The 104976-nt window shown below is 72.4% G+C and carries 103 protein-coding genes and 1 pseudogene; 45 read left to right on the top strand and 59 right to left on the bottom strand.

Going from position 1 to position 104976, the window contains the following annotated elements; genetic code table 11:
- Positions 1-357 precede the first annotated feature (357 nt).
- Entirely contained in the window at positions 358-825 is a 468-nt protein-coding gene (locus tag AB0K12_RS44005; RefSeq protein ID WP_364574516.1) for a hypothetical protein, read from the bottom strand.
- Positions 826-899: 74 nt separating this feature from the next.
- A complete protein-coding gene (locus AB0K12_RS44000) occupies positions 900-1526 on the bottom strand; it encodes a GNAT family N-acetyltransferase (protein ID WP_364574514.1) in 627 nt (208 codons plus the stop codon).
- 365 nt (positions 1527-1891) lie between these two features.
- On the opposite strand from AB0K12_RS44000, the gene AB0K12_RS43995 reads away from it, so the two are divergent.
- Together AB0K12_RS43995 and AB0K12_RS43990 are read left to right on the top strand one after the other, a co-directional pair.
- Positions 1892-2161 (top strand): hypothetical protein, encoded by a 270-nt coding sequence (locus tag AB0K12_RS43995; protein WP_345404004.1) that lies wholly within the window; start codon positions 1892-1894, stop codon positions 2159-2161.
- A gap of 87 nt (positions 2162-2248) precedes the next feature.
- On the top strand, positions 2249-3088 hold the full coding sequence (locus tag AB0K12_RS43990; RefSeq protein WP_364574511.1) for an LLM class flavin-dependent oxidoreductase: 840 nt from the start codon (positions 2249-2251) through the stop codon (positions 3086-3088).
- A 213-nt stretch (positions 3089-3301) separates the two neighbouring features.
- Here AB0K12_RS43990 and AB0K12_RS43985 read toward each other — a convergent pair whose 3' ends face one another.
- Positions 3302-3739: a MarR family transcriptional regulator gene (locus tag AB0K12_RS43985; RefSeq protein WP_364574509.1), complete on the bottom strand. Its 438-nt coding sequence runs from the start codon at positions 3737-3739 to the stop codon at positions 3302-3304.
- 99 nt (positions 3740-3838) lie between these two features.
- Here AB0K12_RS43985 and AB0K12_RS43980 point away from each other — a divergent pair, with 99 nt between their 5' ends.
- The 3 genes from AB0K12_RS43980 to AB0K12_RS43970 are packed head-to-tail and all read left to right on the top strand — an operon-like array spanning position 3839 to position 5379.
- Entirely contained in the window at positions 3839-4168 is a 330-nt protein-coding gene (locus AB0K12_RS43980) for a multidrug efflux SMR transporter (protein WP_364574507.1), read from the top strand.
- Between the two features lie 35 nt (positions 4169-4203).
- Complete coding sequence (locus AB0K12_RS43975) at positions 4204-4524, top strand: multidrug efflux SMR transporter (protein WP_364574505.1); 321 nt, start codon at positions 4204-4206, stop codon at positions 4522-4524.
- Positions 4525-4584: 60 nt separating this feature from the next.
- A complete protein-coding gene (locus AB0K12_RS43970) occupies positions 4585-5379 on the top strand; it encodes a TetR/AcrR family transcriptional regulator (protein ID WP_364574503.1) in 795 nt (264 codons plus the stop codon).
- Between the two features lie 61 nt (positions 5380-5440).
- Here AB0K12_RS43970 and AB0K12_RS43965 read toward each other — a convergent pair whose 3' ends face one another.
- From AB0K12_RS43965 to AB0K12_RS43945, 5 genes are all read right to left on the bottom strand, one after another.
- Positions 5441-5776: a DUF4180 domain-containing protein gene (locus tag AB0K12_RS43965; protein WP_364574501.1), complete on the bottom strand. Its 336-nt coding sequence runs from the start codon at positions 5774-5776 to the stop codon at positions 5441-5443.
- Positions 5777-5794: 18 nt separating this feature from the next.
- On the bottom strand, positions 5795-6196 hold the full coding sequence (locus AB0K12_RS43960) for a helix-turn-helix domain-containing protein (RefSeq protein ID WP_364574499.1): 402 nt from the start codon (positions 6194-6196) through the stop codon (positions 5795-5797).
- Positions 6197-6240: 44 nt separating this feature from the next.
- Complete coding sequence (locus AB0K12_RS43955) at positions 6241-7359, bottom strand: winged helix DNA-binding domain-containing protein (RefSeq protein ID WP_364574497.1); 1119 nt, start codon at positions 7357-7359, stop codon at positions 6241-6243.
- Positions 7360-7432: 73 nt separating this feature from the next.
- Positions 7433-8284: an ATP-binding cassette domain-containing protein gene (locus tag AB0K12_RS43950; protein WP_364574495.1), complete on the bottom strand. Its 852-nt coding sequence runs from the start codon at positions 8282-8284 to the stop codon at positions 7433-7435.
- Between the two features lie 113 nt (positions 8285-8397).
- On the bottom strand, positions 8398-9234 hold the full coding sequence (locus AB0K12_RS43945; RefSeq protein ID WP_364574493.1) for a nucleotidyltransferase domain-containing protein: 837 nt from the start codon (positions 9232-9234) through the stop codon (positions 8398-8400).
- 45 nt (positions 9235-9279) lie between these two features.
- Between AB0K12_RS43945 and AB0K12_RS43940 the strand changes: the two genes are divergently transcribed.
- The 3 genes from AB0K12_RS43940 (at position 9280) to AB0K12_RS43930 (ending at position 12638) form a co-directional block, all read left to right on the top strand.
- Positions 9280-10512 (top strand): sigma-70 family RNA polymerase sigma factor, encoded by a 1233-nt coding sequence (locus tag AB0K12_RS43940; protein WP_364574522.1) that lies wholly within the window; start codon positions 9280-9282, stop codon positions 10510-10512.
- A gap of 31 nt (positions 10513-10543) precedes the next feature.
- Entirely contained in the window at positions 10544-11026 is a 483-nt protein-coding gene (locus AB0K12_RS43935; protein ID WP_364574491.1) for a metallophosphoesterase family protein, read from the top strand.
- 307 nt (positions 11027-11333) lie between these two features.
- Positions 11334-12638, top strand: a complete 1305-nt coding sequence (locus AB0K12_RS43930; protein WP_364574489.1) for an FAD-binding oxidoreductase — start codon at positions 11334-11336, stop codon at positions 12636-12638.
- 107 nt (positions 12639-12745) lie between these two features.
- Here the strand turns inward: AB0K12_RS43930 and AB0K12_RS43925 are convergent, their stop codons facing one another.
- Positions 12746-13012, bottom strand: coding sequence for a WGxxGxxG family protein (locus AB0K12_RS43925; protein WP_364574487.1), 267 nt, complete (start codon positions 13010-13012; stop codon positions 12746-12748).
- 472 nt (positions 13013-13484) lie between these two features.
- Between AB0K12_RS43925 and fusA the strand changes: the two genes are divergently transcribed.
- Positions 13485-15473, top strand: a complete 1989-nt coding sequence (gene fusA / locus AB0K12_RS43920) for an elongation factor G (RefSeq protein WP_364574485.1) — start codon at positions 13485-13487, stop codon at positions 15471-15473.
- Positions 15474-15513: 40 nt separating this feature from the next.
- On the opposite strand, the gene AB0K12_RS43915 is transcribed toward fusA, so the two are convergent.
- The 6 genes from AB0K12_RS43915 to AB0K12_RS43890 all read right to left on the bottom strand — a co-directional run bounded on the left by AB0K12_RS43915 (position 15514) and on the right by AB0K12_RS43890 (position 23977).
- Positions 15514-16014: a GNAT family N-acetyltransferase gene (locus tag AB0K12_RS43915; protein WP_364574483.1), complete on the bottom strand. Its 501-nt coding sequence runs from the start codon at positions 16012-16014 to the stop codon at positions 15514-15516.
- A 65-nt stretch (positions 16015-16079) separates the two neighbouring features.
- Entirely contained in the window at positions 16080-18638 is a 2559-nt protein-coding gene (locus AB0K12_RS43910) for a M14 family zinc carboxypeptidase (protein WP_364574481.1), read from the bottom strand.
- Positions 18639-18715: 77 nt separating this feature from the next.
- Positions 18716-20755, bottom strand: coding sequence for a M14 family zinc carboxypeptidase (locus tag AB0K12_RS43905; protein WP_364574478.1), 2040 nt, complete (start codon positions 20753-20755; stop codon positions 18716-18718).
- 167 nt (positions 20756-20922) lie between these two features.
- Positions 20923-21591: an aspartate/glutamate racemase family protein gene (locus tag AB0K12_RS43900; protein ID WP_364574476.1), complete on the bottom strand. Its 669-nt coding sequence runs from the start codon at positions 21589-21591 to the stop codon at positions 20923-20925.
- A gap of 68 nt (positions 21592-21659) precedes the next feature.
- Positions 21660-22544 carry a hypothetical protein gene (locus tag AB0K12_RS43895; protein WP_364574474.1) on the bottom strand — a complete coding sequence of 295 codons (885 nt, stop codon included), beginning with the start codon at positions 22542-22544 and terminating at the stop codon, positions 21660-21662.
- The gene (locus AB0K12_RS43890; protein ID WP_364574472.1) at positions 22541-23977 is read right to left on the bottom strand and encodes an FGGY family carbohydrate kinase; all 1437 of its coding nucleotides are present in this window, start codon (positions 23975-23977) and stop codon (positions 22541-22543) included. The genes AB0K12_RS43895 and AB0K12_RS43890 overlap by 4 nt, the downstream gene beginning before the upstream one ends.
- A gap of 137 nt (positions 23978-24114) precedes the next feature.
- Between AB0K12_RS43890 and AB0K12_RS43885 the strand changes: the two genes are divergently transcribed.
- On the top strand, positions 24115-24942 hold the full coding sequence (locus tag AB0K12_RS43885) for a DeoR/GlpR family DNA-binding transcription regulator (RefSeq protein ID WP_364574470.1): 828 nt from the start codon (positions 24115-24117) through the stop codon (positions 24940-24942).
- 171 nt (positions 24943-25113) lie between these two features.
- Here the strand turns inward: AB0K12_RS43885 and AB0K12_RS43880 are convergent, their stop codons facing one another.
- Positions 25114-26241, bottom strand: a complete 1128-nt coding sequence (locus tag AB0K12_RS43880; RefSeq protein ID WP_364574468.1) for a hypothetical protein — start codon at positions 26239-26241, stop codon at positions 25114-25116.
- A 254-nt stretch (positions 26242-26495) separates the two neighbouring features.
- Here AB0K12_RS43880 and AB0K12_RS43875 point away from each other — a divergent pair, with 254 nt between their 5' ends.
- Positions 26496-28814 carry a rhamnogalacturonan lyase gene (locus AB0K12_RS43875; RefSeq protein WP_364574465.1) on the top strand — a complete coding sequence of 773 codons (2319 nt, stop codon included), beginning with the start codon at positions 26496-26498 and terminating at the stop codon, positions 28812-28814.
- A 452-nt stretch (positions 28815-29266) separates the two neighbouring features.
- On the opposite strand, the gene AB0K12_RS43870 is transcribed toward AB0K12_RS43875, so the two are convergent.
- The 3 genes from AB0K12_RS43870 to AB0K12_RS43860 all read right to left on the bottom strand — a co-directional run bounded on the left by AB0K12_RS43870 (position 29267) and on the right by AB0K12_RS43860 (position 31810).
- Positions 29267-29833, bottom strand: coding sequence for a hypothetical protein (locus AB0K12_RS43870; RefSeq protein ID WP_364574463.1), 567 nt, complete (start codon positions 29831-29833; stop codon positions 29267-29269).
- Between the two features lie 260 nt (positions 29834-30093).
- Positions 30094-30855, bottom strand: coding sequence for a hypothetical protein (locus tag AB0K12_RS43865; RefSeq protein ID WP_364574461.1), 762 nt, complete (start codon positions 30853-30855; stop codon positions 30094-30096).
- A 241-nt stretch (positions 30856-31096) separates the two neighbouring features.
- Positions 31097-31810, bottom strand: a complete 714-nt coding sequence (locus tag AB0K12_RS43860; protein ID WP_364574459.1) for an ATP-binding cassette domain-containing protein — start codon at positions 31808-31810, stop codon at positions 31097-31099.
- 569 nt (positions 31811-32379) lie between these two features.
- Here AB0K12_RS43860 and AB0K12_RS43855 point away from each other — a divergent pair.
- Complete coding sequence (locus tag AB0K12_RS43855; RefSeq protein WP_364574457.1) at positions 32380-33534, top strand: histidine kinase; 1155 nt, start codon at positions 32380-32382, stop codon at positions 33532-33534.
- Between the two features lie 21 nt (positions 33535-33555).
- Positions 33556-34185 carry a response regulator transcription factor gene (locus AB0K12_RS43850; protein ID WP_364574455.1) on the top strand — a complete coding sequence of 210 codons (630 nt, stop codon included), beginning with the start codon at positions 33556-33558 and terminating at the stop codon, positions 34183-34185.
- Between the two features lie 222 nt (positions 34186-34407).
- Here the strand turns inward: AB0K12_RS43850 and AB0K12_RS43845 are convergent, their stop codons facing one another.
- Positions 34408-35754 (bottom strand): GAF domain-containing SpoIIE family protein phosphatase, encoded by a 1347-nt coding sequence (locus AB0K12_RS43845; RefSeq protein ID WP_364574453.1) that lies wholly within the window; start codon positions 35752-35754, stop codon positions 34408-34410.
- Positions 35755-35926: 172 nt separating this feature from the next.
- Positions 35927-36937 (bottom strand): LacI family DNA-binding transcriptional regulator, encoded by a 1011-nt coding sequence (locus AB0K12_RS43840; protein ID WP_364574451.1) that lies wholly within the window; start codon positions 36935-36937, stop codon positions 35927-35929.
- A 231-nt stretch (positions 36938-37168) separates the two neighbouring features.
- Here AB0K12_RS43840 and AB0K12_RS43835 point away from each other — a divergent pair, with 231 nt between their 5' ends.
- Together AB0K12_RS43835 and AB0K12_RS43830 are read left to right on the top strand one after the other, a co-directional pair.
- Positions 37169-39490 (top strand): glycoside hydrolase family 3 N-terminal domain-containing protein, encoded by a 2322-nt coding sequence (locus AB0K12_RS43835; protein ID WP_364574449.1) that lies wholly within the window; start codon positions 37169-37171, stop codon positions 39488-39490.
- 11 nt (positions 39491-39501) lie between these two features.
- Positions 39502-41538: a beta-galactosidase gene (locus AB0K12_RS43830; protein WP_364574520.1), complete on the top strand. Its 2037-nt coding sequence runs from the start codon at positions 39502-39504 to the stop codon at positions 41536-41538.
- Here AB0K12_RS43830 and AB0K12_RS43825 read toward each other — a convergent pair.
- From AB0K12_RS43825 to AB0K12_RS43810, 4 genes are all read right to left on the bottom strand, one after another.
- On the bottom strand, positions 41535-41768 hold the full coding sequence (locus AB0K12_RS43825; RefSeq protein WP_364574447.1) for a hypothetical protein: 234 nt from the start codon (positions 41766-41768) through the stop codon (positions 41535-41537). The two genes, AB0K12_RS43830 and AB0K12_RS43825, sit on opposite strands and share 4 nt — an antisense overlap.
- A complete protein-coding gene (add, locus tag AB0K12_RS43820; RefSeq protein ID WP_364574445.1) occupies positions 41765-42715 on the bottom strand; it encodes an adenosine deaminase in 951 nt (316 codons plus the stop codon). The genes AB0K12_RS43825 and add overlap by 4 nt, the downstream gene beginning before the upstream one ends.
- Positions 42716-42768: 53 nt before the next feature.
- Entirely contained in the window at positions 42769-43536 is a 768-nt protein-coding gene (locus AB0K12_RS43815) for a class I SAM-dependent methyltransferase (protein WP_355419379.1), read from the bottom strand.
- Between the two features lie 107 nt (positions 43537-43643).
- Positions 43644-44639: an RNA polymerase sigma factor gene (locus AB0K12_RS43810; protein WP_364574442.1), complete on the bottom strand. Its 996-nt coding sequence runs from the start codon at positions 44637-44639 to the stop codon at positions 43644-43646.
- 103 nt (positions 44640-44742) lie between these two features.
- Here AB0K12_RS43810 and AB0K12_RS43805 point away from each other — a divergent pair, with 103 nt between their 5' ends.
- Entirely contained in the window at positions 44743-45381 is a 639-nt protein-coding gene (locus tag AB0K12_RS43805) for a TetR family transcriptional regulator (RefSeq protein ID WP_364574440.1), read from the top strand.
- Positions 45382-45460: 79 nt separating this feature from the next.
- On the opposite strand, the gene AB0K12_RS43800 is transcribed toward AB0K12_RS43805, so the two are convergent.
- The 3 genes from AB0K12_RS43800 to AB0K12_RS43790 form a co-directional block, all read right to left on the bottom strand.
- Complete coding sequence (locus AB0K12_RS43800) at positions 45461-45784, bottom strand: hypothetical protein (RefSeq protein ID WP_345403895.1); 324 nt, start codon at positions 45782-45784, stop codon at positions 45461-45463.
- A gap of 103 nt (positions 45785-45887) precedes the next feature.
- Positions 45888-47357 carry a wax ester/triacylglycerol synthase family O-acyltransferase gene (locus tag AB0K12_RS43795; RefSeq protein ID WP_364574437.1) on the bottom strand — a complete coding sequence of 490 codons (1470 nt, stop codon included), beginning with the start codon at positions 47355-47357 and terminating at the stop codon, positions 45888-45890.
- Between the two features lie 25 nt (positions 47358-47382).
- The gene (locus tag AB0K12_RS43790) at positions 47383-47811 is read right to left on the bottom strand and encodes a hypothetical protein (protein ID WP_364574435.1); all 429 of its coding nucleotides are present in this window, start codon (positions 47809-47811) and stop codon (positions 47383-47385) included.
- Between the two features lie 9 nt (positions 47812-47820).
- Between AB0K12_RS43790 and AB0K12_RS43785 the strand changes: the two genes are divergently transcribed.
- Positions 47821-48999: a cysteine desulfurase-like protein gene (locus AB0K12_RS43785; RefSeq protein WP_364574433.1), complete on the top strand. Its 1179-nt coding sequence runs from the start codon at positions 47821-47823 to the stop codon at positions 48997-48999.
- Between the two features lie 111 nt (positions 49000-49110).
- Here AB0K12_RS43785 and AB0K12_RS43780 read toward each other — a convergent pair whose 3' ends face one another.
- Positions 49111-49881, bottom strand: a complete 771-nt coding sequence (locus AB0K12_RS43780) for a hypothetical protein (protein ID WP_364574431.1) — start codon at positions 49879-49881, stop codon at positions 49111-49113.
- Between the two features lie 70 nt (positions 49882-49951).
- Here AB0K12_RS43780 and AB0K12_RS43775 point away from each other — a divergent pair, with 70 nt between their 5' ends.
- Positions 49952-50539 (top strand): PadR family transcriptional regulator, encoded by a 588-nt coding sequence (locus AB0K12_RS43775; protein WP_364574429.1) that lies wholly within the window; start codon positions 49952-49954, stop codon positions 50537-50539.
- A 6-nt stretch (positions 50540-50545) separates the two neighbouring features.
- Here the strand turns inward: AB0K12_RS43775 and AB0K12_RS43770 are convergent, their stop codons facing one another.
- From AB0K12_RS43770 to AB0K12_RS43760, 3 genes are all read right to left on the bottom strand, one after another.
- On the bottom strand, positions 50546-51949 hold the full coding sequence (locus tag AB0K12_RS43770) for a HAMP domain-containing sensor histidine kinase (RefSeq protein ID WP_364574427.1): 1404 nt from the start codon (positions 51947-51949) through the stop codon (positions 50546-50548).
- A 71-nt stretch (positions 51950-52020) separates the two neighbouring features.
- Positions 52021-54189: a SpoIIE family protein phosphatase gene (locus AB0K12_RS43765; protein WP_364574425.1), complete on the bottom strand. Its 2169-nt coding sequence runs from the start codon at positions 54187-54189 to the stop codon at positions 52021-52023.
- 150 nt (positions 54190-54339) lie between these two features.
- On the bottom strand, positions 54340-55275 hold the full coding sequence (locus tag AB0K12_RS43760) for a hypothetical protein (RefSeq protein ID WP_364574423.1): 936 nt from the start codon (positions 55273-55275) through the stop codon (positions 54340-54342).
- A 370-nt stretch (positions 55276-55645) separates the two neighbouring features.
- Here AB0K12_RS43760 and AB0K12_RS43755 point away from each other — a divergent pair, with 370 nt between their 5' ends.
- The gene (locus AB0K12_RS43755) at positions 55646-58993 is read left to right on the top strand and encodes a S8 family serine peptidase (RefSeq protein ID WP_364574421.1); all 3348 of its coding nucleotides are present in this window, start codon (positions 55646-55648) and stop codon (positions 58991-58993) included.
- Between the two features lie 110 nt (positions 58994-59103).
- Here the strand turns inward: AB0K12_RS43755 and AB0K12_RS43750 are convergent, their stop codons facing one another.
- Positions 59104-59841 carry an SDR family NAD(P)-dependent oxidoreductase gene (locus AB0K12_RS43750; protein WP_364574419.1) on the bottom strand — a complete coding sequence of 246 codons (738 nt, stop codon included), beginning with the start codon at positions 59839-59841 and terminating at the stop codon, positions 59104-59106.
- A gap of 113 nt (positions 59842-59954) precedes the next feature.
- Between AB0K12_RS43750 and AB0K12_RS43745 the strand changes: the two genes are divergently transcribed.
- Positions 59955-60566, top strand: coding sequence for a TetR family transcriptional regulator (locus tag AB0K12_RS43745; protein WP_364574417.1), 612 nt, complete (start codon positions 59955-59957; stop codon positions 60564-60566).
- A 147-nt stretch (positions 60567-60713) separates the two neighbouring features.
- Positions 60714-61325 carry a GPP34 family phosphoprotein gene (locus tag AB0K12_RS43740; RefSeq protein WP_364574415.1) on the top strand — a complete coding sequence of 204 codons (612 nt, stop codon included), beginning with the start codon at positions 60714-60716 and terminating at the stop codon, positions 61323-61325.
- A 24-nt stretch (positions 61326-61349) separates the two neighbouring features.
- Here AB0K12_RS43740 and AB0K12_RS43735 read toward each other — a convergent pair whose 3' ends face one another.
- Complete coding sequence (locus tag AB0K12_RS43735) at positions 61350-61886, bottom strand: XRE family transcriptional regulator (protein ID WP_364574413.1); 537 nt, start codon at positions 61884-61886, stop codon at positions 61350-61352.
- 76 nt (positions 61887-61962) lie between these two features.
- On the opposite strand from AB0K12_RS43735, the gene AB0K12_RS43730 reads away from it, so the two are divergent.
- From AB0K12_RS43730 to AB0K12_RS43695, 8 genes are all read left to right on the top strand, one after another.
- On the top strand, positions 61963-63096 hold the full coding sequence (locus AB0K12_RS43730; RefSeq protein ID WP_364574411.1) for an aminotransferase class V-fold PLP-dependent enzyme: 1134 nt from the start codon (positions 61963-61965) through the stop codon (positions 63094-63096).
- A gap of 26 nt (positions 63097-63122) precedes the next feature.
- Positions 63123-64511, top strand: a complete 1389-nt coding sequence (locus AB0K12_RS43725) for an amino acid permease (RefSeq protein WP_364574409.1) — start codon at positions 63123-63125, stop codon at positions 64509-64511.
- A 72-nt stretch (positions 64512-64583) separates the two neighbouring features.
- The gene (locus AB0K12_RS43720; protein WP_364574407.1) at positions 64584-65501 is read left to right on the top strand and encodes a radical SAM/SPASM domain-containing protein; all 918 of its coding nucleotides are present in this window, start codon (positions 64584-64586) and stop codon (positions 65499-65501) included.
- Positions 65498-66679 carry a methyltransferase domain-containing protein gene (locus AB0K12_RS43715; RefSeq protein ID WP_364574405.1) on the top strand — a complete coding sequence of 394 codons (1182 nt, stop codon included), beginning with the start codon at positions 65498-65500 and terminating at the stop codon, positions 66677-66679. The genes AB0K12_RS43720 and AB0K12_RS43715 overlap by 4 nt, the downstream gene beginning before the upstream one ends.
- A 194-nt stretch (positions 66680-66873) precedes the next feature.
- The gene (locus AB0K12_RS43710) at positions 66874-68502 is read left to right on the top strand and encodes an ABC-F family ATP-binding cassette domain-containing protein (RefSeq protein WP_364574403.1); all 1629 of its coding nucleotides are present in this window, start codon (positions 66874-66876) and stop codon (positions 68500-68502) included.
- Positions 68503-68572: 70 nt separating this feature from the next.
- Entirely contained in the window at positions 68573-69220 is a 648-nt protein-coding gene (locus tag AB0K12_RS43705) for a hypothetical protein (protein WP_364574401.1), read from the top strand.
- Between the two features lie 152 nt (positions 69221-69372).
- Positions 69373-69939 carry a hypothetical protein gene (locus AB0K12_RS43700; protein WP_364574399.1) on the top strand — a complete coding sequence of 189 codons (567 nt, stop codon included), beginning with the start codon at positions 69373-69375 and terminating at the stop codon, positions 69937-69939.
- Between the two features lie 6 nt (positions 69940-69945).
- The gene (locus AB0K12_RS43695) at positions 69946-71529 is read left to right on the top strand and encodes an SRPBCC family protein (protein ID WP_364574397.1); all 1584 of its coding nucleotides are present in this window, start codon (positions 69946-69948) and stop codon (positions 71527-71529) included.
- 178 nt (positions 71530-71707) lie between these two features.
- Here the strand turns inward: AB0K12_RS43695 and AB0K12_RS43690 are convergent, their stop codons facing one another.
- Complete coding sequence (locus AB0K12_RS43690) at positions 71708-72136, bottom strand: glutaredoxin domain-containing protein (RefSeq protein WP_364574395.1); 429 nt, start codon at positions 72134-72136, stop codon at positions 71708-71710.
- Between the two features lie 58 nt (positions 72137-72194).
- Entirely contained in the window at positions 72195-72590 is a 396-nt protein-coding gene (locus AB0K12_RS43685) for a hypothetical protein (protein ID WP_364574393.1), read from the bottom strand.
- Between the two features lie 216 nt (positions 72591-72806).
- On the opposite strand from AB0K12_RS43685, the gene AB0K12_RS43680 reads away from it, so the two are divergent.
- The 5 genes from AB0K12_RS43680 (at position 72807) to AB0K12_RS43660 (ending at position 75675) form a co-directional block, all read left to right on the top strand.
- Entirely contained in the window at positions 72807-73145 is a 339-nt protein-coding gene (locus AB0K12_RS43680; RefSeq protein WP_364574391.1) for a hypothetical protein, read from the top strand.
- Positions 73146-73250: 105 nt separating this feature from the next.
- Positions 73251-74207 (top strand): NAD-dependent epimerase/dehydratase family protein, encoded by a 957-nt coding sequence (locus AB0K12_RS43675; protein ID WP_364574389.1) that lies wholly within the window; start codon positions 73251-73253, stop codon positions 74205-74207.
- Between the two features lie 303 nt (positions 74208-74510).
- Positions 74511-74696 (top strand): hypothetical protein, encoded by a 186-nt coding sequence (locus AB0K12_RS43670; protein WP_364574387.1) that lies wholly within the window; start codon positions 74511-74513, stop codon positions 74694-74696.
- On the top strand, positions 74693-75058 hold the full coding sequence (locus tag AB0K12_RS43665; protein ID WP_364574385.1) for a cupin: 366 nt from the start codon (positions 74693-74695) through the stop codon (positions 75056-75058). The genes AB0K12_RS43670 and AB0K12_RS43665 overlap by 4 nt, the downstream gene beginning before the upstream one ends.
- A 197-nt stretch (positions 75059-75255) precedes the next feature.
- Positions 75256-75675: a nuclear transport factor 2 family protein gene (locus tag AB0K12_RS43660; protein ID WP_364574383.1), complete on the top strand. Its 420-nt coding sequence runs from the start codon at positions 75256-75258 to the stop codon at positions 75673-75675.
- Between the two features lie 113 nt (positions 75676-75788).
- Here the strand turns inward: AB0K12_RS43660 and AB0K12_RS43655 are convergent, their stop codons facing one another.
- Positions 75789-76244: a MarR family transcriptional regulator gene (locus AB0K12_RS43655; RefSeq protein ID WP_364574381.1), complete on the bottom strand. Its 456-nt coding sequence runs from the start codon at positions 76242-76244 to the stop codon at positions 75789-75791.
- A 75-nt stretch (positions 76245-76319) separates the two neighbouring features.
- On the opposite strand from AB0K12_RS43655, the gene AB0K12_RS43650 reads away from it, so the two are divergent.
- Positions 76320-76823, top strand: coding sequence for an SgcJ/EcaC family oxidoreductase (locus AB0K12_RS43650; RefSeq protein ID WP_364574379.1), 504 nt, complete (start codon positions 76320-76322; stop codon positions 76821-76823).
- Positions 76824-76834: 11 nt separating this feature from the next.
- Here the strand turns inward: AB0K12_RS43650 and AB0K12_RS43645 are convergent, their stop codons facing one another.
- The 3 genes from AB0K12_RS43645 to AB0K12_RS43635 form a co-directional block, all read right to left on the bottom strand.
- Complete coding sequence (locus tag AB0K12_RS43645; protein ID WP_364574377.1) at positions 76835-77251, bottom strand: nuclear transport factor 2 family protein; 417 nt, start codon at positions 77249-77251, stop codon at positions 76835-76837.
- 46 nt (positions 77252-77297) lie between these two features.
- Entirely contained in the window at positions 77298-77927 is a 630-nt protein-coding gene (locus AB0K12_RS43640) for an isochorismatase family cysteine hydrolase (protein WP_364574375.1), read from the bottom strand.
- Between the two features lie 113 nt (positions 77928-78040).
- Positions 78041-78982, bottom strand: coding sequence for an aldo/keto reductase (locus AB0K12_RS43635; RefSeq protein ID WP_364574373.1), 942 nt, complete (start codon positions 78980-78982; stop codon positions 78041-78043).
- A gap of 90 nt (positions 78983-79072) precedes the next feature.
- Between AB0K12_RS43635 and AB0K12_RS43630 the strand changes: the two genes are divergently transcribed.
- The 3 genes from AB0K12_RS43630 to AB0K12_RS43620 all read left to right on the top strand — a co-directional run bounded on the left by AB0K12_RS43630 (position 79073) and on the right by AB0K12_RS43620 (position 80546).
- Complete coding sequence (locus tag AB0K12_RS43630) at positions 79073-79669, top strand: TetR/AcrR family transcriptional regulator (RefSeq protein WP_364574371.1); 597 nt, start codon at positions 79073-79075, stop codon at positions 79667-79669.
- An 86-nt stretch (positions 79670-79755) separates the two neighbouring features.
- Positions 79756-80343 carry a helix-turn-helix domain-containing protein gene (locus AB0K12_RS43625; protein WP_364574369.1) on the top strand — a complete coding sequence of 196 codons (588 nt, stop codon included), beginning with the start codon at positions 79756-79758 and terminating at the stop codon, positions 80341-80343.
- A complete protein-coding gene (locus AB0K12_RS43620; protein WP_364574367.1) occupies positions 80340-80546 on the top strand; it encodes a hypothetical protein in 207 nt (68 codons plus the stop codon). Before AB0K12_RS43625 ends, AB0K12_RS43620 begins: the two co-directional genes overlap by 4 nt.
- A gap of 12 nt (positions 80547-80558) precedes the next feature.
- Here AB0K12_RS43620 and AB0K12_RS43615 read toward each other — a convergent pair whose 3' ends face one another.
- A complete protein-coding gene (locus tag AB0K12_RS43615; protein ID WP_364574365.1) occupies positions 80559-81131 on the bottom strand; it encodes a TetR/AcrR family transcriptional regulator in 573 nt (190 codons plus the stop codon).
- Positions 81132-81264: 133 nt separating this feature from the next.
- Here AB0K12_RS43615 and AB0K12_RS43610 point away from each other — a divergent pair, with 133 nt between their 5' ends.
- Together AB0K12_RS43610 and AB0K12_RS43605 are read left to right on the top strand one after the other, a co-directional pair.
- Entirely contained in the window at positions 81265-82290 is a 1026-nt protein-coding gene (locus AB0K12_RS43610) for an aldo/keto reductase (RefSeq protein ID WP_364574363.1), read from the top strand.
- A 32-nt stretch (positions 82291-82322) separates the two neighbouring features.
- A complete protein-coding gene (locus AB0K12_RS43605; protein WP_364574361.1) occupies positions 82323-83165 on the top strand; it encodes an LLM class flavin-dependent oxidoreductase in 843 nt (280 codons plus the stop codon).
- Positions 83166-83169: 4 nt separating this feature from the next.
- Here the strand turns inward: AB0K12_RS43605 and AB0K12_RS43600 are convergent, their stop codons facing one another.
- From AB0K12_RS43600 to ureA, 5 genes are all read right to left on the bottom strand, one after another.
- Complete coding sequence (locus AB0K12_RS43600; protein WP_364574359.1) at positions 83170-84561, bottom strand: HAMP domain-containing sensor histidine kinase; 1392 nt, start codon at positions 84559-84561, stop codon at positions 83170-83172.
- A gap of 106 nt (positions 84562-84667) precedes the next feature.
- Positions 84668-86278 (bottom strand): amidohydrolase, encoded by a 1611-nt coding sequence (locus tag AB0K12_RS43595; RefSeq protein WP_364574357.1) that lies wholly within the window; start codon positions 86276-86278, stop codon positions 84668-84670.
- Positions 86278-87558, bottom strand: coding sequence for an MFS transporter (locus tag AB0K12_RS43590; RefSeq protein WP_364574355.1), 1281 nt, complete (start codon positions 87556-87558; stop codon positions 86278-86280). Before AB0K12_RS43590 ends, AB0K12_RS43595 begins: the two co-directional genes overlap by 1 nt.
- Before the next feature lie 12 nt (positions 87559-87570).
- Positions 87571-89226 (bottom strand): urease subunit alpha, encoded by a 1656-nt coding sequence (locus tag AB0K12_RS43585; protein ID WP_364574353.1) that lies wholly within the window; start codon positions 89224-89226, stop codon positions 87571-87573.
- Positions 89223-89786 (bottom strand): urease subunit gamma, encoded by a 564-nt coding sequence (ureA, locus tag AB0K12_RS43580; RefSeq protein WP_364574352.1) that lies wholly within the window; start codon positions 89784-89786, stop codon positions 89223-89225. Before ureA ends, AB0K12_RS43585 begins: the two co-directional genes overlap by 4 nt.
- 90 nt (positions 89787-89876) lie before the next feature.
- Here ureA and AB0K12_RS43575 point away from each other — a divergent pair, with 90 nt between their 5' ends.
- A complete protein-coding gene (locus tag AB0K12_RS43575) occupies positions 89877-91031 on the top strand; it encodes a helix-turn-helix domain-containing protein (RefSeq protein WP_364574350.1) in 1155 nt (384 codons plus the stop codon).
- Positions 91032-91062: 31 nt separating this feature from the next.
- On the opposite strand, the gene AB0K12_RS43570 is transcribed toward AB0K12_RS43575, so the two are convergent.
- Positions 91063-91479, bottom strand: a complete 417-nt coding sequence (locus tag AB0K12_RS43570) for an SPW repeat protein (protein WP_364574348.1) — start codon at positions 91477-91479, stop codon at positions 91063-91065.
- Positions 91480-91622: 143 nt separating this feature from the next.
- Between AB0K12_RS43570 and AB0K12_RS43565 the strand changes: the two genes are divergently transcribed.
- Positions 91623-92663, top strand: coding sequence for an iron-containing redox enzyme family protein (locus AB0K12_RS43565; RefSeq protein WP_364574346.1), 1041 nt, complete (start codon positions 91623-91625; stop codon positions 92661-92663).
- 114 nt (positions 92664-92777) lie between these two features.
- On the opposite strand, the gene AB0K12_RS43560 is transcribed toward AB0K12_RS43565, so the two are convergent.
- Complete coding sequence (locus AB0K12_RS43560; protein ID WP_364574344.1) at positions 92778-93515, bottom strand: class I SAM-dependent methyltransferase; 738 nt, start codon at positions 93513-93515, stop codon at positions 92778-92780.
- Between AB0K12_RS43560 and AB0K12_RS43555 the strand changes: the two are divergent.
- Positions 93466-93780: pseudogene (locus AB0K12_RS43555) on the top strand (hypothetical protein); the annotation flags it as partial. The gene AB0K12_RS43560 and the pseudogene AB0K12_RS43555 overlap by 50 nt on opposite strands.
- Here the strand turns inward: AB0K12_RS43555 and AB0K12_RS43550 are convergent.
- From AB0K12_RS43550 to AB0K12_RS43535, 4 genes are read right to left on the bottom strand one after another with little or no spacing between them, the layout of a single operon-like run.
- A complete protein-coding gene (locus tag AB0K12_RS43550) occupies positions 93744-94832 on the bottom strand; it encodes a glycosyltransferase (RefSeq protein ID WP_364574342.1) in 1089 nt (362 codons plus the stop codon). The pseudogene AB0K12_RS43555 and the gene AB0K12_RS43550 sit on opposite strands and share 37 nt — an antisense overlap.
- A gap of 50 nt (positions 94833-94882) precedes the next feature.
- Entirely contained in the window at positions 94883-95734 is an 852-nt protein-coding gene (locus AB0K12_RS43545) for an ABC transporter permease (protein WP_364574340.1), read from the bottom strand.
- Positions 95694-96575, bottom strand: a complete 882-nt coding sequence (locus AB0K12_RS43540; RefSeq protein ID WP_364574339.1) for an ATP-binding cassette domain-containing protein — start codon at positions 96573-96575, stop codon at positions 95694-95696. The genes AB0K12_RS43545 and AB0K12_RS43540 overlap by 41 nt, the downstream gene beginning before the upstream one ends.
- Entirely contained in the window at positions 96572-97042 is a 471-nt protein-coding gene (locus tag AB0K12_RS43535; protein WP_364574338.1) for a MarR family transcriptional regulator, read from the bottom strand. Before AB0K12_RS43535 ends, AB0K12_RS43540 begins: the two co-directional genes overlap by 4 nt.
- A 119-nt stretch (positions 97043-97161) precedes the next feature.
- Between AB0K12_RS43535 and AB0K12_RS43530 the strand changes: the two genes are divergently transcribed.
- Positions 97162-97941: an LLM class flavin-dependent oxidoreductase gene (locus tag AB0K12_RS43530; protein WP_364574336.1), complete on the top strand. Its 780-nt coding sequence runs from the start codon at positions 97162-97164 to the stop codon at positions 97939-97941.
- Positions 97942-98103: 162 nt separating this feature from the next.
- Here the strand turns inward: AB0K12_RS43530 and AB0K12_RS43525 are convergent, their stop codons facing one another.
- Both AB0K12_RS43525 and AB0K12_RS43520 read right to left on the bottom strand, forming a co-directional pair.
- Positions 98104-99114 carry a glycoside hydrolase family 11 protein gene (locus AB0K12_RS43525; protein WP_364574334.1) on the bottom strand — a complete coding sequence of 337 codons (1011 nt, stop codon included), beginning with the start codon at positions 99112-99114 and terminating at the stop codon, positions 98104-98106.
- Between the two features lie 264 nt (positions 99115-99378).
- Positions 99379-100569 carry an aminotransferase class V-fold PLP-dependent enzyme gene (locus AB0K12_RS43520; RefSeq protein ID WP_364574518.1) on the bottom strand — a complete coding sequence of 397 codons (1191 nt, stop codon included), beginning with the start codon at positions 100567-100569 and terminating at the stop codon, positions 99379-99381.
- 569 nt (positions 100570-101138) lie between these two features.
- Between AB0K12_RS43520 and AB0K12_RS43515 the strand changes: the two genes are divergently transcribed.
- Complete coding sequence (locus AB0K12_RS43515; RefSeq protein ID WP_364574332.1) at positions 101139-101819, top strand: DUF4142 domain-containing protein; 681 nt, start codon at positions 101139-101141, stop codon at positions 101817-101819.
- Positions 101820-101858: 39 nt separating this feature from the next.
- On the opposite strand, the gene AB0K12_RS43510 is transcribed toward AB0K12_RS43515, so the two are convergent.
- The 5 genes from AB0K12_RS43510 to AB0K12_RS43490 all read right to left on the bottom strand — a co-directional run bounded on the left by AB0K12_RS43510 (position 101859) and on the right by AB0K12_RS43490 (position 104662).
- Entirely contained in the window at positions 101859-102374 is a 516-nt protein-coding gene (locus AB0K12_RS43510; RefSeq protein ID WP_364574330.1) for a MarR family transcriptional regulator, read from the bottom strand.
- Between the two features lie 18 nt (positions 102375-102392).
- Positions 102393-102662: a DUF3040 domain-containing protein gene (locus tag AB0K12_RS43505; protein ID WP_364574328.1), complete on the bottom strand. Its 270-nt coding sequence runs from the start codon at positions 102660-102662 to the stop codon at positions 102393-102395.
- A 160-nt stretch (positions 102663-102822) separates the two neighbouring features.
- Positions 102823-103590 (bottom strand): cytochrome c oxidase assembly protein, encoded by a 768-nt coding sequence (locus tag AB0K12_RS43500; RefSeq protein ID WP_364574326.1) that lies wholly within the window; start codon positions 103588-103590, stop codon positions 102823-102825.
- Positions 103572-104081: a DUF2243 domain-containing protein gene (locus AB0K12_RS43495; protein WP_364574324.1), complete on the bottom strand. Its 510-nt coding sequence runs from the start codon at positions 104079-104081 to the stop codon at positions 103572-103574. The genes AB0K12_RS43500 and AB0K12_RS43495 overlap by 19 nt, the downstream gene beginning before the upstream one ends.
- A 2-nt stretch (positions 104082-104083) precedes the next feature.
- Positions 104084-104662: a hemerythrin domain-containing protein gene (locus AB0K12_RS43490; protein WP_364574322.1), complete on the bottom strand. Its 579-nt coding sequence runs from the start codon at positions 104660-104662 to the stop codon at positions 104084-104086.
- Positions 104663-104976 lie beyond the last annotated feature (314 nt).

Here is a 104976-nt window from a genome sequence, read left to right as displayed (position 1 = left end):
TCCGCTGCCTGAAGCGCTACGTCGCTCGAGAACTCCACCGAATCATCACATCAAACGATCAAGAACATGCCGCTTGACATCCATAGGAGCATCCCACCCCGGCCTCGGCACGCCGGAGGCCCGCCGACCGCCTCCGGCCCAGGCCCCAACCGACCCGGGCAGCCCCGGCTCCACAGCCGAGACGCCCAGGCGACCCGCCTCCGGCATCGCCGTGCCACCCGGGGGCGGGCCCGGCTCCGTGACCGAGACGGCCAGGCGACTCACCTGACCAGCCTCCGTCCTGGGATCCGTTCGCCTCGGGCGGTTGCGTTCCGCGAACGAGGCGCCCGCGCGGCCCCGCCTGCCCCGCATCGTGGGTCAGGAGTTCTGGTTGGCGCGGCCTGTCGTGGTCGCGGCGGTGGTCTGCTCGGGCCGTCGCCGTAGGTCGCGGGTCGACAGGGCGATCAGGGCGGCCCACACTCCGCAGTAGAGCCCGAAGACCGCTCCCCCGCGGTCGGTGAAGAGCGCGCCGCCCACCATTCCGACGGCTCCGGCGGCGGCCATGAGGCCGCAGAGCCAGTGACCGGTGACCACGGTCAGGTGCACCCACCTGGCCTTCGCCCGACCGAGGCGGAGCCGGCCGGCCAGCAGGACCGCCATGACGACGAGGCCGGATGCGGCGTTCGCCCACTGGGCCGAAGCGACCTCGCCGGGGCCGTACGCGAGGTAGCTCTCCGGCTGTACCACCGGGCCGCCGGTGACTCCCAGGCGGCCATCGAGGGCGTACGCGATCTTGGAGGCGACGTAGAGGGCGGTCCAGGCGATTCCCACATCAGCGACCTTCATGGGCATCACCCTCCCGATCGCCGTACCCCTCGGGGCTCCCCCGTGCGGGGGATCCCGCTCCCCCGCACGGACGCTCAGAGGTCAGGGGACAGCAGCACCTCGGCGCCGGCGGGGACGTATCCGGCGGCCAGGAAGGCCCGTACGCTCGCCGCGTTCCCCGGCGCGACCTGGGCCCACACCGGACCGGGCGCCAGATGCCGGGCGGCGGCGGCCAGCGACCGGCCCAGCCCCCGGCCCCGATGGCCGGGCTCGACCTCGACCGCCACCTCCCACCGCCCGCCCACGCCCCGTCCGACGGTCAGCAGCCCCCCGGGGGCGGTCCAGACGCGTACGTCGTCACGGTAGCGGCGGGCCCGCGCCACCCTCGGGTGCCCGCTGTCGCGCAGTTCCTCCAGCGGGAGCGGCGCGCGCCCCGGCAGCGGAGCGGCGACGGCGAGCAGGTCGTGGCTGCCGGCGGCCCGGCCGGTCAGGGCGGCCAGCTCCTGCAGGAACGGCGGCCCGAGCGGCGCGGACAGGTCACCAGGGAGCAGCCGCTCACGGATCCAGGCATGATCGACGTCGGCGAAGACCACGGCGTGCGCGGTGAAGGAGAGCACCCCGAGGTCGCGCGCCGACGGCTGCGCCACGATGGTCACACCGCCGTCCGCAGCAGGAAAACGGCCGTCCTCAGCATCGCGAAGCACCTCTGCCAACGTCGTCATGAGCCGCCATGATGACACGCGCCCCCGCCCACCCCATCGCCCACCCCATCGCCCACCCCACCGCCGCCCTCACCGCCGCCGCCCTCACCGCCGCCCTCACCAGCGGAGACGACCACGGTCGGGCCGGGCAGCCGCGGGATCGGCCGGGCGGCCGGGGGCGTGAAGGCGCGCTCGGCTTCAGCGCCGCAGCCAGGGTCGGCGGTTTGTCGGGGGTTTGGACGTGGGGCGGGGTTTGGACGTCGGGCGGTGGTTTTGCCGGGGGGCGGGGTCCTGTTGATCAATTACGGGGTGTGGCGGGCCGCCCTACCACAAGATCGCTACGTATAGTGATGGCCGATGTCACTTCGTGATTACAGGGGGAGATCATGAGAAGTAGCCTCGTGGCCGCCGGCGGCGCGCTGCTCATCACGGCAGCGGTGTTCGGAACGGCCGGCTCTGCGGCCGCCGACATCTGGTCCGACCACAGCTGGAACGAGCACCCGAGGGCGTGCGGGCTCGTCCTGAACGACGACAGCACCTACCACCACATCACCAAGCACGGCGTCTTCGCCGGTACGCGCGACGCCGACGCCTGCAAGAACAGCCACAAGCACCACTGGGGCTGGGACGACGACGACGCGGACGACGACGACTGAGTCAAGCTGATGGCCGCCGCCGCCCGGGACACCCCGGGCGGCGGCGCGCCGTTTCCCGCCCCCGCGGAACGCCGATAGCCTGTGCCGATGCGACTGGGTGTGAACGTCCCGAACTTCGGTCCCGGCACCGACCCCGAGGTCCTGCGCCGCTGGGCGCTGACCGTCGAAGGGCTCGGCTACGACCTGCTCATGGTCTCCGACCACGTGGTGATCACCCCTGACGTGGCCGAGCAATATCCGGCGCCGTTCTACGACCCGTTCACCACCCTCGCCTGGCTGGCGGGCAGCACGACCCGGCTCACGTTCGGCACCACGGTCCTGATCGTCCCCTACCGTCACCCGCTGCTGATCGCCCGCATGGCGGCCAATCTCCACGACCTGAGCGGCGGCCGGTTCGTGCTGGGCGTGGGCGCCGGGTGGGCGCGGCAGGAGTTCGAGGCGCTCGGGGTGGCGTACGAGCGGCGCGGCCGGCTGACCGACGAGCACCTGACGGCGATCAGGGCGGCCTGGGCCGACGAGGCCGACTACCGGTCCGGTGGGGTGCCGATCTGGGTGGGCGGCGGCAGCGGCGCGGCCCTGCGAAGGACGGTGCGGTTCGGCCAGGCGTGGCATCCGCTGCGGATGACGCTGCCGTGGCTGCGCGAGCGGTGGGCCACCCTCCAGGAGGTCGCCGCCGCCGAGGAGCTGCCGGTGCCGGCCCTGGCGCCGCGCATCCTGCTGCGCGTCACGGGCACGCCGGTGACGGGCGACGAGCGGCTCCTCGGCGAGGGCACGATCGAGCAGGTCACCGAGGACCTCGAGCAGCTGCGGGAGATGGGCGCGGAGACGGTGGTGCTCGACCCGTTCTTCGAGGACCCGGCCGAGACCCTGCGCCCCGAGGCGGCCTGGGAGATGCTGGCCGCCGTCGCCGGCAGGTTTCAGAAGTAGGGGCCGTCAGCGGCAGGCGAGCGCCTGGGTGCGATGGGGGTCGGCGTAGCCGCCGCCCGCCGCTGGCAGCTCGGCGTGGCTGCCCTGGTCGCCGGCTCCCGCTGAGGCTCTGCCAGGAGAACCGCGGATAGGAGCCGGTCACGACACCCCCGAGATCGCCGGACAGGACGATCCTCACACGCCGGCGACCCCCACTTCAAGCAAGATATTCGGCTATGAATGAATGTTCGCGGAGAGGGTCGTGAGCGCGGTGGCCAGCTGGGGGTCCGCCTCCGCCAGTGCGGCTCGCAGGGTCTCCTCGTACGTGCGGCCCGCCTCGGCGTGGCGGGCCTTGCCGGCCTCGGTGACGACGGCGTAGACGCCGCGCTTGTCGTCGGGGCACAGGTCGCGGTAGGCGAGGTCGGCCGCGTTCAGCCGGGCCACCAGGCGGGTCACCGAGCTCTGGTTGAGCCCCAGCTTGTCGGCGAGCTCCTGCATGCGCAGCTCGCTGCTCGGCGAGGCGGCGAGATGGCCGAGCGCGCGGAACTCGGACAGGCCGACCCCGTGCCTGCGCTGCAGCGCGGTGGCGAGCCTGCTTTCGATGTGGGAGTGCAGCAGGAGGACCTGCTGCCAGGTGTCGGTGATGGACGGCTCGGTCGCCGTGTCGGTCATGCGGGGGCCCCTTCGTCCGGGACATCGGCTTGACATGACAATACATGTACATGCAACATACTACTCATTACTTGCACGTACATACATATAGGAGGAGCCGTGGCGTGGGTCTATCTGCTCATCGCGTCCGTCTTCGAAGTCGTCTTCGCCCTGGCCACCAACGCCACCGAGGGGTTCACCCAGCTGTGGCCCTCGCTGCTCACGGCCGTCGCGGCGGCCGGCGGGATCTTCTTCCTGAGCCTGGCGCTGAAGACCCTGGACGTCGGCGTCGGCTACACCGTCTGGACCGGCATCGGCTCGGTCGGCACCGTCGTGCTCGGCACCCTGATCTTCGGTGAGGAGATGAGCGCCTGGAAGGCCCTCGCCTTCGTCCTGATCATCGGCGGCGTGCTGGGGCTCAAGCTCTCCGACCGCCTGACCACCGCCTGACCACCCGCCTGATCTCATCCCATAGGAGCTGCACCATGGCCTGGATCTATCTGTCCGTCGCGATCGTCTTCGAGATCGCCTTCGCCCTCGGCACCAACGCCACCAAGGGCTTCACCCGGCTCTGGCCGTCGGTCTTCACGCTGCTGGCCGCGGCCGGCGGCATCTTCACGCTCAGCCTGGCGCTGAAGACCCTGGACGTCGGCGTCGGCTACACGATCTGGACCGGTCTCGGCTCGGTCGGGACGGTGATCCTCGGCGCCCTCATCTACAAGGAGAAGATCACGCCGGCCAAGCTGGGCTCGTTCGTCGCCATCATCGGCGGCGTCGCGCTGCTCAAGCTCACCTCGGGGATCTGAGCGGTTGCGGCCGCTGTTAGCCTTATGCCGTAAAGAATTGTCCGTACGGGGAGTTCCGCGTTGGTCGTCTACGCAGGCCAGGGTGACGCGCGACGGTCGATGGCGCTGCTGTGGCGCAGCGGCGAACCCGGCGAGGCGCGGCCGGGCCCCAAACCGGGGCTGAGCGTCGACGCGATCGTGGACGCCGCGATCGAGGTGGCCGACAGCGAGGGCATGGCGGCGCTGTCGATGCGCAAGGTGGGCGAGCGGCTGGGCCGCACGGGCATGGCGCTCTACACGTACGTGCCGAGCAAGGGCGAGCTGGTCGACCTCATGTACGACCGCGCCCTGGCCGAGCTGCCCGCCTCCTACGACCTCGACGCCGGCTGGCGCGCGGCCCTGACGGCGTGGGCCGAGCAGACGCTCGCCTTCTACCTGCGTCACCCCTGGATGTTGCAGGTGTCGCAGGCGCGTCCCGTGCTGGGGCCGAACGAGTTCGCGCTGCTGGAGAGCCTGGTGTCGGTCCTGCGCGGCACCGGGCTCGGGCCGCGCAGGGTGCGCGGGATGGTGGCGCTGCTGTTCGACTTCGTCAGGGGCGCCGCCGCGACGGTCGCCGAGTCGCGTCAGGCGGCGACGGCGACCGGGGTGTCCGACGAGGAGTGGTGGCAGGCGCGCGCGTCGCTGCTCGAGGAGGTCGCACCAGGGTTCGCGGGCCGGTTCCCGCAGGTGCGCTGGGTCGAGTCCGACGACTCCGAGCCCGTCGGCGACGAGCCTTACCTGGAGCATCGGGTGAGCGAGACGTTCTCGATCGGGCTGACGGTCCTGCTCGACGGCATCGAGACGGCGGCGAAGGCCGCGAGCCGTCAGCCGCTGTGAAACAGCCCCGCGGCGAAGGGAAGACGAGCCCGGGGTCATCGTCAGCGCGGGTGCCGGTTCGTCAGCGCGGAGTCAGGCGGGAGGTGAGTTCGGCGGTGCCGGGGACGAACCAGATGTGGTGGCCGCTGTTGCACTCCTCGACCCAGGCGCGCAGCGCGGAGCTGGCCTCCAGATGGCGGGAGATGTCGCCGACGATCGACAGGCCGATGCGGTAGTTGACGAACTTCTGCGCGATCTCCCCCGCCACGCCGGTGCTGAGCGTGAAGAAGGCGGCGGGCAGCCGGTCGGCGGGGACGGCGACCCAGGTGGCGCCGCTCGACCACGCCTCGCCGATGAGGTCGAGCACGTCGCGGACCTCGGCCAGGGGCGGGCCGTCGTAGGAGTGGACGTCGGGCATGGGGATCCTTCCGGGTGGTCATGGGCGGACGAGGGCGTCGATGATCCGCAGCACCTGGGCGGTCTCCTCCAGCCCGCCGAGTACGACGACCTTCAGCTGCCGCCGCCGCTCGTCGTAGGCGAACTCGACGCGCAGCCCGCTCCGCTCGGCCGACAGGGCGCCGAGGACCATGGTGCTGACGCGGTCCATCGCGGCCCGGTCGATGCCGTCGATCTGGACGATGCTGGTCGCCTCCGCGTGGCGCGGGCTCGGGGGTGGTTCGGCGGGCAGCCCGGTGAAGGCCGCAAGGTCGTCTCTGGCGATGCGGTATTGCTTGCCGATGCGTGCGGCGGGCAGGCGGCCGTCGCGGATGTAGCCGCGCACGGTCTTGACATGCAGACCGAGAAGGCCGGCCACCTGATCCACGGTGTAGTGCTCCATATCGTTCCCCATTATGCAGGATGATGGGGAGTGACAGGGAACGACTAGGCGTGTGCGCCGACCGTGACAGTGCCGATGGTCAGGCGGGGCGCTGCCTCCAAGACGGCTCCCAGGCGCTGCACCTGCTCGTCCAGCTCGCGGGCCTGGGCCGGGGTGAGGTCGCGCAGCGGCTCGACCGTGACGTCCACCGCGCGGCCCTTGCGCCGCTGGTGCCAGACGCCGCTCACCTGCCCGTCCACCAGCAGCACGGGGAAGTTGCCGGCCTGCCCGCCGGCCAGCGCCCGCTCCGCCGCGGCCCCGGCGTAGAGCAGCTCGCGGGGGCGGCCGGCGACCACGTACGCGTCGAAGTACGGCAGCAGCCGCACCCCGCGAGGCGGCTCGTCGGGCAACTCGGTGTCGTCCGCGAGCAGCCAGGCCCGCTGCCCCTCCAGCCGCACCTCCGCCGGCTCGACCCTTGCGAACGCCTCCGCCGCCCACGTCACAGGGCCGCCCGCCCATTGGGCGAACTGTGCGGGCGTGGCCGGCCCATACGCCGTCAAAAAGGCCCTGACCAGCCAGGCGGCCCCGTCAGTCGCAGGGCCGGCGGCGAGTGGGGCGGCGGTGTAGGTGACCTTGCGGCCACGGCCCGCACCGAAGACGAACGCGCCCCGGTGCGCCGCCAGCCCCATCACCTGCCGCCAGCGCGGCCACCACCCTTGGAACGCCGGCATGACCGGCTCGCCCGCCCACGGTCCTGTCGCGGCGACGACGGCCTCGCTCAGCTCGTCGATGGTCAGCTCGGCCCCGGCCACCGCGTCGCGGATGGCGGCGATGACCTGCTCGATCTGCTCGGGCGTCATCCTGATGGAGGCGGGCGCCCGGTCCGCGTACGGGATCGACGACATGGCGGCGACCCAGAGCGGCAGGTCGCGGGCAGGCAGCAGGTGCACGGTGCCGCGCGGCCCGTGCGTCTTGACGAGGCCCGCCCCCACCGCCGCCCGCACGCCGGTCCGCGTGACGCCGTCGAGCCGCAGCCCGATCGACGTCTCGGCGGCGGACATCACCTGGGCGTGCGCCCCGCACATGGCGGCCACCACCTCGGCGGGCTCCGCCCGCATGGGGGCGGTGAGCCCCGCGCGGGCCAGCCGGCGGGCGCTCACCTGCGGCCAGGTCAGTTCGATCATGCACTCCTCCTCGGTCAGGCGACCACCCTAGGAGGCATTGCGGAAAGGATCGTGCCGCGTTACCAGCGGTCGGTCAGGCCGCGGGGACGGGCTCTGCCGGCATGGCGACCGGGACCCGGGCGGCGCGCGCGGCCCAGCGGCCGTCGTCGCTGCGCACGAGGCGTACCGGATGGTCGAAGCAGGCGCTCACCAGCTCGCTGGTGAGGACGTCGGCGACGGGGCCGCTCGCCAGGCAGCGGCCGTCGCGCAGCAGCATGGCGTGCGTGGTGGTGGCGGGCAGCTCCTCGAGGTGGTGCGTCACCAGGACGGTGGCCAGCGAGGCGTGGCGGGCGCGCAGGGCGTCGATGCTGGCGAGGAGTTGCTCGCGGGCGGCCAGGTCGAGGCCGGTGGCGGGCTCGTCGAGGAGCAGCAGGCGCGGCCGCGGCATGAGGGCGCGGGCGATCAGCGTACGGCCGCGCTCGCCCTGCGACAGCGTGGGCCACCTGGACTCCGCCTTGTCACCCATGCCGAGCATGGCGAGGAGCTGGTCGGCGCGGGCCGCCTCCTCCCGCGCGGGCTGCCAGCGGGGCACGAGCGCGGCGGTGTTGGTCAGGCCGGTGAGGACGACGTCGCGCACCCGCATCGGCCCGTCGGGGGCGTGACGCGGGTTGACGTGCCCCAGGTACGAGCGCAGTTCCCGGACGTCCACCCGCCCGAGCGTGCGCCCGAGCACCTCGACCACGCCGCGGCTCGGATGGTTGACCGCCCCCAGCAGGGCGAGCAGCGTGCTCTTGCCGGCGCCGTTGGCTCCGAGCAGCGCCCAGTGCTCGCCGGGGTGCACGGTGAGCGAGATGTCGCTCAGCAGGTGGCGCCCGTCACGGATGAACGCGACCTCGCCGGCCCGCAGCACGGGACCGCTGTCGGCGGGGCGGGAGACCACGGTCATCGGGCCACCTCGCCGCCGCTCGCCGCCCGCGGCCTGGACGCTTCCGCCACCACATGTCTCCCTTCGTCCGGTCGTACCCGAGTCAAGCTATCAGGTTCTCAGACATCTGATCTTTAGGAGCCTCCGCAGGCGGCGCGGACCTCGGCGACGAGCTCGGCCGCGGCGTCCAGGGTGCGGCCGATCTCCTCAGGGGTGCCGCCCACGTGGGCCAGCAGCGCCTGGGCCCGCTCGCCGAAGCGCTCGGGCGCCGACGGCAGCCGGGCGGCGGAGGTGATCATGCCCTTCTCGTTGATCAGCCAGGCGCCGTCGGCGGCGTGCAGCGCGTGGCAGGCCACGCCGACCGCGCGGAACAGGGCTCCCGCCGCGTACGCGGGGTCGCGGCCGACGGCGCCGTACCGGGCGATGGTCAGGGCGAAGTCGCACTCCCACAGGCCGCTGATCAGCGCCTCCCGCAACGCGGGCGGGTAGTGGACGGTCTCGCGCAGCTTGGCCAGCTCCCCACGGGGATCGGCGAGCACCCGGCACAGGGCGACCTCCCCCGCGTACGCGTGCGAGAAGAAGCCGAGCGGATGCCCCGCCTGGAAGCCCACTTCGTAGCGGCCGGCCTGGCAGTCGCGCCAGACCCGCTGGACGCGGTCGAGGTCGCGGTAGATCCAGTCCACGTGCCGGCCGTCCACGATCAGCCAGCCGCCGCCGTCCACCCACGGGCCCCAGCCGCCCGGCTCGGTCACGTCGGTGTCATGGCCGGTGACCTCGCGGGCCAGCGCGCGCAGGTCGTGGACGGCGAGCGGGCCACGGTAGTAGAGCCCGAGGTCGATGTCGGAGTCGGGACGGTGGGTGCCGCGGGCGCGGCTGCCGCCCAGCGTCACCGCCACCACCCCGGGCACCGCCACCAGCCGCCGGGCGATGCCCTCCAGATCCAGTCCCGCGTACGGGTCGGTGTCGTGCATCCGACCGAGCATAGTGAGCCCCGACCCTAGGATGGCGGGGTGGAAGTGCGTGAGGTGGAGACGTTGCTGCGCGAGCTGGCCCCGCAGGTCCTCGGCACCCTCGTACGCCGCTACGAGCAGTTCGACACCTGCGAGGACGCCGTGCAGGAGGCGCTGCTCGACGCCTCCGTGCAGTGGCCGGAGCAGGGGCTGCCGGACAACCCGCGGGCCTGGCTGACGACCGTGGCGGCGCGCCGGGTCATCGACCACATCCGCAGCGAGCACGCCCGCCGCCGCAGGGAGGAGAGCGTGGCGGTCAGCGTCCCCGCCGACGCGTTCGTGATCGCGCCGCCCGGCGAGGAGCGGGCCGGCGACTCCGACGACACGATGACGCTGCTGTTCCTCTGCTGCCATCCGTCGCTGTCGGCGCCGTCGCAGCTCGCGCTGACGCTGCGGGCGGTGGGCGGGCTGACGACGGCGCAGATCGCGAGCGCGTTCCTGGTGCCCGAGGCGACGATGGCGCAGCGCATCAGCCGGGCCAAGCAGCGCATCAAGGCGAGCGGCCTGGAGTTCAGGATGCCGCCGCAGGACGAGCGGGCCGAGCGGCTGCGGGTCGTGCTGCACGTCCTCTACCTGATCTTCAACGAGGGCTACGCCGCCACCTCGGGCCCCGAGCTGCTCAGGGCCGATCTGACGGCCGAGGCGATCCGGCTGGCCAGGGCGGTGCACCGGCTGCTGCCCGATGACGGCGAGGTGGCCGGGCTGCTGGCGCTGATGCTGCTGACCGAGGCTCGCAGGCCGGCGCGCACGGACCGCGACGGGCGGCTGATCCCGCTCGCCGAGCAGGACCGGAGCCTGTGGAGCCGGCCGCTCATCGCGGAGGGCGTGGAGCTGGTCAGCAAGGCGCTGGCGACCTCGCCGGTGGGCCCCTACCAGCTGCAGGCGGCCATCGCGGCGGTGCACGACGAGGCGCCGGCCGCCGACGAGACGGACTGGCCGCAGATCCTGGCCCTCTACGACGTGCTGCTCGGCATCGAGGACAACCCCATGGCCAGGCTCAACCACGCGGTGGCCGTGGCCATGGTGCGCGGTCCGCGGGCCGGGCTCGCCCTGCTCGACGAGCTGGCCGCCGACGAGCGCCTGGCGCGGCACCACCGGCCGGTCGCCGTCCGCGCCCACCTGCTGGAGCTGGCGGGCGACGCGGCGGGGGCGGTGGCGGCGTACCGGGAGGCGGCGCGGCTGACCACGAGCCTGCCCGAGCGGCGTTACCTGGAGGAGCGGGCGGCGGCGCTGGCGTGAGGCGCTCGCCGCGGTGGGCAGGGGTGACGGGGTGAAGGTGGTCGCGCTGTCCGACACGCACGCACCCAGGCGCTGGCGCTCGTGCCCGCCTCGCGTGGCCGAGCACCTGCGCGGCGCGGACGTCATCCTGCACGCGGGCGACGTGTGCGTGCCGTCGGTGCTGGCCGAGCTGGCGGCGTACGCGCCCGTCCACGTCGTGAAGGGCAACAACGACGGCCCCGACGTGGACGCGCCGGAGACCCTCGAGCTCACCCTGGACGGGCTGCGGATCGGCATGATCCACGACAGCGGCCCGGCCAAGGGGCGGCTGGCCCGGATGCGGCGCCGCTTCCCCGAGGCCGATCTGGTGGTCTTCGGTCACTCGCACATCCCGCTCGACGAGCCGGGCGACGGCCTGCGGATCTTCAACCCGGGCTCCCCCACCGACCGCCGCCGCCAGCCGCACGGCACCGTGGGGCTGCTCACCGTCGAGGACGGCGCCCTGGTGCGGGCGGAGATCGTCCCGGTCACCTGAGGCGAGCTGGGCGTCGGGCGACCACGTCGTCGCGGGCCTTGTCCAGCTTGGTCGCAGCTCCTCACGCCGGCCGTCGGGGCGATCTCACCTGGCCATCTGCCCGCCGTGATGTACGCCCCCGCCTCCGCGCTACACCTCCTGGCGTAGCCCCGGCGGCGACGCGGGGCCGATTCGCGGGCCGCCCGCGCGGGCCGATCCTGGAGCTCTACGAAGGGCTTAAGGGCGGCGGTAAGAAGAGCGGAACGCCGCCGTAAGCGCCCTCCAGCAGAGTGATCTCAGATCGCGAAACAGAGAAGGGCCGACGACGATGAGCCAGCCGTACCGCATCCAGGACGACATCCGCCTCCCCGGCTTCACCGGGCCCGTGCACCGGCCGGGCGAGCCGGGCTACGACACCGGGCGCCGCGCGCTGAACCCGGCGCTCGACCCGCGCCCCGCCGTGGTGGCCGAGGCGTACGGCGTCTCCGACCTCCGCTCGGCCCTGCTGGCCGCCCGGGCCCACGGGGTGCCGTTCGCGGTGCAGGCCACCGGGCACGGCACGCACGTCGCCTGCGACGGCGGCGTCCTGGTCAAGACCGCGCCCATGGCGTCGGTGCTGGTGGATCCCGTCCGCCGGATCGCGAAGGTCGGGCCCGGCGCACGGTGGTCCGAGGTGCTGGCCGCCGCCGCGCCGTTCGGGCTGGCGCCGCTGTGCGGCTCGTCGCCCTCGGTCGGCGTCGTCGGCTACACGCTCGGCGGCGGGCTGGGCTGGCTGGGCCGCAGGCACGGGTTCGCGGCCGACGGCGTGCTGCGGGCCGAGGTGCTGCTCGCCGACGGCCGGCACGTGACGGCGAGCCGGGACAGCCACCCCGAGCTGTTCTGGGCGCTGCGGGGCGGCGGCGGCGGGTTCGGCGTGGTGACCTCGCTGGAGTTCCGGCTGTACCCGGTGGCGGAGGTGTGCTCGGGGTTCGCGTACTTCCCGATCGAGGCGGCGGCGGACACGCTGGCCGCCTACCGGACCTGGATCGAGGACGCGCCCGACGCGATCAGCACGGCGGTCGTGCTCAGGCGCATGCCGGACGACGAGGGCACGCCCGCCGCGGTGCGCGGCCGGCACGTCGTGATGATCAAGGTGCTGCACGCGGGTCCCGCCGGCGAGGCCAGGCGGCTGCTGGCGCCGCTGTGGCGGGCCGCGAGCGCGCACGGCGGGCCGCTGCTGGACGAGGTGCGCGCCACCACGTTCGCGGCCAGCTCGATGGGCGGTACGCCGGCCCGCCACCTTGACCTGTTCGACAGCGTCGGCGACGAGGTGATCGGCGCCCTGCTGCGGGCCGCCGAGCAGGCGCAGACCGTGGAGGTGCGGCATTGGGGCGGCGCGCTGGGGCGGCCCGGCCCTGACGCGGGACCGGTCAGCCGGCGCTCCACCCGGCTGTCGGTGATCGTCGACACCGTGGTGCCGGGGCTGGCCGAGGAGTTGCGGCCGTACGCCAACGGCGGGTCGTTCCTGAACTTCATGGCGGACACGTCGCGGACGGCGGCGGCGTACGCGGAGGGCGACTACGAGCGCCTGCGCCGCGTCAAGCGCGCCTACGACCAGGACGGCTTCTTCCGCATCGGGCACGTGACCCGATGATCCAGCCGATGGTCCGAGCGGCGCACCCGCGTGACACGGCTGACATGGGACGGCAGCCGTGTCACCGTCGGGACGTCACCCCGGCCGGCGGCCGGGGCATGGCCTGTCTACGGCCTGTTGCCGCGGTGTGTGACGTGCTCCGCGGTGCCGACGTGATTGCGCTGCTTGCGCATGCCGGCGAAGCCCAGCAGGCCCAGGAGGCCGAGCAGGCCCCAAAGGCCGGCGTTGCCGCCTCCGTCGTCCCTGTTCTGCTGCGGTGCGGGTGTCACCTGACTCTGTGCCACCGGCGCGGCCGGTGCCTCAGCCGTGGCTGCGGTGGCCGGTGCCAGCGTGAGAAAGAACGCCAGGCCCAGCCCGGTGAGGGTCTTGCGCATTGGGTTCCCCCGATCCGGCGGTCTCAACAACCGCGGAGACCGCCTATCACGCCTTCTCGATTGAAGGCTCCCGATAGCGGGGCGATCTCCTAATCCCCTGCTACCTGTGCCTCTACCATCGACGCCACACCATCAAACGCCTTCTCATCCCGCCTGACCGGCGGCGACGGCCCCGCATCCCCTGCCACGCACGGAAATCCGTTGCCCCCGGAATCCCTAGATCACTACACTCGCCACGACATCACCACGCGACGAAGGAAGGGAGCCGGCCGTGCGCCACAGCACCGCTGCCGTCGTCCCCCCGTCGCGTCACGAGGTGATCCTGGTGTCTTCGTCGCCCCGGCGCCCGCTGCGCGGCCGGCGCCGGCCGCTGCCCTGACGACGACCCCGTTCGCCGGGCTCAATCGCGCAGTCCTGTTCGGAAACATCCCCGAAAGGCTGTAGAGCCGTGCGTGCTCACCTTTCCTCTCCTTTGACCACCGTCCGCAACCTCGGCATCCTCGCGCACGTCGACGCCGGCAAGACCACCGTCACCGAGCGCATGCTGTACGTCACCGGCGCCACCTACAAGCGCGGCGAGGTGCACGACGGCACCACCGTCACCGACTTCGACCCGCAGGAGCGCGACCGCGGCATCACGATCTTCGCCGCCGCGGTGAGCTGCGTGTGGGACGGCCACCGGATCAACCTCATCGACACGCCGGGCCACGTGGACTTCTCCGACGAGGTCGAGCGCTCGCTGCGGGTGCTGGACGGCGCGATCGCCGTGTTCGACGGCGTGGCCGGGGTCGAGCCGCAGAGCGAGTCGGTGTGGCGGCGGGCCGACCGGTACGGCGTGCCGCGCGTCGCGTTCGTCAACAAGCTGGACCGGCCCGGCGCCGACCTGGACGCCGCCGTAGCCTCGATCCGGGCGCGGCTGCATCCCGCGCCGCTGGTCGTGCAGCTGCCGATCGGGCGCGAGGACGGCTTCACCGGCGTGGTCGACCTGGTCGCCATGCGGGCGCTGGTCTGGTCGGGCGACGCCTGCGAGGCGGGGCCGGTGCCGGACGAGTTGCTGGCCGAGGCGCGGCGGCGGCGCAGGCTGCTGGAGGAGGCGGTGGCCGAGCTGCACGCCGGGGCGCTGGAGGAGTTCTGTGCCGAGCCGTCGCTGTCCGAGGCGACGCTGGCCGGCGCGCTGCGCGACCTGACCCGTACGGGTGCGGGCGTGGTCGTGCTGTGCGGCTCCGCTTACCGCAACCGGGGCGTCGAGCCGCTGCTCGACGCGGTCGTCCGGTATCTGCCGTCGCCGCTGGACGTGCCCGCCGTGCACGGCCAGGACGGCGAGGAACGGCCGGCCGACCCGGCGGCTCCGCTGGCTGCGCTGGTGTTCAAGGTGACCTCGACCGCGTCGGGGCGGCTGACGTACCTGCGGGTCTACTCCGGCACGCTGCGCAAGGGCGACACGGTGCTCGACGCGGGCACCGGCGGGACCGAGCGGATCGCCCGCATCCTGCGGGTGCAGGCCGACCGGCACGCCGAGGCGGACGCCGCGGTGGCCGGTGACATCGTCGCGGTCGTCGGGCCGAAGGCGGCCCGCACCGGCACGACGCTGTGCGCGCGGGAGTCGCCGCTGCTGCTGGAGCCGCCGAACGCGACGGAGCCGGTGGTGTCGGTGGCCGTGGAGCCGCGCAGGAGCGTCGACGGCGACCGGCTGGCGGCGGCCCTCGCCCGGCTGGCCGAGGAGGACCCGTCGCTGTCGGTGCGCACGGACGCCGAGACCGGGCAGACCGTGCTGTCCGGCATGGGCGAGCTGCACCTGGAGGTGGCCGCGGAGAAGCTGCGCCGCGACCACCGCCTGGAGGTCACCGTCGGCCGGCCGCAGGTCGCCTGCCGCGAGGCCGTCACGCGCGGGGTGCCGGGGCTGGTCTACCGGCACGTCAAGCAGGACGGGGGCGCCGGGCAGTTCGCGCACGTCGTGCTGGACGTGGAGCCGCTGGAGGAGGGCTTCGCGTTCGCGTCCACGGTCACCGGCGGGCGGGTGCCGCGCGAGTACGTGCGCGCGGTCGAGGCCGGCTGCCGCGACGCGCTGGCCGCGGGACCGCTCGGCGGGCACCCGGTGACCGGGCTGCGGGTGACGCTGACCGACGGGGCCACGCACGTGAAGGACTCCTCGGAGATGGCGTTCCGCACGGCGGGCCGGCTCGCGCTCCGCGAGGCGCTGCGGGCCTGCACGATGGTGCTGCTTGAGCCGGTGGCCGAGGTGACGGTGACGGTGCCGGACGCCATGGCGGGCGCGGTGCTGGGCGACCTGTCGGCGCGGCGCGGGCGCGTGTCGGGCTCGCAGGCGCGCGGCGGCGCCGTGGTCATCACCGCGGTGGTGCCGCTGGCCGAGGTGTTCGGGTACGCGACCCGGCTGCGCAGCCGTACGCAGGGCCGGGGCACGTTCACCACCCGCCCGGCCGGCTACGCCCCTGCGGGCTGAACCGCGTCCCCGCCCCCGCTCGCCGGGGGCGGGGACCCGCTCAGGCGGCCGTGAAAGCGATCCAGGTGTCCGGCGGTGCCTCGGGCCTGCCGGGCACGGGGCGGCGCTCCTCGGTCCAGGCGTCACCGGCAAGGTCGGCGGCGACGCGCCGCCAGAACGCCACCGCGCCGGCGTTGGCCTCCTGGAACGCGATCTCCCACCGTCCCGGGTGCCGGGCGACGACGTCCCTGACGGCCCGCAGGCCGAGGCCGGAGCGGCGGGCGGCGCGTACCACGAAGAAGCTGTTGAGCACCCGGACCGGCCCGTCGAGCCCGCGCACGAACGCGAAACCGGCGGGCCGGTCGCCACAGCTCAGCAGATAGGCCGTCCAGCCGGGGTCACCGAAGGCGGACTCGAGGCGGTCGCTGCGGAAGGTGGCGTCGGGGCGGGGCAGGCCGCCCTGGAACTCGGACATGTCGTGGCGGAACATCAGCCACAGGCGTTCCACGACGGGCCGGTCGGCGGCGGTGGCGGGGCGTACCGCGAAATCGTCGAAGGTCATGAAACGCAGTTTCCGGCCGGAATCAGATCCGGCCGGAAGGGATGGAGTGGGTGAAGATTACCAGATCACGGGGTGGTGACCGCGGCCCCGGCGACCGAGGACGCCCAGTACAACGCCCTCGCCACCTGCGGGAACAGGCCCTTCGGGTGGTTGCGGAACATCGGCTCGGTGCCGAACATGACGACCGCCGCGCCGCGCTCGTCCCTGCCGCTGATCACCGCCGCCTGTCCCCTGGCCGACTCAGGTCCGCCGGCGCCTGCCGCGGTGGCCCGCCAGTGACCCGAGACGAGCGGGCCGTCGGCCGCGTACGACTGCTCGACCGCCACCTCGGGCCCGAGCCCGGTGAACCAGAGCGGCGAGTACACGAACGAGTGACCCGTCGCGGCGCCGCCGACCTGGCCGCCGTTCGGGACCGTGCGGACCACGCCGTTGGCGTCCGAGCGGCCCTCCACCGTGGTGGCGGTGAGCAGCCCGGCCGCGGCGTTGAACGCGGCGCCCGTACGGCCACGGGTGATGACGCCGCCCGAGCCGAGGAACGCCTCCAGGTCCGCCCGCGCCTGCGGCGTGAGCGCGGCGTGGCTGAGCCCGCTGGAGACGTACAGGACGTCGGTGCCGCCCCAGTCGAAGCCCTGGTTGAGCACGGCGGTCGAGACGGGCGTGACGTCGAAGCCCAGCTCGCGCAGCGTGAACAGCTCGTCGGCGGACGCCGCGGCGGCCACCCGCACCTGGGCGAGCGGGACCCCGCCCGGCGTGCGGACCGGGGTGAAGGCGACGCCGTAGCGGTCGGCGACGGCCCTGGCCGCCTGCCGGGCCGAGGACGGGACGACCGCCGCGCCGCCGTCCCAGCGCACGGCCACGCCCTGGGCGAGCAGGTCGTTGAGCGCCCGCGCGTCCTGGGCGTCGGCCACCTTCAGGGCGAGCGGCCCTGACGTGCGCGGCACCGAGCCGGTGGGCGCGGCGACCTTGACCGGCGTGGTGTGCGCGCGCAGCGAGGTCAGCGGCTCCACCTGGGCGCCCCAGAGCAGGGCGTGGCTCCAGCCCGAGATGTCGTACATGGCATCGACGCGGGGGGAGATGTCCGCGCCCGGCTCCAGCATGACGTTCGCCAGGCCGCGCTTGGGCTGGCGCATGTCCACGACGTACGTGCCCGCCGGGTACGTCTTCCCGCCCTGGCGGAACGCCGTCTTCGCCCGCTCCACCCGGACGTCGTTGGCGATCAGGTGGTCCACCAGCCGGGCGGCGGCAGGAGTGCCGGCCGGGATGGCGTAGGCGCGGGGGAAGGTCGTCGTGTAGACGTCCTCGGGGCCGAAGCCCGGGACGATGCCGAGCGGCACCGTCCTGGCCTGCTCGCCCGCCGCGCCCCGCCTGAACACCTCGATCTGGTCGGCGATCAGCCGGTCGTGGCGGTCCTGGACGAAGCGGTAGGTGGCGCGGATGGCCGCCGCTGCCACGTCGGTGTTGATCGCCGAGCGCCGCCGCAGCTCCTCGACCGGCAGGTTGGCGTAGTCGGCGTTGTTGACCCGCAGCGGGATCTCCACCGTGTGCGCGGCGACGGCCCCGTGGAAGGGCGCGTACTGCGGGGTGAAGATCGGCGGCCAGTCGTCCCAGCCCTCCGCCGAGTCGCGGAACGGGATCTGCGCCGGCTGCACGCCGTCCTTCTCCGGCGTGTAGCCGAGCCCGTTGACCGCGGCCTCCATGCCGAGGCCGTTGGCGTAGGTGTTGGTGATGAACAGGTCGTACTCGTAGTTCGCGCCGTGCGGGGGCGTGGTCGGCTCGATGAGCGTGCCGTTGACGTAGCCGTGCAGGTCGATCATGGCGACCGGCTGGGCGTCCATCATCACCTGCCGCATCGCCCTGACCTCGGGCTGGGAGGCGGTGACGAAGTCGCGGTTGAGGTCGAAGCCGGCCGCGTTCTGCCGCGAGTTCGCGATGCGGCCGTCGGGGTTGGCGGTGACGTTGAAGTAGAGGCGGGTGCGCTTGAGCAGCGCGGTGATCGCCGGGTCCCTGCTGGTGGCCAGCTCCTCGATGGTACGCAGCGCCGCGTCGGTGCCCTCCCACTCGTTGCCGTGGATGTTGGCGTTGACGTACAGCGGCGCCTTGTACTTCCTGGCCAGGCCGCGGTCCCTGGCGGCGGCGGCCGGGTCGTTCTCGATGCGCTCGCGCAGGCGGGCCTGCTCGCGCGCCTGCGCCGCGCTCTCCGGCGCGGTGACGGTGACGAGGTAGAGGTCGTGGCCGCCGGCCGAGCGGCCGATGATCTCCGCGCTCACCCGGTCGCTGCGCCCCTGCAGCTCGTTGAGCTTGGGCGCGATGCCGTGGTACGGCACCAGCCCCAGCTTGATCGCGGCGTCGGCCGGGTTCTCCTGCGGCAGCGGCAGCTTCGCGCGCCTCGGGTAGCCGCGGTCGTGCGGGATGCCGTACGAGCGCTCCTCGCCCTGCGTGGCGGCGCGGGCGGCGGCGGCCTGTTCGGGGAGGCCGGCCGCGACCTCGTTGCGCTCGGGACCGTTGCCGAAGTCGCGGACGGCCGGCGGTGGCGGCTGCGCGGGCTCGGCCATGGACACGTTCTGGGGGACGGTGAGCAGGGCGGCCGCGACGGCGGCGCCGAGCAGGGCTTGAGGTAAGCGCACGGAAGAGCCTCCGGGGTTCCGGCTTGCGGGACGTCGGCGCGAAGGCGGCCGGGCGGGGACCCGGCCGCCGGGGTTCGTCAGTGTTCGCGGTAGTCGGCGGCGATGCCGACCAGGGAGATCAGGCCGGCGGCGAACTCCATCGCCTCCTTGTGGCCCTCGTCGAACGGCGGCTGGAAGCCCACGCCCTGCCACGTGCGGGTATCGGCGTTCCACAGGTCGGCGCCGACCTCGAAGTCCCAGCCGTAGATGCCGTGGTCGTACCAGAGCTCGTCGGCCGAGTTGCCGGCCGCCGAGTACAGCACGTCCGTCACGGGCCCGGTCTGCTGCGGCCAGATGACGGTGCCCCGCTCGGCGGCGATGGCCTCCAGGATCGTCTCGGACGAGCGCTCGAAGAACGCCTCCTCCTTCTTCGTCGGCCTGGGCAGGGTGACGCGGCCCTCCGCCTTGTACGCGCCGGGCGGCCACATGAAGTAGCCGCCGTAGCTGTGCACGTTCATGGCGAACTTGATGTTGCGGAAGCGCTGCGCCAGCCAGATGACGTTGCGGCTCTCGGGCTCGGAATGCTCGGCCGGGCCCGCGTACGTGCCGCTCTGGCAGTTGGCGGAGGCGCCGAAGTAGCCGTCGTCGTGCGAGCCGACGGCGTAGTTGCGGTTGACGTCCACGCCCCACTGGTTGCGCAGCGCCGGGTCGGACTGCTGCGGCGGGCAGTGGTTGGTCATGTTCTTCCGCTGGGAGTTGAAGTCGTAGAAGCTGTAGTTCGCGCCGTCGGGGTTGACGGTGGGGACGATGAAGATGTCCGTACGCTCCAGCAGCCGCCTGGTGGCCTTGTCGCGCCCGTAGTTGCGCAGCAGCCGTTCCGCGGCCTCGATCGTGACCAGCGGCGTCACCCATTCGCGCGCGTGCTCCTGGGCGTAGGCGAGCACGCCGGTGCGCGAGCCGTCGCGGCGGGTGCCGATGCGCAGGGCCAGCACCTCGGCCGGCTTCCTGGAGACGTCGGCGGGGGCGTTCAGGAAGTCGTCGAGCTGGACCGGCTGCGCGGGCGCCATGACGCCGGCCCCCGGGTCCGTACGGTAGAGCGCCGCCTTGAGCGGCAGCCCGGGCGTCGCGTTGATCGCGGCGACCACGTCGGCGGCGGTGCTGGCGGGCGCGCCCGCCTCGTCGGTGCCCAGGCTGACCGTGACGAGCTTGCCGTCGAGCTTGACGCTCAGCGCGCTGCCCGGCGTGCCGGGGTCGGCGAGCTCGACGGACAGGTCGTTGCCGCCCTCTGAGCCGTAGGCGTTCGAGGTGATCACGACGGCGGCGCCCGGCGGGGTGCCGATGACGGCCTGGGCGTGGCGGCGGTAGCCGTTCGTCCGGTACGGCAGCGTGATCAGGTCGGTGAGCTTGGGGAACTGCCGGTGCAGCGTCTTGATGCGCTCGTTGAGCTGGGCCGGCGGCATGTACTGGGTGATGAAGTCCTTCTGGTAGCCGCGGTCGTGCTTGTCGGGGCGTTCGCCGTCGGGCCACTCCCGTACGTGCGCGTCGGCCCTGCCGCCGCCGGTCGAGGTGACGGTGATCTTCTGCGGCCGGTCGTCGGCCGGGACCGGGGTGCTGAACTGGTGCCCGAGGTACGCGCCCGCGTCCATGTACGCGACCATCTCGGCCCGCCCTGTCGTGCCGCGCTTGCCCCGCCACTCGACGGTGAGCGTGGCCGCCTGGGCGGCGCTGCTCGACGCCTCGACGGACAGGAAATAGCCGTCGCGGGACTTGTACCAGAGCGCCCGCTCCACCACGATCTGGTCGCCCGAGGGCGGCTTCTTGCGGGCGTCCGCTCGTGTCCCGGCCGGCGCCTCGGACGCGAGCGCGGCGCCGAGCGCGCGGATTTCGGTCAGCTGGGTCGGGGTGACGACGGCGTCGACCTGGACGCTGCCGTCGGGCTGGGGACGTACGCGTTCCGTGAGGTCGGCGCCGGACGCCACCAGCCGTTCCATGACCGTCCGGTCCGGCACGGACAGCGTGACCAGCGACGCCGCTTCGGGATCCGCCGGTCCGGCGACCGCGGGAACGGATGGCGCCGCCCCCGGCAACGCCGTGGCGGCGATCAGCAGAGCGACTACGGACGCCCGTAAACCACGCATATGGACCCTCCTGGATCTTGCCGTATGGGGCTCATTGAAAGCCGACAAACCACATCAAGCAAGACCCAGAACGGCGACTTCCGGCGATCACCTGCGCGAGTCACCTCAGTGAGGACGGCGTCTCCAGGCGATCACGTACGCGCGTAGCCCCCGTGCGGACGGCGGCTTCAGGCCGTCATGCGCGCGAGCTGGGCCACCCCCGAGCGCGGCGACGACAGCACCGGCACCGCGCCCGCCGGGGCGTCCCCGACGATGCGCGCCATGGACGCCTGCGCCAGCACCACCACGTCCACCTGCGCCGCGAGCTTGCCGAAGCCGTCGAGGACCAGCGTGTCGTGGCGGGCCGGGTCGCCGCCGCGCAGCGCCTCGAAGGCGCCCTCGCACAGGTACGGCACCACCTCCCGGACCAGTCCCTGCCTGGCCGCCGCCCGCTCGACCGCCCGCGTGGTGGGGCCCAGCGTGGACGCCAGGGTGGCCAGCACGCCGATCCTGGCGCCCGTACGCACCGCCTCCTCCGCCATCGGCTCGTCGATGCGCAGCACCGGCAGCTCCGCGTACGGGCGGGCCCGCTCGGCCGCCTCCCCGATGGACGAGCACGTCACCAGCAGCACGCCCGCGCCCGACTCCTTCGCGTAGGTGGCGTAGGCGATCAGCCGGCGCAGCACGTGCGGCGGCGGGTCGCCGGCCGCGATGGTGTCCTGCAGCAGGCTCTCGTCCACGAAGTTCAGCACCTTGGCATCGGGGCGCGCCTCCTTGGCCAGCTCGGTGAGCGAGGCGGCGAGCGCGGGCACGGTGTGCAACATCGCGACGGTCTCCTGCGCACCCTCCTGGCGCATCTGCCCGGCTTCCGTGCCTCGAACGGCTTCCCCGCGCCCCTGCGCGCCTTCCCGGCGCGCCTGGCCGGTCATCGGGCGGTCCAGGGGCGGGCGTGCTCGTCCACGATCGCGGCCAGCCGCTGCACCCTCGGCACCGACGTGGCGCGCAGTTCGGCCGCGAGGTCCGCCGTACCGACCAGGTCGCTCCAGACGGCCCGCCCGGCCAGCATGCCGGACGCGCCCGCGCGGCAGGCGGCGCGTACGGCGGCGGGGAAGTCGTCCCGCTCGACGCCCTGCGACAGCACCACCCACGGCACGGGGATCACCTCGTCCAGCGCCGCGCACTCCTCGACCAGCCGCTCCTCGGGCGCGGCGCCGCCGAGCGGGACCTGCGCCTTGTAGAGGTCGGGCCGCAGCCCGGCCAGCTCACGGGCCGCCTCCCTGATCGCGGCGGGCCCGTCGAACCCGGCGGCGTCCCCGGCCGGCTTCGCCACACCCTCCAGCACGGACAGCAGCCCGGCCGCGGCGCACCTCCTGACGAACTCGGCCGCCGTCTCCAGCCGCCGGCCCCGCTCCTCGTCGTCCCGCCAGATGAGCAGCAGCTTGGCCGCCACCGCCCCCGCCTTGCGGGCCGCCTCGAGATCGATCCGGTCGTCGATGCCGGTGTCCTCGACCGGGCCGTCCGGGTCCTGCTGGAGGCTGTCCACCGCCACGATCAGCCCGCCGGACACCGCGCCCTCCGCGGCCACCTGCTCGAACCCGTAGTCCTGGTCGATGAGGAACCCCGAGGCGTACGGGCCGACCTCCCGCGCCACGGTCAGCTTGAACTCCCGCAGCGTGTCGTCGCCGGCCCGCTCCCCCGTCGCGGCCGTGAACATCTGCCTGAGGCTCTCCCGCTGGTCCATGGCGACCATGGCGAACCCGCCGGAGGGACGGGCGAGCAGGTCGAGGGTGGGCCGGTCTGGGGTGGTCATGCGTGCTCCCGTTCGGGTGATGGGTTTGTCGAATGCGCGGTTCGCGTCAGGAAGGTGTCGTATCCGGGGAGGTAGGCGGCGCGCAGGGCCGGATCCTCGGAGTGACGTTCGAGGGGCAGCACGGGAACGTCGGCCGGCGAGCCGCCGGCCCGGCCCGCGATGAGCGCGGCACCGGCGCAGACCGCGTCGCCGGACCGGACGATCTCGACCGGCACCGGCGAGACGGCGGCCTTGATCCGCATCCACGCCGGAATCCTGACCTGCCCGCCGAAGACCGCCAGCCGTTCGGGAACGACACCGGCCACGGCGGCCAGCTCGTCGAGCATCCACCGCGCGTGCAGGCAGGTGCCCTCGACGACGGCGGCCAGCAGCTCGCCGGGCCCGTGGGCGGGGTCCAGCCCCGCCAGCACCGCCCGCCGCTCCCCGTCAGGCGCCGGAGCCACTCTCCCCCTCAGGTACGGCTCGACCACGATGCCGGTCGGCAGCCGCACCTCGCCGAGCAGCTCCGGCAGGTCGCCGTACCCCTTGCCGCCGACCAGGCGCAGCGCCCAGTCGAGCATCGCCCCGCTGGTGGGCAGCCCGCCGACGAGCACCGTGCGCGCGCCATCCAGCGACGGGTCCGCCGTGACGCCCAGCGCGATCCCGGCGCGCGGGCCTGGCGCCGTTTCCGCGGGCACCATGAGGGCCTCGGCGGTGCCGAGCGAGTCGGCCACGTCACCCGGCCGCCGTACGCCCGCCGCCCACGCTCCTACCGCGTGGTCGTGCCCGGCGATCACGACCGGCACCCCGCGCCGTACGCCGGTCACGTCCACGTTCAGCCCGCCGACCGGCTCTGTCGCGCCGATCACGGGCGGCAGGCGGTCGGGGCCGATTCCGGCGTGCGCGGTCAGGTCCGGGTCGTAGCGCCCGGTCCGTACGTCGTAGGCGAGCGTGCGCGCCGCCAGGGTCGCGGTCGAGCGCAGGACGCCTGTCAGCGCGTACGCCACCGCCTCCGGAACCCCGGCCCACCAGCGCATCGCCTTGAGCACCGCCGGATCGTGGCGGCCCAGCCACATCCATTTGGCGAGCGGTGCCTTGGCGTCGGCCCAGCGGCCGGTGGCGGCGTAGAGCGCGGCGTCGTCCGGCTTCAGCCCGGCGATCTCCGCGGCGCCGCGCGGGTCGTTCCACCAGATGAGCGGGGTGAGCGGCGCTCCCTGTACGTCGAGCGGCACCCCGGTCTCGGCCATGCCCGCGATCCCGATCGCCTCCGGCCCCCGCCCGGCCCGCTCCACGCATTCCCCGAGTGCGTCCGTCACGGCCGTGATGAGGGCGGGCAGGTCGGGGGGCGTCCTGCGCCGGACGGTGGCCACGTCGCCGCCCCGCTCGTCGAAGAAGCCCACCTTGACGTGGGTGGTGCCCACATCGATCCCGGCCAGCAGCCCGTTCGGCGTCATGTTGTCACTATAAATCCATAAGTTGGCGGAAAAGTGCCAACTTATGGTGCATCATGGCCGTACGTCCAGCGTACGAGCAACGGGCAGCACCGAAACGATCTACGCTACGTCCCAGCGATCCACGGAACGAGCAGGAGGTGAGAAGGCTGCGCTCCGAGCAGAACCTCAGCGACCCGCACGCCGGACAGGAGCCCGGCGCTGCGCAGGAGGCCGGAAGCCTGCGTTACGGATCCGCGCCCGGCCGGCGGGCCGCCATCCTGCGCCGGGTCTCCCAGGACGGCTACGTCTCCGCCGCCACCCTGGTCGACGACCTCGCGGTCTCCCCCAACACCATCCGCCGCGACCTGCGGAAACTCGCCCAGGACGGCTTGATCAGAGCGGTGCGCGGCGGAGCGACCCCGGCGGACGCCGGCGCCCTGCCGTTCTCCGACCGCTCGTCGCAGGCCGCCGACGCGAAACACGCCATCGCCGCCGCGGCCGTACGCCTCATCGAGCCCGGCACCACGGTGGCGCTCGACTCGGGCACGACCACGCTGGAGATCGCCAAGCTGCTCCCCTCCGACGCCGGCCTCACGGTCGTCACCCACTCACTGCCGGCCATCGCCGCCCTAGCCCCCCGGCCGGACATCACCCTCATCGGCATCGGCGGCCAGTACAGCCGCGACACCCGCTCCTTCGGCGGCCCGGAAACCGTCGCGGCGCTGGAACACCTCGGTGTGCGCACGCTCTTCCTGGCCGCCACCGCCCTCGACGAGGCCGGCGTGTACGGCGCAACACCCTACGAGGCCGAGACCAAACGCCGCCTGATCTCCATCGCCCGCGACACCGTCGTGGTGAGCGACGCCCGCAAGTTCGAGCTGAGCGCCCCGATCAGGGTCTGCCCCTGGTCAGCCGTCACCCACCTCATCACCGACGCCGTCCCCGAGTCGCTCACCCTCCCCACCCCCACGATCGTCACCCCGTGACCTCCCCAGGCAGGGGTGGGAACGGGTGGAGGGGCGGCGGTCCCGCCGCCCAGGCAGTGGGCGCACGGAGTGACCGGCGAGAAGACAGCGCGGGAAAGGCCGGCGAAACGCCAAGACGAGATCGGTTCGGCATCGCGGTGGGCCCGCACCCCCCGGATCAGGCACTACTCCCTAGCCGTAGTACTCCTCGGCCTCCCCGTAGGCGTCTTCCCTGCGCTCCAGAAGCTGCAGCCACGGGTCATCCCAGTTGCTGCGAGGCATCCTCAGCTTGCTCTCGTGAATGTCCTTGACACGCCACTTGAGTTCGAGGTGGTTCTGGTCGTTGACGAGCAGCCCGGGTAGGTTCTCCTCGATCCGCTTGGGCATCAGCTCGTAGACCTCCATGAACGCCTTGTTCGCCTGGGCGAGGAAGTCCCGGGCGCGGCTGTCCGCCGTGCCGCCGAAGTCCCAGAACTCGTCCCAGCCGCTGCGGTCGGGGTCGGCCATCGCCTCGAAGTTCTGGGCGCACCATGTGATGACCTCCAGGAAGCGGCTGCTGGCCCTGGTCAACGCGCCATTGACGGCGGCCAGCGCCGTCACGCTGCCATAGGTCTGCCGCAGCGCCCACTGCGCCTTGACGGCGGCTTCGCCACGCCATGGGCTGTCACGCAGGTCCTGCGCCCGCAGCCGCAGCATGTGGGCCAGATCGACCAGGGACTCGGCCATCTGCGCGTAGCTCTGCGGGTCGCGGTGACCGCCGTTCATCACCAGGATCTCGATGTCCCGCTTCGCCTGCTCCGCGGTCATGTCGTCGACGCCGTAGTTGATCGCCGTCGACAGTGTCAGCGGCACGATGCCGTTGGGGTAGATGTCGCTCGGCCCCCTCAGCATGCCGTTCCCCAGGCCATTGACCCGCTCCTGCAGCTGCTCGATCGGCACGTCGCCGAGCAGAGGATGGTCGGCGAGCTTGTAGTTGGCCGCGGCCCGCTCGATCAGCATCCCCGCCATGCCCGCCTCGGCGTACACATCGTTCCAGAAGCCCGCGACCGCTCTGTCGGCCTCGGCCATCATCCGGTGCAGCTCGCGCGGCAGATCCCAGCGCATCTGCGAAACGCCGATGTCGTCGGCGCCGCTGACGTTGAAGTCGCCCGCCGCGGCGGCCAGCGCGACGAGCTTGCCCCCCACCGATCTCACGGGGCCGCGAGAGATCTCGAATCCCTCCGGACGGTCCAGGTCGAGCCCCGGCCAGGAGTTGGGGATGGTGGGCTCCATCTCCCACGTGGACCACTGGTCGGCAGGCGTCGGCTCAGGCTCGCGCATCGTGACTCCGATCAACACATCGGGGGGTCGCCACACCCTACGAAGATCGTCATCACGTTCGCAACCGCAGACTTGTCGGCGAAGGCCGCCGGCACCGCGCTCAGCGGCTGAACGCTTTCAAGGTCGTTCGCAGCCCCCACCTGCACTCCCCCACGCCCGACGCCACCTGGCGAAACGAACCCTTGACAAACTTCACAACCCCACATAATCTCCAGCCCAAAATTTAATCGATTCAACGAGCGGAGCTCGTCACGATGAGACCCCCCAGCAGCATCCGCCGCACCTTGGCCGCAGGCTTAACCGCCCTGCTGTGCCTGCCCCTCACCGCCGTCCCCGCAGAAGCCGCCACGGCGGCAGGCGGCAAGCACCGTCCGGGCCCGCGCCTGGAGCATCTCGACCGGGGCCTGGTGGCCGCCTCTACCAGCGAGGGCGTGTTCCTGAGCTGGCGGCTGCTCGGCGACGAGGTCACCGGGCACGGCGCGAAGGGCATGACGGGCACCGACTTCCGCGTCTACCGCGACGGCCGCCCCATCGCCACGGTGACCGACAGCACCAACTACCGCGACCCCGCGGGCACGTCCCATTCCAGGTATCGGGTGGCGCCGATCGCCAAGGGTCGCGAGGGACGGAAGAGCCCTGCGGCCACGCCCTGGCTTAAAACGTTTTATGATCTTCGGCTGAGCAAGCCGGCCGACGGCGTGACCCCGGCGGGCGAGGCGTACACGTACGCGGCCAACGACCTGAGCGTGGGCGACGTGGACGGGGACGGCCAGTACGAGTACGTGGTCAAGTGGGACCCCTCCAACTCCAAGGACGTCTCGCAGCGCGGCTACACCGGCAACACGTACGTGGACACGTACGAGCTGGACGGCACCCTGCGCTGGCGCCTCGACCTCGGCGTGAACATCCGCTCGGGCGCCCACTACACGCAGTTCCTGGTGTACGACTTCGACGGTGACGGCCGTTCGGAGATGATGCTCAAGACCGCCCCCGGCACGAAGATCCTTGGCTACAACGCCAAGGGCAAGGTCGTCTCCGAGCGCTACGTCACGATGCCGCGCGAGGACCGCCGCGCCGGGTACTCCGACACCGACGACTACCGGCTGAGCGCCGCGGGCTACTTCGACCATCTCACGGGGATGTTCGCGAAGTGGCACAAGCACCCCGAGGTCGTCGCCGGGCACTGGCCGAAGACGATCGAGGAGGCACTGGGCATCGAGCCGAAGTACCGCTACCCGCTCTCCCAGGCCGACGCGGCCGCGCTGGCGACGTACTTCATCGACGTCTACGCCCCCGCCCGCAGCGGCAACAACCGGCTGCGCGAGTTCGCGGGCTACATCCTGACCGGCCCCGAGTACCTGTCGGTGTTCGACGGCGCGACCGGCCGCGAGCTGCAGACCGTCCACTACAAGCCGGGACGCGGCGACGACGGCCTCCTGTGGGGCGACTACGCGATGGGCAGGATCGAGCCGGGCAACCGGGTGGACCGCTTCCTGTCGTCGGTCGCCTACCTCGACGGCAAGCGCCCGTCGGCGATCTTCGCGCGCGGCTACTACACCCGCAGCACGCTGGTGGCCTACGACTGGGACGGCAGGCGGCTCAAGGAGCGCTGGTACGTCGACAGCGGCCACGCCCCGATGGCGAACCCGTTCAACGCCTCGCCGCACGGCGTCCCCGGCAGCAACCCGGAATATGCCGACCTGACCACGCAGGGCTTCCACTCGATGGGCGTGGCCGACGTGGACGGCGACGGCAGGCAGGAGATCGTGTACGGCTCCGCCACCATCGACGACGACGGCGACCTGCTGTACTCCTCCTTCGACGTCGCCCCGCCGCAGAGCAACGTGCCGGGACAGAACGTCCGGCTCGGCCACGGCGACGCCATGCACGTGGGCGACTTCGACCCCGACCGGCCCGGCCTGGAGATCTGGACCGTGCACGAGGGCGGCGCGTGGGCCCCGTACGGCTGGGCGCTACGCGACGCCGCCACCGGCGCGGTGATCCACGGCGGCTACAGCGGCATGGACACCGGCCGCGGCATGGTCGGCGACATCGACCCGGACGTCCGCGGCGTCGAGACCTGGTCCTCGATGCCGCCGAACCAGGCCATCGAGGCCGGCCTGTGGTCGGCGCGCGGCGACTACCTGGGCAGGAACGCCCCCGGCACCAACATGAACATCCGCTGGGCCGGCGACATGACCGCCCAGCTCATCAACGGCACCGCCACCGACGTCCTGCAGACACCGACCATCGACGACCACCGGCGCGGCACGCTGCTGACCGCCGAGGGCACGCTGACCAACAACTGGACGAAGGGCAACCCGGGCCTGGTGGCCGACGTCTTCGGCGACTGGCGCGAGGAGCTGCTGGTCCGTACGACCGACAGCACCGCGATCCGCATCTACCTGAGCACCGAGGTGACCGACAGGAAGCTGTACACGCTCATGCACGACCCGCAGTACCGCGTGGACGTGGCCAGGCAGCAGACCGGCTACAACCAGCCCGCCTACCCGAGCTTCTACTTCGGCTCGGACATCGACTGGTCAAAGGTCCCCGTACCGAACCAGCGATAACCACCCCCACCCAAACACGAGCCACCCGCCCGAGCCCGGACCCGAGCCATCCGGCTCCGGGCTCCGGGCTCCGGGCTCCGGGCTCCGGGCTCCGAGCTCCGGGCTCCGGGCTCCGGGCTCCGATACAAGCAAAGCACCGGCCCTGCCTGGTGGTCGCGGAACTTGCTGCCAGCACATCGGGGCTTGCGCTCAAGCACGGGCGCTGCGGTGATGGTCTCGTCCCGGGGCCCAGGAACGGCGAAGAGGGCGCTCCCACTACGGGAGCGCCCTCTTCGAGGGGGATTTCGGGGGTTGCGGGGGTTCTCCGGCGAACCGCCAGGCCCTTACCTGGCCGGTTCACCCGGCCGCTCAACGAGGCCGCTCAACGAGGCCGCTTAGCGAGGCCGCTCAACGGGGCCGCTCAACGGGGCACCGCCCAGCTGGGGCAGGGGTGCCGCTCAGCTAGGGCCGCTCTACTTGGCAGGGACCTTGACGGACACCTGCTGGATGACCGGGTTCTGGTCCTTCTCGGACCAGGCGCCGGTGGAGAACGCCACGGGGTAGCTCTTCTTGCCGACCCCATCGCCCCACTTGGTGATGATGTAGTCGACCTTGATGTGGCCCTGACCCTTGACGCCGTCGACGCCCAGCGTGCGGGAGTTGAACGTGCCGCCGGTGAGCTCGGCGAAGGTCTTGGCGTCGAGGTCGAGCATCACACCACGGTTGGAGGGGTCGCCGGGGCCGCGGTCACCCACGAAGAAGGGCAGCTTCTTGCCCTGGTAGAGCACGTAGCCCTCGGTCATGAGGGGCCAGCTCGGGCTGGCGGCCAGGCCCTTCTGCATGGGCTTGCCCGCGGCGGGCAGGCCGGTGTCGCCGGCTCGGCCGGAGGCGTCGTCCCAGAAGTAGGACGCGGTCGTCGAGCCCTTCAGCACACCACGCTGCTCGACGTCGGTCTCGGCGTGAGCGGTGGTCGCGCCGACGGTCATGGCCGCGACGGCGGAGGCTGCGAGCATGGCGACGGAACGCAGGCGAGCAGACATAGGAAAATTCAGGTCCTTTGTTAGGGGACGGGAACTTTGCGCTCGTCAGGACGAACGTAGCCGGGCAGCACGCCGTACAGACGCTACGTAGAGCGCGAGAATCCACGGGAACGGGATCCAGGGAAACCGGGGCAGGCCCCGCCTCTCTTGGTCAGGCGCGGGTCACTGCTCGGTAACGTCTACGACAGTACCCTCCTAAACCGGACATTGGCAAACATATCACCACGAAACCGGCATAGATCTACCTTGCCGGTAAAGCGTCAGGTCACATCCCGCTTCAGCACCCGCAGGGTGCCCACCGCGGCGGGGACGGCGATCCAGAGCGCCACCGACGCCGCCAGCCGGGCCAGACCGCCGGCCGTCACGTCGTCGCTCATCAGGACGTCGCTGGTGGAATTGAGGTCCAGCCACTGTGCCACGGCTTTACCTCCCGCGCCAAGTTGGGCGGCGAAGCTCCCCACCATGGGGCTGACCAGGTAGATCACGATGGCGGCCGGGGCGTTGAGCAGCAACAGCCCGAGGGCGAGGCCCTCAGCGGTCAGCAGCACGGTGGTGGCGATCCAGCCCACCAGCACGTGCGCCTCCAGCCCCCACGTCGCCTCCACGCCCCGCACGGACGCCACCACCGCCGTCGTCGGCACCGCGACCAGCACCGCCAGCAGGCACGCCAGCACGGCCGCCACCAGCACCGACACGCACTTGGCCACCAGCACCCGCGCCCTCCTGGGCTCCAGGGTGAACGTGGTCAGCGCCGTACGGTGCTGCCATTCGCCGGTGATCGACAGAATGCCCAGCACGGGCAGCAGGATCCCGAACACCGTCCCCGCCGTCCCCGCGAGCATGAACAGATCGGCCGTCTCCGTCACGACCCCCCGTCCGACGACGAGCGCCACCGCCACGACGACCAGGACCCCGGTCATGACGAGGCTGGTACGGGTATCGAGCAGCTTCCGCGCCTCAACCCGCAACAACCTCCCAAACGTGACGCGCTGCGGAAGCTGGATGGCGGTGTGGGTGGTCATGCCGAAGTCCAATCACTGAGTGGAGAAAGGGCGGTCGGTTCCGAATCGCTGACCGTGGTCGCTGCGATTCCGGCAGGAGTGCGGCGGTGAGCGGCGGGTTGTGAGTGCAGGTCAAACGGGGGTCTAGTGGTGAGCGGCAGGCTCTGGCCGCAAGCCAAACGGGGGGTCTAGTGGTGAACGGCGGGCTCTGAGTGCAAATCAAACGGAGGTCTGGCAGCGAGTGGTGGGGTGTGAGAGGGGGTTAGGCGGGGGTGCGGGAGGTTTGGGAGGTTAGGGCGAGGAAGGTTTGTTCGAGGGTGCGGCCCTGGCTGAGCTCGGCGAGGGTGCCGTCGGCCAGGACGTGTCCTGCGCCGATCATCACGATGCGGTCGGCGACCTGCTCCACCTCGTACAGCAGGTGGGAGCTCAGCAGGACGGCGCAGCCGGAGGCGGCCAGGCCGCGCAGGAGCTCGCGCATCCACTGGATGCCCTGGGGGTCGAGGCCGTTGGCGGGTTCGTCGAGGATCAAAGCTCTCGGGCGGCCGAGCAGGGCGTGGCCGATGCCGAGTCGTTGCCGCATGCCCAGGGAGTAGCCGCGTATCGGGCGTCCGGCCTCCTTGCCGGTCAATCCCACCAGGCCGAGCATTTCGTCGACGCGTGCCCTGGGCAGGCCGAGCATGAGGGCGCCCAGGGTGAGCACCTCGCGGCCGGTGCGGCCCGGATGCTGGGCGCCGGCGTCGAGGAGGGTGCCCACGTCGTAGCCGGGGCGGGCCAGCTCGGCGTAGGGCTTGCCGAGCACGGTGGCGCGGCCGGAGGTGGGTCTGGCCAGGCCGGCCAGGATGCGCATGGCCGTCGACTTGCCGGCGCCGTTGGGGCCGAGGAAGCCCGTGACGGAGCCGGGGTGGACGGTGAAGGACACGTCGTCGAGCGCCTTCACCCCGTTGTACGTCTTGGTGACGCGCTGGAGTTCGATCACGTGCCCCAGTTCATCGAAAACGCGGCCCGGCCTCATCGGACCAGGGTCGAGAGTCGCGGTCGCCAGGGCTACAACCACCGGCCGGGTTATGGCCGAGGGTCTATACGGGGATCGACCCAGGGTGCTGATGCGCAGGCCAAGCGATGTTTAGGCTTGGTGCCGTGCACGACCACCCCGGCCCTCCGCACCAGCCCACAGGCGACGCCCCCTGGCCCCCGGCCTCCTCCCCCGGCGACCGCCCGGTTTCACCGCCCCCAGCTCCGAACGAGCGGCCCGGCGTGGCGGCCCCGTCCTCGGACGAACGACGTCGCATCCCGGGTGCGGCCTCGGACGGGCCACGTCGTGTGCCGGGTCCGACCTCGAACGCGCCGCACGACATCCCAGGTCCGGCCTCGAACGCGCCGCACGACATCCCGGGTCCGACCTCGGACGCGCCGCACCACGTCCCGGGTCCGGGCTCGGGCGAGCCGGGGCCGGGCTGGGAGCAGGCGCCAGGCGTGTCCATCTCCCGGGGAATGCCGAGTCCCCTCCCCCACGGCCTGCCGGGTTCCTCTTCCGGTGAGCGGCCTGTGGAGTGGCTGGGGGTCGCGCTCTTCTACCTGTTCGCCTCGGCGCCGCTGCTGCTCCTCGTTCTGGTCCTCGTCAGCAGCGTCGGCGAGCGGGGGGCCGACGTGGGCATGCTGCTTACCGACATGGCCGCGGGGGCGGTGGGCATCGCGTTACTGCCGCTGCGGCGCCGGTGGCCGTGGCAGGTCGCGACGGTGCTGGCGGCGGCGTCGGCGTTCTCGTTCGCGGCGAACGGGCCGGCGATCGTCGCGTTCGCCTCGCTCGCCACGCATCGCCGGTGGCGGCAGGTGGTTCCGGTGGGGCTGCTGTTCTGGGTGTGCGTGGCGATCTCCACCCGGTGGAAGGACGACTGGCGGCTGACGGCGGTCTACGCGGTCGTCTCGGGCACGATCCTGGCCGGGCTGACCGTGTTCGGGCTCTACCTGCGGGGGCGGCGAGAGCTCGAGGCGGAGCGGCGGGCGGCGGAGCTGCGCGGACAGGCGCAGCGGGTGGAGCAGGCGAAGCTGGCCGAGCGGCTGAAGATCGCGCAGGAGATGCACGACGTCCTGGCGCACCGCATCTCCCTGCTGGCGATGCTGGCGGGCGGACTGGCGTACCGGAAGGATCTGACGCCCGAGCAGACGCGGGAAACGGCGCTGGCCATCCAGGAGAACACCCACCAGTCCTTGACCGAGCTGCGTGCCGTGCTCGGCACACTGCGGCGCGGCGACCTCGCCGGCCAGGACGGACCGGCCGCGCAGGACGGCGCGGCGGAGGGCGGGCCCGCGCCGCCGCAGCCGACGCTGGCGCATCTCGGCGCGCTCTTCGCGGAGGTACGCGCCGCCGGTCAGCAGGTCGAGGTGGACGACACCGTCACCGGCAGGGAGCTGCTGCCGGCGCAGACGGGGCGGCACGCGTACCGGATCGTGCAGGAGGCCCTCACCAACGCGCGCAAGCACGCGCCCGGGAGCCTGGTGCGGGCCGAGATCGGCGGGCGGCCCGGTGACGGGCTGCGCATCAGGGTCAGCAACGCGGCGGCGCCCGGCAGGCCAGGTCCTGGCGGGCGGCTGGGGCTGGTAGGACTGGCCGAGCGGACGCGGATGGCCGGAGGAAGGATCACTCATGACGTACGCGACGGGCGCTTCGTCCTCGACGCTACCCTGCCGTGGGAGGCTTGAGCCGTGGTGAGAGTCGTGATCGTGGATGACGATCCCATGGTGCGTACGGGGCTGCGGCTCATCCTGGGCGGCGAGGCCGACCTCGACCTCGTGGGCGAGGCGGCCGACGGCAGGCAGGCCATGACGGTGATCCGCGACCTGCGGCCCGACGTCGTTCTGATGGACATCCGGATGCCTGAGCAGGACGGGCTGACCACCACCGAGCTGCTGCTGCGGCAGGCGTCGCCGCCCCGGATCCTGGTGCTGACCACGTTCGACGCCGACGACATGGTGCTGCGGGCGTTGCAGCTCGGCGCCAACGGGTTCCTGCTGAAGGACACTCCGCCGCCGAAGATGATCGAGGCGGTGCGTGCGGTGGCCAAGGGCGAGCCGGTGCTGTCGCCGACCGTGGCCCAGCAGGTGATCGCCGCCGCCACCGGCCGCTACGAGCCGCGCCGCCCCGACGCCGCCCGCGAGCTGGCCGAGCTGACCGAACGCGAGCGGGAGGTCGCCGTCGAGGTGGCCAGGGGCAGCTCGAACGCGGAGATCGCGCGTGATCTGTCGGTGAGCGTGGCCACCGTCAAGGCCAACATCACCCGCATCTTCGCCAAGCTCGGCACCGACAACCGCGTCCACGTCGCCATGAAGGTCCGCGACGCCGGCCTCCTCTGACCGCCTGCCGGCTTCTGGGGCAGGACGGGTCCCCGAGGCCCATAAAGGCGTGCGGCGCATTGGGCTATCGGTGAATGGGGTCATGCGGGCGTGTGTGGGCCTCGTGGGCGCGGCTGGACGGGCGTGGGGGTCCTTGGAGGGGCGCGGGAGCATGGGTGACGGGAGTCGGTGACGGCGCCGATGACGGGATTGGGTGACGGGTGGGTGGGGCTTGGTGGCGGGTTAGCGGGCTTTGGCTAGCAGCAGGGCTATGTCGTCGCGGTCGGTGCTGGGGCGTTGGGCGCGGACGATCATGTCGCAGATGCGGTCGATGCCCAGGGGTGGGCCGGTCAGGAGGCCGCGGAGTTTGGCCAGGCCCTCGTCGATGTTCCACTCGCGGCCTTCCACCAGGCCGTCGGTGTAGAGGGCGAGGAGGCCGCCGGGCGGGAGGGCGAACGTGGCCAGGTCGAAGGTGTCGGTGCCGACGCCGAGCGGCGGGCCGGGGGTGACGGCGACGATGTCGGCGGTTCCGTCGGGCTGGACGAGCATGGGCGGGAGGTGCCCGGCGCTGGCGATCTCCACGGTGCCGGTGGTGCGGTCGTAGCGGGCGTACGCGCAGGTCGCGATCTGGTCGAGGTCGAGCTGCTGGGCGACCCGGTTGAGGCGGTAGAGCAGCTCGGCGGGGTCGAGGTCGAGGCTGGCGAGGGTCTGGGTGGCGGTACGGAGCTGGCCCATGGTGGCGGCGGCGCGTACGCCGTGGCCCATGACGTCCCCGACGACGAGGGCGGTGCGGTCGGCGGCGAGCGGGATGACGTCGAACCAGTCGCCGCCCACGCCGGTCAGGTCGCCGGCGGGCAGGTAGCGGTAGGCGACCTCCAGGCCGGGCGGGGCGTTGAGCCCGGTGGGCAGCAGGCTGCTCTGCAGGGTGAGGGCGGTGCGGCGTTCCCTGGCGTACAGGCGGGCGTTGTCGATGCAGATGGCGGTGCGCGCGGCCAGTTCCTCGACCAGCGCCACGTCACCGTCCTGGAACGGCTCGCTGCACGGCTGCCGCACGAGGACGAAGAAGCCGAGCACGTTGCCGCGCGCCAGCAGCGGGGCGACGAGGAACGAGCAGCCGGCCAGCGACCTCGCGATGACGTCGCGGCCGAACGCCTTGGCGATCTCGTCGGCGACGCTCTGGTCGAGGCGGGGCACGAGGACGGTCCTGGCGGTCGCCATGGCCTGGCCCTGCGGGAGGAACGGCGGGTAGACGGCGACCTCGTCGACGGGGAAGGCGGTGTCCCAGTCCCACGGGTTGTCGACGGCTACGGCCGTGGCGACGCGGCGGACCAGGGCGGAGCCGTCGGTGGGGCGTACGGGGAACTCGCCTTCGGTGATGAGGCGTTCCTGCACCATGATGCCGCCGGTGTCGGCGCAGCGGGGCACGGCCACGTCGAGCACCTCACGGCAGGTTTGTGCCAGGTCGAGGGTGCTGCCGATGCGGGTGCTCGCGTCGTTGAGGAACGCCAGGCGTTCTTGGGAGCCGGCGGCGCCGTCCAGCCGTAAGTCGGCGCGCGTGCGCGGATCTTTGATCAGGAACCCCGATGCCACCGACGTAGGCCCTCCGTGTGATGTGGATCACTTCCCTGCCGGTCCGATCAGGATAGAGGGAGATCTGCGGATTGCCTACGGACATGGGGTTTCGGGCATGACGACGCCCCGCCGACGGGCGGGACGAATCAGACCGCAGCGGAGCCGCGGGACGACTCAGGCAAGGGTCGAGTCAGGTCGCCAGGGGGGCGGTGCTGCGGCGGATGATCAGGTTCGTGGCCAGTTCGATGCGGGTGCCCGAAGGTCCTCTGGGGTGGGTGAGCTCCTCGTGGACGAGACGGACGGCCTCGTTCGCCATGTCGTCCAGTGGCTGACGGACGGTCGTGAGCGGCGGCGAGAGCATCTCGCACAGGGTCGAGTCGTCGAAGCCGACCACGGACAGGTCCTCGGGCACGCGCAGGCCGCGCTCCGTGGCGGCCTGGTAGACGCCGGCGGCCTGGAGGTCGTTGCCGGCGAAGACGGCGGTGGGCGGGTCGTCGCGGTCGAGCAGTTCGCCGCCGAGGCTCTTGCCGCCGTGGACCATGAAGTCGCCGTAGCGGGTGAGCGTGGGGTCGGGTTCGATGCCGAAGGTCCGGTGGGCGGCCAGGTAGCCCTCGTACCGGTCGAGCGTGCACTGCGTGTCGAGCGGCCCGCCGATGAAGCCGATCCTGGTGTGTCCGAGCTCCAGCAGGTGGGTGGTGGCCATGACGCCGCCCAGCCAGTTGGTGGCGCCGACGGTGGACAGGCGGGGGTCGCGCTGGCCGACGGGGTCGAGCAGGACGAGCGGCACGTGCAGCAGCTCTTCGATGGCGGCGATCTCGCGCTGGTCGGCCCGGGAGAGCACGAGCACGATGCCGTCGGTGTTGCGCTTGCGCACCATGCCGATCCAGCGGCGCAGGTCGAAGTCGGCGCGGTAGGAGGAGGTGACGACGAGGGAGAAGCCCCAGCGGGCGGCGGCCTGCTCGGCGCCGCTGATGAGCACCTGCGCCCAGGGCGAGCCGAGGCCGTCGATGAGCAGGTCGATGACGCCGACGCGGGGCTTGGTCGGCGGGCGCGGCGCCTCGTAGCCGGAGGCTCTGACCGCTTCGAGCACCTTGTCCCTGGTGGCGGCGGAGACGTGTTTCTTGCCGCTGAGCACTTTGGAGACCGTCGGTACGGACACTCCGGCGGCCGCGGCGACGTCGGCCAGCGTGGCTCGAGGCACAGGACCTCCCGTTTGCCGTGGCACCGCCGCTGGGCGGCACCGGCGAAGTTACAAACTTTCGGAAAACCGCCGGACCCGAGGCGGCCCGCTGACCAGGCGGGATTCCGCCATGTGAGCGGGTTATTGACAGGGCCGCGAGCCGGACCCTACCGTAACAGCTCGGCAATGTCACGAGCGTTTTTCGGTAACTTGCCCAGAAAATTTCCGCCGCTAGGGAAGTCGCGAGGGGTCATGCCAGCACTTGTTGATCCGCCGGAGCCGGAGATCGCCCGCCAGCGGGCGCGGCGGGTCGAGGAACTACTCGCCGGCATGTCACTGCGGGAGAAACTCGCGCAGCTCGTCGGCGTGTGGCTGAACGTCAACAGGAAGAAGGGCGTGGTCGCGCCGCTGCAGGACTCGATGCAGGGCGAGGACCTCGGATTCGAGGACTTCGCCCGCGACGGCGTCGGCCACATCACCCGCCACTTCGGCACCACGCCGGTCGAGCCGGAGGCCGCGCGCAAGACGCTGGCCGAGCGGCAGCGGTGGCTGCGCGCGAACACCCGGCTCGGCATTCCGGCGATCGCCCACGAGGAGTGCCTGACGGGCCTGGCGGCGTGGCGGGCCACGACCTATCCGGCGCCGCCGGCATGGGGCGCGTCCTTCCACCCGGAGCTGGTGGAGGAGATGGGCCGGGCCATCGGGTCCGGCATGCGGTCGCTCGGCGTGCACCAGGGGCTGGCCCCCGTCCTCGACGTGATCCGCGACCAGCGCTGGGGGCGGGTCGAGGAGTGCGTGTCGGAGGACCCGTACGAGGTGGCCACGGTGTGCGCGGCGTACGTACGCGGGCTGCAGTCCGCCGGCGTGATCGCCACGCTCAAGCACTTCGTCGGCTACTCCAACTCCCGCGCCGGCCGCAACCTGGCTCCCGTGCACGCGGGCGCCCGCGAGGTGGCCGACACGCTGCTGTTCCCGTTCGAGGTCGCGGTACGCGACGCCGGCGCCGGCTCGGTGATGAACTCCTACGCCGAGATCGACGGCATCCCGATCGCCGCCGACGACCACTACCTGACCGGCGTGCTGCGCGACACGTGGGGCTTCGACGGCACGGTGGTGGCCGACTACTTCGCGGTCGCGTTCCTGCACACCCTGCACGCCGTGGCCGAGGACGCCGGTGACGCCGCCGCGCAGGCGCTGACCGCGGGCATCGACGTCGAGCTGCCGACCGGGGTGACGTACCTGGACCCGCTGCAGGAGGCGGTGACGGCGGGCCGCGTCGACGAGGCGCTGGTCGATCGGGCGCTGCGGCGGGTGCTGCGGCAGAAGGCCGAGCTCGGCCTGCTCGACGACGGCTACGACCCGGAGCCTCAGGGCGAGGTGGACCTCGACGACCCGGTCTCGCGGGACGTCGCGCGCCGCCTGGCCGAGGAGTCGGTGGTGCTGCTGACCAACGACGGCGTGCTGCCGCTCGGCGACGCCGCGGGCCGCAAGGTCGCGGTCGTCGGGCCGAACGCGGACGAGGTGGCGGCGCTGTTCGGCTGCTACTCGTTCGTCAACCACGTGCTGCCGCACTTCCCCGACGCCGAGACCGGCATCAACGCGCCGACCCTGCTGGAGGCGCTTCGCCAGGAGCTGCCGCAGGCGCACATCGCGACCGAGCGCGGCACGGGGGTGGACGACGGCGATCGCTCGGGGATCGCCGCCGCCGCCCGCCTGGCCGCCGATTCGGACGTCGCGATCGTCGTGCTGGGCGACCGCTCGGGGCTGTTCGGGCGGGGCACCTCGGGCGAGGGCTGCGACGTGGAGTCGCTCGACCTGCCGGGCGCGCAGCAGGAGCTGGCCGACGCGGTGCTCGCGACCGGCACGCCGACCGTGGTGGTGCTGATGACCGGCCGCGCGTACGCGGTGCCGGGCATCGTCGAGCGCGCCACGGCCGTCGTGCAGGCGTACTTCCCCGGCCAGGAGGGCGCGGGCGCGCTCGCGCGGGTGCTCAGCGGCGCGGTCAACCCGTCCGGTCGGCTGCCGATGAGCCTGCCGCGCGGCACGGCCGGCCAGCCGTACAGCTACCTGCATCCCAAGCTCGGCGGGGCGGGCTCGGTGAGCAACCTCGACCCGGCGCCCGTGCTGCCGTTCGGCCACGGGCTGAGCTACACGAGCTTCGGCTACTCCGCCTTCACCGCCGACGGCGAGGTGCCGGCCGGTGAGACGATCCGCTGCGCGGTGACGGTGACCAACACCGGCGACCGCGCCGGCGCCGAGGTCGTGCAGGTGTACGCCTCCGACCGGATCGCCTCGGTCACCCGGCCGCTGGCCCAGCTCGTCGGGTACGCCCGGGTCGAGCTGGCGCCGGGACAGTCGGCGCGGGTGGAGTTCGCGGTGCCGGCCCGCCTGCTGTCGTTCACCGGCCGTGACGGGCGGCGCGTGGTCGAGCCGGGTGAGGTCGGCCTGTCCGTCCGCCGCTCGGTCACCGACGTGGTGGAGGAGCGCACGGTGCTGCTGACCGGCCCGGTCTACGCGTGCACCGGCGACGAGCCGCGGCTGACCACCGTCGTCGTGATGGCCGAGGAGCGCTGAGCGTGGACCGCATGGAGGCGTTCAGGCGGCGCGTCGGCGGTTTCGCCTTCGGCGGCGACTACAACCCCGAGCAGTGGGACCGCACGGTGTGGAAGGAGGACGTCCGGCTCATGCGGCAGGCCGGCGTCAACACCGTCAGCCTGGGCGTCTTCGCGTGGGCGTCGCTGGAGCCCGAGCCCGGCAGGTACGAGTTCGGCTGGCTCGACGAGGTCATGGACCTGCTGCATGACAACGGCATCAGCGTCAACCTGGCCACGCCCACGGCGGCGCCGCCCGTCTGGCTCACCCACCTGCACCCCGAGGTGTTCCCGATCAGGGAGGACGGCCAGCCGTTCGGCTTCGGCAACCGGCTGCACTACGACCCTTCGTCGCCGATCTACCGCGAGTACGCCGCGCGCATCACGACCAAGCTGGCCGAGCGCTACTCCTTCCACCCGGCGCTGGCGATGTGGCACATCAGCAACGAGTACGGGCCCACGTCGTACGGCGAGGCCGCCTCGGTGAACTTCCGCCACTGGCTGCGCCGCAAGTACGGCACCCTCGACGCGCTCAACGAGGCGTGGACCACCCGCTTCTGGGGCCAGGTCTACACCGACTGGGAGCAGGTCGATGTGCCGCACATCCCCCGTACGTGGATGAACCCCACCCGCCGCCTCGACTTCAAGCGCTTCACCTCCGACGCGCTGCTGGAGTGCTACATCGCCGAGCGGGACATCGTGCGCTCCTTCCGCGACGACATCCCGGTCATGACGAACTTCATGCGCTTCTTCCGCCACGCCGACTACTGGAAGTGGGCGCGTGAGGAGGACGCCGCGGCGCTCGACATCTACCCCAACCCGGCCGAGGCGGACTCGCACGTGTCGGCGGCGTTCAACTACGACCTGTTCCGCTCGCTCAAGGGCGGGCAGCCGTGGATGCTGATGGAGCAGGCGGCCAGCGCGGTCAGCCAGTGGAAGCTCAACATCGTCAAGGAGCCGGGACGCATGCGGCTCGGCTCGCTGCAGGCCGTCTCGCGGGCCGCCGACTCGGTGATGTACTTCCAGTGGCGGGCCGGCAGGGGCGGGCAGGAGCGCTTCCACTCGGCGATGCTGCCCCACTCGGGGCCCGAGTCGCGGACGTTCAAGGAGGTCACCGACCTCGGGCGGGAGATGAAGCTGCTGGCGCCCGTCGCCGGCACCCGCTCGTCGGCCGACATCGCGATCCTGTTCGACTGGGACGGCTGGTGGGGCCTTGAGGAGGTCTTCGGCCTGCCGCGCAACGACTGGAGCTACACCGACACGGTGATGCGGCACTACACACCGCTGTGGGAGCGGCACCACGCGGTGGACGTGGTGTCGGCGTCGTCCTCGCTGGACGGGTACAAGGTGCTGGTGGTGCCGAACGCGTACCTGATCGACGACGCGGGCGCGGCCCGCATCAAAGCGTTCGCGCGCGACGGCGGCACCGTCATCATGTCGTTCTTCTCCGGGGTCGTGGACGCCGACAACCGGGTCAGGCCGGACGGCTACCCGGGCGCGTTCCGGCGGCTCATCGGCGCGAAGATCGACGAGTACTGGCCGGCGCGGCCCGACGAGTCGTTCACCGTCGAGTTCACCGGCGAGTCCACCGGCGAGTTCGCCGGCGGGCGGCGGGCCACCTCCACCTGGTGGCGCGACGACCTGCACCTGGAGAGCGGCACGGCGCTGGCCACGTACGCCGACGGGCTGCTCGCGGGGCGGGCGGCCGTGGTCGAGAACCGGTTCGGGGCCGGGCGGGTGGTCTACTTCGCGACGCTGCTGGAGCAGGAGGCGTTCGGCGAGACGGTGGCGCGAGTCGTCGCCGAGTCGGGCGTGCGCTCCCGCTTCGAGGGCGTGCCCGCGCACGTGGAGTGCTCGGTACGCGGGGACGCCGCGCACGAGTACGTGTTCCTGCTCAACCACAGTGCCGAATCGGGCGTGTCCGTGCCCGTGGGAGGGGAGGGCACGGATCTGCTGACCGGGCGGCCGGTTTCCGGCGAGGTGTCCCTCGACCCGCTGGGCGCGGCGGTCGTCCAGCTCGCCCGCGGCTAGGCTCGCCGGGCCGGCACAGGGCGTCGGCGACCGCGACCGCCGACGCCCACGGGGCGGGCCGCCTCCCACCCGTCCACCACCCATCCGCCGCCCGCCCGGACGGGGCGGGCGAGCCGGAACTCCGGCGACTCGGGCAGGGATGCCAGCACCTCCCCACCCTCCGGAGAGGCCGCGCCTTGAGGCGAGGGGTCGGGGCCGGTGGGGGCCGAGGTGTCGTGGTCGCTGGTCATGCGGGCTGCTCCAGCCAGGCGTCGACGCCGGCCCGGAGGGCCGACTTGAGGGGGTCGGGGGCGAAGGAGGCGTCGATGCCCGCGCGGGCCAGGGCGGCGAGGTCGGCGTCGGTGAAGCCGTGGACGTCGCGCAGGCGGGCGTACTCGTCGGCCAGCGCCGTCTCCCCGTCCGTGTTGACGGTGACGGCGAGCCCGGCGGCGCGCAGCCGGGGCAGCGGGTGGTCGGCCAGCGACGGCACGAGCCCGAGCAGCACGTTGGAGGTGGGACAGACCTCCAGCGGGATGCCGCGCTCGCGTACCTCCGCCACCAGCAGGTCGTCGTCGAGCACCCGGATGCCGTGCCCGAGCCGTTCGGCGTGCCCCACGTCGAGCGCCTCACGGATGCTGGCCGCCCCCGCCGACTCCCCCGCGTGGTGCACGAGGTGCAGCCCGGCCTGCCTGGCCTCGTCCAGCACGCCGGCGAACGGGGCGAGCGGGTGGCTCTCGTCGCCGGCCAGCCCGATGCCGATCACCTCGTCGTGCCGAAGCGCCAGCTCGTACGTCCGCCGCAGCCGCTCGACGGGCCGCCGCCTGGAGTGGTCGAGCAGCACCCGGCACTCGATGCCGTGACGGGCCCGCCCCTCGGCCAGCCCGTCGAGCACGGCCTGCAACGGCATCCCGGGCTGCCCCACCCGCTCGCCGTGGGCGGCGGCGGTGAACGTCACCTCGGCGTAGCGGGTGCCCTGGGCGGCCTCGTCGGCGCAGAACTCCAGCGCGACCCGGCGGAAGTGATCGGCCGTGCGGAGCAGCCCCCGCACCTGGGCCCGCTGGTCGGCGAACTCCCTGAAGGTGCGGAACACCCCCTCAGGACCGGGCTCACCGCCCAGCTCCCGCACGGTATCGGGACGGACGGTGCTCTCGAGGTGCACGTGCAGGTGGGCCTTGGGCAGGGCGCGAAGATCTCTCACGTGCCCCCACGATAGACAGCCGCCGGCACCGGCCGCACCGCATTATCGCCAGGTCAGACGGCCGGTCGCTTGGTCAGGCGCATCTTGGACTGCTTGTGCGGCGAGCGTTCCCAGTCCTCCATGAACGTGGCGGTGAAGCCGTAGGAGGCGGCCAGGGCGGCCAGCGTCTCGGTGCGGTAGTAGAAGTCCTCGCGCAGCACGTGGTGCTCCTTGCCCTCGGTGCGGTCGAAGGTGAAGTCGAACCACCCGCCTGGCTTCATCACCCGTCCCACATGGGCGAAGCACTCCTCGATGACGTGCAGCGGCGAGTGCGAGAACACGCTGTGGGCGTGCACCACGTCGAAGTGCGCGTCGGGCAGGAACGCGAAGCGCAGGTCGCGTACGGGGGTCAGGTGGGGCAGCTTGTCGGCCAGGCCGTGCCGGACGAGGGTGTCCTGGGCGGCCATGAGGATGTCGGGCGAGATGTCGATGCCGTAGTAGTTGCCAGTGTGCAGGTAGTCGATGAACAGGTGGCCGGCTCGCAGGTTGCCGCAGCCGATCTCCAGCATCCGGCACTCGGGCTTGAGCCCGTGCTCGACGAGGTAGTCGAACTGCATGCGGCCGAGTGCCAGCCAGCGCTTGTGGGTGTGGGAGCCTACGGCGCCCTCGGGGTCGCGGGCGGTGTCGGAGCGCATGACGGCCCGGTAGTAGGCGACGTGGTCCCGCGTACGCAGCCTGAACCACGTGTCGCGGGCCAATCGCCGCAGATGGGGCACGATCTTGTGCGGATGCTTGATCGCGTACGTCGCCTGGTGGACGAGGCTCGAACGGGAGCGTTTCACGCCTTGGAATCTAGGCCGACGGCCCCGGCCCTCATAGGGCTGTGGCGACACTCTTGATGAGCCTTTGGCGCAGCCTTTCTCCGCGGCCAGGCCATGTGGCGGCGGGCTCAGCTCAGGTAGTCGCGCAGGGCCAGGGAGCGGGACGGGTGGCGGAGCTTCGACATGGTCTTGGCCTCGATCTGGCGGATGCGCTCGCGGGTGACGCCGTAGACGCGGCCGATCTCGTCGAGCGTCATCGGCTTGCCGTCGTTGAGGCCGTAGCGCATGCTGATCACCCCGGCCTCGCGCTCGGAGAGCTGGCCGAGCAGGGCGCGCAGCTGCTGCTGGAGCAGCGTGAACGAGACCGCGTCGGCCGGCGAGACGGCCTCGGTGTCCTCGATGAGGTCGCCGAACTCGCTGTCGCCCTCCTCGCCGAGCGGCGTGTGCAGGGAGATGGGCTCGCGGCCGTAGCCCTGGATCTCGACGACGCGGTCGACCTCGAGCTCGCAGTCCTGGGCGATCTCCTCGGGCGTGGGTTCGCGGCCGAGGTCGCTCTGCAGGCGGCGCTGCACCCGCACGACCTTGTTGATCAGCTCGACCATGTGGACGGGGATGCGGATCGTGCGGGCCTGGTCGGCCATCGCCCGGGTGATCGCCTGCTTGATCCACCACGTGGCGTACGTGGAGAACTTGAAGCCCAGCCGGTAGTCGAACTTCTCGATCGTCCTGATCAGGCCCAGGTTGCCCTCTTGGATGAGGTCGAGGAAGAGCATGCCGCGGCCGGTGTAGCGCTTGGCGATGGAGACCACCAGGCGCAGGTTGGCCTCCAGCATGCGCTGCTTGGCCCGCGTGCCGTCCTCGGCGATCCACTCCAGGTCGGCCCGCAGGTCGTCGGGCAGGCCCGGCTCGGTGTCGAGCCGTTCCCTGGCGAACAGCCCGGCCTCGATCCGCTTGGCCAGCTCGATCTCCTGCTCGGCGGTGAGCAGCGGCACGCGGCCGATCTCCTTGAGATAGGCCTTGACCGAGTCGGCGCCGACGGTGGTGACACCCTCGGCGGTGCTGTCGTCGAGTTCGAGAACCTCTGCTGCTTGGGACAAAACCTTCTCCTCGCTCACGTACGGCACGAACGACATCCTAAACTTAGGTCGCGCCTAACTTTAGGCTCCCTCGATAGAAGAGTCAACCTAAAATAAGGTTGAACCTAAATTTTTGTGTAAGACTGAAGCTATGAGCATCGACACCTTGGGCTTGAGGGAACAGAAGAAGCGAGAGACCAGGCAGGCCATCTCTGACCACGCTACCCAACTGTTCCTGGAACGTGGCTTCGACCGCACGACGATCGCCGACATCGCCGCCGCCGCGCGGGTCGCCAAGATGACCGTGACCAACTACTTCCCCCGCAAGGAGGACCTGGCGCTCGACCACCACGAGGAGTTCGTGGCGGGCCCGGCCGCGACCCTCGCCCGCCGGCCCGACGGTGAGCCCGCGCTGGCGGCGATGCGGCGGGAGTACATGGCCGCGCTCGAGCGCCACGACCCGGTGATCGGCTTCACCGGGCCCGCGTTCGCCCGCATGATCGCCGAGAGCCCGACCCTGGTCGCGCGCCTGCGCGAGCTGCACGACCTCAGGGAGGAGGCCCTCGCCGAGCGCCTCACCGCCGAGGCGCCTGACGACCCGATCGGCGCGCGCGCGATCGCGGCCCAGCTCGCCGCCGCCGACCGGCTGCTCTTCCGCGAACTGCAGTCCCGCATGCTGACCGCCCCGGACGGCGACCCGCTCGACGGCATCGCCGCCGAACTCGCGGAGATGGCCCACCGCGTCTTCGACCTCCTGGAACCCTCGCTCGGCACCGCGGCCATCCGCTGACCACCCCGCGCGGCGGTGTGGTGGGTGGCCTGAGGACGGGGGCCGCTCGGGCAGCGGCCGTGCGCGGGGCCGTGGCCGGTCAGCCGGCCAGCTCTTCGCCGTAGGCGGCGGCTTCGCCGAGGAGGTGGCGCCAGGTTTCCTCGTCGGGCTGGGCGAGGCCGACCCACTCGCGCATGCGGCGGCCGCCCATGCGCATCTCCTCGGCCGTGCCGTCCTCGACCAGGGCGGCCGCCCGCGGAGCCGGGAGCTTGACCACCACCCGCCCTCGCGATCTGGCGTAGAAGGCGTAGACGCGTCCCCTCACCTGCAGCCCCTCGGAGTTGAACATGCGCCCCATCCGCACCCCCGGCCGGGCGAGGTGTTCGGAGACGAGGTCCTCGTAGAGCTCCTCGGCGGTGGCCATGCGATCTCCCCTTCGTATGGGCGCCGGCCGGCCCCCGGCCGTGTGCACGCCGAGGTCCAAGATTTCACATGCCACCGACAAAAGCCCGTGCGGGCCGGGGCTTTCAGTGCGGCAGGCCGGACTCGGCCGCGCGCAGCTCCCGCAGCGCCGCGCGCAGGTCGGTGACCAGCTCCCAGGCGTCGGGCACCATCTCCCTGTCGGTGACGACGCCGACGTCCAGCGAGCCGTCGTAGGAGAAGGCGGTGATGTTGACGCCGCCGCTGACGTCGGTGATCACCGAGACGGGGTAGTGGGCGAGCAGCCGGACGCCACACACGTACAGGGGGAACTGGGGTCCTGGCACGTTGGAGACGATCAGGTTGATCGGCGGCGCGGCCTGTCCGACCAGGTCGAACGCCGAGCGTGAGGCGAGCCCCATGAGCGCGGCCGGCATCGACTCGCTGAACTCGCGCAGCCACCGCGCCGACGCCGGCGCGAAGCGGTCCTTGATGCGCTGCATGGAGTGCCGAACGTGGTACAGCCGCTCCACCGGCTCCGCCAGGTGCACGGCGAGCGGCGCGGTCATGATGGCCACCTGGTTGCCCGCCTCCCCGCCGCCTTCCCCGCCGCCTTCCCCGCCGCCCTTTCCGCCGCCCTCCTCCGGCCGTACCGAGAACGGCACCCCGGCCACCAGCGGCCGGCCCGGCACGCCGCCGTGAGCGGCCAGCCACCGCCGCAGCGCTCCCGCGCACACGGCCATGACGACGTCGTTGACCGTGACCCCGAACGCCTTGCGCACCTGCTTGATCTCATCCAGCGGCAGCGAGACGAACGCGAAGCGGCGGTGCGCGGAGACGGGGCCGCTGAACGGCGTGCGCGGCGGGGGCAGCGTGGGCAGATCGGGCACCTGGCCCGCACCGGCCAGGCGGCGGGCGACGGCGGAGACGGCGCCGGCGCCGGGCAGCCGGGACAGGACGGGGATCTCATCGAGGTGCGGGACGGCCTGGGCGGCGAAGCGTACGGCGTGGGCGGGGTTGGCGGCCAGGCGGGCCAGGCCGCGCACCACCATCTCGGCGCTGCCGGGCGGCGGCGCGTCGTGCTCGGGCTCGTCGCTGGGCGGCGGCGCGGGCTCGGGGCCGACGTCGAGCAGGGCGGCCAGCACGTCGGCGCCGCCGATGCCGTCCACCGCCGCGTGGTGGATCTTGGTGTAGAGGGCCGTACGGCCGCCGGGCAGGCCGTGGACCAGGTAGATCTCCCACAGCGGGCGGTTCCTGTCGAGGCGGCGGGGGTGCAGGCGGGCGACCTGCTCGGCGAGCTGCCGGTCGTCGCCGGGCGGGGGCAGGCCGATCTCGCGTACGTGGTAGTCCAGGTCGAGATCGTCCTCCTGCCGCCAATACGGGTGGTCGAGCCCCAGCGGCACGGCGGCGAGCCTGCGCCGCAGGGCGGGCACGTACGGCAGCCGCCGTTCGAGCAGATCCTGCAGGTCGGCGCGGTGCAGGTGGCCGTCCAGCACGGCGAGCCCGGCGATGTTGGCGACGTTGGTGGCGGTCTCGAAGTGGAGGAACTGCGCGTCCAGGGCGGAAAGCTGCGGCATCGTCACACCTCCGCCCCGAACGCAATCACTGTGCGCCGGTCACTTCAAGAGCGGTCGTCGTCGCGTCCGGCTCGGCGAAGGCCAGCAGCCGGAGCCCCTCCTCCTCCTCCACCTGCCCCAGGTCGGTGGCGACGAACGGGCTGATGAGCAGCCTGGCCTTCTTGCCCGAGCGTTTGATCTGCCAGGTGCCGGCGGCGAACCCGTCCACCAGGTAGACGGCACCGGTCATGACCTCGCGCATGCCGCGCAGCCCGCTCCAGGTCGCGACGTCGGCGGGGGTGGCGGGGCCGTCGAAGCGGCGCGCGGCGGCGGCCAGCCCGAGGTACGGCGGGCGCGGCTCCTGCGCCTGCAGCCCTGCCGGCCGGTGCACGACGTCGGCCACGTCACCCTCGTGACGGGACAAAAGATGCTGGCGAGTCAGGGTCGCACGGTTGAGGTCGCGCAGGGTGAGCATCTACATATCATGCCCTTCCCCATCAAAGAGGTACGCGCCGCGTACCCCGCACTCTCCGACGGTCACGCCTATCTCGACGGCGCCGCCGGCACCCAGGTCCCTCAGTCCGTGATCGACGCCATCGCCACCGCCTACCGGACGGGGATCGGCAACGTGGGCGGCACGTTCCCGGCCAGTCACCGCTCCGACGCGATCGTGGCCGCCTGCCGCGCCGCCGTCGCCGACCTGGTGGGCGGCCGGCCGGACGGCGTCATCCTCGGCCCCAACATGACGACGCTCACCTATCGCCTGTCCAGGGCGATCGCGGGGCCGGGCGACGAGGTGGTGGTCTCGCGGCTCGACCACGACGCCAACGTCCGGCCGTGGACGCAGACCGGCGCCACCGTACGGTGGGCCGAGGTCGATCCGGTCACCGGGGAGCTGCCGGTCGAGCAGTACGCCGGCCTGATCAACGAGCGGACCAGGGTGGTCGCGGTCAGCGCGGCGAGCAACATCCTCGGCACCCGTCCCGACGTGGCCGCCATCGCCGAGCTGGCGCACCGGGCCGGGGCGCTGATGTACGTGGACGGCGTGCACGCGACCCCGCACGGGCCGGTGGACATGGGGGCGATGGGCGCCGACTTCTACGCGACGAGCGCGTACAAGTGGGGCGGGCCGCACATCGGCGCGGTCGTCGCCGATCCCGGGCTGCTGGAGACGCTGCGTCCTGACAAGCTGACGCCCTCGCCCGACACGGTGCCGCAGCGGTTCGAGACGGGCACGGCGGCCTTCGCCGACCTGGACGGCGTGACGGCCGCCGTGGACCACCTGGCCGCCATGGTGCCCGGCGCCGGCACCCGCCGCGAACGCCTGCTCGCTTCCATGGCCGCGGCCGAGGAGCACGAGCTGGGGCTGTTCGCGGAGCTGGTGGCGGAGATGGAGTCGATGCCGCACGTGACGCTGTACGGCAAGCCCGCCCGGCGCACCGCGACGGCCTACTTCAACGTGGCCGGGCACGAGCCGCGCCGGGTCGCCGAGCACCTGGCGAAGCTGGGCGTCAACGTGTGGAGCGGGCACAGCTACGCCTGGGAGCTGACCGGGGCGCTGGGCATCCGCGACTCGGGCGGCGCGGTGCGGGCGGGCCTGGTGCACTACAACGACCGTACGGACGTCGAACGCCTCCTCGACGGCCTGACCCGCCTCCGCTGATCCGCGGCCCGCACGACCCCGGGGTCACCGCACAGCGGCCATGACGCCGGCGTGGGGTGGCCGGCGCTCCCCTATCGGTGCTCAGCCCTTGTGGCGCTCCCCGACCGGTGCTCAGCCCTTGTGGCGGTCCAGGAACGTGACGATGCGGTCGAGGACCGCGGGGCCGTGCGGGCTGCTGAACAGGGCGGAGGCGTGCAGGCTCTCGCCCGGGATGACCATGGTCTCGTTGGCGGCCGCCTTCGTGGCGGCGGCCTGCGCGGCGGCGAGGTCGTCCGCGCCGCCGTAGCCGTCGTTCTCCGAGCCGATCTGCAGGAGCGGGACGGTCAGCCGGGCGGCCTGCTCCGGCTTGATCTGCCCGGACAGCGCCACCACCCCCGCCACCACCCCCGCCGCCTCCGAGCCGAGCTTGAGGGCGGCGGGGACGGCGGTGGTGGCGCCGATCGAGCCGCCGACGAGGAAGACCCGCTCGACGCCCTTCTCCTTGGCCAGCCTGCGGGCGAGGGCGATCGTGGTGTCCTCGGGCAGCATGGCCGAGTCCCTGACGTACAGCAGGACGCGGTAGCCGGCCGCGACCAGCCGGTCGGACAGCGGGCGCCAGCTGCAGACGGTGCCGCGCCGCTCGTACGTGATGACCACGCCGACCGGGCCGTCACCGGCGATCACGGCGGGCATGCCGTGGGCGTGCTTGATGATCTTCCCGTCCGCCTCGGTGAAGCACCCGGAGACGTTGGGCCCGGTGGGGATCGGCGACGGGCTCGTGACGGCACCGGCCGAAGGGCTCGGAGCTGACGGTGCCGCGCCGGTGCCGACCGCGCCCCCGCAGGCCGTCAGCACCAGCACCAGCACCCCTAAGACCGCCGATGAACCCGTCCACCTGCGCATGGCCGCCTCCTCCCGCCAAACTATGTCAGAACTGACATAGAAGCAACGGCACCTTATCCTTGGTCGGACCATGACCTCAACGACCTCGCCGGCCTCGACGCCCCCGACGCCCCCGACGCCCTCGACGCTCGGCTTCGCGATCCTCGCCGTGCTCGCCCGGGGCAACCGCACCGGATACGACCTCGCCGCCGCCATGCGCAGGCCGGTCGGCTACTTCTGGACGGCCCGCCACAGCCAGATCCACGCCGAGCTGCAGAAGCTCAGGGCCGCCTGCCTCATCGCGTACGAGTCGGAGCACGGGCCGGGCCCGCAGGACAAGAAGGTCTACCACCTGACGCCCGAGGGCCGGCGGGCGCTGCGCGCGTGGGTCACCGAGCCGCCGCGCGAGCGGCCGGAGCGTGACGAGCTGGTGCTGAAGGCGTACGCGTCGTGGCTGGCCGAGCCGGGGATGGTGCGGCGGATGTTCGCCGAGCAGCTGGCCGCGCACGAGGAGCGGCTGGCCGAGTACGAGCGCCACGAGGCCTCCTTCGGCGGCCCGCCCGCCCTCGGCGACCCGCGTTTCGGCAACTACGCGACCCTGCTGTGCGGCCTCGGCTACGAACGGCACCGCATCGAGTGGTGCCGCTGGATGCTCTCCCGCCTCGACGACGACGCGTGACCCAGGTCAGGCGGGTTCGATGGCGGGGATGTCCTCGCAGGCCGGGAGGCGGACGACGAAGCGGGCGCCGGACGGGCAGTCCTCGACCGTCAGCGTGCCCCCGTGCGCGACGCAGGTCTCCCGGCTGACCGCCAGGCCGAGCCCGCTGCCGCCGGGGTCGAGCCGCTGCCCCTCGGCCAGCCGGACGAACGGCTCGAAGACCCGCTCGCGGTCGCCGGGCGCGATGCCGTGGCCGTCGTCCTGCACGACCAGCACGGCGTGCCCGTTCCGGCGCGCGATGGAGACGTCGATCCTGGACCGGGCGTGCCGGCGAGCGTTGGCGAGGAGGTTGTCGAGCACGCGCGAGAGCTGCACGCGCGAGCCGAGCACGACCGGGTGTCCGGCCCGGTGCAGCTGGATGCAGGTGCCGGTGCGCGGCTGGGCCGCCAGCTCCTCCTCAACCAGCGCGGTGAGGTCGATCGGCTGGTACGCGACCGGCCCCGTGTCCTTGACCTTGGTGTAGGCGAGCAGGTCGTCGATGATCGCCTGGAGGCGCTCGGTGGTGCGCAGCGTCAGCCGCAGCGCGGAGTGTGAGTCCACCTCGTGGGGGTACATGAGGGCCTCCTCCAGCTGCACGTGCAGGCCGGCGACCGGGGCGCGCAGCTCGTGGGAGACCAGGGAGGCGAAGCGGCGCTGCGCGGTCACCGCCTTCTCCAGCCGGTCGAGGTAGAGGTTGGAGGTGCGGGCGAACCTGGCGATCTCGTCGTCGCCGGGCGGGGTTGGGACCCGCAGGCTGAAGTCGCCGGCGGTGGCCTCGCGCATGGTGTCGCTGATCGTGCGCACGGGGCAGAGCATGCGTCCCACGACCACCCAGGTGACCCAGGCCGCGGCCGCGGAGGCGATCAGCACCGCGGCCGCGAAGCCGATCGGCATGTACGGCATGGTCAAGGCGAGCGGGAGGGTTTCGCCGGCGATGATGTAGTGCTCCTGGCCGCCGAACAACGTCTGGGCCACCGGCCCGTCGAACCGCAGCACCGCCACCAGAAGGCACGGGCTCTGCTCGGGGCAGGCCATGACGTCCTCGAGGCGCTCGCCGAGTGCGGGCCGTACGTCGGTCAGCGGCGGCAGGTGCGACGCGGCGTCGTTGGCCGCCACCACCCGCCCCTCCTGGTCCACCAGCTGCAGGTAGTCGGTGCGCAGCTGCGGCTGGGGCTGCGGGTAGTGGCCTGGCGCCATCTGGTTCGCCCAGCTCAGGATGTCCTGGCGCAGGCCCTCTTCGATGTCCTTGGTGATGCTGTTGCGGATGCCGAGGACGACGAGCGTGGCGACGATCGTCAGGACGACCAGGAACAGCAAGCCGACCCAGCAGGTGTAGCGCGCGCGGATCGACCGCAGGAACGGCCGTCGCCGTCCCGCTCGGCTCAGCCCCATGCCACCACCTCCTCGAGTGGCCGCGATCGGCCGGCCCGGCCCCGGGCGAATCGTTCGATACGCTCCCCCCGTCATGGTCTCGGCAGGTGTTTGAGCAGCAGCAGCGCGATGTCGTCGCCGCGCTGCTCGGCGGCGGGCGCCTGGTCGAGCATGGCCTCTCCCAGGCTGGGCAGCGCTTGCGGGCCCGCCTTGGTCAGGTGGGCGGCCAGGCGGGCGATGGCGTCACCGAGGTAGACGCCGGGCGCCTCGATCAGGCCGTCGGTGTAGAGGGCGAGCACGGCGCCGGGCGAGAACGGCACCTGCATCGTCGGGTACTCCGCGTCGGGGTCGATGCCGAGCAGCGGCCCAGGCGGCACGTCCACGGGCTCGGCGACGCCGCCGGGTGCGCGCAGCAGGGGCGGCGGGTGCCCGGCGTTGGCCACGGAGAAGGCGCGCAGCCGCAGGTCGAGGTGGAGCAGCAGGCAGCTGGTGAACAGGTCGGTGTCCAGGTCGAGCAGCAGCCGGTTGGCGTTGCGCAGCACCGTGCCGGGGTCGGCGTCGGGGTCGGTGGCGGTGGCGTGGATCGCGGTGCGCACCTGCCCCATGAGGGCGGCGGCGGCCAGGTTGTGGCCCTGCACGTCGCCGATGACCGCCACGGCGGCGTGGTCGTGCAGGCGGATGAGGTCGTAGAAGTCGCCGCCGATGCCGACGCCGCGGGTGGCGGGCACGTAGCGGGCGGCCGTCTCCAGGCCGTCGATCTCGGGCAGGCGGCGCGGCAGCAGGCTGGTTTGCAGGCAGTGGGCGGCGTTGTCCTTCGCCTCGTACAGCAGGGCCCGGTCGAGCGCCTGCGCCATCATGCCGGACAGGGACGTGAGAGTGGCCCGGTCCGCGCAGGTGAAGGGATGCGGCTGCCGGAAGGCCACGATACAGGTGCCGGTCAGCCGGTCCGACAGGGACAGCGGCAGGAACGCCCACGCCTGCATGTCGTCCGGGTCCAGTGCGGGCTGGTAGCGGTCGCCCATCTCCTGCCGGTCGCCGAAGAACCTGGCCTCGCCGGTCCGCGCGACCTGGCCGGTCACAGTGCTGAGGTCCGCCGGCAGCCCGTTGAACCGGTCGAGGAGCTCGCGGCTGAACCCGTGCGACCCGAGTGCCCGCAGCCTGCCTCCCTCGGCGAGGAAGACCGCCATGGAGTGCACCCCGCAGGCGGCCATCATGTGGTCGCTGACCAGCTCCACGACCTGGCGCACGGTGAGCGCCCTGGTCAGGGTGGCGGCCAGGTGCAGGAGCTCGTGCAGGTGGTGCGGCTGCGGGTGCGCCGAGCCGTCGCCGAGCGCCGTCTGGCCGGTGGTCACGAGGTGCAGGCTGACGCCCGAGGGGTCGGGGTGCAGGCGGGCCTCGACGGTGGTGCCGCCCGACGTGGCGAGCCGGCACGAGGTGGGCTGCTGGCCGACCACGGCGTGCCTGAAGCGCTCCTTGAAGGTGGGGCCGCGCAGCCAGTCCACCGCCTCCCACAGCACGCGGCCGAGCAGCGCGGTGGGTGCGCTGCCGAGCAGCGCGGCGGCCGCGTCGTTGAGGTAGGTGATATGGCCGTTCAGGTCGAGCGAGACGCAGCCGTCCCGCAGCCGGTCGGCGAAGCCGAAGGCGGCGAGCGAGCGCCCCATGTCGGAGGGACGCGGCGGCAGGGGGGTCAGCGTGCGGGGCTGCGGGGTGACGGGGGGCCGCTGCCCGTCCTCCGCCGTCTCGGCGAGCAGGTCCTGCATGCGGCGGGTGGCCTCGTCGACCACCCCCAGCTCGTACGCGCCCAGCCGCGGCGCCTGCGACGACGACCACATGAGCACCCAGGATCCGGCGACCCGGCCGCCGACTCTGAGCGGCGTGGCCAGGACGGAGAAGTGGTACGGCACGAGGAAGGCCATGGAGGGGAAGCGGCGGGCCAGCTCCTCCAGGTCGGGCACCCAGACGCGCTCGCCCTTGCGGACGGCGACGGTCGCGGGGACGCCCGCCTCGGCCCGCAGCCTGCCCCACTGCCCGATCATGGGGCCTGGCAGTCCGAGCTGGGCCTGCATGAGGAGCACGTCGTCGTCGGCGTCCAGCAGATAGAGGACGCCGATGTGCGCGCCGGTCGCGCGCGCCGCGTGAACGAGCGTCTCGTCCACTGCCGAGGTGGCCGGAGGCCCGGCCGGCCGGAGCCGGTGAGACGCGCTGAGCCACTCGGTCCCGCGCGACAGCATCGGCTCCTCACGCCTCCCTACGCGAGCCATACGGTTACGGTATCTACCGCTTTGTACCGATAGGGGAATGCTTGTCGTAATCTGACCCGTTTCCGGGGTGCGGATGGCGCTCTTCAAACCCTCCCATGGCGTGCCCGCCCGCCGATGCGGCGGACGGGTCCCGCACCCCTTACCAGGCGGCTACTCCGCGAGACTTCCGCAGGTAAAGCCCTTCTCCCGGTCGGGCGAGAACATCTGCACCTCGGTGAGGATCGTGCTCTCTGAGAACTTGCGGAAGGTCAGCGCCCTGTCGCAGTCGTAGACGGCGTAGCCGCCCTCGTGCTCGCCGAGGATCATCATCCAGCGGCTGTCGTAGAGGGGCTTGCCGCTGCTGTCCTGGAGCTTGGCCCACTGCGTCTGGAAGCCGACGGCGTCCAGCAGCGCGGTCGACTCGCCCTTCTCCAGCACGTTGATCGCGCCGTAGATCATCTGGATCATGAGGATGTAGCCGAGCCCGATCCCGGTGAGCGCGCCCACCAGCACCTTCAGCCCCGCCCTGCCGATCGGCTTGCGGCGCAGCAGCCGGAACGGCACCACGTACGCCAGCACGCCGAGCCCGCCCGCGATGAGCACGTCACCGGCCTCGACCGAGATGGAGGCGGTGGGGTCGGCGGCGTCCAGCGCGGTCATGAAGTACATGAAGCCCAGGTACGACGCGCCGGCCCAGGCGGCGGCGAGCACCGCGACGATCCACGGCTGCCTCCGCATGCCCTGCACGGCGCGGCCGGCCAGGCCGCGGGTGACGACGTTCAGCAGCCAGGCGACGCTGATGAGCAGGCCGGTGACGATCGCGCCGAGGATCAGCAGCGGCAGGATCGTGCCGAGCAACCGGCCGAGCAGCACCGACTGGTCGATGCCGGCCTGCTCGGGGGTGATGCCGAAGATGCCGTACATGCCCTGGTAGCCCATGTAGAGCAGCGCGTACAGGGTGACGCCGAGCGGGACGACGACGGAGCCGACCTTTTCCAGCAGGTCGAGGACGCCGACCTTGTCCTCGGCCTCCTGCTCGGGAGCAGCGGACGTTAAGTCCGGAATATGAGTATCCGCAGAGTGAGCGGTATACGACGGAGAAGTCATGGCCTGGGAGCATAGGGGATGATCACACCGCTCAAGGGCGATTTCGCCGCGCCAAGCGAACGTGCCGTCAGTGGTGGTCGTCACAGTCCGCTCGTGTCCGGATCCGGACACGACCTGGGAAAACGGGCGATGTCGATCGCAACGTGTGCCGGATTACCGGCGGGATTCTGTCAAGTCACGCGGGTCCCCCGGTCAAACCCCGCTGTTTACACTCCGGTTCGGAACCACGCTCTTTTACGGCGCCGTTCCCGCTCGTCACCCGCCGGGGAGGGTCATGGCTCTCCCCCCGCGCGCCCGCGGACGGGGTGACCCGACGGCCTCCCGGGCGGTGCGGCCGAGCCCGCGCAGCCCTCGACGAGGAGGTCCTTCCGTGTCATCCAGTGCGCTCTTATCCCGCTTACGCCGGCTGATCACCGTCGCCGCCGGTCTGAGCCTGGTCCTGGCAGCCGCCCCGCTCTCGGGCGCCGCGGCCGCGGCCACCCCCGACCCGCCGGACAAGAAGTGGACGGCCATCCCGCTCACCCCTTCCACGGTGGTGGACGGCGCCAAGTCACCGACGGGCAAGCTCGCCGAGAGCGACCCCGCGCTGCTGCGCGCCACCTCCCCCGCCCCGGTCAACGTCGTCGTGAAGCTCGACTACGACTCGCTCGCCGCCTACCAGGGCGGCCTGCCGGGGCTCGCCGGCACCAGCCCGTCCGTCACCGGCCGCGCGCTCGACACGCGCAGCGCGGACGCTAGGAAGTACGGCGAGCACATCGCGGAGGTCGAGAACGCCTTCCTCGCCGAGCTGAGGTCGAAGGTCCCTGGAGCCGTCGTCGGCCAGCGACTGCGGACCGTGTACGGCGGCATCGCGCTGCGCATCCCCGGCGACAAGGCCGACGAGGTGCTCAAGCTGCCCGGCGCGGTCGCCGTCCAGGAGGACAAGCCCGAGCAGCTGCTGACCGACTCCAGCCCCGCCTTCATCGGCGCCCCCACGATCTACAACAAGCTGGGCGGCGGCACCGGCACGGCGGGCAAGGGCGTGATCGTGGGCGTGCTCGACAGCGGCGCCTGGCCCGAGCACCCGTCGTTCGCGGATCGGCCCGGCCTGCCCGCTCCCCCGCCGACCAAGGACGGCACGCCGCGGGCGTGCACCTTCGGCGACAACCCGACGACGCCGGCGAACGACCCGTTCACCTGCACCAACAAGCTGATCGGCGGGCAGCCGTTCCTGGAGACGTACAACGCGGTGTTCGGCGGCGAGGTCTATCCCGACAGCGCCCGCGACTCCAACGGCCACGGCACGCACACCGCGAGCACCTCGGCCGGCGGCCCTGTCGCCGACGCCAACCCGCTCGGCATCAGCCGCGGCCCCATCCAGGGCATCGCGCCCGGCGCGGCCGTGTCGGTCTACAAGGTGTGCGGCCTGGAGGGCTGCTTCCCGTCCGACTCGGCGGCGGCGGTGGCGCGGGCCATCCTGGACGGCGTCCGGGTGATCAACTTCTCGATCTCCGGCGGCGACGACCCGTACAGCGACCCCGTCGAGCTGGCCTTCCTCGACGCGTACGCGGCGGGCGTGCTGGTCGCGGCGTCGGCCGGCAACGCGGGCCCCGGCGCGGACACCACCGACCACCTCGGCCCCTGGACGACCACGGTGGCCGCCTCCACGCAGACCAGGACGTTCCAGACCACGATCAAGCTGCACGGCGGTCCCACCCCGGTGACGATCAAGGGCGCGTCCATCACGGCGGGCGTCTCCTCGCCACTGCCCGTGGTGCTCGCCTCCGCGCCGCCGTACTCGCGGCCGCTGTGCGACGTGCCCGCGCCCGCCGGGCTGTTCACCGGCAAGATCGTCGCCTGTGAACGCGGCCCGAACCGGGTGCTGAAGAGCTTCAACGTACGGCAGGGCGGCGCGGCCGGGATGATCCTCTACAACAGCTTCCCGTTCGACGTCTTCACCGACGCCCACTGGCTGCCGTCGGCGCACCTCGACAAGCCGGAGTCCGACACGCTGCTGAGCTTCCTCGCCGCCAACCCCGGCGCCACGGCCTCGTTCGAGCAGGGCGCCAAGAGCACGTGGCAGGGCGACGCGATCACGCACTTCTCCTCGCGCGGCCCCGGCGGCGACTTCCTCAAGCCGGACGTCACCGCGCCGGGCCTGCACATCATGGCGGGCATGACGCCCACGCCCGAGTCGCCGCTAGAAGGCCCGCCGGGCAACCTCTTCCAGGTCATCTCGGGCACCTCGATGTCGTCGCCGCACGTGGCGGGGGCGGCGGCGCTGCTGTTCGCGCTGCATCCCGACTGGACGCCTGGCCAGGTGAAGTCAGCGCTGGAGACGACGGCCAAGACGTCGGTCACCAAGCAGGACCGTACGACGCCGGCCGACCCGTTCGACATGGGCGGCGGGCGCATCGACCTGACCAAGGCCGGCGACCCCGGCCTGACGCTGGACGAGAGCGCGGACGGCTTCGTCGCGTCGGCCGCCGACCCGCTCAACCGCATCGACCTCAACCTGCCGTCGGTGAACGCCCCGACCATGCCGGGCGTCATCACCGCCAAGCGCACGGTGAAGAACGTCACCGGCAAGACGCTCACCTTCACCGCGTCGGGCAAGACCGTCAGCGGCGCCGCCGTCACCGTGCTGCCGCCGCTGTTCTCCGTCAAGCCGGGCAAGACGGCCAAGCTGAGCATCGTCATCACCGCGCCCGACCTGCCCGACGGGCAGTACTTCGGGCAGGTGAACCTCAAGCAGGTCGGCGGCTCCCGGCAACTGCACCTGCCGGTCGCCTTCTACCGGCAGGAGGGCGCGATCCCGGTCGACCAGACCTGTACGCCCGACACGATCGCCAGGAACACCGGCGAGTCCACCTGCACGGTCACCGTGCACAACGGCACCTTCCAGGACGCCGAGGTGACCGCGCTCAGCACGCTCGACTCCCGGCTGCGGCTCACCTCCGTCACGGGGGCGACCAAGGTCGGCACGCACATCGCGACCACGAAGAAGACGCTGGCCGCGACCCAGCCGCCGAAACCCGTGATCGCGCCAGGCGCGGGGCCGGCCGGATATCTGCCGCTCGACCTGTTCGGCGTCACCCCGTTCCCGCTCGGTGACGAGCAGGCGGTGAACTTCACCTCACCTGCGCCGTTCACCTTCGCCGGGAGCACCCACACCGTACTCGGCGTGACGTCCAACGGCTACAGCGTGGCCGGCGGGGCCACCTCGGCCGACATCTCCTTCATCCCGCAGACACTGCCCGACCCGGCGCGGCCGAACAACGTGCTCGCCCCCTACTGGACCGACCTGAACGGCACGGGCGCGCCCGGCATCCTCGCCACGGTCCTGACCGACGGGACGAACCGCTGGCTGGTCGTCGAGTGGCGGGTCAACCTCTACGGGACGAACGAGCTGAAGGTGTTCCAGCAGTGGATCGGGATCAACGGCACCGAGGACATCAGCTACGCCTACGACCCGGCCAACCTGCCCGGCGCGCCGCCCGCCGAGTACGGCCTGACCGTCGGGGCCGAGAACGCGGAGGGCACCGCCGGCAGCCAGATCGCCGGACCGCCGGCCGAGGACCTCGTGGTCACCAGCACCCCGGCCGTCCCCGGCGGGACGCTGACGTACACGATGAAGGTCAAGGGCGTCAGCAGGGGCGCCGGGACCGTCACCACGGCCACCTCGACCCCGCAGGTCAGGGGCATCACCGTGGAGGTGGACCGGATCAACGTCCAGTGACATGACGGGCCGCGGGCGGCTCCGGCCGCCCGCGGAAACCGCGGCGATCTCCATGGCCGCCGGGCCCGCGGCGATCTCCATGGCCGCCGGGCCCGCGCGATCAGCCTGCTCTAGACGGTCTGGTCGGTGGGGCGGATGAGCAGCTCGTTGACCGCGACGTGCGGCGGTTGCCCGACCGCGTACACGACGGCCGCGGCGATGTCCTCCGGCCGGAGGGTGCGCATGGCCTCGCCCATCTCGCGCGCGACGGCCCGCCGCGCCGGGTCGGTGATGTGGCCGATCAGCTCGGTGGCGACGAAGCCGGGCTCGACGACGACCACGCGGACGCCCCTGGTGGTGACCTCCTGCCGCAGGGACTCGGCGAACGCGTTGACGCCGAACTTGGTGGCCGCGTAGACGCCGCCGCCGGCCGAGGCGATGCGGCCCGAGGTCGAGGAGACCTGCACGACCGTGCCCTTGCTCGCCAGGAGGTGGGGCAGGGCGGCGTGCACGGCGTACATGGAGCCGAGCAGGTTGGTCTCGACCATGCGCACCCACTCTGAGGTGTCGGCGCCCTCGATGGGGCCGCTGAGCATGACGCCGGCGTTGTTCACCAGCACGTCGAGCCTGCCGAAGTGGTCGACGGTCGCGGCCACGGCCGCGCGTACGGACTCCCGGCCGGTGACGTCCAGGTCGAGCGGGAGCAGCTCCCCCCGCGCCTGGCCTGCCAGGTCCTTGAGGCGGTCCGCGCGCCTGGCTCCGGCCGCGACGCGGGCTCCGCCGGCCGACAGCGCCAGGGCGGTGGCCGCGCCGATGCCCGACGACGCGCCGGTGACGAGGGCGACCTTGCCCGCGAGATTGTGGTTCATGTGCGTCCTTTCCGCAGCTCACCGGCCCGCTTTCACGAAACGGACCGGCTGGTCAGCTTCACCGTAGCAGCTAAACGGACCGCCCGGTCACCTTGGCCGGTAGACTGGCCGGCATGAGCGCGAAGCCCCCTTCGACCCGCAGCGACGCGGTGCGCAACAGGAAGCTGCTGCTCGACGTCGCGGCCAGGACGTTCGCCGAGCGCGGCGTCGAGGTGTCCATCGGCGAGATCGCGCAGCGCGCCGGAGTGGGCAAGGGCACGGTCTTCCGGCACTTCCCCACCAAGGAGGACCTGCTGGCGGCGATCATGCTCGACCTGCTCGACGAGCTGATCGGCACCGCCACAGGGCTGCTCACCGACGACGACCCGGTGCGGGCGCTGCGCGCGTTCATGACCGCCGGGGTCGAGGCGTTCGTCAGGGACCGCGCGTTCTGCGACGTCATCGGCCGTCCCTCGCTGCAGAGCCAGGAGGTGCGCGACGCGATCCACCGGCTCTGCGAGGTCGCCGAGCGGCTCACCGCCCGCGCCAGGGAGCGGGGCGCCGTGCGCCCCGACGTGACCGGCATCGACGTCGCCCTCCTGCTGAGCGGCATCCAGCACACCGCGGCGCCGCTGCTCGACGCCGACCCGCAGGCCTGGCGGCGCTACCTGGAGCTGGCCTTCGACGGCCTGACCGCCGTCACCGGCCGTCCGCTGCCCCACCCGCCCGGCCGCCTCACTCTGTAGGGGAACCCTCTTGACCACATAGCCGTTTCGCTGGACGCTCGAAGGCACCCGGCTTGATCGACGGATCTTCCCCGGCTGGCCGCGCGACCACGTCCGAGGTGGACCACGCCGAGAGCACCATGGCGCGCGCGAGAGGGTGAAGGTCGAGTGACCATCGCGGAAGAGCTGCTCCTACTCGCCTACGACAACGAAGGCCGCCCGGCCGTCACCACGACCTGGCTGGATCCCGCGATCGCCGCCGCCGTGCTGGCCGAGCTGGTCGTGCGCGGCCGGATGGAGCTGTCGGGCAGGAAGCTGTCCGTCCGCGACCCCGCCAGGCTCGGCGAGGACGAGCTGGACGCGGCGCTCGCCCTGATGGGCACCCGCAGCAGGCGGCCCGTCTCGTGCATCCAGCTGCTGGAACGGCACGGCCTACGCCGGCGGCTGCTGGCCCGGCTGGTGACGGGCGGGGTGCTGGCCGAGACGCGCGGCAAGGCGCTCGGTCTCTTCCCGGTCAGGCGGTGGCCGGAGGCGCGGCCCGGCGGGCGGGCCGAGATCAGGGCCCGGGTGACGGCGGTGCTGGCCGGGGCGGAGCCCGACGCCCGTACGGGGACGCTCGTCGCGATCCTGCACGCCGACCGGTACACCCGCACGTTCTTCCCCGGCTACGACGACCGGCGCTTCAAGGAGGTCTGCGAGGGCGGCTGGGCCGCCGAGCCGGTCAGGCGCGCGGTGTCCGTCATCGCCGACGCCGCGCTCTACGCCATGGCCGGGGAGTGACGGCCGCTCGGGTGACGGCGCGGGTCAGTAGCTCGGCGGGGTGGCGGCGATCAGGAAGTCGGCGGGTTCGTCGCCCGGGTTGAGGTAGCGGTGCGGCAGCGCCGAGTCGAAGTAGCAGCTGTCCCCCGCCTCCAGCAGGTGCTCGGCCCCGGCGACCTCCACCACGAGCCGCCCGCGCAGCACCAGCACGCACTCCTCCGACGGGTGCGTCCACGGCTCGGCGGCCGACGAGCCGCCGGGCAGCAGGTGGCCCTCCAGCACCTCGAGCCGCCCGTGACCGGGTGAGACGCGCGTGTAGGAGATCCCGCCGGCGGGCGATTTCACCACCATCCGCCCGCCGCGCCTGACCACGGCCACGGCCTCGCCGTCCGGCTCCTGGAACAGGCTGAACAGCGGCAGGTCCAGCGCCTTAGCGATCTTCCTGAGCGTCTCCAGGCTGGGGTCGGCGAGATCGCGCTCGACCTGGCTGATGAGCCCGCTGGACACGCCGGTGGCGGCGGCGAGCTGGGCGAGGGTCAGCCCGCGTTCCGTACGGAGCTGCCGGATCCTGGCACCGATCACCCGGCGATCCTATATGCCTTCAATCCCATTAAATCGGTATTGACCTGGTTAAAACTCCCCGGATAGGGTGCCCGAAATGTCGCACCTCTTGAACCCCGCCCAGTTCCGCGCCGAGTTCCCGTCCCTGGACGGCTCCGTGCACCTCGCGAGCTGCAGCCAGGGCGCGCTGTCGTCGCGGCTGGCGTACGCGCTGCAGGAGATCGGCCACTCGCTGCGCGAGGAGGGCGCCCCCTGGGGGACCTGGATGGGGCAGGTCGAGCGGGCCAGAGAGCGGTTCGCCCGGCTGATCGGCGCGAAGCCCGGCGAGGTGGCCGTGCTGTCGTGCGCGTCGGAGGCCGCCTTTCAGGCCGCCTCCTCGCTCGACTGGGCGCGGCGGCCCGGCATCGTCACGACCGACCTGGAGTTCCCGTCGATCGCGCACGTCTGGCTGGCCCAGCAGCAGCGCGGCGCCCAGGTCAGAGTGGCGGCCGACAGCGGCGAGCAGGTGGCGGCGGAGGCGTACGAGGAGCTGATCGACGAGCGCGTGGGCCTGGTGTCGGTGCCGCTGCACACCTACCGCAACGGCGCCCGCCTGCCGGTCGAGGACGTCGTACGGCTGGCGCACGAGCAGGGCGCCCGGGTCTTCGTGGACGCCTACCAGGGCGCCGGCGTCACCCCGATCGACGTGCGCCGGCTCGGCTGCGACTACCTGGTGTCCGGCTCGCTCAAATACCTGCTCGGCCTGCCCGGCATCGCCTTCCTGTACGTGCGCGGCGGGCTGGAGCAGCAGCGCGCGCCCGAGCTGACCGGCTGGTTCGGCCGTACGCAACCGTTCGCGTTCGACCCCCGCCTGCTCGACTTCCCCGGCGACGCCCGCCGCTTCGAGACCGGCACGCCGCCCGTCCCGTCCGCCTACGCGGCCAACGCCGGCTTCGACCTCATCGAGCGGATCGACCTGCACGACGTGCGGCGGCACGTGTCCGAGCTGGTGGACGAGCTGGCCGAACGGCTGACGGCGGAGGGCGTGAAGGTGGCCTCGCCCGCCGGTGCGCGCGGCCCGCAGGTGGCCATCGCCGACGACGCCCCCGACCGGCTGGCCGCCGCGCTGGCCGAGCGGCGCATCTGGACGGCGCCCCGCGGCGACCTGCTGCGGCTGTCGTTCCACTACTACAACGACCGCTCCGACGTGGACGCGGCCGTCGCAGCCATCAGCTCCTGCCGCAGGAGCTGACCACCCCCTTCGTCGAGAGGTACGCCGTGGACGAGAACGCATCCGGCCTGCAACGCCGGCTGACCGGGCGCCAGCTCACCATGATCGGGCTGGGCGGGGCCATCGGCACCGGGCTCTTCCTCGGCTCCAGCCTGGCGATCTCGCAGGCGGGCCCGGCGACGATCGTCGCGTACGTCATCTGCGCCGCGGTCGCCCTGGTGATCGGCTGGTCGCTGGCCGAGATGGTGGTGGTGCATCCTGAGGCGGGCGCGTTCGGGGTGATCGCGCATCGCTATCTGGGGCCGTGGGCCGGGTTCGTGGTCCGGTGGACGTACTGGACGATCCAGGTCATCGCGATCGGCGGCGAGGTCATCGCGGCCGGGATCTACGTGCAGTTCTGGTGGCCGTCGCTGCCGCTGTGGCTGCCCGTCGCGGTCTTCTCCGTGGTCGTGCTGGGGGTGAACGCGGCCGCCGTCCGGCTGTTCGGGGAGATCGAGTACTGGTTCGCGATGATCAAGGTGGTCGCGATCATCGTGTTCATCCTGCTCGGCCTGGTGCTGGTGACGGTCGGCCTGCCCAGCGCCGGCGCCACCGGCCTGACGAACCTCACCGCCCACGACGGCTTCCTGCCCAACGGGATGAGCGGCCTGTTCCTCGCCATGGTGTTCGTCCTGTTCAGCTACATCGGCACGGAGGTCGTCTCGGTGACCGCCGCCGAGTCGGAGAACCCCGTACGCGACATCCCCCGCGCCGCCCGCCGCATGATCACCCGGCTCGCCCTGTTCTACGTGGTCGCCATCGCGATCGTGCTCACCGTGGTGCCGTGGACCACGACGGCCCAGGGCGGCTCGGTCACCGAGAGCCCGTTCGTCACCGTCTTCAGCGCCGCCGGCGTCCCCGCGGCGGCGACGGTGATGAACTTCGTCGTGCTGACCGCCGCCCTGTCCAGCGCCAACACGAACCTCTACCTGACCACCCGCATGATGCACTCCCTGGCCGCCAACGGCTACGCCCCCCGCTGGACCGGCCGCCTGAGCGCCGCCGGCGTACCCCGCAACGCCCTCGCCCTGTCGGCCCTCGGCCTGGCGCTCGCGGCAGGCGTGTCGGCGGCCAGCGAAAGCGGCGCCTACCTGGCGCTGTTCGGCGTCTCGGTCTTCGGCGCCCTGGTGGTCTGGCTCCTCATCCTCGCCACCCACCACGCCTTCCGCCGCACCCGCACCGCCCAGGGCCTGCCACCCTCCCCGGTCCGCTTGTGGGGCGCCCCGGTCACATCGGGCGCGGTGATGCTGTTCCTGGCCGCAGTGATCATCTCCACCCTGTTCATCGAGCCCCTGCGACCGGCATGGTGGGCAGGCATCCCGTTCTTCATCGTCGTCAGCATCGCGTACGCGGTGACGTCCCGCCGCACTCGATCGGACGCGGCCCGGACCGGATGAAGGTATTTCCACAAGCAGCCGGCGACTCCATAGCGAGAGGAAACGATTACTCTACGTGAGGAGTTGCCCACGATGCGCCCCGTTCCCGGCCTGGACCCCGTATGGTTCCTCGAACTCGAGGTCACCACGGCCTGCCAGCTCAAGTGCCGGCACTGCTACAACAGTTCGTCCCCCGCAGGTACGCACGGCACCATGACCCGCGGCGACTGGGAGCACCTGCTCGACAGCGCCCCTGCCGCCGGCGTCCGCCGCGTCCAGCTCATCGGCGGCGAACCGTCCATGCACCCGCATTTCCTGCCGCTGGCCCACCGCGCCCTGAGCGTCGGCCTGGAGTTGCAGGTGTTCTCGAACCTGTACTGCGTCACGCCGGCCCTGTGGGCGCTGTACCGCGAGCCGGGCGTCACCCTGGCCACGTCGTACTACAGCGACCGCCCTGAGCTGCACGACCAGGTCACCGGCCGTCCCGGTTCCCATCGGCGGACGCGGGCCGCGATCAGCGTCGCACTGGAGTCCGGCGTCCCGCTCAAGGTCGCGATCGTCGAGACGTTCGAAGGGCAGCGCGCTCACGAGGCGCACGCCGAGATGGCCGCGCTCGGCGTGAGCAATCTCGCTCCCGTCGACCGGATGCGCGGCATCGGCCGCGCCATCGAAGGTGAACCCTTCAGCGCGCATGTCAACGAGCTGTGCGGTCAGTGCGGCGACGGCCGCGCCGCCGTCTCGGCTTACGGGGACGTCACCATGTGCGTCATGGCTCGGTTCCTGCCCCCGGCGGGGAACGTCCGCGACACCCCGCTCCGCGAGATCCTGCACGGGCCATATTGGAACGCTCTCCTGCCGCTGGTGCCGCGCCGCGGCGACAAGCCGCCCTGCGCGCCGATCTCGGAGTGCCCGCCGGCGTCGGACGGCAACGACTGCCCGCCAGCGAGCACCGAGTGCGAAGGCAACGCGCTCGTGCCGCCCGTCGCCAGGACCGTGAGCGGTGACCGGTGAGTACGCACACCGGGCGGCTCAGGGAGGAGGGATACTGCCTCATGGGCTGGAGGGAGTTCGCGGGCCGGCTTGCCGCTGAGGTGGCGCCGGCGGGGTCGCGGTGGCGGGGTGCGGTCGGGAGCATTCCGCGTCACCCGTTCGTGCCCCGCTGGTGGGCCAGGACGCCCGAGGGGTGGCGGCTGCGTGTCGGTGCCGACGATCCCGGGGCGTGGCATCGCGCCGCCTATCGCGATTGGACGCTGGTCACCCGGGTCGGTGACGTGCACGCCGACCGCGCCGGCCCCGGCGCCGTCCTGCAGGGGTCGGCGACGTCGTCGTCCACGCTGCCCGGGCTGCTCGTGCAGATGTTCCGGCACGCTTGCCTCGACGACTCGCCGACCGTGCTGGACGTCGGCACCGGCACCGGTTACGGCACAGCCCTGCTGTGTCACCGGGTCGGCGACACCCGCGTCACGGCGATCGACGTGGACCCCTACCTGACGGCGGCCGCCGAACAGCGGCTGCACGAGCACGGCCTGCGGCCTCGGCTGCTGACCGCCGACGCCACCGGTCCGATCGACTGGGAGGGGGACCGGATCGTCGCCACGGTGGCCGTCCGGCCGATCCCGCCGTCGTGGCTGGCCGCATTGACGCCGGACGGCAGGCTGGTGACCACGATCGCCGGGACGAGCCTGATCGTCACGGCCGACAAGCAGCCGGACGGCGGCGCCGTCGGCCGGGTCGAGCACGACCGGGCCGCGTTCATGCGCAGCCGGGCCGGCGTGGATTATCCGGCGCGGGACTCGTCGGTGCTCGAACGTGCCCGCCTCGAGGACGGCGAGCAGGTCGAAGGCAGCCCGTATCCGGTGATGGACGTGGTCAACGGGTGGGACGTCGCGACCATGCTGGACCTCGCCGCGCCCGGCATCGAGCACCGGTTCACCACCGACGAGGCCGGTGCCGGCCGGGTCGCGCTCATGGCCCACGGCGACGGGTCGTGGGCCCGCGCCGAGGAGCGCGACGGCGAGGTGACCGTCCACCAGGGCGGTCCGCGCCGCCTGTACGACCTGCTCGACCAGGTGCGCGAGCACTGGCTGAGAGCCGGCGAGCTGCCGATCCGGGGCGCCACCGCGACGATCAGCCCCGAGGGGGAGATCACGCTCCGGCGCGGCACCTGGACGGCGGCCATCGGCCGGTGACCGACCTCCTCCTGAACGCCGTCCGCCCGAGGGGCATCGGGTAGAGTACCGGGCATGCATGTGTACTTCCTCTGAGGACGACGCGGCTCGCCCCGCCCGCCACGGGCGCGGCTTGAGCGCTCCCGCGTCAGCTCTCACCTTTCAGGTCCCCGCGCCGCCGCGTGCCGCGCCGGGGCCTGCTTCCCGGAGGAAGTATGTCCATCGACATCGTGCTGCCCGCCCGTGCGCGGGCGCAGCTCAACGCCACCGGCCTGCACCTCGCCCGTGGTGGCCGGCCCGTCCTGTCCGGCGTGGACGTGACCGTCTCGGCCGGCGACCGGCTCGGCGTGGTCGGCGAGAACGGCCGTGGCAAGACCACGCTGCTGCAGGTGCTCGCGGGCACGCTCGCGCCCGACACGGGCACCGTGCACCGCGTCGGCACCATAGGGGTGGCCGACCAGGAGATGCCGGTCGGCGACGACCGTACCGTCGGCGATCTCATCGACGCCGAGCTCGCCCCGGTACGCGCGGCGCTGCGGGCCTTCGAGTCGGCCACGCTCGCGCTCGCCGAGGAGCGGCCGGGCGCCGAGCAGGCGTACGCCACGGCTCTGGAAGCCGCCGAGTCGCTCGGCGCGTGGGACGCCGACCGGCGCGTCGACGTCGCGCTCGCCGCGCTGAACGCCGTGAGCGACCGTGCCAGGCCGCTCGCCGGGCTGTCCGTCGGGCAGCGTTACCGGATCCGGCTGGCCTGCCTGCTCGGCGCCGGACACGATCTGCTGCTGCTCGACGAGCCCACCAATCACCTCGACGCCGCCGGGCTCGACCATCTGACCGCCGCGTTGCGCGCCCATCCGGGCGGGCTGGTGCTGGTCAGCCATGACCGGGCGCTGTTGTCTGACGTGGTGACCACCGTGCTCGACCTCGACCCGACGAGCGACGGACGGCCGCGCACCTATGGCGGCGGGTACGCGGGTTACCGCGAGGGCCGCAGGGCGGAACGCGAGCGGTGGGAGACGGCGTACCGTGACCAGCAGCTCGAACGCCGGCGGCTCGCGCAGGACCTGTCCGAGGCACAGAACCGGCTGGTCACCGGCTGGCGTCCGGACAAGGGCACCGGCAAGCACACCCGCGCCACGCGGGCCCCCGCCCTGGTCCGCGCCGTGCATCGGCGGCAGGAGGCGCTGGAGGCGCAGGTGCTCGACGTACCGGTGCCGCCGCTGCGCTTCTCGATGCCGCACCTGGACGCCCCGCCCGGTGCCGCGCTGCTGCAAACCGCCGACGTGACGCTCGATCCCCGGCTCACCACGCCGCAGTCCCTGCTGCTGCGGGCCCGCGACCGCCTGGTGGTCACCGGGCCGAACGGCTCCGGCAAGTCGACCCTCATGCGCCTGCTCGCCGGGGAGCTCGTCCCTGGCTCTGGGACCGTGCAGCGCGGGCGGGGCGTGCGGGTCGGGCTGCTCGGCCAGGAGTCGCCGCCGCCGTCCCGGCTGCGGGCTTTCGAGGTGTACGAGGCCGCGGTCGGCCGCTTGGTCAGCTCAGGACGCCTTGCCGAGGCCGACATGGTCGGGCTCGGACGGCTCGGACTGCTGCCCGCCGAGGCGGCGCACCGGCCGGTCACCGAGCTGTCGGTCGGGCAGCAGCGGCGTCTCGACCTGGCGATCCTGCTGGCCGAGCGGCCTCACGTGGTGCTGCTCGACGAGCCCACCAATCACCTGTCCATGGCTCTGGTGGAGGAACTGACCCAGGCGCTCGCCGGTACGGGCGCCGCCGTCGTCCTGGCCAGCCATGACCGGCAACTCCTCCGCGACACGGCCGCCTGGCCCCGTCTCCACCTGGACGGCTGAAGCCGGGGACCCCTCCCGGGGCGGGGTGGTTAGCGTGACGAGACGCGTACGGAGAGGAGACGATGCCACCATGGCCCCAAGCCACCCCCCGCCCTCCCTGCTCCCGGCCCTGCCCCCGCTCAGCCCGTCCATGCCCACGGCACCTGCGCCCATGTCGTTCGTCGCCCCTCCCCTACCGGCCCGGTACGGGCGGGGACGTCGCGTGCTGGCGGGGTGCGTGCTGGTGGGTGTGGTGGCGGGGTGCGGGGCGGCGGAGGAGCCGCCGGCCGCGGCCGCTCCCGCGAGCACGCCGGCCGGCACCGCCCCGACCTCCGCCGCTCCGGCCTCCACTGCTCCGACCTCCATCGCCGAGGCGTCCGCCACCCCGAGCACGAGCCCCACACCCTCGCCGTCCCCCTCCCCCACGAAGAAGCGCAAGGCCACCAGCCGGGTGAGGGACTGCTTCGACGGCGACTGCCTGCTGCGGGTGTCGGGGCCGGTCACCATCCGCCTCAACGCGAAGAAGTTCTACTACCGCCAGTTCCACATCCTGGACGTCGGCAAGAGCTCCATCACGTACCTGGTGGAGTATCCGCACGGCGGCGGCGCGCAGGCGACGCTGGGCAAGGGCGGCACGTCGAGCTTCGGGTTCCGCAAGCGGCCGACCGTGGAGGTGAGCCTGGTCTCGGTGAAGAGGGGCAGGGCGCTGGTGTCGATCACGGCGGGCAAGCCCGGCTGACCCACGGCGGCATCGGGTCGCCATCTCCAAAATGTGCTCAAGTTTCGCCTGATATCAGGTTCTTTGTCCCCTTTGAGGGCAGGCGGCGGGCGATGTCCCTCGCCTGCACAGACGCGGCCTCGGGGAAGGAAAACTTGATCATGGCGAACAAGATGCGAATCGCTTGTGCCCTGCTCGCCGGGTACTACCTCGGGCGACGGCGCAAGCTGCGCACGGCGGCGGTCCTCGTGGCGGCCGGGCTGGCCGGAAAGGCGTCCGGGAACGGCGGCGGGCTGCTGTCCCAAGGGCTCAAGACTCTGGGCTCGTCGGCCGATCTGGGCCAGTTGACCGAGCAGCTCCGTGGGGGCCTGCTGGAGGCGGGTAAGGCCGCGACCAGCAGGCAGATCGACTCGCTGAGCGACAAGCTGCACGAGCGCGCAGAATCGCTCAGGTCGCCAGGGGACGCCGAGGGCTCGGAGAAGCCCTCCGAGGCGACGGGCGACACCGCCTCCTCCAACGGCTCCCCCCAGAACGGGGCCACGCACGAGCCCCAGAACGGGGCCACGCACGAGGCGCAGAACGGAGCTCACAACGGGGCTCACGACGAGGCGCAGAACGGGGCCGAGAGCGGGGCCGAGAGCGGGGACGGCAACCAGAACGAGGCCGAGCGGGAGCCCGCCGGACCGGAGCGAGCGCGGCGGCAGTCCCGTGCCATCCGGCGGACCTCCATGCGGAGGTGAGCACAGGTGGCTGAGGAAAACGCGAGACGGCACACGAGCGCGGCCCGCCCCACGGTCCGGCGGGTGACACCTACGGCGGGCAAGGCCGCGGGCGCGGGCAAACGAGCAGCCAGCAGCCTCGGCAAGGCCGCCGGCGCGGCGAAACGGGGCACCGGCGCCGCGAAGGACACCACCGGCCAGGCCACGGGCACAGCGGCAGGCGCGGGCTCGAAGGCGACCGGCACGGCGAAGCGCGCCACAGGCACGGCCACCGGCGCCGCGAAGCGGACGGCAGGCACCGCCACCAGCACCGCTTCGGGCGCCGCGAAGGGGGCCGGAGGCGCAGCCGAAGGTGTCACCGGCGCCGCCAAAACAGCGGGCGAAGCGACCGAGGGGGTCGCCAAGGGAGCCGGAGGCGTCACCGGTGCCGCCAAGGGGGTGACGGGTGTGGCCAAAGGAGCCGCGGGTGCCGCCAAGGGGGTCGCGGGCACGGCGGCGGGCGCGGTCAAGGGAGTCGGCAAGGAGTTCCTGGCCGCCCTGCCGACCGACCGGCTCGCCGGCGAGGCACGCAACCTCATGCACGCCGCGATCGGACGCGTGGTCTCGGCGGCGGGTGACAAGGTGGAGAACCTCACCGGCCGCCTGACCGACTACGCGGAGCACGGGGGCGGCAAGGGCCTGGTAGGCGCGCTGACCGGCTCGGGCGGCTCAGGCGGCTCAGGCGGCTCAGGCGGCTCAGGCGATTCCGGTGACTCCGGTGGCGGCGGCAGCGTGCTGGGCGGCGTGTTGAAGGGCGGCTTCAAGGGCGGCCTGCAGAGCATCATGCAGAAGATCACCGGAGGTGGTAAGGGCGGTAAAGGCGGCTTCGAGAAGGTCACCAACATCGTCGAGACGATCGACGTGGGTGCGCCGCGCCGCCTGGTGTACGACCAGTGGACGCAGTTCCAGGACTTCCCGACCTTCATGAAGAAGGTGCAGACGGTCAAGCAGGAGTCCGACGAGAAGCTCACCTGGAAGGCGCAGGTCTTCTGGTCGCACAGGAGCTGGACCTCGCAGATCATGGAGCAGATCCCCGACCAGCGCGTCATCTGGCGCTCGGAGGGGCCGAAGGGCCATGTGGACGGCGCGGTGACGTTCCATGAGCTGAGCGACGACCTCACCCGGGTGCTGGTGGTGCTGGAGTACCACCCGCAGGGCCTGTTCGAGCGGACCGGCAACCTGTGGCGGGCGCAGGGCCGTCGCGTACGGCTGGAGCTCAAGCACTTCCGCCGCCACGTCATGTCGCACCTGCTGCTGCACCCGGAGGACGTCGGCGAGGGCTGGCGCGGCGAGATCCGCGACGGCGAGGTGGTCAAGGACCACGAGACGGCGATGGAGGAGGAACGCGCCGCCGAAGAGGAGGAAGAGGAGTTCGAAGAGGAAGAAGGCAAGGAGCCCGAGGAGGGCGAGGAGCCCGAGGAGGGCGAGGAGCCCGAAGAGGGCGAGGAGCCCGAAGAGGGCGAGGAGCCCGAAGAGGGCGAGGAGCCCGAAGAGGGCGAGGAATCAGAAGAAGAGGAAGAGGAAGAGGAAGAGGAAGAAGGCAAGGAAGAAGGCGAGCAGCCAGGCCGTTGACAGGCGCCCGGCCCGAGCACGGAGCGGAGGCGAAGCGACCCGTGCCACGGCTGGACGACCGGTCCGAGCCACACCCATGAACGTGCCCGCCCCCGGCTCAGCGGCCCGGGGACGGGCACTCGGCAGCGGCCGGCAGCAGGGCGAGCAGCGCGATGACGGCGAAGGGCAGGGCGACTTCTCAGCGCAACTGGTCGCGCAGCCACTTCGGGTCAGGGTTGACGTGCGGCTCGCCCGCCAGCACCACGGTCGGCACCGTCTCGTCGCCGCCCGTGATCGCGCGGACCGCCGCCGCTCCCTCCGGGTCGCGCCAGATGTCCACCCAGTACGCCCGCCGCGCGGCACGCCCCAGCCGGAGCCGGAGCCGCATGCAGTAGCGGCAGCCCGGCCGCCAGTAGACGACCGCCCGCCCGTCGGCGGCGCTGCGCCGCCGCGCCTCCTCGGCATCGACCGGCCTGGGGAACGCCAGCGGCGACAGCAGCAGGCCGAGCAGCGCGTACACCACGAGCACCACCGCAGCCTGCACCAGGTCGCCTCTCGCGACCTGCCAGGCCGCGATCGCCGCTCCTAACGCCAGGAGCAGGCCCGGCACCTTCCATCCGCGGCTCACGGTTGAGCAAGCTATCGGAGCGCCGGCCGCGCCGGTATCCCGGCCCCGCCAGAGCGTGTCAGCCGGAGGGCCATCTCGGGGTGCCGGAGAGGTCGGCGAGCGCGTCCTCCACGGTGCCGGCCGCCTCGATCTCACCGCCGTCGTCGTCGGACGCCCGGGCGGCGAGCTCCCCGTACACCACGATCATGCGCCCCTCCGACACCCTGGCGTGCCGCGCGGCCGAGCGCAGGATGTCGCGCCCGTGCTCGTCCATCGCCGCGAGCGAGCGCAGGTCCACCGCGAGCAGCGGCGGTATCCGCGCCACCAGCGCGTTGACCAGGTATTGCTGCAGGACCAGGCACGCCACCCCCTCCAGCCGCCCGGTCAGGGACAGCAGGACGACCTCCCCGTGCCTGTCGAGCCGGATGTCGAAGTCCGGATCGCTCTCGTGGATGCCAGGTTCGGAGGGGTGCATGGGCGAATCCCGGTGAAGACGACGGCATGACAGGTCAACGCCGACCAGACTTCCCGGCTCACCTGCTGCGACCATAACATTCCATTGCTCAATGCAACGATCCGGCGGTGCGGACCGTGACCTAAACGACGCGCAAGCCCTCGCCTCCTCCGCACTACCCTGGGCCTCGGGGACGGCGGCGGCGCCGTCCTCAGGCCGGACGGAGGGATGGCCGAGGTGAGCGAGACCGACCCGCACATCCATGTCGATCGCAAGGTGCTGCAGGCCGGCGCCGACTTCCGCAATGTGCTCGCCTCGACGCTGGGCCGCGCCCCCGACGCGCCGTCCGAGGTCACCACGGGCTGCGGCCTCAAGGTGCCGTACGCGATGACCTCGCCCCACCCCGAACGCGTCACCTGCCTGCCCTGCCGCGAACACGCCCACCGCGAACACCTGAACTTTGCCGACCAGGTCGAACGCCTCGGCCGCCACCCCGGCAGGGCCCTCCCGGACGACCGGACGGCCGAAGTGGCTCAGTGGGCCCGCGACCGCGCCCAGAGATTCGCCTCCGGCTGAACCCCAGCCCTGCCCCCGCTCCTGGCGGCGACGATGGGTGGGTGGCGTTGCGCTGGGAGTGAAGCCGGGCGGTCCTGACGCTCGCGGTGGGTCAGGATGAGGGGCATGCGAACACTTGTTTTGGGTGGCACGAGGTTCCTGTCCAAGGAGATCGCGCGGCAGGCGCGCGATCGCGGGCACGAGGTGGTGTGCGCGGCGCGCGGGCAGGCGGGTGACCCGCCGCCGGGGGTGGAGTTCGTCCGGGTCGATCGCTCGGAGGGCGGCGGGCTGGCTCCTCTGGAGGGGTCGTTCGACCTGGTCATCGACGTCGCCAGGCAGCCGAGCCAGGTGCGCAGGGCGGTCGATGAGCTGGCGGGCCGCGCCGGTCACTGGACGCTGGTGTCCACCGTCAGCGTCTACCCCGACACCCACGAGGCCACCCAGGTGCTGCACGAGCCGCTGGCGCCCGGCGCCGACGAGAGCGACGCGGCCAACTACGGGCCGGCGAAGGTGACGTGCGAGCAGATCGTCGGCGACGCGGCGCTGATCGTCCGCGCCGGGCTGATCGTGGGCCCGGAGGATCCGTCCGACCGGTTCACCTACTGGGTCGACCGGCTGGCGCGCGGCGGGCGGGTGCTGGCGCCGGGCTCTCCCGGCGACCTGGTGCAGCTCGTGGACGTACGCGACCTCGCCGCCTGGACGCTCGACGCCGCCGGGAAGGGGCTCGCCGGGCCGTATGACGCGATCTCCAGCCCGTTCCCGAGGGGCGAGCTGCTCGCGGGCATCGCCGAAGGGCTGTCGGTGCGGCCCGAGCTGGTCTGGGCCGGGCAGGAGTTCCTCGCCGAGCACGACGTGAACGCCTGGATGGGGCCGCGTTCCCTGCCGCTGTGGGTGCCGCTGCCGGAATACGCCGGCTTCATGGCCCGCGACGTCTCGGCCGTCCTGGCCGCCGGCCTGCGCATCCGCCCGATCGCCGACACGGCCCGCGACACCCTCACCTGGCTGCGCGACTCCGGCCACACGGTGACCCGCTCCGGCCTCACCGCCGAGGACGAGGCCGAACTCCTCCGCCTCCTCGACTGACCTCCCCTCCACCTGATCAAGGGACACCTGCCCACCCCTCCCCCGCCGGCGTGCCCACTGCCTGGATGACGGGTGCGCCGAACGGCGCGGGAAGCCTGAAGGATCCGCGACGGATGGCGGGCGACCGGTCGCCGATCGATCGTCAGGATGGCGGCATGAGCCGAGAACCGGAGACGTCCGTCCCGCTGATCGCCCAGCACGACATGAGCGGCCCGGTCACCGCCCATGAGACCCGAGCGGAAGCCCAAGGGACGCGAACGAAGGTCCGACAGGCCAGAGGGGGCGTGCCAGAAACTCGGGTAAGTGCGCGAGAAACCCGGACGGATGGGCGAGGGCGAGGAGCCGGGGCACGTGCGGGAGGTGCCCGGGCGGGTGAGGCAGAAGCCCAGGCAGATGGGCGGCGGGCCGGGCATCGGCGGCCTGCGGGCGGGCGGGAAGCGCCGACCGCGTCCGGGCTGCGCGACGAGGGTGGCGTCCCGGCGGCGGTGACGCCGTTCGACCTGCTGATGTCGATCGTTCGCCTGAGCGCGAGCGGCGAGATCCACGCCGGTCGGGGAGGCGTGGATCGGGACGGCTGGCGGCTGCACGTCTTGCACGCGAAGACCGCCACCGACGTGCACGGCGGCCACTGGGCGCTGCACCCGGAGGCCGACGAGCTCGTCTCCTGCATCGTCGGCAAGATCCGCCTCTATCTGCGCGGGGAAGGGCGGGGTGAGGAGGAGGTCAAGCTGTGTGCGGGCACCGCGGCGATCGTCCCGCGCGGCCGGTGCCACCGCATCGCCCTGGACATCCCGAGCACCATCCTGACCGCCACTCTCCGACCCGCCGACCGCCCGGACCGACCCGCCTGACATTCCGAGCAGCGGCCTGGCCTCGTCGCAAACCTCCCGGAGAACGATCCCCGCCACCTCGGCGAACCCGTCGGCCACGAACCGGTCGAGGTCGATGCCGGTCATGCCGGGCACGCTGCCAACGGTGTCCAGCACCTTTCCGGCATGACCTCGCAGGTAATCGACGTCCGCAGGGGTGGGGCGGAAGGATGATCGGCATGAGTCAAGACACCCGTGACGTCGTGACCGAATTGCTGACGAGGATGGCCAAGGGGGACCACGAGCGTACGGCGGAGTTGTTCGCCGAGCCGGTGGACTGGCGGCTCTCCTGGCCGGATGAGGGGCATCCGGCGGTGCCGTGGATCCGGCCGCGGTCGAGCCGGGCCGAGGTGGCGGACCACTTCCGTTCGCTCGAAGCTCATCACGTGCCCGAGCTGAACGGCACGTCGGTGGAGCGCATCCTGGTGGACGGGCCGCATGCCGTGGTGCTGGGGGTGATCGCGCAGACCGTACGGGGCGGCGGTCCGGCGTACACGTCGCCGTTCGCGCTGCATCTCACCGTCGAGGACGGGCTGATCACCCGCTATCACATCTACGAGGACAGCCTGACGGTCACCCGCGCCCTCAACGGCGCCTGAACGCCTGAGTTCGATGCCCTGACGCGTTGACGCACTGATTGCGGCGCCTGGGCCGCACTTTCGAGCGCGGCCTTCGTCAGGGCCTCCCGGCCGCACCGACCGCCCGCACCCGGTCAGGGGCCGGCGCGCAACTGCTCGGCCGCCTCCTCGTAGGCCCGGGCGGCCCGGCGGAAGTAGTCGTAGAGCACGTCGAGCTGGTCGTCGTCGTATCCGGCGAGGATGTCGCCGACCTCGCGCCGCGCGGCGGCCATGACCTGGTCGAGCTGGGCGGGCTTGCCGATGGGCTCGACGATGACCTTGCGCCGGTCGTCGGGGGCGGGCACGCGGCGGACATAGCCGGCCTGCTCGAGCCGGTCGATGAGCCGGGTCGTCGGCCCGGTGGTCAGGCCGGCGCGGGCGCCCAGCTCGCCCGGCGTCAGGGGGCCTGACAGCTCAAGGATGTTGAGTGCGTACAGGTCCGTGGCGCCCAGGCCGCACGCGCGCGCACTGGCGTGGCCGTGCAGCAGGACGGCGCTGAAGTAGCGGCGATAGACGCGGCCGGCGTCGGGGCGTTCACGCGGGATTGACACGGGCTCCCTCGATTCCTAATCTCTTCTCCAACGAAGAGAAATCTTCTGAGAAGAAACTTCTCCGAAGAAGTTATCATGGAGAGAGTCATGACCACCACCGCCACCAGCTCCACCGCCACCACCGACGCCCCCACCGACGAGACCGCAATCCTGGGCGTGCTCCGTAACAGCCAGGACGCCTGGAACCGCGGCGACGGCGCCGCCTACGGCGCCTGCTTCACCGCCGACGCCACCGACGTGACGTTCGCCGGCACGGTCTACCGGGGCGGCGCCGAGATCGGGCGCGCCCACCAGGCCCTGTTCGACAGCTACCTCAAGGGGACGTGCCTGGTCATGGAGATCCTCGACGTCCGCCGCTACGGCTCCGGCACCGCCGTCGTGGTCACCCGTGGCGAGGTCGTCAAGGGCACGCCGGGGAAGCTGGGCAAGCTGGCCACGTACACGCTGGTGCGCGACGACGCCGGCCTCTGGCGCATCGCCGCGGTGCAGAAGACCAAGCACAAGCCGCTGATGGAGGCGGTGTCCTTCAAGCTCCAGCCCGCCACCCGGCCCACCGCCCCCGCGGCGGGCGCGCGCTGAGCGGCGCGCGGTCAGGGCGTGCGCCAGACTCCGTTCAGCGGTACGCGGTGCACGATCAGCTTGCGGTGGCTGATGCGCCAGCCGCGCTCGCCGCGCACGACCGTGTCCTCGTACGTGAGGCTGCCGGTGGTGCCGTCGGCCCGGACGCCGAGGCCCTTCGAGCGCGCGTGCACGAGCCCGTCGGCCCGCTCCGCCAAGATGATGTTGGTGACGTGGTGCCCGACCGGGTTCCCCTCGCCGAGGGCCAGGCCGGCGGCGGCCAGGGCATCGAGGCCGTGCAGTTCGCCGCCGCCCAGGTCGCTCACGTCGTAGACCACGTCGTCGGTGAACACCTCGCCGAACCGGTCGAGCTCGCCGCTGTCGCACAGGTGGCCGTGCAGGTTGATCAGGTCGGTGATGGCGCAGCGGTCGTCGTGACTGAGGGGCATGAACATCCTTCCCGCGTACGGAACGCCGCACCACTCTGCCACCCGGTCAGGCCGCGGTCACCCCGAAAGCGGCCACCAGCTCGTCCGTGGCGAGGATGGCGTGGGCGAACGTGGGGCCGTTCAGCTCGTGGGCGGCGTGCATCATCTCGGGGCTGAACGCCGCCGTCGCGTCGCGCACCAGCGTGACGTGGTAGCCGAGCTCCATGGCGAAGCGGCCGGTCGACTCCAGGCAGGTGTTGGCCAGCACCCCGATCAGCACGACGTGGCTGATGCCGTGCTGCTTGAGCTGGAAGTCGAGGTCGGTGTTGGCGAAGCCGCTCTGCGCCCAGTGCTCGTGGACGACGATGTCGCCCGGCTGGGGCCCCAGATCGGGGTGGAACTCGCCGCCCCACGTCCCGCGCGCGAACGAGTGCCGCTCCATGATGCCGCGCTGGGTCGGGTTGGGGTGGTCCCAGGTCTCGTAGTCGCCGGGCTGCCAGCGGCGGTGCGGCACGATCAGCACCTGTACGCCGGCCCCGCGCGCGGCGGCGGTCACCGTGCGCAGGTGGTCCACCAGCCCCACCTTCGTGGCCACGGGTGCGAGCCTGGGCCACAGCTTGCCGCCCTCGGACATGAAGTCGTTGTACGGGTCCACCAGCAGGACCGCCGTGTGGCGGGGATCGTAGGTGCGGCTCACGGGGTGCTCCTCCGCGTACAAGGGGACGGCGCAACAGCCCGCACCTACCCCGCCGACCCGCACGTGCGCCTCCCGTCCAGGTCAGTGTCGCGCCAAACCCCCTTGACCCGCGATCAGCCGAGCAGGATGTCCGTGGTCTGCGACGGCACGGCGTCCAGCGCGGCGAGGGTCTCCTCGTCGAGGGCGATGGCGCCGGCGGCGACGTTCTCCTCCAGGTGGGCGGCCGTCGCGGTGCCGGGGATGAGCAGCACGTTCGGCGCGTGCCGCAGCAGCCAGGCCAGGCCGATCTGGGACGGCGTGCGCCCGAGCTTCGCGGCGGCCTCGGTCACGGCCGGCTGCTCCACCACCTTGGGCATGCCGGGGAACGCGCCCCCGAGCGGGAAGTACGGCACCCACGCGATGCCCTCGGCGGCGCAGAGGGCGAGCATCTCCTCAAAGTCCCGGCCGACGAGGCTGTAGGCGTTCTGCACGCAGGCGATGCCGGCCGGGAGGGCCCGGCGCAGCACGTCGAGCGAGACGGCGCTCAGCCCGATCGCGCCGATCTTGCCCTCGTCGCGCAGCTCGGTCATCACCGCGAGCTGGTCGTCGAGGTCCACCACCTGGGGGCCGGTGGCGCGGATGCCGGGGCCGACGTCGAGCCTGCGCAGGTTCACGACGGGGATGCGGTCGAGGCCGAGCGACTTCAGGTTCTCCTCGACGCTCGCGCGCAGTTCCCCGGGACGCTGGGCGGGGCGCAGCGGCAGGGGGCCGCCGGGGTCGCTGACGGCGCCGACCTTGCTGACGATCACCACGCCGTCCTCGGGGCGCAGCGCCTCGCGGAGCACGTCGTTGACGAAGCCGGCGCCGTAGAAGTCGGCGGTGTCGACGTGGTCGATGCCCAGCTCGACGGCGCGGCGCAGCAGGGCGACGGCGGCGGCGCGGTCGTCGTGCAGGCGTTCGAGCTGCATGGCGCCGTAGCCGACGCGGGAGACGGTAAGGTCACCGAGCAGGCCGGGACCGCCGGGGCGCGGGGCTCCGGTGGCCGTGACGTCGGAGGAAGAGGTGCCAGTGGACATCAGGAGTACACCGTCCTTCAGACAATGACGACAGAAAGCGGAGGACCCTCCGCCACGAACGACCCTAGCACTATCGGAGGTGCCTCCGCTTTGGCTTCCCCGAGTTCTTCCGAACCTCCCGCCGCCGGGCGGCCCGTTCGCGCGCACGCGCGGCGCAACCGCGAGAACCTGCTCGCCGTCGCCCGCGCCGCCTTCGCCACCGCCGACGGGCCCGTCTCGCTCGAAGGCATCGCCAAGCAGGCCGGGGTCGGCATCGGCACGCTCTATCGCCACTTCCCCACCAGGGAGGCGCTGGTCGAGGCCGTCTACTCGGCCGAGCTCGACGACGTGACCGGCTGCGTGCCCGACCTGCTCGCCGCGCATCCGCCCGAGGTCGCGATGCGGGTATGGATGGAACGCTACGGCGCGTTCGTCTCGACCAAGCGGGCCATGCTCGACACGCTGCGCACCGGCTGGGCCTCAGGACGGCTCGCCACGCCCACCACCAGGGAACGCATCACCGCCGCGATCGGCGCGATCCTGGAGAGCGGGGCGCGGGCGGGCACGCTGCGCGGGGACGTCGAGGCCAGCGACGTCACCTCGATGATCCTCGGCGTGTTCCTGTCCACGGCGGCCGGCGACACATGGGACCGGATGGACCGCCTGTTCGACCTCCTCCTGGACGCCCTGCAGCCCCGCCAGGGGTAGCCGCCGCTTCGCCGGGCCTCGGATATGAACAAAGGAATTTGCGCAAAATTCTTGCGCAAATTCTTTTGTGCATCTAGCGTGAGGGTATGGCCAGGAAGAACGTACGCCGCGTCAAGGATCTCGAGACGGTCAAGGCACTCGGGCATCCGCTGCGCATGCGCCTCTACCGGGCGCTGACGGTGACCCAGCGCGCCACCGCCTCGCAGCTCGCCGAGCAGGTGGACGAGGCGGTGTCGCTGGTCAGCTATCACCTGCGCAAGCTGGCCGCGCACGGGCTCATCGAGGAGGCCGAGCAGGGCAGTACAGACGGGCGCGAGCGCTGGTGGCAGGCGGCGGTCGGCGGGGTCAGCACCGAGGACGTCGACTTCAGGGACGCCCCCGAGAGCGAGGGCGCCTACGTCGCACTGTCCAGACTGGCGGCCAGGCAGCGCCACGAGCTGTACCAGAGCTACCTCGACACCAAGTCCGCCTGGCCCGACGAGTGGCGCGACGCCTCGTTCAACTCCGAGTACCTGCTCTCGCTCACCCCTCAGGAGCTGGCCGGGCTCAGGACGGAGATGAACGAGCTGCTCAAGAAGTGGGAGGCGCGCAGTGACGCCGCCCGCGAGGCCGGCGAGCGCGAGGGCCGCGAGCACGTCGCCGTGCACACCGCGGGCTTCCCGTTCCGCCCGTGACGACGACCCCGGAGGTCGCGATGCATCCAGACCTGCATCTGTACGTAGAGCGAGTACGCGCCCGCGAACTGCGCCAGGAAGCCGAGCGGCACCGCCTGGCCGGATCCCCCTCCGCCACCGGGGCCCTGGAGGAGCGGCTCGGGTGGGTGCTCGTGCGCGCGGGCCTGCGGCTGCTGGAGCGCCACGCGCCCGCCCCGTACTGATCCCCCCGCCGGTCAGCGGACGCGCAGGCCGGCGATGAGGAGGGCGACCATGCGGCGGGCGTCGTAGGCGCCCTCCTGGCCGGCGCCGATGCAGAGGTTGCCGACGCCGCGCATGAAGCTGAGGGCGTCCATGCCGGGCTCGATCTGGCCGGCGTCGGCGGCGGCCTCCAGCAGGCGGGCGCAGACCGGGACGAGGCGGTCGATGAAGTACGCGTGCAGCGACTGGAACGAGGCGTCCTCCGACTGCATCGCCTCGGCCAGGCCGTGCTTGGTGACCAGGAAGTCCACGAAGAGGTTGATCCAGTTCGCCAGCGCGTCGTACGGCGTGGGCCCGGCCTCCAGCAGCTCGGGCCCCGCCGCCGCGCATGCCTCCACCTGGTGCCGGTAGACGGCCACGATGAGGTCGGCGCGCGTCGGGAAGTGCCGGTAGATGGTGCCGACGCCGACCCCCGCCCTGGCGGCGATCTCGCGTACGGGCACGTCGACCCCTGAGGCGACGAAGGCCGCGGCGGCCGCGTCGAGCAGCGCCTTCTCGTTCCGTCTCGCGTCGGCCCGCTTCTTCGGGGCTGCCTGTGATCCGGCCACTGTGCCGCTACCTCCACCACGCCGTTGGACAAACGGAACAGCGTTCCGTATGGTGTTTAGCGGAACGCGGATCCGCTTTCAGGATGCCAGAAGCGCGGCCGCCGGACAAAGCCGCCGCGCACGTGGAGGAGACATGACCATGCAGTACCGCACCCTGGGCCGCACCGGCGTCCAGGTCAGCACGCTCGCGCTCGGCGCGATGAACTTCGGCGCCATCGGCCGCACCACCCAGGACGAGGCCACCGCCATCATCGACGCGGCGCTGGAGGCCGGCGTCAACGTCATCGACACCGCCGACTGGTACAGCGGCGGCGAGTCGGAGGAGATCGTCGGCAAGGCCATCGCCGGCCGCCGCGACGACATCGTGCTGGCCACCAAGGCCACCATGCCGATGAGCGAGGCGCCGAACCACCAGGGCGGCTCGCGCCGCTGGATCGTCAGGGCGCTGGACGACAGCCTGCGCCGCCTCGGCGTGGACCACGTCGACCTGTACCAGATGCACCGGTGGGACCCCACGACCAGCGACGAGGAGACGCTGTCGGCGCTGACCGACCTGCAGCGGGCGGGCAAGATCCGCTACTTCGGCAGCTCGACGTTCCCCGCGTACCGGATCGTGCAGGCCCAGTGGGCCGCCCGTGAGCACCACCTCAGCCGGTACGTCACCGAGCAGCCCAGCTACTCGATCCTGCAGCGCGGCATCGAGGCCGACGTCCTGCCCGTCGCGCAGGAGTACGGGCTCGGCGTGCTGGTGTGGAGCCCGCTGGCCTCGGGGTGGCTGTCGGGCGCGATCCGCGCGGGCCGCGCGGCGGACACCCACCGCTCGTCGGTGCTGCCGGAGCGCTTCGACCCGGCGCTGCCGTACAACAGGGCCCGTCTGGAGGCCGTCGAGCGGCTGGCCGGGGTCGCCGACGCGGCGGGGCTGACGCTGATCCAGCTCGCGCTCGGCTTCGTGACCGCGCACCCCGGCGTGACCGGCGCGCTCATCGGCCCGCGCACGATGGAGCACCTGAAGGCGCAGCTCGACGCGGCGCAGACCGTGCTGTCGCAGGACGTCCTGGACGCCGTCGACGAGATCGTCGCGCCGGGCACCGACCTGGCCGCGCACGAGAAGTTCGACACCCCGCCGGCGCTGCTCGACCCGTCCCTGCGACGCCGATGAGCAGCCCCGGGAGCCGGACGCGGTTCGGCATCATGACCGCTCCCATGCAGGTCGGCTACGAGGACGTCCTGCGGGTCTGGCGGGAGGCCGACGACGTGCCGGAGATCGAGCACGCCTGGCTGTTCGACCATCTGCTGCCCATCCAGGGCGACATCAACGGGCCGATCCACGAGGGCTGGACGCTGCTGTCGGCGCTCGCCGCCCAGACCAGCCGGCTGCGCCTCGGCCTGCTGGTGACCAGCAACAGGTTCCGCCCGCCGGCCGTCCTGGCCAGGATCGCCGCGACCGTGGACATCGTGTCGGGCGGCCGGCTCGACTTCGGCATCGGCGCGGGCTCGCGGCCCGACCACCCGCTGGCCCGCCGCGAGTACGAGGCGCACGGCCTGCCCTTCCACGACTTCCGCCACTCCGTGGAGAGCCTGGCCGAGGCGTGCACGGTGATCCGGCGGATGTGGAGCGAGAGCGAGCCGTTCGACTTCCACGGCTCGCACGTCACGCTGACCGGGGCGTACTGCAATCCGAAGCCCGTGCAGCGCCCGTACCCGCCGATCCTGCTCGGCGGGCGTTCGGCGGCGCTGCTGCGGGTGGCCGCCGAGCACGCCGACCTGTGGAACATCCCGGGCGGCGACATCGACGACGTCGTCCGCCGCAGCGCGTTGCTCGATCGCTACTGCGCGGAGATCGGCCGCGATCCGGCCGCGATCACCCGCTCGATCCACCTGCCGGTCTCCTACGACCGGCCCGGCGCCACCAGGCAGGCCATCGGCGAGGCGGTGGCCGCGGGCTTCCACCACGTGGTGCTCGGGCTGCCGGCGCCGTACCCGGAGAAGGTGGACCGCTGGGTGGCGGACGAGCTGATCACGCCCTCGCTCTGACGGCTCAGCCGGGTTCGTGCTCGCCGGCCAGCGGCAACCGCAGGACGAAGCAGATGCCGCGCGGGCTGTCCTCGATGGTCAGGTCGCCCTCGTGCGCCTGGGCGATCGCGCGGGAGATGGCCAGGCCGAGCCCGCTGCCCGCGGGGTCGCGCCTGCGGCCGGCGGCCAGCCGGACGAAGGGCTGGAAGACCTGCTCGCGCTCCTCTGGCGCGATGCCCTCGCCGTCGTCCCAGACGGTCAGCACGGCCTCGTCCTCCTCACGGGCGACGCTCACCTCGATCGCGCCGCGGGCGTGCCGCTGGGCGTTGACCAGCAGGTTCGTCAGCACCTCGGTGAGCTGGGTCCTGTTGCCCCACACGCGGGGCGAGTCGTGGACGACCAGCCGGGGCCGGCGGGGGCCCGGCAGACTCCCGGCCTCCTCGCGGACGAGGTGGCCCAGGTCGACCCGCTCGGCCTGCTGCGGCGACGACGTGCGGATCCGGGTGAGCAGCAGCATCTCGTCGATGATCTGCTGGAGGCGGTCCACGCTGCCGAGCGCCCCCCTGATCGTCTCCTCACGATCGGCGTCGGGGTACGTCACCGCCTCCTCCAGCCGCATGCGCAGCCCGGCCAGCGGGGTGCGCAGCTCGTGGGAGACCATCGAGGAGTAGTGGCGCTGCTGGCTGACCGCCTCCTGGAGCCTGGCCAGGGTCCTGTTCACGGTACGCGCGAGCGAGGCGATCGCGTCGTCGCCCGGCGGCGCCGGCACCCGCAGGCCGAGGTCGGTCACGGTGATCTCGGCGATCCTGGCCCGCATCTCCTCGACCGGGCGCAGCGTGCGGCGGATGAGGAGGGCGGCCAGGCCGGTCAGCAGCGCGGTGCCGGTGAGGACGGCGGCGGCCAGGCCCAGCTCCAGGTCCCAGCCGGCCAGGAGCTCGGGCTCTGGGCGGCCGGCGTACACGACGTGGGAGGCGCCGCCCCACAGCTCCTCCTCCTGCGGCGACGGCCGGTAGGCGGTGAACATGACGCAGCCGTCCCGCGTGCACTCCTTGCCGTGCTGGATGCGGTCGTCGGAGTTCGGCCACAGGGTGCTCATGGGCGGGCGGCCCTCGGCTTCGCGGCTGGCCTGCACGACGTGGCCGGTGGCGTCCACGAGCTGGAACAGGCTGACTTCGTGCGTGGTCACGGGCTGCGGGGTCGAGGTGCCCATGGCGCCGATCCACTCGGTGGCCGCGCGCTGGGTGCTCGCGTACACCTCGCGCTCGATCCTGTCGCGGACGATCAGGTCCACGGCGACGGCCACCCCGGCGAGGCTCGCCAGCGACAGCAGGGCGGTCACCAGGACGAGGCGGGCCTGCACCGAGAGGCGGCCGGGGCGCAGGAGCCCCAGTGCCAGGGGGCCCGGACGATGGGGCATCGCCACCTCCCCGCTCGCCTCACTCCTCAGTGGCCATGTTTCCAACTACGGGTTCATGGGGAGCCAATGGCTTCGCAAGCGGCGGGTCATAGGTGTCGAAATCGGGTCAACGCACGTCGTGCACCAGCCGCCCGCCCACCGCCGTGGCGATCACGGTGATGTCCCTGATCGTGGCCGGATCGACGGCCAGCAGGTCGTCGGAGAGCACCGCGAAGTCCGCCAGCCTGCCCCGGCCGAGCGTGCCCTTGAGGTGCTCCTCGTGCACCGCGTACGCCGAGCCCTCGGTGTACGCGCGCAGCGCCTGCTCGGGCGTCAGCGCCTCCTCCGGGTTGAACGGCCGCCCGCTCGCCGTGACCTGGTTGACCAGGTCGTGGATGCCGAGCAGCGGCGCGCCCGCCACCACCGGGCAGTCGGAGCTGCCCGGCAGCACGACGCCCGCCTCCAGGAACGAGCGCTGCCGGTAGCAGCCGCGGGCCCGCTCGGGGCCGAGCGCGTCCAGCATGCCGTCGCCGATCTCGGAGATGAACCGGCCCTGCGGCACCGGGATGACGCCCAGCTCGGCAAGCCTGGCGACCTGGGCGTCGCTGGTGACCGCGCAGTGCTCGATGCGGTGCCTGGCGCCAGGCCGCGGCGTGCGGGCCTGGGCCTCGGCGTAGGCGTCGAGGACGACGTCCACGGCGGCGTCGCCGATGGCGTGGGTGGCGATCTGCCAGCCGGAGTCGTGGGCGCGCAGGATGAAGCCGCGCAGCGCCGCCGCCTCCTCCTGCAGGAAGCCCCGGTTTCCCGGCTCGCCCGCGTAGTCGCAGCACATGGCGGCGGTGCGGCCGATCAGCGAACCGTCGGAGAACAGCTTGACCGGCCCGATCCGCAGCCACTCGTCGCCGAAGCCGGAGCGTACGCCGAGGTCGAGCCCGAACTCGGCGTCCACGTCGTGCAGGTTGGGCGAGCCGGGCATGAGCGTGGCACGCTGCGGAAGCAGGCCGCGCCGGATCGCGTCCTGGAAGCCGGCCACGTCCCAGCGGCCGTTGCCGGCCAGCCCGACGCCCACGCCCGGCTCGGTGAAGCTGGTCAGCCCCTCGGCGGCGGCGGCCCGGCCGGCCAGCGCGATGCCCTCCACGAACTCCTCGTGCGCGAGCGGCCGCAGCACCCGCAGCGCGAGGTCCTGGGCCTGCTCGGCGAGCAGCCCGGTGGGCAGCCCGCGCTCGTCGCGGCCCACGGAGCCGCCAGGCACGTCGGGCACGTCCTCAAGGGAGGGAAAGCCCATGAGCGCGAACGCCGCCGTGCTGGCCACGCCCATGTGGCCCGAGGTGTGCTGGAGCCAGACAGGGCGGCCTCCCGCGGCCTTGTCGAGCGCCTCACGGTCGGGGTGCGCGCCGCCCAGCTTGTTCTGGTCGTAGCCACCGCCGCGGATCCACGCGCCGGCGGGCAGCTCGGCGGCGCGCTCGGCGACCCGCGCGTACAGCTCGTCGAGGCTGGTCACGCGCACGTCCAGCTCGCGCAGCCGCTGCCCGCGCATGCTGAGGTGGTGGTGCGCGTCGTTGAAGCCGGGCACGACGGGAGCGCCGCCGAGGTCCACGACCGTCCCGGCGCTCGCGCCGTCGAGCTCCTCGTCCAGCCCGGCGATCCGGCCGTGCAGGACGCCGAGGCGGGTGGCGTACGGCCGGTCGCGGTCGAGCGTGGTGAAGCGGCCGTTGACGAACAGCGTGTCGAGACGCATCAGACCTCCAGCGGTTCCCGCACGGCCGCCGCGCTCCTGCGCTGCAGGGCGGCCACGCAGGCCATGGTGAGCAGGATGATGACCAGGTACTGGGCGACGACCGCCCAGATGGTGCCGGTCGAGGTGAGCAGCGCCTGCGCGATCATCGGGGCGGTGCCGCCGATGAGGGCGCCGCACAGCTGGTACGCCAGCGAGATCCCGGTGTAGCGGACCCGCGCCGGGAACGCCTCGGCGAGGAACCCGGCCAGCGCCGCGTACGACATGCCGCCGAAGACGATGCTCAGCGCCAGCCCCAGCGTGGCGAGGACCGGCGAGCCGGTGCCGACCATGGCGAACGTGATCGGCGTGCACACGATGAGCGCGCTGAACGCGATCAGCATGAAGCGGGCGGCGCCGTAGCGCTGGCCGAGCACCGCGCCGAGCGGCTGGGTGACGAACTGGGTGATCGCCACGATGAGCAGCACGTCCAGCATCGTGCTCTGGGCGATGCCGAGGTCGGTGGTGGCCCAGGACAGGATGAAGGTGTTGGTGAAGTACGCCGAGGCGATGCCGACGCCGCTCGCGCCGATGCCGAGCAGCACCAGCGGCCACGCCGTGCGGAAGACCTCGGCGACCGGCAGCTTGGCCACCTCGCGCCGCTCCTGCATGCGGGTGAACTCCGGCGACTCCTCCACCCGCAGCCGGATGACCAGGCCCACCACCAGCAGCACGGCGGAGCACAGGAACGGGATGCGCCAGCCGTAGGACAGGAACGCGTCCTCGGGCAACGTGCTGACCAGCGCGAACATGGCGGTGGCGAGGATCGACCCGGCGGGCGAGCCCTGCTGGGCGAAGGCGGCGTAGAAGATGCGCTTGGGCCCCGCGTGCTCGGCGGCGATCAGCACCGCGCCGCCCCACTCGCCGCCGACCGCGATGCCCTGCACCAGCCGCAGCGTCGCGAGCAGCACCGGCGCGAGCATGCCGACCTGCGCGTACGTGGGCAGCACGCCGACCAGCGTGGTGGCCCCGCCCATCAGCAGCAGGGTGACGACGAGCGTGCGCTTGCGGCCGATGCGGTCGCCGAGGTGGCCGAAGACGACGCCGCCGAGCGGCCTGGCCAGGAACCCGACCCAGAAGGTGGCGAAGGAGGCCATCACGCCGGCGGCGGGGCTGACGTCGGGGAAGAACAGCCTGCTGAAGACGAGGGCGGAGGCGGTGCCGTAGATGTAGAAGTCGTACCACTCGATGGAGGTGCCGACGAAGGACGCGATGCCCGCGCCGCGGGCGGTGGTGGAGCTCATACGGGGGGATTCCTAAGCGAAGTGGTGGAGCTGGGCGAGCGGCACCTCGGTGGCGGGGGCCATGCTCACCGCGGTGCCGTCCACGAGGACGGGCCCGGGTTCGCGCGGCACCTCGACCCGAGGAGTAGCCATATTTCGGCACATGTCGTGTCGGGTGAGGCCGCGGGCGTGCCGGATCGCCGCGTACCGCAGGCCGCGTGGCAGGGCGTCCCTGCTGTCGGCCGAGTCGAGCGCGTCGTGCGCGACGAAGATCCGCGACAGCAGCGCGGGCGCGTCGCCGAGGCCGCCGAAGTACGGCCGGTAGACGCGCGGCTGTGTGAGCCGGGTGGAGCCGGACCCGCTGCCGGAGACGCCGTGGGCGACGAAGCCGCCCTTGATCACCAGCTCGGGCTTGCTGCCGAACCATCCCGGCTGCCAGAGCACGATGTCGGCGAGGCGGCCGGGCCGCAGCGTGCCGACCTCGTGGGCCAGGCCGTGCGCGACGGCCGGGTTGACGGTCAGCTTGGCCAGGTAGCGCAGGATGCGCGCGTTATCTCCCACTGGATCCCCCGCCGGCCACCCCACGCCCGCCGCCAGGGCGTTGAGGTGGGCGACCTGCCACGTGCGCCGCACGGTCTCGGCCACCCGGCCCATGCCCATCGAGTCGGAGTTGACGATGCTGATCGCGCCGAGGTCGTGCAGCACGTTCTCGGCCGCGATGCCGTGCTCCCTGACCCGGCTGCGGGTCACCGCCACGTCGCTGTCGATGTGGTGGTTCTGCCGGTGCACGGTCATCGTCATCGGGAACAGCTCGCCCGCGGTGTTCGTCGTGTAGGGCAGCGTGGGAGTGGTGGAGGAGGGCAGCACGTGCGGCTCGGAGAGGATCTCCAGCAGGTCGGGATGCCCGCCGCCGCCCTCCACGTGGTACGCGTGCACGGTGCGCCCGCGCGTCGCCGCCACCGTGTCGGCCAGGTAACCGGACTCGTTCATCGAGTCCGAGTGCAGCGCCACCGGCAGGTCCGCCTGCTCGGCCACGCCGAGACAGGTGTCGATGACCCGTGGCGTCGCCCCGAAGTCCTCGTGGATCTTGAAGCCGCCGGCGCCCGCCAGCACCGCCTCCTCCAGCAGCCGCCGCGAGCTGGACGAGCCCCGGGCCAGGAACGCCACGTTGAGCGGGGTGCCGTGCCAGGCGGCCATCAGCGTGTGCAGGTTGTGCGCCGGGTTGACGCCGACGTCCCAGACGCCGCCGAGTCCCATGCCGACCACGGTCGTCACGCCGGAGGCCAGCGCGGCGGGCGCGATCTCCGGCGAGGACAGGTGCACGTGCGAGTCCACGACGCCGGGCGTGGCGATCAGGCCCTCGCCCGGCACGATCGCCGTGTGCGAGTCGATGATCGCGCCCTCGACCGGCACGATCCGGCCGTCCTTGACGCCGATGTGCGTCTTGCGCACGCCGAGCACCGGGTCCATCAGCACGACCCCGGCGACCACCAGGTCCAGCGCGGACTCGCGGTCGCCGCGCGGGCTGGCCAGCAGCCCGTCGCGCAGCGTCTTGCCGCAGCCGCCGAGCAGCTCGTCGCCGTGCGGCACGTCGTCGGCCTCCACCTCGGCCCACAGGCAGGTGTCGCCGAGCCTGATCAGGTCACCGGTGGTCGGGCCGTAGATCGCGTTGTACGTCTCGCGCCTCATGACGTGATGACCTCCACCTCGACGGTCTCGCCCGGCGGGAAGGCGGTGGCCGTGCCGGCGGGGATGGCGAGCCTGAGCCCCTCCGGCTCCCTGTCGAAGGACAGCGCCGCGTTGACCTCGCCCAGCGGGAAGTGCGAGGAGACGTAGACCGTGCGCTCGCCCCGGTTGGTGACGCGCAGGGTGCCGCGCTCGCGGCCGGCGTTCAGCTCGACCTCGCGCGGCAGCGGGCGTACCGCGCCGGGTCCGTCTTTCTCCGGCGAGCCGATCGGGGCGTCCACGGCCACCAGCGCGGTGCCGTTCGGGAACAGGGCCTCGACCTGGACGTGGGTGACGAGCGCGGGGACGCCGTCCATCACGTCGCCGGGTCCGAGCACGGCCTTGGCGCCCTCGATGACCTCGGGCAGCGTGGCGCCGTCCCAGGCCCGTTCGAGGATCTCGTCGCAGATCAGGGCGATGGCCTCGGGGGCATTGAGCCTGCGCCCTCGGGCGCGGCGGCGGCGGGCGAGCTCGGCGAGCGTGAAAATGGTCAGCCGCTCCTGCTCGCGAGGTGTCAGATGCAACGTCCAACCTCCCTTTCGCTCACGCTATGGCGAGGTCAGGGGGCCGACCAACGGCGATACGGTGCGTAAATGCGCGGCTAGATTGTGCATGTGACCAATGACGTGCTGGTCCGGCTGGCCAGGCGGTGCCTGGAGAGCTACGAGGACCTCATCGACGACTGGGCCGAGCAGGTCATGGCGATGGAGCCGTACGCGCGGGGCCTGGTCAGCCGCGAGGAGGTGCGCGAGGGGGCCAGGGTCGGGTTCGAGCTGATCCTGCGCCACCTGGCCGAGGGACGGGTGCCGCCCGAGCAGCGCCCGCACTCGGAGAAGCTGGGCGAGCGGCGGGCCGGGCAGGGCGTGCCGCTGGAGTCGCTGCTGGCGGCGGCCCGGCTGGACGCCCGCGCGCTGTGGCACGGGCTGGTCGGGCTGGCCGCGCCCGACGACGTCCCGGCGCTGCTCGAAGGGGCCAACCTGGTGTGGGAGGCGGTCGAGCAGCACAACACCGGCCTGATGACCGGCTACCAGCGGGCCGTGCTGGAGATGGGCAGGCAGCAGGAGGACGAGCGGCGCACGTGGTTCGCCCGGCTGATGGACAACGACGGGCGCAACCCCGACGTGGTCCGCGACGTGGGGCGGGTGCTCGGCTTCGACGTGCCCGCTCCGTTCGTGGCCGTCGTGGCGGCGCCCGCGTCGGGGGCGGCGCTGCGGGTGGCGGCGGGCGGGATGAGCGGGCTCGGGCTGCGTACGCACCGTCACGAGTCGCCGTCAGGCGACATCCTCGTCGTGCAACTGCCCTCCCGGGTGCCCGACCCGGAACGCCGGGTGCTCGACGCGCTCGCGCACGTGGCGTGCGGCCTGTCGCCGCGGGTGACGGGGCTGGCCCGGGTGCCGCACGCGGTGCGCCTGGCCTCGGCCACGGTCAGGGCCGGCGGCGCGGCGCCCGCGGGGCCGATGCGGCTGGAGGACCGGTGGCTGGAGGTGTTCGTCGCGCACAGCCCCGAGCTGGCCGCCGAGCTGGCGGAGCGGGTGCTCGGCCCGCTGGAGTCGATCGGCGCGGTGGAGCGGGAGCGGCTGCTGGAGACCGTACGCGTGCATCTGGCGGGCGACGGCTCGATCGCCGACACGGCCGCTGCGCTCTACTGCCACCGCAACACCGTCCAGCACCGCTTCGCCCGCTTCCGTGAGCTGACCGGCCGCGACGTGCGCGTGCCGGGGGACGCCGCCGTGGTCGCGCTGGCGCTGCGCGTCCGGGTGAGCGCATGAGAAGGGCCGGTCACACGGGCCGGCCCGGGTCTCATCGCCTCCTCGTCATGCTCATGCCGAGCGCGACCAGGCCGCAGATGAGGATGATCGCGCCGACGATCACGTTGGTGGTGATCGTGGTCTGCGTGTCCGCCTCCCCCCTGATCAGCCAGGGCGCCAGGATGGTCCACAGCCCGATGAGGGGCGCGACCCACGCGATCCCGTGCGTGCGCCCGTACGCCGAGCTGAAGGCCAGCGCGAGCACGGCCACGGCCAGCCCCGTGACCAGGTTGTTCATGGTCAGTGACGTTATGCCGGTGAATCCGATGATCCACGGCGACAGCGCCAGGAACAGCCCGGCCACCATGGTCAGCCCGTCCGCCAGCTGAACGGCCGGCTTGGCCGCGGCCATCTCGTACTTCTCGCGCATGCTGATGATGTCGGGATGCCGCTCCATTTCGCGAGTCATCAGGGACATCACCTCCCCCGTTGCGAGCGGCGGGAGCCCTTCCCGTCGCCGCTCTCCACTACCCGGATTGGGGCCGGTCATACCTGCGGTTTGCCTGGTCAGAGGGGGGGAAACGACAAGGAGCCGACAGGAGGGGGGCGCTCGTGACAGCGGTCGACGCCATCGGGGGACACGCCCGTGAGAGAACCGGCGGGCCGGCGCCCGCGCTGCCCGCGCCGCGCGGGCCCGTCACCGCACTGCTGTTCCGCCGTCTGGCCGGGGCGCCCGACGGGCGGGCGCTGCACCTCGACGTGACCGGCGCCGACCTCGGCGACGCCGATTTCCAGCTCGCCCTGTTCGCCTGTTACGAGCTGCACTACCGGGGGTTCGCCGGGGTGGACGAGCGCTGGGAGTGGGATCCCGCGCTGCTGGCCGCCCGGGCCGTGCTGGAGCGGCACCTGGAGGAACTGCTGGCGCGCGAAGTCCCCATGCCGCCTCTGGAGGGGGCGCGGGACGTGCGGCGGGTGCTCACCGCGCTCGCCGCCGACGATCGCGGGCCGTCGGTGTCGGCGTTCCTGGCGCAGCGGGCCGGCCGCGAGCAGTTCGGCGAGTTCGTCGTGCACCGCTCGATCTACCACCTCAAGGAGGCCGACCCGCACACGTGGGCGATCCCGCGCCTGGCGGGCGGGCCCAAGGCGGCGCTGGTGGAGATCCAGGCCGACGAGTACGGCGGCGGCCGCACCGAACGCATGCACTCCGAGCTGTTCCGCGCCACCATGCGCGGGCTCGGCCTCGACGACTCCTACGGCGCCTACCTCGGCCGCGTCCCTGGCATCACGCTGGCCATCTCGAACGCCATGTCGCTGTTCGGCCTGCACCGGCGGCTGCGCGGCGCCCTCGCCGGGCACCTGGCGGCGCTGGAGATGACGTCCTCGCTGCCCAACCGGCGCTACGCGCAGGGGCTGCGGCGGCTCGGCGGCGACGCCGGCACCGCGCGCTTCTACGACGAGCACGTGCAGGCGGACGCCGTGCACGAGCAGATCGCCGCCCACGACCTGTGCGCCGCCCTGGCCGCCGACGAGCCCGCCCTAGCCGCTGACATCGTCTTCGGCGCGGCGTGCGCGCTGGAGCTGGAGCGGTTGTGGGCGGGGTACGTGCTCGCGCGCTGGGAGCGCGGCGACACCTCCCTGTGCCGCCTCCCCTGACCTGGGCCCACCACGCGACCATCCTTACCCTTCGGCCATCGGCCCGGGCATCCGGGCCGATGGTCCGACCTGGCCCGCCCATCCGACCTGGCCCGTCCATCCGGGCGGCCTTTTTCAGCCCGGCAGGCGGTACACCGACACGTGGTTGGTGCTGTCGTCGGTGAACGGGCTGCGGGTCCAGTCGGCCCAGCGGTGCTCGCGCTCCATCCCCGCCAGCTGCGCCATCAGGTCCAGCTCGGCGGGCCAGGCGTAGCGGTGGTTGGCGGGCAGGAGGCGGACGCCGCCGGCGGTGAGCCGTATCTTGGTGGTGGCCATGAGCTGCTCGGCCGGCGAGATGCGGGCGGCCTCGGCGAGCACGACGTCCTCGCTCAGCGACAGCAGCCGCAGCGCGGAGCCGCGGCGGAAGGCGCCGGGGTCGGGCACCCACGCCTCCACCACGAACCTGCCGCCCGGCCGCAGGTGCGCGGCGGCGTTGCGGAAGCAGGCGACCTGGGCGGCCTGCGAGGGCAGCGCGTAGATGGTGTTCGTGGTGAGCGCCACCAGCGCGTACTCGCCCTCGACCCGCGTCGCCGAGAAGTCGCCCACGGTGACCGGGATGTTCTCGCCGCCAGGCTTGTCGCGCAGGATCTCCACCATCTCGGGCGAGCCGTCGATCCCGGCCACCTGGTGCCCCCGCTCGGCCATCGGCACCGCCAGCCGGCCCGTCCCGATGCCGAACTCCAGCACGGGGCCGCCCTCGGCGAGCAGGCACAGCTGCTCGACGGTCGCCTCGGTCGGCAGGTTCCCGACGGTGACGTCGTAGATGTCGGCGATGCCGCGCCCGTACGCGGCCGGGTCGAACGCCGTCGTCATCGCCGCTCCCCCGCCCGCTTCCCGCCCGTCACACTCTGCTCACGTAGCTTCACGGCGGCAGTGCTACCCCGCAGGTCAGGGATCATTCCGGCATACCGCCGTGCCTGACGGGAACGTGGGGGGAATGTCGCAACACGGGGATGACGGGGACAGTGTGGCCGCCGCGGTGACCGTGACGCCGTGCGAGGACGGGCCGCTGCTGGTCAGGGGGCCGTTCCGGCTGGTCACTCAGGACGGCGTGCCGATTCCCGCCGGACGTTCGACGGTCGCGCTGTGCCGGTGCGGGCGCTCGGCGGTCAAGCCGTTCTGCGACGGCTCGCACAAGGTCGCCGGGTTCCGGGCGGCGAGCGAGCCGGACCCGCCGGCCTGACGGTTCCGGCGCAGCCACCGTACGGAATGGGCCGCCCGCCGCAGCCTGCGTCCCGCGTACGGGACGCCGCCCCGCAGCGCGGCGCCCACGGCGAGCCAGCCGCAGGTGGCCCGCTCCAGCACCCACACGGGCGCGAACAGCGCCGACGTGCCGGGGAAGACGTGCCGCCCGCCCGCCCGGCGCCGCCCCGTCTCCGCCAGCGTGACGGCCAGCGCGGCGCCCGCCACCGGAAGCGCCCACCTGCCCCGCCACAGGCACCAGGCCAGCGCGGGCAGCACCGGCAGGAACACCGCCAGCCGGCCCGGCTGGGCCAGGTCGTCGTAGGCCTGGCGGACCCGCTGGTTCCAGAAGCGGGCCGCGTCGGGCGGGAGCCGCCGCACGTACAGGTCGAGGGGGCGCAGCTCCCTGCCGCCGTGGGCGCGGACCGTGCGGATCAGCTCGAGGTTCTCGAACAGCACGTCGCCGTCGTAGCCGCCCATGCGCTCGAAGAACGCGCGGCGCACGCCGAACGTGCCGGGGTAGTCGGCGCCGAAGCTGCGGTTGAGCAGGGTGCGCGCGGTGTCCCAGCGGGCGTGCCAGGGCAGCTCGGTGAAGTGGTTCTGGGGGCGTACGAGGTCGGCGGCGGCCAGCAGCGTGTCGATCCTGGCGAGCGTGTCCCGGTCGTGGCGTACGTCGTCGTCGGCGATGACCACGTGCGGGGCGCGGGCCAGCCGCATGCCGGTGAGCACGCCGTTGACCTTGCCGTTGGCGTGGCGCAGGCCGACGGCCGGGCGGACGTGCGTGACCAGGCCGCGCCAGGCTTCGGCGTGCCGCTCGTACAGCGGGGGCGGCGAGCCGTCGACGACGATGACCGCGCCCACGTGACGGGCCAGCGTGCGCAGGTAGGCGGTCAGCTCGTCCAGGCCGCGGTCGTCCTCCCAGCGCAGCGGGAGCACGTAGTCCATCATGGGCGGCGGCTGCCCGGGGAAGATCGGGTTAAACGGGCGATGACCTGCGCCTACCTGGCCAGGCGGCCGAGCAGCGCGGCCGCCGCCGTGATGCCCGCCGCGGCGGCCACCGCCAGCACCGCGAAGTCCGGCGCCAGGTGCGCGGGGACACCGAGCAGCAGCCCGCGCAGCGCGTCCACCTCGTAGCTGAGCGGGTTGACCGCGCTGACCACCCGCAGCCAGTCCGGCATCGAGGTCGTCGGGTAGAGGGCGTTGGAGGCGAAGAACAGCGGCATCGTGATGGCCTGGCCGAAGCCCATCAGCCGGTCGCGCGTACGGACGATGCCGGCGATCGTCACCGACAGGCAGGCGAAGAACGCCGAGCCGAGCAGCACCGCCGCCATCACGCCGAGCAGGCGCAGCGGATGCCAGGACAGGTGCACGCCGAGCAGCGCGGCGATGACCACGACCACGACCGCCTGCACGATCGCCTTCACCCCTGCCGCGAACGCCTTCCCCGCCACCAGCGCCGCCCTGGGCGTCGGCGTGACCAGGAGCTTGGTCAGCACGCCTGAGTCGCGTTCCCAGATGATGTGGATGCCGTAGAAGATGGCGATGAACATCGTGGACTGCGCGATGATCCCCGGCGCCAGGTAGTCGCGGTAGGGGATGCCGCCGGTCGGGATCACGTCGATGCGGGTGAACGTCTCGCCGAAGACCAGCAGCCACAGGGCGGGCTGGACGGCGCGGGTGTAGAGCTCCGTACGGTCGTGGCGCAGCTTCTGCAGCTCCACCACGCACATCGCGGCCACCCTGGCCGGGACGACCCGCCAGGCGGGCCGGTCCTGCGCCGGCGCGGGCAGCAGGACCGCCGCCGCGCCGTCAGCCGACGCGGGAGGCGGTGTTGCGGGTACGGCGGACATCGCGGAACTCCCCTCCCTCGTCGAGACCGCTGCCGGCGACGTCGCGGAAGACGTCCTCCAGGGTCGGCGTGCTGTCGTCGCCGCGCCGGGCGCGCAGGTCGTCGGTCAGTTCGCGCGGCGTGCCCAGGGCGCGGATCCTGCCCTGGTGCATGAGGGCCACGCGCTCGCAGTACTGGTCGGCCTCGTCCATGTAGTGGGTGGTGACCAGGACGGTCATGCCGGTCGCGGCGCGTACGGCCATGATGTGCTCCCACACGACCGTGCGGGCGATGGGGTCGAGGCCGATCGTGGGCTCGTCGAGTATGAGCAGGCGGGGTGCGCTGACCAGGGCCTGGGCCAGCTCCAGGCGGCGTACCATGCCGCCCGAGTAGGTCTTCGCCAGCCGGTCGGCGGCGTCGGTGAGGCCGACCGCCTTCAGCGCCTGGGCGACCCGTTCCCGCCGCTCGCGTCTCGGGACGTCGAAGACGCGCGCGAAGAGCGAGACGTTCTCCCTGCCGGTCAGCCCTGAGTCGGCCGAGAGCTGCTGCGGGACGTACCCGAGCAGGCGCCGCACCCGCATCCGGTCGGCGGCCACGTCCAGCCCGAACACCCGCGCCATGCCCTTGGGCACGGGCAGCAGGGTCGTCACGCACCTGATGGCCGTCGTCTTCCCCGCCCCGTTGGGCCCGAGCAGCCCGAACACCTCCCCTGCCCGCACGGTCAGGTCGAGCCCGTCCACGGCGACGGACTCGCCGAACGCGTACCGCAACCCGGTGCACGCGACCGCCGCCTCCTCACCGCCGGGCGCATCACCCGCTGGGCCGTCCGGGACGCCGTCGCGGGCGGCCTCGGTGGGCGTCATTTCGCGCTCACCTCCTCTTCCTGCTCTTCCTGCAGCCCGGCGGCCAGGCGGCGCAGCGCCGGGAGTGCCGCCTCCAGCGCGGCCCTGTCCTCGTCGGGGAGCCGCGCGAGGTGCTCGCGGACGAGCGCCGTGCGGCGTTCCTGCCAGGCCCGCAGGCGGGCCTCGCCGTCCGGGGTGGGCAGCAGCCTGGCGGACCTGCGGTCCTCGCTGCGCACCTCGCGGTACAGCAGCCCGGCCGCGCTGAGCTGGTTGACCAGCGTGGAGACCGAGTTGCCCGCCAGGTAGAGCTCCTTGGCCGCGGCCGAGACGCTGATGCCGGGGTGGTCGGCGACCAGGCGCAGCAGCTCGACCTGGGCGCCGCGCAGCCGCGGCCCGGTCAGGCCCTGACGCAGGCGGCGCCGGATCAGCCGGTTGAGCCCGAGCAGCACGCCGGCGAACGCACTGGGCAGATCCTCTTCCTTACTCATGCCCGAAATGTTAGCTCTGCTTACGATGTAATTGGAAATTTCCAGCTCAAGGGATGTTTGTCGGCGGCTTACCGTGTTTCATGGTCGAGCGGGCTCGTGCGCGGGCATAGCCTTACCCCATGGTGCGCTTCGCTGTCGGGCTGCCGAACGTCGGCGAGTTCGGAGACCCCACGCTGCTGACCGAGCTGGGCGTCGCCGCCGAGGAACACGGCTGGGACGCGGTCTACCTCTGGGACCACCTGCTCTACCACGACCCGAGCTGGCCGGTCGCGAACCCGGTGGTGGCGCTGTCCGCCATCGCCGCCCGCACGCGGCGCGTCCGCCTCGGCATCCTGATGACGGCTCTCCCCCGGCGCCGGGTGCAGACGGTCGCCAAGGAGACCGCCTCACTCGACCGCCTCTCCGGCGGCCGGCTCGTCTTCGGCGCGGGGCTGGGCTCGATCGACGAGGAGTACACCGACTTCGGCGAGGACCCCGACCTCAAGGTCCGCGCCGCCAAGCTCGACCAGGGCCTGGACGACCTGACGCACCTCTGGGAGCGGCTGCTGCCGGCTCCCGTGCAGCGGCCCCGCATCCCGATCTGGTGCCCCGGCCGCTGGCCCACGCGGGCCGGTTTCCGCCGTGCGGCCCGCTGGGACGGCGCGATGCCGACCTTCCGCGACTACGGCCACGACCTCCCGCCGGTGCCGGTGGCCGAGTTCGCGCGCGTGGTCGACTTCCTGGGCGAGGAGCGGGGCTCACTGGACGGCTTCGACATCGCCCTGGAGGGCCGCGCAGCCGACGGCCTCGTCGAGGGCTACGCGGAGGCGGGCATGACCTGGTGGGTGGAGGCGATGGGCTGGTGGCGCGGCGGCGTCGCCGACGCCCGAAAGACGATCACCGCCGGGCCGCCCCGCTGATTTCATCGGGCTTGCCCCTCGAACCGCAGAAGACCGCGCTGCCAGGCCGGCGGCTTCCCCTCAACGCAAAGGCCCCACCGAAACGGCGGTCGGCCCCGCGCGTGGACAGCGCTGTGGCGCGGCGGCCTTCGCAGCCGTCGCGCCACAGGGTTCAGAGGGAGGTCAGCCTGCGCTGCAGGAGACCGAGGGCCAGGTCCAGTTGCCGTTGTGCTGGATGGTCACGCCCCAGTTGTTGCCGTTGCCGTTCGGGCGTGCGGTGAGCACTTGCGAGCTCGGGTAGCTGGCGGTGATGTTCCAGGTGGACAGGACACGGGCCGGGGAGGGCACGTTCATCGTGACGGTCCAGTTGCTGGAGCCGCTGACCGAGACGTTGAGGTTGTAGCGGTCGCTCCACTGCTGGCCGGCGGAAAGGGTCGCGGTGCAGCCACCACCGCCACCACCGCCACCGCCGCCGCCTCCACCACCGCCACCGCCGCCCCCGCCGGAGCCGCCGATGGTGATGTTGGAGTTGCCGCTGCTCTGGTAGCCCTCGGTGGCGAGGATCTGGTAGTCGTGGTTGCCCAGATTCATGCCGGCGCGGGCCCAGGCGTCGAAGTGGTTGCCGGCGGTGATGGTGCCGCCCGTCCGCTTCTGCTGCCTGACGCTCCAGAACTGGTCGAAGGTCCTGGTGCCCTCGATGGACGGGGCGTTGTAGCGGGTCGTCTGGTAGATGTCGTACGACCCGCCGTCGGTGGTCACGGTGCCCCGGTAGTTACCGGTGGGCCGGTACGTGCCCCAGTTGTCGACGATGTAGTACTCGATGAGCGGGTTCCTGGTCCACCCGTACAGGGTCAGGTACGCGTTCCCCGACGGGTTGAAGCTGCCCGAGTACGACACGGTCCTGCGCCCGCCGGTCGACCAGCCCTTGCCGGCGACGAAGTTGCCGGTGTTGCGCCAGGACGTGCTGTAGTTCCCGCCGGAGCCGAGCTCCATGGAGACGGTGCCCTGGGCGTCGGTCCAGAAGGAGTAGAAGTAGCCGTTGTTGTTACCGGTCTGGTTCGTCGTGATGGCGGCGTGGGCGATGCCGGGGAGCATCGCGACGGCCAGCGCCACGGCGATGGCGCCCGCGCGGGCGATGAACCGCCGTGCGCGGCCGCGTCTGCGGCCCGGCGGGTAGGGGGGTGCGCCGTTCATGGGGGTGCTTCCTCCTCGCGTGATGACGGCGGGGATGCGGGCAGCGTGGTACGCGCCCGATGGCCGAGGTGGCCCCGATCGAACGTGGTGAAGCCGAGCGCCCGCCGAAAATATCGGTGGGCTGGCGAAAGTATCGGCCCGCTATCCGGCACCTGTCAACGGCCTCTTGCGCGAAGTGAAGACCCCTTTACCACGCCGACGCTTGAAGCTGCGGAAATGATGCCATCAAGTGTCGATGAAACTTTCGTACGAACCCCGAAACACTCAGCCGACGTCGGCCGCGGCCCGGATGATCTCCAGTGCACGATCGACGTGACGGGCATGGGTGCGGAAGCTCAGCACGCACAGCCGCAGATACAGCCGCCCCTGGACGTTCGTGCTGCTCAGATAGATCTGTCCGCCGTCGTTGATCTCCTGGAGCAGGCGCCGGTTGCGCTCGTCGTCTCCGTCGCGCAGCCGGAACACCACCACGGTCAGGTCGGGCCGCCACGGCACGGAGAAGCGGGGATCGGCGGCCAGCTCGCGGTGCACGACGGCGGCGAGGTCGAGCTTCTCCTCCAGCTCGCGGGTGAAGGCGTCCACGCCGTGCAGGTGCAGCGGCAGCCACAGCCGCAGCCCGCGGAACTCCCTGGTCAGCTCGACGCCGAGGTTGGCGAAGTCGGGCAGGCCGTCCATCGCGGCGAGGTCCTGGAGATAGTCGCCGCCGTCGGCGTGCGCGGCGTGCAGCGTGGCGGGGTCGCGGACGAGCAGCACGCCGGTCCCGTACGGCAGGAACATGCTCTTGTGCGGGTCGAGGGCGATGGAGTCGGCCCGTTCGACGCCGGCGAGGAGCGGCCGGCCGCGCTCGGTGAGCTGGAAGCCGCCGCCGTAGGCCGCGTCCACGTGGAACCACAGCCCCTCGCGGGCGGCCAGTTCGGCCACCTCGGGGAGGGGGTCGATGGTGCCGGTGCCGGTGGTGCCCGCCGTGCCCGCCAGCAGGAACGGCCGCAGCCCCCTGGCCCGGTCGGCGGCGATCAGCCCGGCGGCGGCGCGTACGTCCATGCGCAGGTCATCGGTCATGGGCACCTCGCGCACGGCGGCGGCGGGCAGGCCGCAGATGCGGGCGGCCTTGGCCACGCAGTGGTGGGTGTGGCCGGTGACGTACAACGTCGCGCCGGTCAGATCGTCGCCCAGCCGGCTCTGGCGGGCGGCCAGCACCGCCGACAGGGTGGCCGTCGAGCCGCCGCTGGTGGTGATGCCGCCCGCGCCGGACGGCAGCCCGAACTGCTCGCACAGCCAGGTGAGCACGCCGTGTTCCATGGCGACCAGCGCGGGCGACATCTGGGCCAGGCCCGTGTACCGGTTGGCGGCGTTGGCCAGCAGCTCCGCCAGCGCGGCCGAGTACAGCCCGCCGGCCGGGAAATAGGCGAGGTAGCCGGGGCCCGCGGTGTTGACGCCCTGCCCGGCCGCCCGCAGGAACGTCTCCGCCAGCTCCCCGAAGTCGCCCGGCCCGGCGGCGGGCGGGCGGCGCAGGCGCTCCGCGAGACCGTCGGGCGGCGAGTAGTCGCTGGCGGGCGACTTCTCCAGGGCGTCTTCTCCAGGGCGTCGAGCCAGTCGGCCAGCAGGTCCACGGCCTGCCGGCCGAGTGCCGCCATGTCGGGGCGATTCAGGTCGAGTTCCGTCATGCCCGGAACCCTAGAAGAAGTCGGGCAAGCGGGGATTGGACGTTATTGCACGCTGGTACGCGCCCGGCGGCACGCCCACCAGGCGGCGGAAGTGCCGGGACAGGTGCGACTGGTCGCAGAACCCCACGAGCTTGCCGGACGAGGCGGGCGTGCATCAGGTCGAGCCCGCCCAGACCCGGATGCCGCCGGTGATGCGCGGAGTCGACGGTGGTGCGCGGAGTCGACGGCGCCTCTGGCGTCTCCTCCCTGGTGATCGTTCATGGCCTCCTGCAACTTTTGCACAGTGCCATGAACGACCTCGCCTCCGGCGGCGTACCTCATGATGACGGCCGCCTCAGGCCGGGGAAGGGGACGATGATCATGGGACCCCGACGCGTACTCGTCGTCTGCGCGACCGCCGCGCTCCTGCCGGTGACCGCGTGCGCCGGCTACACGCCGACGCCCGCCGCGGACGGCGCCAACACCGCCGCGCTCGCCGAGGTGGCGAGCGAGTCGCCGTTTCCCGACGAGGAACCCTCCGAGTCCTCCGCCCCGCCCGCGGAGGACGAGGACGAGGGGGTCTGGGAGACGAAGTGGGGGCCGGTGTCGAAGATCGACAGAGAGCTCATCCGCAAGGTGCGCCTGGCCAGCCTCTGGGAGATGCCGATGGCGCAGGACGCCGTGCAGCGCGCCACCACGGCCAAGGTCAGGCAGGTGAGCGAGACGATCGCGAGCCAGCACCACACCCTGGACCGGCAGGTGCGCGAGGTGGCCTCGAAGCTGGAGGTCACGCTGCCGGTGAAGCCCACCGAGCAGCAGCAGAGCTGGATGAGCGACATCTCCGGCAGCACCGGCTCCGCCTACGACGCCACGTACGTCAAGTGGCTGCGCCTGGCGCACGGCCAGATCTTCGGTCTGATCGGCCAGGTGCGCGGCAGCACCCAGAACACGCTGGTCCGCCGCTTCGCCGAACAGTGCAACGCGGCCGTCCTGAACCACCAGCGCCTGCTCGAGAGCACGGGCCTGACCACCCCGGAGAGCTTCCCCGACCCGGCCGCCTGACCTGACCTGACCTCGCCTGATCTGACCGGGGCTGCGGGGTCAGACGTCCTGCCAGCCCAGCGGCCGGGGCGCGGTCTCCGGGGACTCGCCGCCCGCCTCGTTGAAGGCGTTCATGGCGGAGATGAGCGCGCGGCGCTGCTCGGCCGACATGCGGGCGACGATGGCGCCGATCTCGGTACGGCGGCGCTCCATCACCTGGTCGACGATGCGCCGCCCCTCGGTGGTGAGCCGCATCAGGCTCTCGCGCCGGTTGTGCGGGTTGACCTCGCGCACGACCAGCCCGGCGGCCATCAGGCGGTCGGCCATGCGCATGGCGGTGGAGGAGTTGACGCCGAGCAGGTCGGCCATGGTGACGAGCTTGGTCTCGCCGTGCCCGGCCAGCACCACCATCATCCGGAACTGCGGCAGCGTGATGCGGTCCTCGACCGCGCCGAGCGACCGGGCGGCGACGGCGACGAGCAGCCGCGACCCGCTCAGCACGGCCGTGACGACGGCCGACAGATCGTCGTCCCGATCATCAGCAGATTTCCCGCTGATCGCGGACATGTCACCCATGACCACAGTTGTACCGCGCTACCCCTCCTGCCGGGCGCCGGCCCCCTCACAGGAGCTGAACGGCACCCCCGGGCACTCCCGCTCCCCCGTCGTCAGCAGCAGCACGATCCCCATCATGAAGATCGCGCAGGTGAGCAGCATCAGCATCAGCCAGACGTGCACCGCCGACCTGCGCCGCAGGGAAGAGCCAACCGACCCGGAGAGCAGCGCGTCCAGCTCGGGCTCGTCGAGCGCCAGCCGCTTCTCCAGGTCCTCCAGTGCCCGCCGCTCTTCCCGGGAAAGCCCCATCCCTCACGCCTCATCTCCTCGGCGGCCATTCCGCGGCACCCAGGACACGCCCCCGTGCCTTCCCGCATCTCGACGACCATTTCAGCCGGACGGCCTGAGGAGACCAAGCGAACCTTGCACACTGCAACAAACCTGTGATGCGGGCCTGCCCCGCGAGGAGTCAGGCGGACACGGACCGCACAGGCGACGCGGCGGGGCGCCGGCACGGCCGCCATGAGCTCACCAGGGCGAGGGCGAGCAGCAGCTCGGCCAGATCCCCGCCGTAGTACATGATCTCGGCGGCGCCACGCCGCTGCTCGGCCGGTACGGGCAGGTCCACGGCGAGGCCGGCGTACATGAGCTGGGACAGCCCGGCGTGCACGGCGATCGCGACGCCCAGCACGACCAGCCGCACCGGTACGGACGGCCGCCGCGGCGCCGGGTCGGGACCGGCGATCACCCACGCGAACAGGCAGCCGGACAGCAGGAAGTGCAGGTGGACGGCCTCGTGCAGCCAGGGGTTCGTGAGGGTCTGCCGGTAGAGCGGCGTGCAGTACAGCACCGCCATCCCGCCCACGCTGAGCAGCAGCGCGACGACGGGATCGGCGACGGGGTGCACCGAGCGCAGCAGCGCCGTGAGCCGGCGGGCGCGGGCGGCCGGCAGCGTACGCAGCAGCAGCGTCACCGGCGCGCCCAGCACCAGGCCGAGCGGCGCCAGCATGCCGATGAGCAGGTGCTGCAGCATGTGGCCGCGGAAGTCGTGCGCGGCCAGCTCGGCGACGGGCCCGGCCAAGGCCGCGGCGACGAGAGCGAGACCGGCCAGGAAGGCAGCGGAACGCCACGGGCTCCACTTCCTCCGGCCCGCCAGAGCCAGATAGGCGGCCGCCGGGAGCAGGAGCAGCAGCACCGTGCCGCCGACGTGGTGGTGGCTCACCGCGGGGCCTGGCACAGGTCGAGCGTGCCGGCGCCGCGCCGCAGCGCCCACCCGCCGACCACCAGGATCACCCCGAGCACCAGGAACCCGAGGTCCCACGCCAGCTGGTACGGCCCCGTACGAACGTGGTGGATGCCCAGCAGGTGATGGTCGATCACGCCTTCGACCAGGTTGAACAGCCCCCACCCGGACAGGATCCAGCCCCACAGCGCCCGCGAGCGCCACACCCGCCCGCGCGAGGCGGTCACGCGGGAGTAGAGCAGGCCGATCCCGGCGAGCACGGCCAGCCACGTCACGGTGTGGAACAGGCCGTCCCACACCGTGTTCATCCGCAGCCCAGGCACGGTGTCGACCGGGTAATACCGCACCCCGATGCGGTCGGTGTCGGTGCTGCTCAGCATGTGGTGCCACTGCAGCAGCTGGTGCAGCAGGATGCCGTCGACGAAGCCGCCCAGCCCGATCCCCAGGATCGTGCCGGGCAGGCCGATTCCCTTGCGGGCCGCCATGATCAGGGGTTCTTGCCCATGACCTGGCGGATGACGTCGCGGACGCGGTCCATCATCGCGATCGGCGTGCCCATGAGCACGTTCTTGGTGGCCGACTCGGCGCCGGGGTGCGGGTGGGTGGGCGCCATGGCCTCGGCGGCCTTGACCCCGGCGGCCATGCTGCGCCGCTCGGCCTCGGTGGTGTGGGCGATGATCTTGTTGAACTCGTAACGCTCCTCGGCGCGGGCGTGCGCCTCGACGGCGCCGCGCAGCATCAGCAGGTTCTCCATGAAGTCGGGCGCGTCGGGGCCGGCCTGGTCCATGCGGGACAGCATCTCCTTGGCCTGGTTCTCCTCGGCCAGCCGGTCCTCCACCACGCCGTCGCCGCCGTCGATCTTGCGCCGCGCGTACGGGTGCACGATCTCCTCCTCGGCGGTCTCGTGCACGGCGAGCATGCGCACCAGGCGGGTGAACGCCTCTCCGCGCTGGTCGGCGGGGGCCTGCTCGACCTCGTCGAACAGGTTCCTGATCATCCCGTGCTGGGCGATCAGCAGCTCGATGACGTCCGTCTCGGCCATCTTCTCCGGCGCCGTCTTCGTCATGTCTCTCCTCCTTCGAGTACGGGGCTGCCTACCCCGGGCGCGGCCTGACACGCTCATGAGGCGAACGGATTACCCAAACGCGGAGCTTCGGCGGAACGGGCGCCGAGATTGCACCGGGACGCCTCGGGTAGGCGGGCACATCGCATGTTCCCGACCGCGAAGGAGCGGACGCACATGACCTTCAACCCACTGCAGGAGCGGGGCATCCCGCTGGACAAACAGCTGCGCAACTGGCGGGAGCTGAACGTCACGCCGACCGATCCCGACCACGCCGACCCGTACACGCGGTGCCGCATCATCACGATGAACGGCAT

Source organism: Nonomuraea sp. NPDC049419 (genome assembly GCF_040676995.1).
Lineage (GTDB): Bacteria > Actinomycetota > Actinomycetes > Streptosporangiales > Streptosporangiaceae > Nonomuraea > Nonomuraea salmonea.
This window is presented reverse-complemented; position numbering and strand designations above follow the sequence as displayed.

Excerpts from the sequence above, each read along its gene's own strand:
- AB0K12_RS44005 (WP_364574516.1), bottom strand. The coding sequence starts at position 825 with ATGAAGGTCGCTGATGTGGGAATCGCCTGGACCGCCCTCTACGTCGCC.
- AB0K12_RS44000 (WP_364574514.1), bottom strand. The coding sequence starts at position 1,526 with ATGACGACGTTGGCAGAGGTGCTTCGCGATGCTGAGGACGGCCGTTTT.
- AB0K12_RS43995 (WP_345404004.1), top strand. The coding sequence starts at position 1,892 with ATGAGAAGTAGCCTCGTGGCCGCCGGCGGCGCGCTGCTCATCACGGCA.
- AB0K12_RS43990 (WP_364574511.1), top strand. The coding sequence starts at position 2,249 with ATGCGACTGGGTGTGAACGTCCCGAACTTCGGTCCCGGCACCGACCCC.
- AB0K12_RS43985 (WP_364574509.1), bottom strand. The coding sequence starts at position 3,739 with ATGACCGACACGGCGACCGAGCCGTCCATCACCGACACCTGGCAGCAG.
- AB0K12_RS43975 (WP_364574505.1), top strand. The coding sequence starts at position 4,204 with ATGGCCTGGATCTATCTGTCCGTCGCGATCGTCTTCGAGATCGCCTTC.
- AB0K12_RS43965 (WP_364574501.1), bottom strand. The coding sequence starts at position 5,776 with ATGCCCGACGTCCACTCCTACGACGGCCCGCCCCTGGCCGAGGTCCGC.
- AB0K12_RS43960 (WP_364574499.1), bottom strand. The coding sequence starts at position 6,196 with ATGGAGCACTACACCGTGGATCAGGTGGCCGGCCTTCTCGGTCTGCAT.
- AB0K12_RS43955 (WP_364574497.1), bottom strand. The coding sequence starts at position 7,359 with ATGATCGAACTGACCTGGCCGCAGGTGAGCGCCCGCCGGCTGGCCCGC.
- AB0K12_RS43950 (WP_364574495.1), bottom strand. The coding sequence starts at position 8,284 with ATGACCGTGGTCTCCCGCCCCGCCGACAGCGGTCCCGTGCTGCGGGCC.
- AB0K12_RS43945 (WP_364574493.1), bottom strand. The coding sequence starts at position 9,234 with ATGCACGACACCGACCCGTACGCGGGACTGGATCTGGAGGGCATCGCC.
- AB0K12_RS43930 (WP_364574489.1), top strand. The coding sequence starts at position 11,334 with ATGAGCCAGCCGTACCGCATCCAGGACGACATCCGCCTCCCCGGCTTC.
- AB0K12_RS43925 (WP_364574487.1), bottom strand. The coding sequence starts at position 13,012 with ATGCGCAAGACCCTCACCGGGCTGGGCCTGGCGTTCTTTCTCACGCTG.
- AB0K12_RS43915 (WP_364574483.1), bottom strand. The coding sequence starts at position 16,014 with ATGACCTTCGACGATTTCGCGGTACGCCCCGCCACCGCCGCCGACCGG.
- AB0K12_RS43905 (WP_364574478.1), bottom strand. The coding sequence starts at position 20,755 with ATGCGTGGTTTACGGGCGTCCGTAGTCGCTCTGCTGATCGCCGCCACG.
- AB0K12_RS43900 (WP_364574476.1), bottom strand. The coding sequence starts at position 21,591 with ATGCGCCAGGAGGGTGCGCAGGAGACCGTCGCGATGTTGCACACCGTG.
- AB0K12_RS43895 (WP_364574474.1), bottom strand. The coding sequence starts at position 22,544 with ATGACCACCCCAGACCGGCCCACCCTCGACCTGCTCGCCCGTCCCTCC.
- AB0K12_RS43890 (WP_364574472.1), bottom strand. The coding sequence starts at position 23,977 with ATGACGCCGAACGGGCTGCTGGCCGGGATCGATGTGGGCACCACCCAC.
- AB0K12_RS43880 (WP_364574468.1), bottom strand. The coding sequence starts at position 26,241 with ATGCGCGAGCCTGAGCCGACGCCTGCCGACCAGTGGTCCACGTGGGAG.
- AB0K12_RS43875 (WP_364574465.1), top strand. The coding sequence starts at position 26,496 with ATGAGACCCCCCAGCAGCATCCGCCGCACCTTGGCCGCAGGCTTAACC.
- AB0K12_RS43870 (WP_364574463.1), bottom strand. The coding sequence starts at position 29,833 with ATGTCTGCTCGCCTGCGTTCCGTCGCCATGCTCGCAGCCTCCGCCGTC.
- AB0K12_RS43865 (WP_364574461.1), bottom strand. The coding sequence starts at position 30,855 with ATGACCACCCACACCGCCATCCAGCTTCCGCAGCGCGTCACGTTTGGG.
- AB0K12_RS43835 (WP_364574449.1), top strand. The coding sequence starts at position 37,169 with ATGCCAGCACTTGTTGATCCGCCGGAGCCGGAGATCGCCCGCCAGCGG.
- AB0K12_RS43830 (WP_364574520.1), top strand. The coding sequence starts at position 39,502 with ATGGAGGCGTTCAGGCGGCGCGTCGGCGGTTTCGCCTTCGGCGGCGAC.
- AB0K12_RS43825 (WP_364574447.1), bottom strand. The coding sequence starts at position 41,768 with ATGACCAGCGACCACGACACCTCGGCCCCCACCGGCCCCGACCCCTCG.
- AB0K12_RS43805 (WP_364574440.1), top strand. The coding sequence starts at position 44,743 with ATGAGCATCGACACCTTGGGCTTGAGGGAACAGAAGAAGCGAGAGACC.
- AB0K12_RS43800 (WP_345403895.1), bottom strand. The coding sequence starts at position 45,784 with ATGGCCACCGCCGAGGAGCTCTACGAGGACCTCGTCTCCGAACACCTC.
- AB0K12_RS43795 (WP_364574437.1), bottom strand. The coding sequence starts at position 47,357 with ATGCCGCAGCTTTCCGCCCTGGACGCGCAGTTCCTCCACTTCGAGACC.
- AB0K12_RS43790 (WP_364574435.1), bottom strand. The coding sequence starts at position 47,811 with ATGCTCACCCTGCGCGACCTCAACCGTGCGACCCTGACTCGCCAGCAT.
- AB0K12_RS43785 (WP_364574433.1), top strand. The coding sequence starts at position 47,821 with ATGCCCTTCCCCATCAAAGAGGTACGCGCCGCGTACCCCGCACTCTCC.
- AB0K12_RS43780 (WP_364574431.1), bottom strand. The coding sequence starts at position 49,881 with ATGCGCAGGTGGACGGGTTCATCGGCGGTCTTAGGGGTGCTGGTGCTG.
- AB0K12_RS43775 (WP_364574429.1), top strand. The coding sequence starts at position 49,952 with ATGACCTCAACGACCTCGCCGGCCTCGACGCCCCCGACGCCCCCGACG.
- AB0K12_RS43770 (WP_364574427.1), bottom strand. The coding sequence starts at position 51,949 with ATGGGGCTGAGCCGAGCGGGACGGCGACGGCCGTTCCTGCGGTCGATC.
- AB0K12_RS43765 (WP_364574425.1), bottom strand. The coding sequence starts at position 54,189 with ATGGCTCGCGTAGGGAGGCGTGAGGAGCCGATGCTGTCGCGCGGGACC.
- AB0K12_RS43760 (WP_364574423.1), bottom strand. The coding sequence starts at position 55,275 with ATGACTTCTCCGTCGTATACCGCTCACTCTGCGGATACTCATATTCCG.
- AB0K12_RS43750 (WP_364574419.1), bottom strand. The coding sequence starts at position 59,841 with ATGAACCACAATCTCGCGGGCAAGGTCGCCCTCGTCACCGGCGCGTCG.
- AB0K12_RS43745 (WP_364574417.1), top strand. The coding sequence starts at position 59,955 with ATGAGCGCGAAGCCCCCTTCGACCCGCAGCGACGCGGTGCGCAACAGG.
- AB0K12_RS43730 (WP_364574411.1), top strand. The coding sequence starts at position 61,963 with ATGTCGCACCTCTTGAACCCCGCCCAGTTCCGCGCCGAGTTCCCGTCC.
- AB0K12_RS43720 (WP_364574407.1), top strand. The coding sequence starts at position 64,584 with ATGCGCCCCGTTCCCGGCCTGGACCCCGTATGGTTCCTCGAACTCGAG.
- AB0K12_RS43710 (WP_364574403.1), top strand. The coding sequence starts at position 66,874 with ATGTCCATCGACATCGTGCTGCCCGCCCGTGCGCGGGCGCAGCTCAAC.
- AB0K12_RS43705 (WP_364574401.1), top strand. The coding sequence starts at position 68,573 with ATGGCCCCAAGCCACCCCCCGCCCTCCCTGCTCCCGGCCCTGCCCCCG.
- AB0K12_RS43700 (WP_364574399.1), top strand. The coding sequence starts at position 69,373 with ATGCGAATCGCTTGTGCCCTGCTCGCCGGGTACTACCTCGGGCGACGG.
- AB0K12_RS43685 (WP_364574393.1), bottom strand. The coding sequence starts at position 72,590 with ATGCACCCCTCCGAACCTGGCATCCACGAGAGCGATCCGGACTTCGAC.
- AB0K12_RS43675 (WP_364574389.1), top strand. The coding sequence starts at position 73,251 with ATGCGAACACTTGTTTTGGGTGGCACGAGGTTCCTGTCCAAGGAGATC.
- AB0K12_RS43660 (WP_364574383.1), top strand. The coding sequence starts at position 75,256 with ATGAGTCAAGACACCCGTGACGTCGTGACCGAATTGCTGACGAGGATG.
- AB0K12_RS43650 (WP_364574379.1), top strand. The coding sequence starts at position 76,320 with ATGGAGAGAGTCATGACCACCACCGCCACCAGCTCCACCGCCACCACC.
- AB0K12_RS43645 (WP_364574377.1), bottom strand. The coding sequence starts at position 77,251 with ATGCCCCTCAGTCACGACGACCGCTGCGCCATCACCGACCTGATCAAC.
- AB0K12_RS43635 (WP_364574373.1), bottom strand. The coding sequence starts at position 78,982 with ATGTCCACTGGCACCTCTTCCTCCGACGTCACGGCCACCGGAGCCCCG.
- AB0K12_RS43625 (WP_364574369.1), top strand. The coding sequence starts at position 79,756 with ATGGCCAGGAAGAACGTACGCCGCGTCAAGGATCTCGAGACGGTCAAG.
- AB0K12_RS43610 (WP_364574363.1), top strand. The coding sequence starts at position 81,265 with ATGACCATGCAGTACCGCACCCTGGGCCGCACCGGCGTCCAGGTCAGC.
- AB0K12_RS43605 (WP_364574361.1), top strand. The coding sequence starts at position 82,323 with ATGACCGCTCCCATGCAGGTCGGCTACGAGGACGTCCTGCGGGTCTGG.
- AB0K12_RS43600 (WP_364574359.1), bottom strand. The coding sequence starts at position 84,561 with ATGCCCCATCGTCCGGGCCCCCTGGCACTGGGGCTCCTGCGCCCCGGC.
- AB0K12_RS43595 (WP_364574357.1), bottom strand. The coding sequence starts at position 86,278 with ATGCGTCTCGACACGCTGTTCGTCAACGGCCGCTTCACCACGCTCGAC.
- AB0K12_RS43590 (WP_364574355.1), bottom strand. The coding sequence starts at position 87,558 with ATGAGCTCCACCACCGCCCGCGGCGCGGGCATCGCGTCCTTCGTCGGC.
- AB0K12_RS43585 (WP_364574353.1), bottom strand. The coding sequence starts at position 89,226 with ATGAGGCGCGAGACGTACAACGCGATCTACGGCCCGACCACCGGTGAC.
- AB0K12_RS43570 (WP_364574348.1), bottom strand. The coding sequence starts at position 91,479 with ATGACTCGCGAAATGGAGCGGCATCCCGACATCATCAGCATGCGCGAG.
- AB0K12_RS43560 (WP_364574344.1), bottom strand. The coding sequence starts at position 93,515 with ATGACGACGGCGTTCGACCCGGCCGCGTACGGGCGCGGCATCGCCGAC.
- AB0K12_RS43550 (WP_364574342.1), bottom strand. The coding sequence starts at position 94,832 with ATGATGGACTACGTGCTCCCGCTGCGCTGGGAGGACGACCGCGGCCTG.
- AB0K12_RS43545 (WP_364574340.1), bottom strand. The coding sequence starts at position 95,734 with ATGTCCGCCGTACCCGCAACACCGCCTCCCGCGTCGGCTGACGGCGCG.
- AB0K12_RS43540 (WP_364574339.1), bottom strand. The coding sequence starts at position 96,575 with ATGACGCCCACCGAGGCCGCCCGCGACGGCGTCCCGGACGGCCCAGCG.
- AB0K12_RS43535 (WP_364574338.1), bottom strand. The coding sequence starts at position 97,042 with ATGAGTAAGGAAGAGGATCTGCCCAGTGCGTTCGCCGGCGTGCTGCTC.
- AB0K12_RS43530 (WP_364574336.1), top strand. The coding sequence starts at position 97,162 with ATGGTGCGCTTCGCTGTCGGGCTGCCGAACGTCGGCGAGTTCGGAGAC.
- AB0K12_RS43525 (WP_364574334.1), bottom strand. The coding sequence starts at position 99,114 with ATGAACGGCGCACCCCCCTACCCGCCGGGCCGCAGACGCGGCCGCGCA.
- AB0K12_RS43515 (WP_364574332.1), top strand. The coding sequence starts at position 101,139 with ATGGGACCCCGACGCGTACTCGTCGTCTGCGCGACCGCCGCGCTCCTG.
- AB0K12_RS43510 (WP_364574330.1), bottom strand. The coding sequence starts at position 102,374 with ATGGGTGACATGTCCGCGATCAGCGGGAAATCTGCTGATGATCGGGAC.
- AB0K12_RS43505 (WP_364574328.1), bottom strand. The coding sequence starts at position 102,662 with ATGGGGCTTTCCCGGGAAGAGCGGCGGGCACTGGAGGACCTGGAGAAG.
- AB0K12_RS43495 (WP_364574324.1), bottom strand. The coding sequence starts at position 104,081 with ATGGCGGCCCGCAAGGGAATCGGCCTGCCCGGCACGATCCTGGGGATC.
- AB0K12_RS43490 (WP_364574322.1), bottom strand. The coding sequence starts at position 104,662 with ATGACGAAGACGGCGCCGGAGAAGATGGCCGAGACGGACGTCATCGAG.